At 43.7% G+C, this 94,315-nt stretch carries 77 protein-coding genes and 1 pseudogene (1 of these 78 only partly in view); 5 read left to right on the forward strand and 73 right to left on the reverse strand.

Features of this window, described 5'->3' with window-relative positions; translation table 11 throughout:
- The 8 genes in view from RT269_RS01645 to RT269_RS01680 are tightly spaced (at most 38 nt apart) and all read right to left on the reverse strand, a layout consistent with a single transcriptional unit that may run on beyond the window.
- Nucleotides 1-3,004, reverse strand: partial view of an alpha-mannosidase gene (locus tag RT269_RS01645; protein WP_313180262.1) — the 5' portion only. It extends 128 nt beyond the left edge of the window; only the first 3,004 of its 3,132 coding nucleotides appear in the window; it begins with the start codon at nucleotides 3,002-3,004; the stop codon falls past the left edge of the window.
- The gene (locus RT269_RS01650) at nucleotides 2,994-4,358 is read right to left on the reverse strand and encodes a family 4 glycosyl hydrolase (protein ID WP_313180263.1); all 1,365 of its coding nucleotides are present in this window, start codon (nucleotides 4,356-4,358) and stop codon (nucleotides 2,994-2,996) included. The genes RT269_RS01645 and RT269_RS01650 overlap by 11 nt, the downstream gene beginning before the upstream one ends.
- A complete protein-coding gene (locus tag RT269_RS01655) occupies nucleotides 4,355-5,308 on the reverse strand; it encodes a carbohydrate kinase family protein (RefSeq protein WP_313180264.1) in 954 nt (317 codons plus the stop codon). Before RT269_RS01655 ends, RT269_RS01650 begins: the two co-directional genes overlap by 4 nt.
- An 18-nt stretch (nucleotides 5,309-5,326) precedes the next feature.
- Entirely contained in the window at nucleotides 5,327-6,226 is a 900-nt protein-coding gene (locus tag RT269_RS01660; RefSeq protein ID WP_313180265.1) for a carbohydrate ABC transporter permease, read from the reverse strand.
- Between the two features lie 19 nt (nucleotides 6,227-6,245).
- Complete coding sequence (locus RT269_RS01665; protein WP_313180266.1) at nucleotides 6,246-7,994, reverse strand: extracellular solute-binding protein; 1,749 nt, start codon at nucleotides 7,992-7,994, stop codon at nucleotides 6,246-6,248.
- A 38-nt stretch (nucleotides 7,995-8,032) separates the two neighbouring features.
- Nucleotides 8,033-9,046, reverse strand: coding sequence for an ABC transporter permease (locus RT269_RS01670; protein ID WP_313180267.1), 1,014 nt, complete (start codon nucleotides 9,044-9,046; stop codon nucleotides 8,033-8,035).
- Complete coding sequence (locus RT269_RS01675) at nucleotides 8,991-9,770, reverse strand: endonuclease/exonuclease/phosphatase family protein (RefSeq protein WP_313180268.1); 780 nt, start codon at nucleotides 9,768-9,770, stop codon at nucleotides 8,991-8,993. The genes RT269_RS01670 and RT269_RS01675 overlap by 56 nt, the downstream gene beginning before the upstream one ends.
- A 16-nt stretch (nucleotides 9,771-9,786) precedes the next feature.
- Nucleotides 9,787-10,698: a PHP domain-containing protein gene (locus RT269_RS01680; protein ID WP_313180269.1), complete on the reverse strand. Its 912-nt coding sequence runs from the start codon at nucleotides 10,696-10,698 to the stop codon at nucleotides 9,787-9,789.
- Nucleotides 10,699-10,905: 207 nt separating this feature from the next.
- Between RT269_RS01680 and RT269_RS01685 the strand changes: the two genes are divergently transcribed.
- A complete protein-coding gene (locus RT269_RS01685) occupies nucleotides 10,906-11,376 on the forward strand; it encodes a DUF6669 family protein (RefSeq protein WP_313180270.1) in 471 nt (156 codons plus the stop codon).
- A gap of 15 nt (nucleotides 11,377-11,391) precedes the next feature.
- The gene (locus RT269_RS01690; protein ID WP_313180271.1) at nucleotides 11,392-12,300 is read left to right on the forward strand and encodes a CehA/McbA family metallohydrolase; all 909 of its coding nucleotides are present in this window, start codon (nucleotides 11,392-11,394) and stop codon (nucleotides 12,298-12,300) included.
- A 172-nt stretch (nucleotides 12,301-12,472) separates the two neighbouring features.
- Here RT269_RS01690 and RT269_RS01695 read toward each other — a convergent pair whose 3' ends face one another.
- From RT269_RS01695 to RT269_RS01755, 14 genes are all read right to left on the reverse strand, one after another.
- A complete protein-coding gene (locus RT269_RS01695) occupies nucleotides 12,473-14,083 on the reverse strand; it encodes a response regulator (protein WP_313180272.1) in 1,611 nt (536 codons plus the stop codon).
- Nucleotides 14,073-15,851: a sensor histidine kinase gene (locus tag RT269_RS01700; protein ID WP_313180273.1), complete on the reverse strand. Its 1,779-nt coding sequence runs from the start codon at nucleotides 15,849-15,851 to the stop codon at nucleotides 14,073-14,075. Before RT269_RS01700 ends, RT269_RS01695 begins: the two co-directional genes overlap by 11 nt.
- 48 nt (nucleotides 15,852-15,899) lie before the next feature.
- Nucleotides 15,900-17,192, reverse strand: coding sequence for a glycoside hydrolase family 125 protein (locus tag RT269_RS01705; protein ID WP_313180274.1), 1,293 nt, complete (start codon nucleotides 17,190-17,192; stop codon nucleotides 15,900-15,902).
- Nucleotides 17,193-17,420: 228 nt separating this feature from the next.
- Nucleotides 17,421-18,953, reverse strand: a complete 1,533-nt coding sequence (locus RT269_RS01710) for an ABC-F family ATP-binding cassette domain-containing protein (RefSeq protein ID WP_313180275.1) — start codon at nucleotides 18,951-18,953, stop codon at nucleotides 17,421-17,423.
- 689 nt (nucleotides 18,954-19,642) lie between these two features.
- Nucleotides 19,643-20,554: a carbohydrate kinase family protein gene (locus RT269_RS01715; RefSeq protein WP_313180276.1), complete on the reverse strand. Its 912-nt coding sequence runs from the start codon at nucleotides 20,552-20,554 to the stop codon at nucleotides 19,643-19,645.
- 1 nt (nucleotide 20,555) lies between these two features.
- On the reverse strand, nucleotides 20,556-21,923 hold the full coding sequence (locus RT269_RS01720; protein ID WP_313180277.1) for a family 4 glycosyl hydrolase: 1,368 nt from the start codon (nucleotides 21,921-21,923) through the stop codon (nucleotides 20,556-20,558).
- 22 nt (nucleotides 21,924-21,945) lie between these two features.
- The gene (locus RT269_RS01725; protein ID WP_313180278.1) at nucleotides 21,946-22,818 is read right to left on the reverse strand and encodes a carbohydrate ABC transporter permease; all 873 of its coding nucleotides are present in this window, start codon (nucleotides 22,816-22,818) and stop codon (nucleotides 21,946-21,948) included.
- A gap of 65 nt (nucleotides 22,819-22,883) precedes the next feature.
- A complete protein-coding gene (locus RT269_RS01730) occupies nucleotides 22,884-24,209 on the reverse strand; it encodes an ABC transporter substrate-binding protein (RefSeq protein ID WP_313180279.1) in 1,326 nt (441 codons plus the stop codon).
- Between the two features lie 127 nt (nucleotides 24,210-24,336).
- A complete protein-coding gene (locus RT269_RS01735; RefSeq protein WP_313180280.1) occupies nucleotides 24,337-25,176 on the reverse strand; it encodes a carbohydrate ABC transporter permease in 840 nt (279 codons plus the stop codon).
- Nucleotides 25,166-26,170: a LacI family DNA-binding transcriptional regulator gene (locus RT269_RS01740; protein WP_313180281.1), complete on the reverse strand. Its 1,005-nt coding sequence runs from the start codon at nucleotides 26,168-26,170 to the stop codon at nucleotides 25,166-25,168. Before RT269_RS01740 ends, RT269_RS01735 begins: the two co-directional genes overlap by 11 nt.
- Nucleotides 26,171-26,635: 465 nt before the next feature.
- The gene (locus tag RT269_RS01745; protein ID WP_313180282.1) at nucleotides 26,636-26,995 is read right to left on the reverse strand and encodes a molecular chaperone Hsp90; all 360 of its coding nucleotides are present in this window, start codon (nucleotides 26,993-26,995) and stop codon (nucleotides 26,636-26,638) included.
- A 230-nt stretch (nucleotides 26,996-27,225) separates the two neighbouring features.
- The gene (locus RT269_RS01750) at nucleotides 27,226-28,455 is read right to left on the reverse strand and encodes a Zn-dependent hydrolase (protein ID WP_313180283.1); all 1,230 of its coding nucleotides are present in this window, start codon (nucleotides 28,453-28,455) and stop codon (nucleotides 27,226-27,228) included.
- Between the two features lie 95 nt (nucleotides 28,456-28,550).
- Nucleotides 28,551-28,736 (reverse strand): helix-turn-helix domain-containing protein, encoded by a 186-nt coding sequence (locus RT269_RS30320; protein ID WP_442913809.1) that lies wholly within the window; start codon nucleotides 28,734-28,736, stop codon nucleotides 28,551-28,553.
- A 350-nt stretch (nucleotides 28,737-29,086) separates the two neighbouring features.
- Nucleotides 29,087-34,828 (reverse strand): polysaccharide lyase family 8 super-sandwich domain-containing protein, encoded by a 5,742-nt coding sequence (locus tag RT269_RS01755; RefSeq protein WP_313180284.1) that lies wholly within the window; start codon nucleotides 34,826-34,828, stop codon nucleotides 29,087-29,089.
- Nucleotides 34,829-35,474: 646 nt separating this feature from the next.
- Between RT269_RS01755 and eam the strand changes: the two genes are divergently transcribed.
- Both eam and RT269_RS01765 read left to right on the forward strand, forming a co-directional pair.
- Nucleotides 35,475-36,737, forward strand: coding sequence for a glutamate 2,3-aminomutase (gene eam / locus RT269_RS01760; protein WP_313180285.1), 1,263 nt, complete (start codon nucleotides 35,475-35,477; stop codon nucleotides 36,735-36,737).
- Nucleotides 36,738-37,248: 511 nt separating this feature from the next.
- Complete coding sequence (locus tag RT269_RS01765; RefSeq protein ID WP_313180286.1) at nucleotides 37,249-38,280, forward strand: AI-2E family transporter; 1,032 nt, start codon at nucleotides 37,249-37,251, stop codon at nucleotides 38,278-38,280.
- Between the two features lie 75 nt (nucleotides 38,281-38,355).
- Here RT269_RS01765 and dcd read toward each other — a convergent pair whose 3' ends face one another.
- The 8 genes from dcd to RT269_RS01805 form a co-directional block, all read right to left on the reverse strand.
- Nucleotides 38,356-38,889, reverse strand: a complete 534-nt coding sequence (dcd, locus tag RT269_RS01770; protein ID WP_313180287.1) for a dCTP deaminase — start codon at nucleotides 38,887-38,889, stop codon at nucleotides 38,356-38,358.
- Between the two features lie 18 nt (nucleotides 38,890-38,907).
- Complete coding sequence (locus RT269_RS01775) at nucleotides 38,908-40,434, reverse strand: LCP family protein (RefSeq protein ID WP_313180288.1); 1,527 nt, start codon at nucleotides 40,432-40,434, stop codon at nucleotides 38,908-38,910.
- 555 nt (nucleotides 40,435-40,989) lie between these two features.
- The gene (locus RT269_RS01780) at nucleotides 40,990-41,847 is read right to left on the reverse strand and encodes a Cof-type HAD-IIB family hydrolase (protein ID WP_313180289.1); all 858 of its coding nucleotides are present in this window, start codon (nucleotides 41,845-41,847) and stop codon (nucleotides 40,990-40,992) included.
- Nucleotides 41,825-42,583 (reverse strand): glycerophosphodiester phosphodiesterase, encoded by a 759-nt coding sequence (locus tag RT269_RS01785; RefSeq protein WP_313180290.1) that lies wholly within the window; start codon nucleotides 42,581-42,583, stop codon nucleotides 41,825-41,827. Before RT269_RS01785 ends, RT269_RS01780 begins: the two co-directional genes overlap by 23 nt.
- A gap of 25 nt (nucleotides 42,584-42,608) precedes the next feature.
- Complete coding sequence (locus RT269_RS01790) at nucleotides 42,609-44,003, reverse strand: ABC transporter substrate-binding protein (protein WP_313180291.1); 1,395 nt, start codon at nucleotides 44,001-44,003, stop codon at nucleotides 42,609-42,611.
- Nucleotides 44,004-44,077: 74 nt separating this feature from the next.
- Complete coding sequence (locus tag RT269_RS01795) at nucleotides 44,078-44,953, reverse strand: carbohydrate ABC transporter permease (RefSeq protein ID WP_442913810.1); 876 nt, start codon at nucleotides 44,951-44,953, stop codon at nucleotides 44,078-44,080.
- A gap of 32 nt (nucleotides 44,954-44,985) precedes the next feature.
- A complete protein-coding gene (locus RT269_RS01800) occupies nucleotides 44,986-45,852 on the reverse strand; it encodes a carbohydrate ABC transporter permease (protein ID WP_313180293.1) in 867 nt (288 codons plus the stop codon).
- An 11-nt stretch (nucleotides 45,853-45,863) separates the two neighbouring features.
- Nucleotides 45,864-46,964 (reverse strand): ABC transporter ATP-binding protein, encoded by a 1,101-nt coding sequence (locus tag RT269_RS01805; RefSeq protein ID WP_313180294.1) that lies wholly within the window; start codon nucleotides 46,962-46,964, stop codon nucleotides 45,864-45,866.
- A 471-nt stretch (nucleotides 46,965-47,435) separates the two neighbouring features.
- Between RT269_RS01805 and glmS the strand changes: the two genes are divergently transcribed.
- Entirely contained in the window at nucleotides 47,436-49,253 is a 1,818-nt protein-coding gene (gene glmS / locus RT269_RS01810; RefSeq protein WP_313180295.1) for a glutamine--fructose-6-phosphate transaminase (isomerizing), read from the forward strand.
- Between the two features lie 113 nt (nucleotides 49,254-49,366).
- Here glmS and RT269_RS01815 read toward each other — a convergent pair whose 3' ends face one another.
- The 43 genes and pseudogenes from RT269_RS01815 to RT269_RS02025 all read right to left on the reverse strand — a co-directional run bounded on the left by RT269_RS01815 (nucleotide 49,367) and on the right by RT269_RS02025 (nucleotide 94,293).
- Nucleotides 49,367-50,581: a phosphopentomutase gene (locus tag RT269_RS01815; protein ID WP_313180296.1), complete on the reverse strand. Its 1,215-nt coding sequence runs from the start codon at nucleotides 50,579-50,581 to the stop codon at nucleotides 49,367-49,369.
- The gene (locus RT269_RS01820; RefSeq protein WP_313180297.1) at nucleotides 50,578-51,735 is read right to left on the reverse strand and encodes an alanine racemase; all 1,158 of its coding nucleotides are present in this window, start codon (nucleotides 51,733-51,735) and stop codon (nucleotides 50,578-50,580) included. The genes RT269_RS01815 and RT269_RS01820 overlap by 4 nt, the downstream gene beginning before the upstream one ends.
- On the reverse strand, nucleotides 51,736-52,830 hold the full coding sequence (locus RT269_RS01825) for an aminotransferase class V-fold PLP-dependent enzyme (protein ID WP_313180298.1): 1,095 nt from the start codon (nucleotides 52,828-52,830) through the stop codon (nucleotides 51,736-51,738).
- 13 nt (nucleotides 52,831-52,843) lie between these two features.
- Nucleotides 52,844-53,713 (reverse strand): phosphotriesterase family protein, encoded by an 870-nt coding sequence (locus tag RT269_RS01830; RefSeq protein ID WP_313180299.1) that lies wholly within the window; start codon nucleotides 53,711-53,713, stop codon nucleotides 52,844-52,846.
- 191 nt (nucleotides 53,714-53,904) lie between these two features.
- Entirely contained in the window at nucleotides 53,905-54,888 is a 984-nt protein-coding gene (locus RT269_RS01835) for an amidase family protein (protein WP_313180300.1), read from the reverse strand.
- Between the two features lie 12 nt (nucleotides 54,889-54,900).
- The gene (locus tag RT269_RS01840; RefSeq protein WP_313180301.1) at nucleotides 54,901-56,211 is read right to left on the reverse strand and encodes a YhfT family protein; all 1,311 of its coding nucleotides are present in this window, start codon (nucleotides 56,209-56,211) and stop codon (nucleotides 54,901-54,903) included.
- A 2-nt stretch (nucleotides 56,212-56,213) separates the two neighbouring features.
- A complete protein-coding gene (locus RT269_RS01845; protein ID WP_313180302.1) occupies nucleotides 56,214-56,585 on the reverse strand; it encodes a DUF2620 domain-containing protein in 372 nt (123 codons plus the stop codon).
- A gap of 63 nt (nucleotides 56,586-56,648) precedes the next feature.
- Nucleotides 56,649-57,008: a PRD domain-containing protein gene (locus RT269_RS01850; protein WP_313180303.1), complete on the reverse strand. Its 360-nt coding sequence runs from the start codon at nucleotides 57,006-57,008 to the stop codon at nucleotides 56,649-56,651.
- A 59-nt stretch (nucleotides 57,009-57,067) separates the two neighbouring features.
- On the reverse strand, nucleotides 57,068-58,003 hold the full coding sequence (gene yhfZ / locus RT269_RS01855; RefSeq protein WP_313180304.1) for a GntR family transcriptional regulator YhfZ: 936 nt from the start codon (nucleotides 58,001-58,003) through the stop codon (nucleotides 57,068-57,070).
- A gap of 219 nt (nucleotides 58,004-58,222) precedes the next feature.
- A complete protein-coding gene (locus RT269_RS01860; RefSeq protein WP_313180305.1) occupies nucleotides 58,223-58,864 on the reverse strand; it encodes a cytidylate kinase-like family protein in 642 nt (213 codons plus the stop codon).
- 114 nt (nucleotides 58,865-58,978) lie between these two features.
- Nucleotides 58,979-59,893 carry an RluA family pseudouridine synthase gene (locus RT269_RS01865; RefSeq protein WP_313180306.1) on the reverse strand — a complete coding sequence of 305 codons (915 nt, stop codon included), beginning with the start codon at nucleotides 59,891-59,893 and terminating at the stop codon, nucleotides 58,979-58,981.
- A complete protein-coding gene (gene lspA / locus RT269_RS01870; RefSeq protein WP_313180307.1) occupies nucleotides 59,890-60,408 on the reverse strand; it encodes a signal peptidase II in 519 nt (172 codons plus the stop codon). Before lspA ends, RT269_RS01865 begins: the two co-directional genes overlap by 4 nt.
- Before the next feature lie 10 nt (nucleotides 60,409-60,418).
- Nucleotides 60,419-61,507 carry a 3-dehydroquinate synthase gene (gene aroB, locus RT269_RS01875; protein WP_313180308.1) on the reverse strand — a complete coding sequence of 363 codons (1,089 nt, stop codon included), beginning with the start codon at nucleotides 61,505-61,507 and terminating at the stop codon, nucleotides 60,419-60,421.
- 225 nt (nucleotides 61,508-61,732) lie between these two features.
- The gene (locus RT269_RS01880) at nucleotides 61,733-62,251 is read right to left on the reverse strand and encodes a cell division protein SepF (RefSeq protein ID WP_025233142.1); all 519 of its coding nucleotides are present in this window, start codon (nucleotides 62,249-62,251) and stop codon (nucleotides 61,733-61,735) included.
- Nucleotides 62,252-62,381: 130 nt separating this feature from the next.
- Nucleotides 62,382-63,077, reverse strand: coding sequence for a YggS family pyridoxal phosphate-dependent enzyme (locus tag RT269_RS01885; RefSeq protein WP_313180309.1), 696 nt, complete (start codon nucleotides 63,075-63,077; stop codon nucleotides 62,382-62,384).
- A gap of 12 nt (nucleotides 63,078-63,089) precedes the next feature.
- Nucleotides 63,090-64,529 (reverse strand): HlyD family efflux transporter periplasmic adaptor subunit, encoded by a 1,440-nt coding sequence (locus tag RT269_RS01890; protein ID WP_331663898.1) that lies wholly within the window; start codon nucleotides 64,527-64,529, stop codon nucleotides 63,090-63,092.
- Between the two features lie 151 nt (nucleotides 64,530-64,680).
- Entirely contained in the window at nucleotides 64,681-65,100 is a 420-nt protein-coding gene (locus RT269_RS01895; protein WP_038284331.1) for a hypothetical protein, read from the reverse strand.
- An 89-nt stretch (nucleotides 65,101-65,189) separates the two neighbouring features.
- On the reverse strand, nucleotides 65,190-66,158 hold the full coding sequence (locus tag RT269_RS01900) for a D-alanyl-D-alanine carboxypeptidase family protein (protein WP_313180310.1): 969 nt from the start codon (nucleotides 66,156-66,158) through the stop codon (nucleotides 65,190-65,192).
- 14 nt (nucleotides 66,159-66,172) lie between these two features.
- The gene (mgsA, locus tag RT269_RS01905; protein WP_025233147.1) at nucleotides 66,173-66,568 is read right to left on the reverse strand and encodes a methylglyoxal synthase; all 396 of its coding nucleotides are present in this window, start codon (nucleotides 66,566-66,568) and stop codon (nucleotides 66,173-66,175) included.
- A gap of 17 nt (nucleotides 66,569-66,585) precedes the next feature.
- Complete coding sequence (locus RT269_RS01910; protein ID WP_313180311.1) at nucleotides 66,586-67,710, reverse strand: FtsW/RodA/SpoVE family cell cycle protein; 1,125 nt, start codon at nucleotides 67,708-67,710, stop codon at nucleotides 66,586-66,588.
- A gap of 2 nt (nucleotides 67,711-67,712) precedes the next feature.
- A complete protein-coding gene (minE, locus tag RT269_RS01915; RefSeq protein WP_025233149.1) occupies nucleotides 67,713-67,991 on the reverse strand; it encodes a cell division topological specificity factor MinE in 279 nt (92 codons plus the stop codon).
- Nucleotides 67,992-68,002: 11 nt separating this feature from the next.
- Nucleotides 68,003-68,794, reverse strand: coding sequence for a septum site-determining protein MinD (gene minD, locus RT269_RS01920; protein ID WP_313180312.1), 792 nt, complete (start codon nucleotides 68,792-68,794; stop codon nucleotides 68,003-68,005).
- 43 nt (nucleotides 68,795-68,837) lie between these two features.
- A complete protein-coding gene (locus tag RT269_RS01925) occupies nucleotides 68,838-69,503 on the reverse strand; it encodes a septum site-determining protein MinC (protein ID WP_038284317.1) in 666 nt (221 codons plus the stop codon).
- Nucleotides 69,504-69,523: 20 nt separating this feature from the next.
- A complete protein-coding gene (locus tag RT269_RS01930; protein ID WP_313180313.1) occupies nucleotides 69,524-72,388 on the reverse strand; it encodes a penicillin-binding transpeptidase domain-containing protein in 2,865 nt (954 codons plus the stop codon).
- Nucleotides 72,381-72,899, reverse strand: a complete 519-nt coding sequence (gene mreD, locus RT269_RS01935; RefSeq protein WP_313180314.1) for a rod shape-determining protein MreD — start codon at nucleotides 72,897-72,899, stop codon at nucleotides 72,381-72,383. The genes RT269_RS01930 and mreD overlap by 8 nt, the downstream gene beginning before the upstream one ends.
- A gap of 118 nt (nucleotides 72,900-73,017) precedes the next feature.
- Nucleotides 73,018-73,935 carry a rod shape-determining protein MreC gene (gene mreC, locus RT269_RS01940; RefSeq protein ID WP_313180315.1) on the reverse strand — a complete coding sequence of 306 codons (918 nt, stop codon included), beginning with the start codon at nucleotides 73,933-73,935 and terminating at the stop codon, nucleotides 73,018-73,020.
- Nucleotides 73,936-74,631, reverse strand: coding sequence for a RadC family protein (gene radC / locus RT269_RS01945; protein ID WP_313180316.1), 696 nt, complete (start codon nucleotides 74,629-74,631; stop codon nucleotides 73,936-73,938).
- 101 nt (nucleotides 74,632-74,732) lie between these two features.
- Nucleotides 74,733-74,984: a DUF4321 domain-containing protein gene (locus RT269_RS01950; RefSeq protein ID WP_025233156.1), complete on the reverse strand. Its 252-nt coding sequence runs from the start codon at nucleotides 74,982-74,984 to the stop codon at nucleotides 74,733-74,735.
- A gap of 170 nt (nucleotides 74,985-75,154) precedes the next feature.
- Nucleotides 75,155-76,435 carry a methionine gamma-lyase family protein gene (locus tag RT269_RS01955; RefSeq protein WP_313180317.1) on the reverse strand — a complete coding sequence of 427 codons (1,281 nt, stop codon included), beginning with the start codon at nucleotides 76,433-76,435 and terminating at the stop codon, nucleotides 75,155-75,157.
- Entirely contained in the window at nucleotides 76,426-77,391 is a 966-nt protein-coding gene (miaA, locus tag RT269_RS01960) for a tRNA (adenosine(37)-N6)-dimethylallyltransferase MiaA (protein WP_313180318.1), read from the reverse strand. Before miaA ends, RT269_RS01955 begins: the two co-directional genes overlap by 10 nt.
- Nucleotides 77,388-79,307 carry a DNA mismatch repair endonuclease MutL gene (mutL, locus tag RT269_RS01965; protein WP_313180319.1) on the reverse strand — a complete coding sequence of 640 codons (1,920 nt, stop codon included), beginning with the start codon at nucleotides 79,305-79,307 and terminating at the stop codon, nucleotides 77,388-77,390. The genes miaA and mutL overlap by 4 nt, the downstream gene beginning before the upstream one ends.
- 121 nt (nucleotides 79,308-79,428) lie before the next feature.
- Nucleotides 79,429-82,083 (reverse strand): DNA mismatch repair protein MutS, encoded by a 2,655-nt coding sequence (mutS, locus tag RT269_RS01970; protein ID WP_313180320.1) that lies wholly within the window; start codon nucleotides 82,081-82,083, stop codon nucleotides 79,429-79,431.
- Nucleotides 82,084-82,109: 26 nt separating this feature from the next.
- On the reverse strand, nucleotides 82,110-83,558 hold the full coding sequence (gene miaB / locus RT269_RS01975) for a tRNA (N6-isopentenyl adenosine(37)-C2)-methylthiotransferase MiaB (protein ID WP_313180321.1): 1,449 nt from the start codon (nucleotides 83,556-83,558) through the stop codon (nucleotides 82,110-82,112).
- Nucleotides 83,559-83,792: 234 nt separating this feature from the next.
- Complete coding sequence (locus RT269_RS01980; RefSeq protein ID WP_313180322.1) at nucleotides 83,793-85,016, reverse strand: MFS transporter; 1,224 nt, start codon at nucleotides 85,014-85,016, stop codon at nucleotides 83,793-83,795.
- Nucleotides 85,017-85,271: 255 nt separating this feature from the next.
- Nucleotides 85,272-86,629 (reverse strand): annotated as a pseudogene (locus RT269_RS01985) (ATP-binding cassette domain-containing protein).
- A 359-nt stretch (nucleotides 86,630-86,988) separates the two neighbouring features.
- Nucleotides 86,989-87,684, reverse strand: a complete 696-nt coding sequence (locus RT269_RS01990) for an OmpA/MotB family protein (RefSeq protein ID WP_313180323.1) — start codon at nucleotides 87,682-87,684, stop codon at nucleotides 86,989-86,991.
- Nucleotides 87,685-87,702: 18 nt separating this feature from the next.
- The gene (locus tag RT269_RS01995; protein WP_313180324.1) at nucleotides 87,703-88,509 is read right to left on the reverse strand and encodes a motility protein A; all 807 of its coding nucleotides are present in this window, start codon (nucleotides 88,507-88,509) and stop codon (nucleotides 87,703-87,705) included.
- 164 nt (nucleotides 88,510-88,673) lie between these two features.
- Nucleotides 88,674-89,159 carry a PTS system mannose/fructose/N-acetylgalactosamine-transporter subunit IIB gene (locus tag RT269_RS02000; RefSeq protein ID WP_313180325.1) on the reverse strand — a complete coding sequence of 162 codons (486 nt, stop codon included), beginning with the start codon at nucleotides 89,157-89,159 and terminating at the stop codon, nucleotides 88,674-88,676.
- A gap of 17 nt (nucleotides 89,160-89,176) precedes the next feature.
- The gene (locus RT269_RS02005) at nucleotides 89,177-90,715 is read right to left on the reverse strand and encodes a hypothetical protein (RefSeq protein WP_313180326.1); all 1,539 of its coding nucleotides are present in this window, start codon (nucleotides 90,713-90,715) and stop codon (nucleotides 89,177-89,179) included.
- A 123-nt stretch (nucleotides 90,716-90,838) separates the two neighbouring features.
- Complete coding sequence (locus RT269_RS02010; protein ID WP_092249950.1) at nucleotides 90,839-91,675, reverse strand: PTS system mannose/fructose/sorbose family transporter subunit IID; 837 nt, start codon at nucleotides 91,673-91,675, stop codon at nucleotides 90,839-90,841.
- Nucleotides 91,665-92,471, reverse strand: a complete 807-nt coding sequence (locus RT269_RS02015; protein ID WP_313180327.1) for a PTS mannose/fructose/sorbose/N-acetylgalactosamine transporter subunit IIC — start codon at nucleotides 92,469-92,471, stop codon at nucleotides 91,665-91,667. The genes RT269_RS02010 and RT269_RS02015 overlap by 11 nt, the downstream gene beginning before the upstream one ends.
- Nucleotides 92,472-92,489: 18 nt before the next feature.
- Nucleotides 92,490-92,915: a PTS fructose transporter subunit IIA gene (locus RT269_RS02020; RefSeq protein ID WP_313180328.1), complete on the reverse strand. Its 426-nt coding sequence runs from the start codon at nucleotides 92,913-92,915 to the stop codon at nucleotides 92,490-92,492.
- Between the two features lie 13 nt (nucleotides 92,916-92,928).
- Nucleotides 92,929-94,293, reverse strand: coding sequence for a sulfatase family protein (locus tag RT269_RS02025; protein WP_313180329.1), 1,365 nt, complete (start codon nucleotides 94,291-94,293; stop codon nucleotides 92,929-92,931).
- Nucleotides 94,294-94,315 lie beyond the last annotated feature (22 nt).

Consider the following 94,315-nt stretch of genomic DNA (forward strand, 5'->3'; position numbering starts at 1 on the left):
TGCTTACTTTCACAGCACATCTTCTGCCCTCAAACTCATGGAAGCGAAGTATGAGGCGTTCTCCATTTTCTTCACGTTTCAGCGCATCCACAACCAGATTCTCCTGATCAAATGAAATCCAGCTTTCGCTTCCAAATTTGTTTTGACCCGGTTTTCCGGTCAGCGGATTATTTAAATCAAATGCCTGCTGCTCAATGCCCGCCTCATACCATTCCTTATCATGAGGCAGAATTGCATACGTAAATTCATGGGTTCCAAGGTCTGCCGTATAATCAGGATCCACTGCTGATTTTAAAAGAGTCAGGCGGATGGTATCCTCTTTCACATCGTGGCCGTATTTGCAGTCATTCAACACGGCCATTCCATAGCCGGTTTCCCAGATATCCACCCATTTATGTGCTGCCACCTCAAACTTAGCAGCTTCCCAGGTCGTATTCCTGGTAATCGGCCTGCGGATATTTCCATTTTGAATATCAAACCGGGCATCTACCGCACGTACATCCACGGGAAAGCTGGTCTTTAACAACTTCTGACGCTCTTGCCAGTCTATGATTGTTTTAAAATCAATCCGCGGTCCTTCTTCATACAGGCACATAGTCTGCCGGATCTGGGATTTATGATACAGCCAGGAAAACTCCACTTCCCAGCCCAGACTGTGTTTTCTGGTATTGACCGCAATGCAGTTCTCCACTGTCTCTCTTTTTAAGTCAATGGTAGGCTCCAGTTCCCAGGCGTCAAAACATCTGGGCTTGTCTTCAAAAATCTGAAGCACGTTGGCGCATTTCCCTTCAGGAAGAACCTCCCGCTCCGCTTTTTTATCGTAGATACGGTTCAACTGACCCTTTTCATTCCAGGAAATCGTGTAAAATGGCGTTTCGATCTGAGATGCTCCTACCTTAGAGTCTGATAGCTCCGTACCGGTATACCGGGCTTTGGGGGACACGAAGCGGAAAGCGTAAAATGAGAATGGCTGTATCTGGAAAACCCATATAAGCACACCGTTTTCTTTCCAGACGGCTTTTACTTCCTGACCGTATTCATCTATCACCATATGCCCTTTATAATGAGAAAGCTCTGCAGCGGTCATCTGGATAAAGGCTGCCCCGCTTCTCACCCAGTTTGAGTTATTGAACACCGTATAACTTCCTGCCTCCGGTGTATAAAGCGTCTGATTTACCGCTTCCATGGTTTCCTTTATCAGCTGCAGGGCCCGGCCGTATTCCACATGGCTGTCCTCATACACTTCTTTAATGGCAGAGCCGGGAAGAATATCGTGGAACTGATGACACAGCACAATTTTCCACGCTTTTAAAAGATTATTATAATCATAAGGTGCTCCCCCAGCTACCCCGGCCAGTACGGAAAGTATCTCTGTATCACGAAGAAGATATTCCATTTTCCGGTTCATTTTCTTATTGTAGGCCTGTGAAGTATAGGTCCCCCTGTGAAACTCCAGATACAATTCGCCATCCCACACGGGAATATAGCCGGCCATAGGGTTTTCTTTCAATGTACGGTTTAGACGGCGGAAATATTCCGTAGGCATCTCCATCTTTACATGGGGCAGACCGGGAATCTTGCCGGCGGCTTCTGCCTGCTTTATCTGGGTTCTGGTAGGGCCGCCGCCCCCATCACCGAATCCAAAGGAAATCAGCAGATCTTTATTGCTATCCTTATTTTTATACTGCTCCCACACACCCTTTATGGCGTCCGGACTGGTATTGCCATTATAGGTATAGTAGTCCTCTCCGGGATCTGTTGTTGTGATAAAATGGGCCGTCACTTCAGTTCCGTCCATTCCTTTCCAGCGGAAGGTATCATAAGGCAGACGATTGGTGTCGTTCCAGCTTATTTTTGTGGTCATAAAGGTATCTATCCCTGATTTTTTTAATATCTGGGGCAGTGCCCAGGAGTATCCGAACACATCCGGGAGCCATAAGTATTCGCTTTCATAGCTGAGTTCCTGTCTGAAGAAATTTTTACCAATAAGAATCTGGCGAATGATAGATTCTCCGGAGGCTAAGTTGCAGTCGCACTCCACCCACATTGCTCCGGAGGGTTCCCATCTTCCCTCTTTCACACGCGTTTGAATATATGTATAGATATCGGGATAATCTTCCTTGATATACTCGTATAACTGTGCCTGTGTCTGAAGAAACCGATATTCAGGATACTTCTCCATAAGCCGGTTCACGGTAGAAAATGAGCGTGCTGCCTTTTCTCTTGTATGGCGCAGCCGCCACAGCCAGGCCACATCTATGTGCGTATGTCCGATCAGACTTACGTTCACGTCCGGCTTTCCCCTGCCATCCATCTTTGAGTCGAGGAACTGCCAGGCTATTTTCACAGTCTCATAAAATTCTTCACTTCCGGACTCTGTAAAGTTAATCCTGGTAAAAGTATTCACCAGAATATTCAAGATCCATTCTTTATACTCATTTCCCACCGGCAGCAAATCATAAGTCTCAAGTGCTGCCTTTGCCAGATAATACAGATCATCTGTGGGATGATCAAGAATTCCTATCTGCGCCTGGCGGATTTCCATCATCTTTTCCTCCGGAATTCCTCCGCCGCTTAATCCAGACCAAAGACGAAATTTCAGCTCCTGGGAATAGCCATTTACTGCTGGCTCCAAAAACACTTCATGGTGGTTTCCGTCCACTGCCTGATAAGGCGTTCCGTTTAAGTACAGCAAACTCTCAAAATCCCCGTTGTTTCCCGTTCCGGTCCGGGCACCGAAATCAAACAGTCCCAGAATCTCTTTATCTTTCCATTCCTGAGGGATTTCTACGTCAGCAGTCAGCCAGTTATAACGATCCCAGCCCTTCCAGCAAAATCCGTTTTCCACCGGCTGTCCTGTTCCTTGGGGAATTCTGTTGCCTATTGTCCCATGATCCTCCCATAATAACAACCCTTCCAAGTCTTTTCTGTCTCTATATCTAAGGCTTTCCAATTCCTCTATGATATTTTTAATTCTGTCCCGATTGTGAAAATCAAATGGCATTTTTCATTCCTCCATACGCCTCATCGTATTTATCCACCAGCTGTTTTGCCAATGAATAGGAATTTACCAGAGGATGCAGCGTCAGCGCTCTGATGGCAGTTTCTCTTGACTGTGTTTTCACAGCTTCTATCGTAAGTTTCTCATACATCTTGATCAGGCGGATCAACAAATAACAGTCTTCCGGCACCTCTTCAATCTTAACCGGACAAATACCATTCTTGGATACCAGACAGGTGGTCTCAATCACGTCCTGATCGTCAAGTCCCGGAATGCTACCGTTATTTTCAACGGAAAGCACAAGATACTTTCCCTCTTCCCTCTGCATTCCCTCGATGCAGTCCAGCATAACACCGGCATACCCCATGCCCTCAGGAACCTCAAGCTGTCCCTTTTCAATCAGCGGCCGCTTTTCAAGACCGGTTTCGATGCTCATGTAGGAGTTTTCCCTGAGCTGCATGTAATAAAGGAAAATCTGCAGCGCTCCTTCCGGGTCCGCATCCATATCCATGGCTTGCAGCTCCTCCATCATCCTGATATTGACGGCCTCAATCGTCTTTCCTCTGGTCGCTCCCGATTTTTTTATATTTTCAAGTGCCTTTTCCCTATGGTAGTAATAATATAGGTATTCATTGGGAAGGAATCCAATCGAACGCAGCAGTGCCGGATCAAAAATGGAAAACTCCTGTATATGCTTTAAAAACCCGTCATCAGCCAGAAGCTTTGGCAGGATTTCTTCCCCTTTCTTTTTTACGCTGCGAATCCAGGAGAGATGATTCAATCCGAAAAATTCCACATAAAGTTCATCTTCCGTCACTCCCAGTGCCTTTGCCATGCGGAATTTTGTGCTGCTTGGAGCATCACAGATTCCGATGATCCTGGAATATCCGGCATTGCACAGCGCCTGAGTTACCAGACCTGAGGGATTCGTAAAATTAAAAATCCACGCCTCAGGTGCGTGTCTTTTTATCATCTCGCAGTAGTTCAACAACACCGGTATTGTTCGCAAAGCCATGGAAAATCCCCCTGCTCCTGTGGTTTCCTGACCGATAACTCCCAGATCCAGTGCGACTGTCTCATCGATTGCCCGGGATGAATCTCCTCCCACACGAAGGGTGGTTACAATAAAGTCCGCCCCCTTTATGGCATCCACCGGATCGGATACTGCCCATACCTTCAAATCTTTCTGCTCCCGGTTTACTACATGCTTACAGAGTTTTTCAATGATTTTCTGCTTTTCCTTCTGGATATCATAGAGAACAACTTCATCGATATTCAAATTTTTATAACGTTTTAAAAGGCCATTTATAAAAATAACAGTACGTACGCCCGCTCCTCCAATCACTGCAATCTTCATCTTGCCATCCTCCTTTCTTCATAAGTCTGTATAAACTCCATAAGCCTGCTCTCTGTGGGAAACCCTGTGTTTCCTCCAAGCGCGGTCACTGACAAAGCACCGCAGCCATTCCCGCAACGGAGAGAATCCTCTGGTGATTTTCCTTTTAAAAATCCATACAGAAACCCCGCATTAAAGGAATCTCCAGCTCCGGTGGTATCTACTGTCTCCACCGTATAAGCGGCTGCCTCATAAATATCCTTCCCTCTTACGGCAATGGAGCCCTGTTTTCCCATTTTAATCACTGCCAGTCCGCAATTCGCCGCAAAATCCAGTGCGGCCTCTCTGGCATCATCGTTCCGCCCGTAATGCCGGGCTTCTGTCTCATTCATAAACAATACGTCAATATATGGAAACAACTGATAAATCTCCCGTTTCCATTCCCCTGTGGAATCCCATCCTACGTCAAAGGAAACCGTAGCCTGTGTCTCCTCTTTGATTCGCCGGAGGAATCTTAAATAAGAATCGTGATTCACCGAACCCGCATATCCTGTCACATGAATATGGAAAGCATCATTTACCTTCTCTACATCCACGGTATCGATATTGATGCTTTCATTTGTTCCGCGACAGGTTAAAAAAGACCTGTCTTTCTCGTTTGTAAAGCTTAAAGAAATGCCTGTCTTTTGTGTTTTGCTTGTTCGGAGAAGGGAATCGTCTATATTATTTTCCCGAAATATCTCTCGGATGAACGTTCCATAGAAATCATCTCCCACTTCCCCCTGGAACACCGGATGCAGCCCCAGTTTACCTATCCCCAGTGCAAACAGGGCGCCTCCGCCGCCTACAAAAGTCTCCATGACCGGAACCTCATCCTCTTGTCCCGGTTCCGGGAGCTTTTCCACACCAGGTATTACAATATCAATGTTTACATCTCCGTAAACGTATAAATCCCATCTCTTTTCCTTCATTCTCTCTCCTTGGGATACTCACCCTTTGACCGCACCAATCATAGCGCCCTGGGCAAAATATTTTTGTATAAAAGGATATACACAGAGAATCGGTACTGTCGTTACCACAACTGCCGCCATTTTTAATGAATCCGAAGTTACGGATGCCGTATTATGGGCCAGTGCCTGCGCCACGGAAGTAACTTCACGCTGAGAACTCATGGCTTTCGTCAGCATCTGCTGCAATACGGTCTGAACCGGCCATAGCTTTGTATCATTCATGTAGAATGCTCCGGCAAACCAATCGTTCCAGTGATTCACCGCCGTATAAAGTCCCACAACAGCAATTACCGGTTTACTTAAAGGGAGCATGATTTTTGTGTAAATCTGAAAATATCCGCATCCATCAAGCTTTGCCGACTCTTCCAGACTGTCCGGTATCCCCTCAAAAAAGCTTCTCACCATCATAAGGTAGGTTACACTCACCAGGCCGGGAATTACGTATACCCAGAAAGAGTTCAGCAAATGTAAATTCTTATACTGGATATAAGTCGGAATCATACCGCCGCCAAACAACATGGTAAAGGTAATCAGGATCGTAATGGGCTTACGTCCGGGAAGATCATACTGTTTCAGTACAAAGCCTGCCATCGTAGTGACCATCAGACTTGAAAAAGTCCCGATTCCTGTTCTCGCTAAAGTGATGCCATATGCATTCATGATGCTTCCGTCTTTAAATACCTCTTTAAAATTGTTTAATGTAAATTCTCTTGGCCAGAACCAGATACCGCCCCGGGCGGCGTCCTTTCCATCATTAAAAGAAAGAGCCAGTACATTTAAACACGGGAGCAGAATAATCAGACAAAGTGCAATGATTATCGTATAAATGAGTATCTGCATTGCCCGGTCCGCTGGGTTTGTCTTTACGAATTTTTTCATTCTCAGCCCCCTCCATATCCTATTTATAAAATGTTACAGATTCCGGATTTTCATCGTAAACTTTTTTTACATGATCTTCAAATCTTTCCACACCTGCTGCTTTAAGCTGTGCACGGAAGGACTCAACAATGGATTTCACCTCATCATCTGATTTTGCGAAGCATGCCTGTATGAAGGTTTCCTTCCAGTCCAGAAGCTCCATCTGCATCTTAACATCCGCCAGTTCATCTGCTGATAAGTATGCCGTGGCGTCAAGCCCCGGAACCAGTTTCTTCTCCACCGGATAATCTTTGGCAATCTTTACACTTCTTGCGAAAGTGGACTCACCTGCGGAGGCACCGGGACGTGACTCCCCAAAGTTATCAATGTTGTTTTTATTGGTCAGCACAAATTCAAAAAAATAATTTCCTGAACCGCCAAGACCGGAACCAACTGTATGAATCAGATAATCTGTATCACCTTCATTCAACTTTTTGATAACCTCATCCTTTAGCCGGGGATAGCCGTCTACCATGTCATAAGATACTCCTTCAGCGCCATACTGGGCGATGATCTGCCCTTCCTTTGAAGACAGCCAGTCAAAGAATTTGAATATCTCTTCCGGATTCTCAGCATTTGCAGAGATTGCCATACATCCACGGTGAGACTTACCGTGTACCACTTCCTTGTTGTCTCCCTGAATATCATTCAACGGCCCAAGCGGTACCCAGTCATCACTTCCATATACAATTTCTTCATAGTTATGAACATCTGCCATGATTGCCGAGCTGTGATTTCTGGAAACCTCCTCCGCACGGGTGGAGTCCATGGTAAAGAACTCAGGATTCATAAGTCCTTCGTTAAGCAGCTTTCTCACAAAGTTAATCTGGTCATAGGCATAATCTGTTTCAGCAATATGTTTTACTTTTCCATCTGTATCCAGATTATAATAATCACTGACACCCCAATAATATCCGGCGGTGATAAATTTCAGAGGATCTGCAGAACCACCCCAGTATTTCGGCCCCAATGGATATACCTCATTGCCGTTATCATCCTTAAAGCCGCCTTCTTTAATCTTGACCAGCAGGTTATAAAAGTCGTCCTGTGTATTAATTGTTCTCGGATCAATACCAAGAGCATCCGCAATGGCAGACTGGATGTACATACCGCCAACATATTCTTCATCCGCATTATATTCCAGAGAACGGTCAATCTCGTCTATATTCATCTGCCACATATAGACACCGTCCAGGTTTTTTCTGAACACAATATTATCATGGGTATCCTGCGGAAGGTAACCATCTTCATAATATTTGGAATACACCTTACTGTTCTTCATATAATCGGAAACATCTGCAAACATGCCATCCTTGGCAGCCTTATACAGCAGTGGGAATTCCTTTCTTGTGGAGTCATCCAGATAGCTGATAATCACATCCGGGATGGTTCCTGATGCAAGCTGAGAAGCCAGTACTTTTGAGTCACTGTCTCCGGGCGTATACCGGACATCCAGTTTGATACCCGTCAGCTCCGTAATCTTCTTCATTGTTTCCGTGTTGTTAAAATCATCCGGAAGCGTATCCCCGATATCATCTACATAAGCCTGAACCGTAATGGTACGGTCTGCAATCCAGGTATCGGGCTTATCGGAATGATCTGTGCTGCTTTCTTCGCCTTTTGCAGCATTGCTGCTATTGCCCTGGCTGCTGCAGCCTGCCAGCGTTGTCAACGCCATGGCTCCGGCCATAGACACTGCCAGCCAACGTTTTAAATTTCCCCTTTTCATGTTTAATACCTCCCTAGAAAAATATAGTTATAAAACTCTTACCAAAGTCCGATCTCAGTAACCTTCTTACTGAGTTTATTGCATACTACAACCAGTACCAGGCCTACAAGTCCCTGTATAAGGCCAATTGCAGTCGCATAACCAAACTGTCCGCCCTGAATACCGGTCCGAAGTACAAAGACATCGAGAGTATCTGCCAGTGACATGTTGCCGGGCGTGCGCAGAAGCCAGATTTGCTCTACACCGGAGGAAAGCAGTCCCCCCACTCCCATGATGAACAGAAGGCCTATGGTTCCGCGTATACTGGGCAGTGTAATATGCCACATCTTTTTTAACTTGCCGCAGCCATCCATCTCAGACGCTTCGTACAGAGAAGTGTCTACCGAACTGATTGCCGCAAGATAGATGATGGAATCCCATCCGATATTCCTCCATAAATCCATGGAAAACAGAATGCGAAAAAAATATTTTGCGTCCATCAGGAAAAACGTACTTCCATCTCCTCCCAATGCTGAAATTGCCTGATTCAGCACACCTGTGTTGGGAGCCAGAATTCTCTGCAGCATTGTAACGATGATAATCGAAGACAGAAAGTGAGGCAGATATGTAATTGTCTGTGAAACCTTCTTGAACTTCATGCTGCGAAGCTCATTTAACATCAGTGCCAGTATTATGGCAAAGGGAAATTCCAGAATACATTTAATCACGCCTACGGTTAATGTGTTTTTTACCAGTCTTGGAGCGTCATAGCTGGAAAAGAACGTCTTAAAGTACCTAAGTCCCACCCATGGGCTTCCCCAGATTCCTTTCTTAAATGAATAATCCTTAAAGGCCAATACCAAGCCTGCCATAGGTACATAGCAAATCAATATGTAGTAAATAATACAAGGCAGAAGCATCACATACAGCGGCCAGTAACGAAGCAGCCTTTTTCCCAGCGGCTGTTTTGGCGGCTCATATTGCATAAAATATCCCCCTTTTTTGATGACTTTTTCATTAGATCCATTCCAGCAAAGCGCAGACAGGATAGTGGTCCGACAGCCATACGCCATCTTCCCTCTCCTCCCATTTATCCACAGACCGGCATCTAAGGCCCGTGCTTTCACCTTTTGAGTTTCTGATAAAAATATAGTCGATACGTTCCGGTTCATCTTCCGGTTCAAAACCGTGATAAGTAATTCCAATCCCTTCTGTGATATTCTTATACTCCGGACGCTGCTTTATCTCTAGGAACTCTTCGCCATCCGGCTCTGTATTAAAATCGCCTGCCAGAATCACAGGTGCTTCGGGAAACAGCTTGGCTTCCGCTGCCTTTTTAAGTACCTGCCTCAGTCCCAGAATTCTTGCCTGTACCCCTTGATGGTCCAGATGAAGATTTATAAGACGGAACACTTGTTTTTCCTCCAGATCTTCAAACAAGGTTTCCGTACACACCCGGGGACAGATTGACTGTTCTTCATATCTGCTGGCAGGCCGGTAAGGCTGTAAAGAAAGCCAGAAAGTTTCCATGGAGATCAGATTCAGCCGCTTCTTTTTGTATGCCACAGCAACCTGTTCGTCCTCCAGTGTTTCACTTCTCCCACATCCCACCACATAATAATCATCTAACACATCCTTTAACCACGCTGCCACATGAGAAAGCACCTCCTGAAAACAGATCAGATCCGGTTTCTCCTTTTGAATTTGTTTCAGGATCAGTGATTTTCGATATCGGAAACTGTTGCCCTTATCCTGATCGTAATCACATCTTATATTGAATGTTACGAGTTTCAGCATCTTTAGCCCCCCCCCCCTACAACCAGAGCCATACAGGCTGACTCCATGCCTTTTTCCCATGGGAATCCTTCAGCGTCACACGTACATATTCCTCGTCGCCTTTCAGTTCAAACTTCCCCTCTGTTAAGTTTTCTGCGTCACTGTGCAGATGGCTGCCCCGGTGAGGTGCCTGAAAGTAGATGTCCTGACAGGCTGCACAGGTTACCACTGCCTGTTGATCTTTTACATAAAAGTCCTGGATCAGAGGTCCGCCGGACGCGAAAAAGCTGCCATCTTTTAATGCCTGCATGATCCCACTGTGAGTAAATTCCCTTGTTTTAACCATAACAAAACCACCCAGACTATGTTCTTCCAGATCATGTGCATCATCTGTGGCAAAACAGTTAATCCTGTTTCTCACGAAGAGAAAATGGTCAAAGTACGTTTCCGAGTTGCCGTTATTTGTTTCAAATTCTGATCCATGATTATAGATTTCCATTCCTATCATGCCTTGCAGATACTTAATATCGGCAGAGTCTACTTTTGACCAGTACGGATGTGCATACAATGTGACATTTCCCTTCTGTCCAAAATATTCTATGATCCTCTCTGGGGTACTTAAGGCATCTCTCTTTCGCTCCTCCAGAAACGTATACCCTTCCGGGATTTCGTTGGTTTCCGGCAAGCCCAGCCCAACCAGATGATGATCCTTTCTCGAAGGGAGTTCTATATCCAGTTCTGTACCCGGGAATACCAGAAAATCTTCCCTGCAAAGCTCAGGATGGATTCCATATACCCAGTGATCCGTGATTGCCAGAAAATCATACCCTTTGCTGCGGTAATGTTTTGCCACCTCCTCTGGAGTATTCACTCCATCCGACCAGGTGGAATGGGTATGCAGGTTCCCTTTTTTATAGCTTCCCTCTTTATACAGAGTTCTCTTCTCCAAATTCGGCTTCCTTTCCGGCCCTTCTCCCGGGCCTCTTAATTGTCTTCCAATATATGTAGTATATCAAAACATTGTTTTTCTCATAATGCACACAACTTTCAAAAAAACTGGATATTTCTACGATTGTTCTCTAATGCTTGACATTGGAAAAATGATTGCTTATTCTTGACTGGAATCAATAAAAAATATAAATGGAGATATACGACTATGGATGAATTGAAAACTGTCTATCAGGTCCAGGGAAAGCTGTCAAAAGATTTTGTGGGTCAGATTTCCTATACTGTCTGCCTGGATGAAACCTATGAAGAACTGGATATCGAATTTTCCTTCGGGCCCCGGCACTTTTCTCCCGAAGATATAACTCCCGGGCTGAAACAAAGGCTGCTTGATTACTGCAAAAAAGCCTATGATTTAACCCCATCTTCCCCGGAAGAACTTGATGAGGCAATCTATGGACAGATGAAAACTGAGATTCATACACTGGCAATGCTAAACGATGAATTCATTGGATGCATCCACCGGCAGCTGACCACCAGGCATATGCACTTTACTCCTGAAGAAGCTACAGAAGGCTGCATTCCGCAAGCCTCCATTGAAGGAGTTTTAAAGGTCACAATTCTGGCTTTTTCCGTGCTTCTTGACAACACGGATTACACCCTGACAGTACGGGTACGATAATAGGAGGAACCTGACATGTATAAAAGACTGGAACTACATAATCATACCAACGAATCGGATGCTTCCTGCACCTGCCGTGAACTGACGGAACTTATGGCAGCCGATCAAGTGGACGCTTTTGCTCTCACCGATCACAATACCATATCCGGACATAAAAAAATCCAGGCAATTCTGGAAGAAATACACCTGCCCATATCTTTTATTCCGGGCATGGAATATACAACCTATTATGGGCACATTCTCTGCCTGAACTTAAAGGAGTATGTTCCCTGGGAAAACATCAACAAACACAAACCAGAGCTGCTTTTTTTGGCTGCCCGCGCCAAAGGTGCACTGGTAGGCATCGCACATCCCTTTTCCTATGGCTGGCCTTTTGCTCAGGGATGCCGGTTTGTAATGACTGTTACTGACTATTCCTGTTGTGATTTTATCGAGATTTTCAATAATCCCGAACCCCTTCATGAGGTAAATGAAAAGGCTGTGATGCTTTGGGAATCTCTGGTGCTTTCCGGTGAAAAACTATCTGCTGCCTGCGGCATGGATCTGCATGGCAACAGCTCTTTTTCCGGACATTACGCCACCTACATCCAGGGTGAAAAAGGCGGTGATGTAAGCCAGGAACTGGAAGATGCCATACACACGCAAAAAACCTGGGTATGCAAAGGCCCTTTGCTGGAAATCCATAGGGAGGATGGCATGATTCATTTTTCTATTTACCAGACAAAAAAATCGGGATATACTCCTGTCCTGCCGGAAGATTATATCATCACTCTGAAATCTGGTTCAGCCACCTTAACCTGTCATCTGTATGACCGGATTCCGGTGACAGAATTCGGAAAGGATACCATAATTATTCCAAAGCTTTACGAAAAAGAAACGATTTTGGAAAACCTGGTGTGCGTAAGTCCGGTGATTTACCTATGACTATGGGGCCAGGCGCATAGTACTAACGCAGACAGAGTTACTACCGATGGTAAAGGCCGAAACTGCGGTTCCAAGGTTTGACATGGAATTCATAAAACCTGATGCTGTTGACATAATAGAAAAAACACCGTTTTTTAGTAGAGATTCTACATAATTTAACGGTGTTTCCTTTTTACCTCCTGTTTTGTTCCCGATAACCAAGAGGAGTCATGCCTGTGTGTTTTTTGAATACCCGGAAGAAATACTGACTGTCTTCATACCCGGTCCGCTTTGCAATATCCACCACACTGAGTTCCGAATTCTCAAGCAGTTCCTGTGCCTTTTTGATCTTGAGTTCCGTAATATAATTCACAGCAGACTGTGAGGTCTCCGCTTTAAATATAGACGAGAAATAATTTGGACTCATACCGTAGCTCATTGCTAAATCATTGATTGCGATATTTTCACTGTAATGTTCCTGAATATACCGGACCGCCATCTGGATTTTGCTCCTGGCATTCATGTCGTTCACAGCTTCTGCACGGACGCACTCCATAATGATATCGGTAATACGCTGTTGGATTTCAGAAGCTGACTGAATCTGATCCGGCAGATTAAAGCTCATTAACAGCTTTTCCATGCTGGAGGCCTTTCTTTTCTTATCATAATATTTAAGAATTACATTTAAAATCCGCACCCACATAATTCTCAAATAAGGCGTACCATACTTACGCATCAGTTCTTCCGAAAAAATTTCCTCCAAAAGATTTTTTATCTTATGAATTTCATTTTTCTCCAAATAGGAATCCAGCAGATGAATCTGAGAAACCGGAAATTTCTGTTCGCTGAAGATCCCGGTATCTTCATAGAAGTATATATTGGAATCTCCATAAATGATTCTCTGTTTCAAAGCTCCAAGTGATTCTGAAGCTGATTTTCTTCCGAGTAAAAGCGTATATCTGCTCACCCCTAAGGTCAAATAAATATTCATCCTCTTTTCCAGAACAGACCTCATCTCAAGGAAAATACGCTCCACTTCATTCCTCAGTCTCCTTTCGTCCTCCATAAAAAAGACAGCATACAATTGATTATTGTCAGAAAGGCTGTTCACAATCTGCTTTCCACAGGAAGATTCCAGTTCAAGGAAAACATTTCGAACAGAAAACCGTATTAGATCACAATCCATCCTGCGAAACTTCATATTTTCATAGGTTTCCCCGCTGATATGGATAACAGACAGCATCATAAACACATCTCTGCCGCAGTCACCGGCATCTATTCCGCAGACTTCACTTAAGCCTTTATAATCCATGGTTTCAGCTGAGGTGTCAAAAAGCAGTGCATTGATTGCCTTTTCCTGAAGGTATTCCTGCTTTTCCCGATCCATTCTCGTCTGCCTCCACATGGCACTTCTGATTTTGGAATCCCGCTCCATATCCTGATATAGCTTCTTAAACGTCTTTTTCAGTTCTTCATTGGACAGAGGCTTCAACAGATAAGCCTTTACTCCCAGGCGGATTGCAGTTTCTGCATAAGAAAACTCTGCATAACCGCTCAAGACTACAAACTGCATGTTTTTTTGAAGCTTTTTTATTTCATGAATCAGGGTAAGCCCGTCCATGTCCGGCATCCTTATATCCGTAATCACGATATCAATCGGATGATTTTCTACAGCCGCCAGGGCTGCCATACCATTTGCTGCTTCAAATATTTCATAAGTATCTATTTTTAAATACTCCAGCCGTGCCCGCAATCCCTGGCGTATTAATTCTTCATCATCTACAATCAGTAAATTATGTCTCATCCGTCTCACCTCCTTTGACGACAGGAAGACGAAGTGTAAACCGGCTGCCCTGATACGGATGACTTTTTATGATAATTCCATACTGTTCCCCACAGGACAATTTAATCCTCTGGTTTACATTCTTGATTCCTATGCTTTTATTCTTCTTTTTATCCGGTTCGGTGCTGTTAATATAAGCGCTTAACGCTTCCACACCCTGACTGTCCATGCCCACTCCGTCATCCTCAATACAGATGCAGAGCATATCCTCATTTTCATAAGCGGAGATTTCAAAAGTCCCTGTGCTGGTCAGTTCACCCAGACCATGAACGATCGCATTTTCCACAATCGGCTGCAAAATAAACCTGGGAAGGTAGTACTTCTGGTCATCCACCTCAATATTGTAGAAGACCTCAAAACGATTTCCATACCTGATTTTTTGAATAAAAATATAGTTCTTAATATGGGCCAGTTCCTGTTCCAGTGTTACGATCTCACCATAATCTTTTCCCAGGCTGTACCGGAAAATCTCCCCCAGCCTCTGACACATATCACATACCACGAATACCTGCTTCACTGCTGCAATAGAACTGATCGTCTCCAATGTATTATATAGAAAATGAGGATTAATCTGCAGCTGAAGGTTCAGAAGCTGGTTTTCCTTATTTTCCAGCTGTTGGATATAATTCTTTTTAATCAGCTGATCCAGCTTAAGCAGCATATGATCAAACTGGTGATCCAGTTCTGCAATCTCATCTTTTCCATTAATGGGAGCTTGTATGGTCAGATCTCCGGTTTCTGCTGTGCGGAACTTCTGAAGCAGAAGGGCAATCCGGGAGGAAAAACCTCTGCTGTACACATAGGAACAGCCGATGATGATCAGGATCAGAACTCCTATCAACGGAAGCACCAGCCACTGGATTTCAGCTCTTCTTTCCAGTATTTCCTTATTGTTAAAAAGGAACAAAAGCTTCATCCCGTAGCTGTCTAAGTCTTTCTGCTCGACCACGTAGGTGTTGATTTCCTGAATGGAACCGCTCTTTGGGTTTTCTTTGTCATGATTCTTCAAATATGCCTGCAAAACCGGAGCAGTATCTGCATTTGTGGAATATAGTATCTCGGAATCCCCGCTATATACAATCACATCATAGGCTGCATTGCTGTTATGGATTAAAGCGGCCGGAGCAAACAATTTTGTCATGTAAACATCCAGTTTTACAATTCCCAGCTGTGTTCTGGTCAGACTATCCGTGTCTAGTTTTTCTACTTTTTTTACTATAGATAAAAGAGGCTCTTCATCCCCCAGGACAAAGTATGAAAACCACCCCTCATCTACCGATTGTTTTTTTGGATACCATATTTCCCTGCCCGCCTCTTCTATCATAGAAGCCCTGTTTCCATATACCGGATTCTCTTTCACCATGGAGTAAACCATGCAGTTTCTGATTTCGCTTTTTTTTTCCAACAGCAGAGATTTTGTTACCTCTTCGCTGATAATCTCTCCCCTGGCATAAGGGTTTTGACTCTTATCTGCCAGCGTGCTTAATATCATCGTATTGTTGGAAATAAATCGTAAGCTCTTCTGGTATTGTTCCAGCTTTTCCTCTATATTTTTGGTATACTGGGAAGTGATCTGGGCATGGTAGTCTTCCATCTCACCCATCACCATATTTTCCAGCATTCGGAACAAAAAAGCACCGACGATCAACGTCGGTATCAGACTGATCAGGAGAGAAAAAACGACCAGCTGCATAAATATAGGCTTTGAATGTACCAATTCCAATTTCATTCCTGGTATTCCTCCCGGTGCAGATAATTATAATTCATCCATAATTGTTCAGAACCAGAACCCTTGAATTGATAATTGATCCAGCAGTTCTGCAAATATTGAATTAGCCCAGGCAAACCATTCCCTGGTAAATTCCTCCGGGCTATCCGGATTAAAGGACTCATGCATATAGTTATGACCTGCATGGGTAGCCGCTATCATTCTCAGACATTCCTGTATCTCATTCCTGTCAGCGGAAGTTATTGCCTGCATCGTTAATCCGATGTGCCAGATAAAACCTTTTGGTGTATGCGGGCTTCCAATGCCCCGGGCGTATGTACCGGAATAAAAATAAGGATTGTCCTCTGACAGGATGAATCTGCGGGTGTTCCGGTAAATCTCATCCGAAGCATCTTTGTAGCCCAGATAAGGAATAGCCAGAAGACTGGGGGAATTTGCATCATCCATCAGAATATGATGTCCCATACCGTCTGTTTCATAGGCGTAGATATCACCGTACTTTTCGTGATGGACAACTCCGTATTTCTCGATACCCTCTCTGATTTCCTCCGAGAGTTTCTGGCAATTCCGGGCCAGTTTCTCATTTTGATAAACCGTTCTGCATATTTCCTCTGCATAGGTAAGCGCGGTCACTGCCATCATATTTGCAGGAATCAGATACCCATAGACACACCGGTCATCCGAAGGGCGAAATCCAGACCAGGTCATCCCTGTATAGACGACCGGATTCCCTTTTCCCTCCATAGGAAGCGTATCGGTTTCCACGCAGTCCGTTCTTCGGAAAAAGTACTCAGATGTCTCATGGTGCTGTTCCGCAGTAAATACTTCTAAAATATTGCGAAGCATCTCCAGATACTTCTCATCAAAGATATCTGTCTCTCCTGTTTCTTTCCAGAACTGCCAGGAAAGATAAACAGGGGCACATAAGGAATCCACTTCGTATTTTCTTTCCCATACAGAGTCATTTAACTTTGTATCATCTTTATGTCCCGCACCGTTGGCGCTCTCATTAAACGCATTCGCATAAGGATCGATACAAACCATCTCTGCCTGCTTTCGAATAATGCCCTTTATAATCTGACTCAGCTCCCTGTCCTTACCGGCATATTTTATATAGGGTTTTACCTGCGCTGCTGAATCACGCAGCCACATAGCCGGAATATCCCCGGTGATTACAAAAAAGCTGTTATCCTCCAGTCTTTTTACAGTGGTATCCATGGTATTTAAAAAGCATTGTTTTACTAAGGGCGCCAGCTCGGGATATACCTTTTTATATTCCTCCTCCAGCTTCGCACCCCGTGCCAATAGAATATCCGGTGTTTTTTCTAACATTTTCTGCATCTGTTCACGTCCTTTCTATTTGTGATTTTATTATACCAGATGGGGCGATCTGTTGGCTAGAGCCAAGGACAATCTATTTCTTCCTTCACTCTAATAATTATATATTTCAAAAATTGCACTATTGAATCTCTCAAATTAAAAGTGAATAGTAATATAAGCGCAGAAAACTTTCTGCCCGGCAGCAGAAAAGAAAAAGCTGCCGGGCAGATTAGGATATACAGAAAATTTTTACCGTTTCTCTATGTCAATGACCCTTTGGGCCCAATCATGATAAAATGCTTCTTCATGTGAAACCAGTAAAACAGTCCCCGAAAATTCCGATAATGCTGTTTTTAAGGAGTCTTTTGCCTGAACGTCTAAATGATTTGTCGGTTCGTCCATGATCAGAAAATTGCACGGTGTTAATGCCAATAAACACATTTTTACTTTTGCCTGTTCTCCACCGCTTAATGTCCCAATTGATTGCATAGCGTGCTTGCTCGAAATACCACATCTGGCTAATTTTTTTCTGACATCTTTTATTACCAGATTCGGACAGGCATCTGAAACAATCTGAATGGGTGTTCTTGTTTCATCAGGCCATGACAAATCCTGTTCAAAATATCCAAGAGTTACTTGCTCAGAGTATTGATATAAACCTTTCATGGACGGAATTTGCCCGACCAGAGTTTTTAACAGCGTTGACTTTCCAATTCCGTTAAACCCGGTAATCACTACCTTTTGTCCGCCTTTTATACTAAAATCAATATCAGATAATACAGGGTAATGGTAGCCGATTGCTAAGTGTTTAACTGCTAAATGCTCAGTATTCGTCAAAGGTAATTCTGGAAAATAAAAATATGGTTTTATTTCCTTCTGCGCCAAGGCATCCATTTTTTCCATGCGATCAAGCTGCTTCTGGCGGCCTCTTGCCATTTTTGATTTTCGTCCGGCAATATTTTTTCTTATAAACTCCTCTGTCTTTTTGATTTCCTTTTGTTGTGTTGAATATTGCCTGATATAATCTTCCCGCAGCAGAGTTTTCTTTTTCAAAAACTCTGAATAGGTGCCATAATATTTTGTAATGGTATCATTGTCTATATCACAAATACGATTTGTGATCTTATCTAAAAAGGCAAAGTCATGTGACACTATCATAAAAGCATTTTCCAATTTGGATAAATATTCGGCAAGCCATGTAATGTGTTCTTTATCTAAAAAGTTTGTTGGTTCATCAAGCAAAAGAACATCTGGTTTTTCTAAAAGTAATTTTGCTAAAATCACCTTTGCACGCTGGCCTCCGCTCATTTGCTCAATCGGACGGGCAAGACCAATAGCAAGCAGGCCCAACCCGTTTGCCACTTGTTCGATATGTGTATCAATCGAATAAAAATCATGTCTTTCAAGTTCTTCCTGAAGGTTAGCTGCACGTTCCAAATATCTCATATCGCCGTTTGCGGCCATCTCATATAATGCGCCCATTTCATTTTCAATCTCGTAAAGTCTTGAAAAGGCTGTCTTTAAAAATTCTTTCATTGTTAAGCTATGGTCTATTTCCGCATACTGGCCGAGATAACCAACAGAGATATTGGGCTGCCAGATAATTCGTCCGGCATCCGGCATCACCTGCTCGGTGCAAATTTTAATCAAAGTGCTTTTTCCGGTTCCGTTCTGTCCAACGATACCAATATGTTCGCCTTTGTTGAGAGTCAATTCCGCATTTTTGTAAAGCAGATTATCTCCAAAAGAATGTGATAATCCGTTAATTTCTAGTAAGCTCATGTTAATCAAAGTCCTTTCATTTCTGTTTTTTAACCAGCAACCATGTGTAAAAACGCAAAAAGGCAGAAGACAATACACATAAGTGTATTTGCCTTCTGCCTCTCAGTTCGATACAAACCGATATTTTAAAAGCAAAAGGCTACGGACAAAACATTGCCCATAGCCTTTTATACGCTAAATTTACACACGGAAAGAAGCAATAGCATACTAACTGTATCAGCATGAATATTGCCCTGCTTTCCGATGAAATCTTATTGCGTCATCTATACGCTATACTCTGTACAATGTTTCACCGGCATGAATTGTACAGAGTTGAGTTTCTTAACAAGTTGATTGGTCAAATAAAAGTTCATAGTATTCTCTCCTTTACTGAAACGCAATCATTATATCACAGCATTTTGGTGCTGTCAAATCTTGGTCTGTTACAAGCATGATAGCCAAGCGGATATTCGCAGCCCGCGGTCTTACTTGCTCGCAACCGAATCGCACTAGCCTTTTCCAGGAAAAGCTTTTTCCTGTATCGTATGGACAGCCTTCCCATTGCCGGGCGGATTTGGAAACTTGCATTCGATAGAACGTGTACACACTGGGCTCATTAGGCACACAAAAAAAGATGGACAATCACATAAATTGTCCACCTTTCTATCTTTTCTTTTAATCCGTTTCATGATTTATTTCGTCTGTTTATTTCACCTGATATTGTTACGATGTTTATCTGCTATCTCCAATAATTCCTTTTCATTTACATAACGTGTTAAACATCCGATCCCTTCTACACATAATCCGCCGGTAATGTTACCAAACAGTATGGCATCTTTTATGTCATAGTCATGATATAAACCATAAATAAAACCGCTTAAAAATGCATCTCCTGCTCCTGTGGCATCTACCGCTTTAATATTCTCTAAGGGCGGAATGATATGTGTGGAATCACCTTCTACAAGCATACAACCGCTTTTGTCAAGTTTGATAATAACCTGATCAAAATATTCTTTTAGTTTATCCGCGGCCTCCTGCAAATTCTTTGTTTTCGTGATCTCTAGCGCTTCTTTCTGATTTGGCGTAAAATAATCTGCAAGCTTAAGATACTCTGAATATTTTTCTAAAGACATCCCGTCTTCCCAGCCCACATCAAAAACCAGTATTGTTCCATCTTCTTTTAACCGCTTATAAACTTCTAAATACCCCAGTTGCATATCTGCTATTTTTGCACCTTTTAGTTTATTGTATATCTTATCCTGATCTTCTTCATTAAGTGTAAAGTGATTACGATAAGAGATAAAGGTACGATCTCTTTGTGTTGTGACTATAGAGGTTATGGCCAGGGGCATACCGTTTCCATTGTAAATATTATGATAGGATGTATTATAGTGTTTTAACTGGGTTTTTGCATAATTAGAAAACATATCATCTCCTAAGAAAGTACATAGCTCAGTAGGAATTCCAAGGCGTGCCAGGTTAATCATAGTTGCCGGAATCCCCCCACCTAACTGAATATCAAATTCCTTGGAATATATTTCTTCCCCTTCATTGGGAATTCTCTCAATTCCTGAATAAAGGATATCCACATTGATCATTCCGACTCCTGATACGTGTTCCATTCTACTTCCACCCCTTAATATATTCTGTATTGATACTTAGGTATTGTTCCATTAAGGCCCTGGCCAGGGAATAAGAATTCACCAGCGGATGCAGCATGAGACAATCCACAGCTTCCTTTTTATCCCGGTTTCGAATGGCGGAAGAAGCCATTCTTTCATAAGACTTTACTCTTCTTATCAGCTCCATTTGAAGTTCGCCCGGTTCTTCGATCTTGTGAGGAATATAACCATCTCTGGTAATGGTACAGCTGATTTCAACCACATCCGTATCCTTTAATCCTTCAATCGCCCCATTGTTAGGAACGCAAAGAATCATATTTTTCGGCTCTCCAGATAATTCTGCTTCAATATATTTTAAAGCGACTCCCGCATAGCCACCACTATCTTTCTCGTTAATATCAAACTTAAAAGGAGGTTTATGGCTTTTAATCCCCGTTTCATTAGCCATATAAGCGCTCTCTCTTCTGTCATACCATTGTTCATATACTTTTAAACAATGATCAAAGTCACCTTCGATATCCATCTTAGATAATTCCTCAGTCATATGTAGATTAATGTCTCTAATCACTTCACCTCTGGTTACTTTTGCTGCAAGAATATTGGATATGGCTTCCTCACGATAATAAAAGTAATATAAATATTCATTTAAGATACAACCCAAATGCAAAGCTAGTTCTTTATCAAAAAACCGCATATCAGTAGACTCATAAACACGATCATCTGCCAGCAGATCTGTCATGATCTCTTTACCATTTAACTGAATGCTCTTAAAAAAGGAAAGATGATTTAGTCCATAACATTCTCCTGTTATTTCATCCTGACTGACACCATACAGTTTCGCAAAGGAATGCAGCAAACCGCTGGGTGCATCACAGATTCCATAAGTAAAATCAAATCCCATATCCCTTAAAGTCTGGGAAACCACTCCTGCAGGATTGGTAAAATTAAATACTTTCACCTCTTTTTTTGCATGTTCTTTAATCAGCTCACAGTATTTTACCAAAGCAGGAACGGAACGCATTGCAAATGAGAAACCTGCCGCACCTGTTGTCTCCTGCCCTAACAAATGATAGGAAAGGGCTATTCTTTCATCTTTAACTCTCATGTCATCTTCTCCAACACGTATGGTAGTAATGACATAGTCGGCATCTGTTACTGCTTCGACAGGATCGGTTGTGAGAGTAAATATAAGAGAAGGATCAATTCTTTTTGCAACTTCTCTTGCCATCTTTCCATAAATATTTAATTTTTTCTCATTATTATCCATGAATACAAGATCAGTGATTCCTAATCTTTTCGCATTTTGAGACAGGCTCTTTGCAAGAAACATCGAGCGAACTCCTCCACCACCTATTACTGTAATCTTCATTCTTATTCTCCTATCCTTTTTATTAATAATCAGACTCACTCATACGGAACAATTTATTAATTGCAAAAACAGCAAAGATTCCTAAGATAATCAATAAAACCCCCATCATATTGGCATATCCATAATTATTATCTGTCAAAGAGGTTTTATATAGATATAGAGGCAGATTAAGGGTAGTATCGCCAGGTCCGCCATTGGTAGTTAAATAAATCAATTCAAATTCTCTTAGCATACTGGTTGCTGATATAATTACGCAAGTTCCAAGAATTGTCCGTACCAACGGCAGCCTTATTTTAAAATCAATTTGTAAACCGGAGGCCCCGTCGATTCTCGCCGCCTCCATTACTTCATCAGGAACAGACATGACACCTGCCAGAACAAGTATCATAACCAGACCAGCATACAACAACCAGCTCCAGGTCACGGTAAGAAATGCTGAGTTCTGATCAAAGTACCAATTTTTAGAAAACTCATTACCGGCTAAAGTACTGATCATGGAATTAAGCAGTCCATATTTGGGGTTAAATACATTTAAAAAGATAACCCCTAAGGCAGCTGCTGATATAACATTGGGTATCATGAATATAGTTCGAAAGATCTTCCAGCCTTTTATTTTACGGGATAGTATTAATGCGGTAATGGTACCTATTCCTACGTGGACAGTTGATTGGAGCAAAGCCCATATTCCAGTGTTTTTTAATGCCTGATGCATTCTGGTATCATTTACAAAGGCCTCAATATAATTATGAAGACCAACAAAATGAAAAACTCCGCCTGATTTCCACTCAAAGAATGAGGTTACAAATACAATTCCCATGGGTATTAGATAAATTAAAGCAAATAGCAGGATACAAGGTAATAAGAAACATACCATCATACTTTTTTTAACACGCAATCTCTGTCACCTCTATTCTTCCCTCCCCTGCCGGTAACGGCAGAGGAAAGAGTTGATATTGTCAATTAATTTTTCTCTGCAGTTTTGGTTAAAGCGGCTGCAAATTCTTCCGGAGTTATTTGTCCCTGGGCAAGCAGTGGATATTGAATGCTAATCTCATCAACTACGTTGGCATACCATAAGCTTTGAAAATCATTAATATTTCTAGCTGCCTGGTTACCATTTGCCACAACATCATTTACAAGCGGATAAATGGTATCGGAAGTTACATGAATCTCAGCCGGAATTTCTCCTGTCATTTCCAGCATTTTTTGTTGGCTTTCCGCAGATGTCATAAATTTAACAAATTCAAGAGAAGCTTTTAATTGTTCTTCTGATTTGGATGCAAGATTAAAACCGATCTTTCCACTGTTATACATTACATCTCCCGGGAACATTGCTGTTCCTATCTTGTCAGCAAAACCTTCTTCTACCATGGAAGTATCATAGAAATCACTAACCATCCAAGGTCCATTTGCTATCATTGCTGTCTGTTCCATAAAGAAGTTACTTGCACCATTCTCATATTTTCCCCCAATTGCATCCTGAGTCGTATATTTCTGAAACAATTTTTGAATCATTCCGGCCGCATCTATGAATTCCTGGGTGTTATAGTTTTTAGGAAGTGACGTATTCATAAACTTTTCGCCTTCATCATTAGAAGCAATCATGGCACCCAATAATAATGAAGTCAGCCAGCCTGAATCTGCAGTATCCATTGATACTGGCGCAATACCTGCTGCCAATAATTTGTCACACTGAACAAAGAATTCATCCCAGGTTTTTGCCGGTTCATTGATTCCCGCTTTTTCAAAAAGCTCTTTATTATAGAAATATCCAATCACCTGTCTGGAATACGGAATTCCATAGATATGTCCGTCTCTTGAATTTACATCCCAGCATACTTCACTGGTAGAGTTTTTCCATTGATCGTCCACAAAAGGCGTTAAGTCAACCAGTTGATCTTTCATAGAATCGATTAAGTTGTAACCTCCTGTACTAATTACATCCGGTAAGGATTTGGAGGAGTATAAAACTTTTAATTTATCCACATAAGCCTGATCACCGGCAATCTCTTCTACTACAACCTTATATTTATCCGAATATTGTTCATTAAATGCACTTAAACGATCATTAAACCATTCTGTACTTGAACTTACTCCAACCCAGGAGGTAGGAAAATTGATTTCAATTATCTTACCAGATTCGTTACCGCCATCCGATACCTGTGTATTGCCGGTATTAGATTTGTTTCCGGTTTCCTTGTTTTTTGCCCCACACCCTGACAACATACCCATGACCATAACCCCAATCAATAGCACCCCTACTACTTTCCCAAGATCTTTTTTCATAATAAATCCCCTTTCTTTGATACATTATATTTGAGACACCATCGTGCCATAGCCCCGAAATCCCCGTTAACTTGTATGATTTTACTTTTATAAGCAAGCGTATCACTAATAAAAGTGTTTTCTCAGCCTAACCTTTAATTGAGCCGGCTACCATACTATCTGTCACTTGTTCCTGCAGAAGAGTATAAATTAATATACTTGGAATGATCACCATAGCCAGCGCTGCAAACATCGCCGTGTAATTAAATGAAAACTGAGATGTAAAATAATTGAGTGCTAATGGTAGTGTTCTTGCCAATGTACTTTTTGTTAAAATCAATGCGAACATGAATTCATTCCATGAAGTTAAGAATTGGAGTATTGCTGCAGTTGCCAGCCCTGATTTAGCAATTGGAAATACAATTAAAAAATAAGTTTTTGCAAAACCCGCACCATCTAAATAAGCTGCTTCTTCCAATTCTACCGGTATACTCTGGAAATAACTCTTTATAATAAACAGCGAGGAGGGAAGCCCTAATGCTGCGTATACAATGATCAGCCCTGTTTTCGTATCATACAGACCAATCTTTGTCATAATGATATAGATTGGCATTAATAAAGAGGAAGTAGGTATTAATAACGAGGAGGAAAGTAGTAATGTTATAAATGTTTTCCCTTTAAATCGACACCTTGCCAAAATATATGCTGCCATTGATACTACAAGAATATTTAGAATTGTACTAGCCATGGAAATCAATAAACTGTTATTGTAAAACTTAAAGATAGGAGCCAGTTTAAGTGCTGCATGATAACCTGCCAGACTAAAATTTGAAGGTAATGCGAATGCAGATGATAAAATTTCTTTGTTCGTCTTAAATGAAGACATTATAATCCATAATAATGGCCCAATTGAGATAAACACAAAGAATATCAGATAAATCAGTCTTAATATCTCAGATACGAATGCCCCTGTTCTTTTATTTTTCATAAATATTTACTCCCTTATTTACAGTGCATGTGTCACGCTTTACAATCTTATATGGCAGTGTAATCTCTACTTTATCATTTACATTGTCTAAATCCTGAAAAGCCTCTAGGGTTTTCGTAACAAATTCTTTGATAGGCTGATGGATCGTGGTCAACCTTGGTATGAATCTGCTTGCCATGGCAATATCATCAAATCCCAAAACCGATACATCTTCCGGTACCTTAAGCCCAAAATCATGCAAAGCAGATATTCCTCCCATTGCCATCTCATCACTAAAAGCAAATATAGCGGTAAAGTCTGTTTTCCTGTCTAAGAATTGTTTTGTTAACCGGTAACCAGTTTCATAAGTAACAGTACCGCATCCTAACATTTCATTTTCATTTAAGTCAACTCCTATCTCATCAAGCGCACGTTTACAACCAGTAAACCGCTGAAAAGAAGAACCGATATTTTTCAAAAAATCGGATAGAATTATTATCTTTTCATGCCCCAGGCTAATTAAATATTTAGTTCCTTCATAGGCGGCTGCAATATCATTGATATGAACCATTTCTGACCTGCTGTCAAGAGATCCTCCGGCAAACATCACAGTTTTAATTTTCTTGGAAGCGATGTAGTTAATAATATCCAGGTCAATGAATTCATCAAAATATATCACGCCTACAATGTTCATTTCCTTAAAGAATATCTTATAATGTTCACTGTCCGGTATGGTTGGTATAAATACAATTCTGTAATTATATTTTGGAATCTCTTCGATCAATTCTTTTAACACTTCTCCATAAAAGCCTAGTTGCAAATTAGGGATCAAAACAGCTATGACGCCATTATCTTTGCACTTCTTAAATCTTGGTGTATACCCTAACTCTTTGGAAGCATGTTCAATCTTTCTGGCTGCATCTTTGCTCACAACACCGCTGCCAGAAAAATATCTTGAAACAGTAGCTGGAGAAACACCTGCAATTTTTGCAATTTCTCTAACTGTCAATGGCATTACTTTCACCTCTTTCAATTTGTTTCAGAAACAATAGTTATATATAATTACTATATTTTTTATCTATAAACAAATAAATATATCACAATTAACAATTTGATCATAAAGTATTAAAATATCTTTGTCAATATAGTCATAAGTTTTACATTTGTTTCATGATTGTTTCATTTGTTTCATAGATTATCTGATATAAATATTCAAGCTCTCTGTACCTTCTGGTTTTTGGCAAAAAATACGGCAGAGCCGGTGTTTAACCGATTCTGCCATTATCACTTTCATTCTTCTGCTTTGACGGGCACCTGTCTCTCGCTTCTGTCTCCACGCTTTTCGAAAGCCGTATAAAGATTTCTTAAAAGATAGTTCTATTGATAGCAGCCCCTGGGATAAGTTAGAATCAATAAAGAAAAGGCACCAATCATTTATGATTGATGCTCTTTAAAGTGTGCCGTTATTGAGTTTTATTTCTTATTTAAGAATGTCATCCTTCTTACTAAGAATCGCTGATACCGCAGCACAAGCCGGACAATCACAATATTTCTCTCCGGCAGATTTGATTTCAATTGCATGTGCCTCGATATTCTTCGCAGTGTCCGCACCAAAAACCTTAATTCCAGCATCAGATCCTGCAAAACCGATTAAACTGTCAATAGGTAAAATATCTGCCTCAAGCTCATTAATATATTTTTGGGTTTCTGCGGCTTCCCTATCAGTTCCAATAGAATCCAACCAGGTCTGAGCCGCTGTCTTTGCCTCATTGCTGCAAGATGGTGCACTCATTAATTCGTGAGTTTTATCAACAGCATAATTTAATACTTCTTTATCCATAATTGATATTCCTTCTTTCTTCTGGGATTTTTCTATATTTTACCATAATTATTTAGCCTTTGCAATTCAAAGATTAATCCCTGCTCTCCTGCTCTTTCACAGCTAACTATATTGTGAACTTTATTCTGACGGAATGTTTTCGTTTATTATGGAGTAATGATTTGTTTCATGATTTAGTTCATTATTTATCATAGACTATTCGGCTCCATTTTATTGTTCTTTAATATTGTTTAATGCTCATTATCAATATGCAGAATTGTATTTAAAAGTACATTCGCCCCTTTTAAACAGTTATCTACCGGAGTATATTCGATCTCACAATGGCTATGCCCTCCTACACTTGGTACAAATATCATGGTAGTAGGAACCAGATCTATAACAAACTGCGCATCATGACCTGGGCCGCTGTATATTCTACGATTGGAATAGCCGCATTCCTGTGCACTTTGTTCCACATAATCAACCAGTTCAGTCGTAAAGGTCACGGTCTTACGTGACCATGCTTCCTCATAACTCACTTCGCATTGCTCCACAACGCTTGGGATCCTTTTAATGACTGCAAGTACCTGCTTGATTACTTCCGGATCCTGATGTCTTGCATCCAGGGTAATTTTTACTTCATCCGGTATTATGGTGTGAATGTTCGGATGGGCAGAAATCTTTCCCGTGGTATAAACCAGTTTGCTGTCTAACTGGTCCAGCTCATCATGGAGATATTGAATGGTTTTAACCGCCGCATAAAGAGCATCCTTACGGTATTTCATAGGTGTCGTTCCTGCGTGACCTGCCTGCCCGGTAAATGTAAATTCGTAATTGATCATACCGCAGACGCCTTCTACTACTCCAATATCTATCCCTTCTGCTTCCAGCACCGGGCCCTGTTCAATGTGAAGTTCAACCAAAGCCTTTGTTTTAGATGGATCCAGCCGGTTCTCTTCTTTTCCTTTAAAACCGCTTTTCTCCAAAGCCTCTCCGAAGGTATATCCAGGAATGTCTTTTGCCTGTGAAGCCAGCATATTTTCCTTGTCAAATTTTCCGCAAATAACACCGGAAGACATCATTGCCGGTTCAAATCTGGCGCCTTCTTCGTTGGTCCATACAATAACCGTAATTGGATGCCTGTGAGGTGTTTTTTCTTTTACTATGGTTTCTGCCACTTCCATTGCTGTTAAGACACCCAGAATCCCATCATAATTCCCACCCTGGCGTACGGAATCCATATGGGAACCTGAGACAATGGCAGGTAAATCTTCTGTTCCGGCAATGGTTGCATATATATTTGCCATATCGTCTGTTTCGATGGAAGCACCGATTGCCTCCATACGCTTTACGAATTCTTTTCTTGCGGCTAAGGCTTCATCCGATAAGGAAAATCTGGTAATTCCGCCCTTTCCAGTATCTCCAAACCGGCTGAACGTTTTGATCTTATCTTCCATTCTTTCATAATTGCATAGAATCATGTTACTTACCTTCCTACTTCAATTTTTATAAATAATATCATAACATAAGGTGGTTTATATTACAAATTCTGGATTGAAAGACAATTTTCATTCAATCATATTAAGGTATCAAGGTACTGTAATTTGCTTACGGTAATCTTGGGGAGGTATTCTGTTTCACTACGGAAAATATATGAAAAATAGCTTGGGCTTTGAAAACCGCAGGTGATCGCTATGTTGCAAACAGTTCTGTTTGTTTCACGTAACATATCACAACTTTTTGTAATACGATACTTCATCACATAGGTGTTAAGTGTTTATCCTACGAACTTATTGAATAATTCGCAGCATTTACTTCTACATACAGCACCAGAAGCCGCAATATCATCAAATGTTATCTTCTTGTCATAATGTTGATGAATAAATCCAGTCAGTTTAGATTGGTTCATAGGAGCGGGAAGTGTTGTGACAAATAATATCCCCTCCAATGCAGTTGCATTAGGTGCAGAGCAACATTAAATAAGGCCGGGAGGGAACTTGGGTAAAAATAATGGATGCTGCAAAACTAACATCAGTTAGTGAAGCAGCATCCATCAACTTTATTGCCTTTTACAATATTATTACCTTTTACAATAGATTAACAGCCTGACACTTATTGGTTCCATACTCCATTGCTGTCAACCAGCCAGCCATCTGGAGTCACACCATTCATGTATAACGATCCACGCGGGCGTGAGTGACCTTCTGGCTTTTTATATTCCCATTTCTCCTGATTCAGTGCCCAGCCGGATGAACCTTCTGCTTGTGTGGTTAAATAATACCATTTCCCTTCTATGCAATTCCAGCCTTCTGCCATGGCTCCGGATGAATCCAGATAATACCAGGAGCCGTCCAACTGATCAAAGACCCAGCCGGTCTGCATGGCTCCATCTGAGCTCAGCCAATACCATTTTCCATCGACCAGGAGCCAGCCTGTTGCCATATTGCCCTTATCATTGAAATAGTACCACTTTCCGTCCATCTTCTTCCAGACAGAGCTGGCTGTGCTTGATTCAGAGTTTCTATCTCTGTCCTGGCTTCCATCTCCGTCCTGATTCGTTTTCCGGAATTCACCTGTAATATAGGTATCCTGCAGGAGCAGGAACTCATATTTTCCGTTCTTGTCTGGTGACACTGTCTTTCCGTTAACAGATAGACGTTTTAAACGATATCCAATATCAGGAACTGCCTTAACAATTACCTTTGTTCCCTTTTTTCCTTCAGAGAGATTGGCAGTAATGCTGCCGCCTTCCAGACTGTCATCAATGGACACTTGAAAGTGTTCTTCTTCTGTAATACTGTTAATTATTAAGGTCACTGTTCCGTTATCCGTTATCACAAATGAAATTTTATCCGTTTTGTGATTCCAATATACGGGCAATTGTCTGGTTTCTCCATCTGACCCCTTAAATGCCGCAGCAATGGAACTACTGCCCATTCCCTGATTTGGAATGTCCATCCACACTTTCACCGGAGCATTTAACGATATGGGCTTTCTATTTCCATACTTATCCTCCAGCTGAAGCTGAAGCCCGAAGGATTTCCGGAATTCTTTTTCTGTTTCCGATACATTGCCGTCTGTGACTGACATAATTGCAGTACGGATCTCCTGATCATCTTCCTCATCTTCAAAGAACCTGAAAGCGGATGAGGGTGACGCCTTGCTTGCATTGGAAGCAGTCGCTCTTACTGCATTGGAGGGAGTTGCACTGCTTCCTGTGATTTTAATGGGTATGCTTAACGCAGCCCCTGCAATCTGTATACCAGTAATTTCTGTTTCAGTGGAATCCACTCTGCTGTCTATCATGCAGTCTTTTGCGGCCATCGCAGCCTTATACAATTCTTCTAATGTAATCAATTGATCCATCAAATATGTTGCCAATTCCTCATTTGAAACGACAGTTAAAGCATTGACTGCTGATCTGATGACTTTTTGTACCTTGTAATCGCTGTAATCACCGCTGCTTATCGCCTCTTTTACCGCATCTTCAATAAGAGACTGGACTTTTTGAATGTTTTTGGGTAATTCTGGTCCTACTTTTCCGCCCAAAGATACAAAGGCCTGAAGCTTTATCCCATTTTCCAGTTCGGCAGTCACGTTTAACCGGCTGCTCTCTTCAAAATCATCAATATCAAGACCGCCTTCTTCATCGATGCCGGTACCTGTTTCTAAAGATTTATCTCCTGTGACTTTCCAGGTGATATTCCCTGCATCATTGGTGTAATCATTGACTGCAAAGGACATACTTTGTCCGGGAGCAAGGGTAACGGCCTGCGGATACAGGGAAGCCGCCAGCTGCATTGTTGCATAAGAATTGGAACCGTTGGTTCCTTTTGCCTGAATGGTAAGTTTTGCTCCGTATTCTGTCAGTTCTGCCTTTACATTCTCGTCTGATGAAAGAATTTCTGTCACAGGTTTATTTATTTCGATTACAATAGTACCTGTATTTTTCATCGTAGGATCAGAGGCTGAGACAGTCAGAATTCCATTTTCATCTTCTTTTGCCATGAAAGATGCAGCACCTTTTATGGAGAAGTCTCCTATTTTTGCAGCAGCATTTGTCCATATATTGGCTCCAAGTATATTTTCGGATCTGTCGTAAACAGCCTGCATCTGTGAAGTGTTTGACAGGACTGTGATTTGTGGTTCCCTGGAATACTGTTCGGTTTCTTCAGCGGTCATTCCTGGGAGAAGAACATACTCATACGTGGCATTTTCGGGATTTTTTCCATGGTCAAACCACATTTCCAGATAGTTCTCTTCCGCTTTTCCATTTGATGTTCCGACCATTGACCAGTCTCCGGCATTCCTTGCTTTTCTTACCGATATGGTTTGAGAACCGGCAGGGAAATAATAACCGATATCGCTTCCGGCGGTATTGCCTTCCAAATGGGCCCATGAAACATCAGAAAGCGTTGTTCCTGACACATCCACTTTTCCGTCTACAATATCTTCTAAAGATGCGGACTCAGTCATAAGATCTTTTGGCTCTCCGTTGATGATCAGAGCATTGTCGCCATCCTGCCTTAAACGCCTGTTTTCAATAATGCTTTCCACCGGATATTCTTCACCGGAATTGGATATGCCGGCACCAAGACATATGATCTGTTCCCCAAGCATAAACCAGGATTTCTTTGCGGACAGATTAGGGGAATATGCCACGGCAGGAGAACCTTCTCCCTCTTTGACCCGGACTTCTCCGGTTAAAGACATTCCGTTAATTCCGTCATTCTCTATGCTGCTGCCTCCGACCCAGGATTCCCTTGAACGGAAATCGCCGCCTTGGGCAAAGCCTGAGCTGTCCGGCTGACCGTTACCGATATTCTTGGAAACGAGGGTCGTTCCCGCCAACCGCAGGGGATTTACAGTGTTCCAGAAATTTTCCGTATACTGCATGGTATCCTGATTGTATAAGTAGGTCATACCGCTTCCCTGATGCCAGCCATAACGGTTTTCATGATTCATGATTTCCGTATTCTGAATACGTTCTGAATACATGGATAGAGCCATCAGGAACTTGTCTGTCCGGTGAAACGCCCGGTCCATGAGAGGCAGATTTTTATGTATCGGAGCAATGGAGGTGGTAATTGAATCATCACCCTGAATTTCCATAGCTTTTTCCTTTATCGATATATACTCTGCTCCGCTTAAGGTTTTAATAAATCCGGGATCAATCTCCATCCAGGCTTTTAATGAACTTTTTAATTCTTCCTGTACTTCAGGGGAAACGGAATCCATAAGCTGGATCATAAGAACCATAGCTTCTCTTCCTGCATCCCGGTTACTGCCGGCAGGTCTTGACACAGAACGTCCTTTCAGAGAATCCAGCATCAGACCGTCATACATTCCATTCAAGAACCCTTCTTTCAAGTAGAATTCCAGGTTTTCCTGCACTTCTCTGGGATATTCCCATGGTGTTCCGGCAAATAGAGGCGGCATTCCTGCCCCGCCTTTCAGAAACTCAATTCCGTAGGACCCTAAATATGGCACATGGGAATGGTCAAGATAAGAACCATCTGCATAGAAACCGCTGGTATAACCCTGATCCGCAATTTTGCTACTGTCTTTTAAGCTCTGGATAATAAAAGTCTCCGAAGAAGCTTTTTGAGCCATGTAAACAAGCTCATTATCTTCTCTGATAATTCCCAGTCCTAAGGCGATCCTGGAACAGTCAATAATATTGGCTCCCTGGGCCGTCCGGTATCCCTGAGCATGGGTGCTTCCGGTTCCAATGATGCCTTCATGATAAGGATCCGGCTGAAAGAAATACAGTCCCTCGGTATAAAGGCTGATTTCTTCCTCTGTCAGCTGGTCATATATAAGGACCAGTATTGGAATAAGGTCTTTGGGAACGCCGATTTCCCAAGTCCACCAGTTATCTGTCTGGGTCTTTGGTGAGTAACATTGGGAACACAGATAGTTCATGATCTGCTTTATGTCCTTTATCAGGTCCTCATTTTGGTAATAGAGGTTCCCCTTTGCTGCATATGCCTTTGCCATTGCCAGCACCTTTTTAAAAGACGGCCGAAACTCTACCGCATCATTCTCAAAAGGAATCTCCGGGTTGCCCTCAGCTCCTTCATCCTTAAGCCAGGGGATTCCGGCACAGGAATCCTGTCCTTTATAAGCATACGCTTCCCATGCAGATTTTGCCTGAGCCTGAATGTCGTCAAGGATCACTCCGCCTCCATCAAGACCAGTCAGATCATTTCCGATGAGGGAGTCCTTCCACCGTTTGCGGATTGTCTCGTAATCTTCCGGTTCTGTCTGGGGTAGATTTGCCGGATCTTTATATAGGACTGTTACGTTCCACTTTTTTTGTTTTCCGGTTTCATCAGTGGCCAGTACTGTGACAATTCCTTTTTCATTTGCCATCAACAGTGCGTCTTCGCCGGAAAGCTTTTTTACAGAAGCGATGTGGCTTCCATCAGCATCTCCGGCTTTTCTGGTTCCGTCTGTTTCTCCATCCAACAACTCTCTCTTAATCTTATTACTTCCCGCATTGCGTACATAATTCCCGTCGGGCTTTGGTATTTTAACTTCCCAGCGAATGCTGCCGGATAATTCCGCCGGTTTTTCAATCCGCCCGTCTTCTCCTCGCACCAAAACAATCTCATCTCCTGTTATCGCTTCAGCCGCCTTTCCTTCAATAGTCAGAACCACTGGCTCAGATCCCATTTCGGAAGCATCGAATTTAAGGAAAATTGTAGAGCCAAAAGAGGAATCTGCCAATGCCTTTTGGTTTGAATTAGTTAGTATGCCTTTTCCCCGGGTTTCCAGTGTTACCTCCAGATAACCATCGGTTTGGTTCTCAGGCTTTGCTATATTTAGCGTTATATTACCATTAGAAGGATCTTTTTTTACGGTAAGTGACATACTCTCATTCATTGTTAAGGGCACTACCTGATTATCCAGTCTGATGCTGTCGGAAGACCACTTGTTTACAGATACAATCCCTTCTACGATACTGGAAGCAGCCTGTATCTGGGGAGTATTTACCAGAAGCCTTGCATCGGTTTTGTAGAGAATTGAATTTGAGTAATCAGCGGTTGTTTTCCCTGCGACCATGGTATACTGGTAGGTTTCTCCGGGAGCAATAAAAAACTCGGCCAACTGAGCCGTATCAGACTCTTTCGTGTTCAGCCGATAGTATACGTTTGAAGTAGTCAGGAACGATCCTGTCTCCCCATCTCCAAACACATAGGACCATTGCAGTTCATTATTGTTCAAGTCGGACGCGCTGAGCCAGTTTCTCTGGGTGTGGACCCCTTTTGTCGGTGTATTAATGAGGGTAATCCACTGGTTTGTGCTTGCTGCCAGTACATTTCGGTATCCGTTGTTGGGATTTGTCAATGCCAGCTTTGTATCTTTTATAACCGGAATATTATCTACAACGGTTATGAGCTGCCCGCTGCTTCCTGTTTTTGCCTTGAGGCCTGCTCCGGCACAAAGGATCTCGCCGCTGAATAAAAACCATGATTTAACGCCATGAACCTCATTCCCCAACTTTACGCCTTGTGCACCGTAAGTTTCCGAAAGCGACTTCATTGACAGTTCTGTTGTGATGTCGGCCCCTCGGAATTGGTTTCCCCCTTCCCAGAACATGGTTGTTCCAGGTACTAGTTCTTCATTCGTGGTGTTCCATGCCAAAGCCGTATCATTACTTTTTGATAGTGACAGACTTCCCCCTCCCACAGTAGGATTAATGGACGCAGCATAATGCCGTGTGTTTAATAATTCTGATCCGGATATTACCGGTAACGTCTGTCCGGCAGCTGGAACTGTCATGATCATCTGTATCGCCAGACACATGCTTGTCACCCGCCTCCACTTGTTCCTAATCTTTTGCTTCACACAAAATTCCTCCTTTTTTATTAAAATAATTATATTAGTGATCTTGGACCTGTTGGTAAGTTGCCCTGCCTTTACCATAAAAACAGTTATAGATATAATATAAAAATTTATTTAATTATATGGAATTTTTTTACTATAATAAATGAACTATTTTAAAAATAATTGTAATATTTTAATGTTTTTAATAATTATAAATTTAATTTTATAATATTTTTGTAAAAGATGTATTATTTGTGGAAAAGGTAACTGTTACAACAACCGTATTTATTTGTTTGAATACAATCCAGATGAAGTATAACCTTCAGTTTTAAGGAATTGGTTTATTCATACGGTTGACGAAGCAACAACTTTACTGGTATAATTGAGTTGTTGCTTTGCCTGATCTGACATTATAATCCATCATCATATCTTAAATTTATGAATACCAATAATGTTTCATTTTCCAACAAGCAAAAGCCCTGTTTAAGCTGCCTGGCGGAAAAACCACATGTAGTATCCAATCATCCCGCAGAAGTACTATTAAATAAAATTTAAACACACCACTGATTGTTTCGTAAAAGTATAGAAGCTTTCGTTTTTCGATGCAAAAATCTCCATAGGAAGTTTGTTTTTTACGGAGTGAATAATATATGTAAGGAGAAATTATATGGGAAAAAGCAAAAAACAACAGGTATCAATTGAAAGGGCAGAAGAATTAAAGGGGCGAATCGAAGATTTTTTAGAGGCACGCAAGAGAATTCCAAAAGGAATGGATTTAGAGGAAGAATTCATTAAGAGGAAAACCAGAATATTAGAAGTACTGGATGCCACAGAAGAAAATTGGAATGATTATCGATGGCAGTTAACTCATAGGATAACAGATGTTGAAACTTTAAGTAAAATCATTTTCTTAAGCGAAGCAGAAAAAATGCGCATTAAAAAAGTCGAGAAAAAATTCAGATGGGCGGTTTCTCCCTATTATTTAAGTCTGGCAGATCCGGAGGACAGATATGATCCTATACGATTATTATCAATTCCAACCCATAAAGAATTGGATGATACCTGCATGGATCTTGATCCCATGGGAGAAGAATTTACAAATCCGGCAGGCTGCATTACAAGACGATATCCAGACCGGTTAATTATTAATGTGACCAATGAGTGTGCCATGTACTGCAGGCACTGTCAGAGAAGAAGGAATATCGGGGAGGAAGATGTTCATCGGTCCCGCAGCATGATCGGGGAGTCCATTGATTATATAAGAGAAAATGAAGAAATCAGGGATGTGCTGATCACCGGCGGGGACGCCCTGTGCCTTTCTGATGAGTACCTTGAGTGGATAATAAAGCAGCTGAAAGAGATCCCTCATGTTGATTATATCCGCCTGGGAACCAGATGCCTTGTAACCATGCCACAAAGGATCACAGATCAATTATGCTCCATGCTGAAAAAATATCATCCGATCTATATAAACACTCATTTCAATCATCCCAAAGAGATTACGAAAGAATCAAAAGCGGCATGTGAGAAACTGGCTGATTCCGGGATCGTTCTGGGAAATCAGGCCGTATTATTAAATGGAATTAATAATGATAAGTACATCATGCGGCTGCTCAATCAAGAGCTTCTCAAATGCAGGGTAAGACCTTATTACATCTTTCATGCAAAGCATGTTCAGGGAACCGCTCATTTTAATACATCCATTGATGACGGCATAGAGATCATGGAATATTTACGAGGCTATACTTCTGGTATGGCGATCCCCACATTTATAGTAAATGCTCCCAAAGGATTGGGAAAAACGCCTATCTTTCCCAATTACATTGTATCCCGGGGACCAGGCTATGTTCAACTAAGAACCTGGGAAGGAAATATCGTTAAATACGAAGACCATGAAACAAAGGATATCCGGTATTATCTTGAATCCTGAGTGAACTGAAACCTATATTCGTATGTCAGGCAAGTTTCCAGGGCCTGATGAATTTCCTTCCGCACTGTCAATAATCCTAAGCGGAATATTATAGGAAAAGCATAGATTGAATATCGGACAAGATGACGGCTTTGTTAGTCTCTTATCCGGCATTCAATCTATGCTTTTTAGAATTTTATATTAAGAGGTATATTTAACAGCAACTATTTGTCTTATTCGGGTTCACCATTGCTATTTCATTTATAAGCTTTTTCATATGCTCTGTCCCGGAATTACTGATATCACAAGCAAGAATACTGCAATTAACGCTACAATAACATCAAGGAAGATGATACTGCTCAAGTTTCATGACCCTATGGTGCTGTTAAGAAGTCATTATAGATTTTACAAATTTATGTCCAGGTATTTTCAAAGCTTTATACTTATACTATAATTGGAATACAGGCCTAAATTCGACATAAATAGTACATAATTTATAAATACATGTTTTTGGGTAAGAAAGGTAAACGGAATGGATAAGTTTGATGGAATTATCAATAATACACTTGTAAAAAAGATTTTAAGTATCGTACTGCTGGTTTTGTTTATGTATTTCTTTCGAGGCATGCTGAATCAGCTATTGCTCATATTTATAGTTACATTTATTTTGGGGCAGCTGCAAAAGTTTATCTATGATAAAGTTAATTCCCGTATGAAAATCAGCCGTAAGCTGATTACTATTTTTATGTACATTATAATTGTGTTGTTTTTCACCATATCCGGTATTGTCTATATTCCGAAGGTTACCCAGCAGCTATTTGATATCGTCGGTTTGATTTCTACCTTTGATTTGAGTCAGGTTCAGTCAAAGTTCGACATTAATCTGATGAATATTATGCCTGAGGATCAGATCGACGCTTATATCCGGTTAGCGGAAAGCCATCTTTTGGGGTTTGTTGCAACAGCAGGTACTTTTAGCATCAATTTATTAATGTCCTTCTTGATAAGCTTTCTTTTCTTACTGGAGAAGGATGAAATCGTTACGTTTTTGGGACACATGGAGCAGAGCAAAGTTTCCTTCCTGTATGAATACTTTAAGTTCTATGGGAAAAAGTTTTTAAATTCTTTCGGTAAGGTAATAGAATTGCAGATTGTAATTGCATGCATTAACTCTTTTCTGTCTGTGCTGGCTCTGACAATTATGGGATTTCCCCAGACATTGGGGCTTGGAGCCATGATTTTTATTCTGGGACTGATTCCTGTTGCCGGGGTGCTCATATCCATGATACCACTTACAATTATTGCGTTTAACATTGGAGGCGCTATAAAAATCGTTGAAGTTATTGTGATGATCGTTATTCTCCATTCTTTGGAAACCTATGTGCTGAACCCTAAATTAATGTCTGCAAAAACAAAGATTCCCGTATTTTTGGTGTTTATTATTCTAATGGTGAGCGAACATTATATTGGAGTCTGGGGTCTGCTTTTTGGCATTCCTCTGTTCATGTTTTTCCTGGATATTATGGATATTAAGGTAGGAACAAATAATAGTAAGAACGTATGAAAGGTATAAGTTATTCATCAAAATAAGAGATCAGGGCCGCCGATAAGTTCAGCTGGCCTTGATCTCCTTTTTTCGTTACGAATCTATATCCATAAAAACTTTTGAAGCCGTTGCACCCTTTTGTCCCTGATATTTTCCGTTGTACGGATTTAAAGCATGATCATCTAATTGTGCAAAAACAAGCTGTCCTACCCGGCGGCCTGCACATAGCTCGATCGCACATCTGTTTGCGTTAAAAAGTTCTAATGTGATTTCACCTTTAAATCCCGGATCCACCCAGCCTGCATTTTGAATGAACAGCCCCAGCCTTCCCAAGGAACTGCGGCCCTCCACAAAGGCCGTCAGATTATCTGGCAAAGAGAAATATTCCATGGTGGTGGCAAGTACAAACTGTCCGGGCAGAAGTAAATACCGATCCGTTTCTATGATTTTATATTGAATCTCATCATTTAAGGAAATAATCCCATTGCTTGTATCGTCAACGACACAAAACGTATTCCCAAGTCTGATATCTACGCTGGCAGGCTGAATCTGGTGCTTTTCCATTGGTGATATTGTCAGCGTTTTATTCTCTAGCATCCGAAGAATTGTTTTATCAGATAAAATCATAAATAATTTCCTTTCTCCTTATTCTCCTGGACCGATCTCTCCGTCAGATCCCGGACCTTCCTGTACTCCCGGATTTTCTTCGGCTTCTTTTTCCGGTTTTGTTTCCTTTTCCGTTTCTTTCTCCGGTTTCTTCTCTTCCTTTGTTTCTTTTATATTGGCCCCAGGCCCAACCAGGCTTCCGTCATCGTTGGTGGGAACTTCCGTCCTCTCCTGCTCGGTTGTTTCCGGGATCACTTCTTTCGTACTTTCTGCTGTGGTCTCTTTCACACTTTCCTCAGTGGCAGCTTCCGTTTGTGCAGGAGCGGTATCTTTTGATGATGAATTATCCTTTTTCTTGCCTCCAGAACTTCCGCCGGTTGGAGCATTCTTTCCAGGATCTTTCATGCCGCTTTCCTGGGCGATCTTGTCGCTGATCTTTTTCACCGCTGATGATGGAGAATAATCAGCCTGATTATAAAGAAACTGGTGGAGCTGGATGACGTTACTCTCTAATGTGGTAGGGATAACACAATCCATTCTGCCGATCTTCATGGTAGTGCGTGAAAATGGGAAACCGTTTGTTTCTCCTATGTGATATTTGTTGATTCCTTTGGCCACGGACAGAACATCATTTATGCCAATGCTGGTAGATACCTGCGGAAATACGGTAGAAACCAGAGTGCTTAATGTACCAAAATCAGCATTTTTTGCTTTCTCCATTGCAAGACTTATCACCTTACGCTGGCGCTCTGTCCGGTTAAAATCCGTATCCATGAGACGGAGTCTGGAATAGGCCACAGCTTGTACTCCATCTAAATGGTTCATCCCTGCTTTTTTCAATTGATAGGAGCCGATTCCGGTGGAATTAACAGTTTCCGTAATAAAACCATTGATATAAGCGAATTCTGAATCTGTAATTTCCAAATCGACTCCGCCTAGAATGTTAATGGCGTCAGCAACAGCCTTCCAGTTAAAGGTAGCATAATCGTCAATGTTAAGATCCAGATTCTCATTTAGTGCATCCACTGCCTGTTTATGACCGCCTTTAAAATAGGCTTCATTAATCTTGTGATAGGTTCCTTTGCTGTCAATCTTTAAATATGTATCTCTGAAAACCGATACCAGTTTTATCTCACCGGTAGCCTTATCGATGTTGCAGATCATCACCACATCGGACAGAGCTCCCTTTTCAAGCTTTCCATCCCGGGAATCTACGCCAAAAACGGCAATGGTCCAATAACCTTTCTGATGCGTGCGCTGTTTGAACAGAAAAAATACGCCAAGCAGTACCAGCGCCAAAATTGCAAGCTCCATTAATATTACTCGCTGCTTGTGTTTTCGTTTCCGTTTTTTATCCGCTTTATGTTTGGTGCCGTTTTGCGGTCCGTTATATCGTGCACGCGGGTTTCTTCCGTCACCTGTACTATAATAGGTTCTATCTCCTCTTACCGTCTGCGGCTGGCGCTTTTTTTGTGTCGGAGGAGTTTTATCTGCGCTCCTCGTCCTTTTACTGCCCTCCCGGCTTTTGCGGTCCCGCATACGGTCTAATTCATCCTCATAATCCATGATCGAATAATTAATCCTTTCCAATATTTTCTATGGCAGATCCCATCTATTCTATCAGAAATATGCCTATGATATCTTGCTTTTCTCTTAATTTTATCAGTCAATCAGCTATTTATTGTAACACAAAATATTCACCTTGACCACTATAAAAATCATGAAAGAGGATAGAAGAACCGCACCAGCCTTACAATGCTCAACTGAACCAGAAAAGTATTGTTGAAACAATAAAAGCAACTGCGCCGATTTTGGCCGAAGTTGTTTAGTAAGGGGTTCGTAAGGGTATTTATAACACACCATACCCGCTTGGAAACCATAGAGTATATTCTTGCTGTCAAAAAGCAGAAAAGTGCTCAGGGAACTATGCTGAACGGCCATAAAACAGCTTTTAGCGGGCTAACAGAATAATTTTATCCATGTAGCAGCATATTTGACAAAACAGTATAGCCTGGTTGAACTACGGCCAATGGCCGTAACGCAGCCAGGTTTATTTGTACCTGTAATCTGGGGACTAAAAAAGAGAAAAAGATTTGATGTTTTTTAAGATTGGTAAAAGAATCAATAATTTGCGGCTGCTTCCGAAAGGATCAAAGAGTCTATGGCGACGGCAACCCCATCTTCATCATTATTTCTGGTTATGAGGCGTGCGCTGCGTTTTATCACTTCCGAGGCATTGCCCATGGCTATGGTATACCCCAGAGGAAGGCTGAGCATGGAAAGATCGTTTTCACTGTCTCCAATGGCAAGGATTTCCCTGGGATGGATGTTGGTGCTTGTTGCATATTCCATCAGGACAGATCCCTTTTGCGCACCTATGTGAGTCAATTCCAGATTGGAAGGGGCAGATGAAGCAACTGAGATCCCTTCTTCTTTTTCCAGAGCGCAGCGAATCTGCATTAAGATCTCCGGGTTTTCATGGACAACAGACATTTTATATATCTCCCATGAAGACCCAAGCAGCGCTTCTTCTGTTGTAAAATGAAACCGCTTTGCAATGGTCTCATAGGTATGCTCATCGGAAACCATGGGAAGAAAAATCTTATCCTCAAAGCTTTTCCGGAAGTCTTCCATGGTGGAGGTGGTGTAACTTCCCTCTTCTGTCATAAAATCATAAAGTACTGAAAACGGCCGGCAAATATTAAGAATGCGGTTTACCTGGTCTTTTAACAGCGGCTGTTTTCGCAGCTGTCTTCCATAACTGTCAAAAACGGCAGCACCATTCATACAGATAATATCGCAGGAAATTCCAGCTTCCTTTAAGGGGCTGGAAGCATCGGCAAAGCTTCTGCCGGTGCAGACAACAAAACCGATGTTCTTCCGCTTAAGAGCTTCAATGGCGGCAATATTTAAGGAGGAAACCTTTCCATATCGGTTTAAAAGAGTTCCATCCATGTCAGATGCTACTAATCGTATCATATGTTTTTCCTTTCTTATTTACAATTTCTTTTGCAATGTCAGGATAATTGGTTATGATTGCTTCAATTTCCAGTTCTGCAAGGTATTCCATCATATTTTTATCGTTCACGGTCCAGACATGAAGAGGGAGCTTCTTCTTCCTTGCTTCCTTAATCAGTTTTTTAGACCGGAGGAGGTTAAGAGACGGGTGAAGTGCATCAGCCCCTATTAATTTTGCGTATCCTGGAACGTTAATGAAACCATCTGAAAAGAGAAGTCCGGTTAATGCTTTGGGATTTAATTTCTTCACCTTCACAATGCTGGGGTGATGGAAGGAGGAATAGATGACCCGTTCCTCCAACCCAGCTCTTTTTACCTGTGTTAATGCTTCCTTTTCAATTCCTTTGTAGCGGAATACTCCTGTCTTCAGTTCAATATTAACAGTGAGATCAAAAGGCTTTACAAGCTCCAGTACTTCGATCAGTTCGGGAATGACTGAGGTGCCAGATTCCGGCTGGATTTTGCTGCAGTAAAACCTTTTTAGTTCTTCCATGGTGAAATCCTTTACGTAACCGGTACCATCACAGGTGCGGTCAATGGTTTCATCGTGTATTACAGCCAGCTTTCCATCCTTTGTCATCTGTATATCCAGTTCAATTCCGTCTGCTTTCTGCCTGATGGCCAGTTCAAAAGCCTCCAGTGTATTTTCCGGCGCATAAGCGGAAGCGCCTCTGTGAGCCCAAACCTTTGTTCTCATCTGTCAATATCCTCTCTAAATGTTATTAATTGTTAATAAGATTATAGTCTTCAATGGACTTATTGATGCTTTCTGCCATCTTAGCAACTGCATCTTCCGGAGTCCCCTTGTTGTTGATCATGTTCTCGATCTCTGTTTCCACGATCTGCCTTGCTTCAGGGAATACACTGAGAAGCGCTCCGGCGGACTGAGGTGTGGAATCATGAAGCTGATCAATGGCTGTTTTAAACTGAGGGTATTGTGCAATGTTGTCTTTGAACACGGCTTCGTTATGAGCGGCAACCGTAACAGGAAAATAACCGGTCTGGGAATTCCAGTAGGCCTGGCTTTCCGGGGAAACAAGGAATTTAACAAATTCCCATACAGCCTGCTGCTTTGCCGGATCCTCATTGTTTAATGCCCATAAGGAACCTCCGCCAATGGAAACGCCGCCTTTATCATCGTCGCTCACCTTAGGAAAATATGCGGTTCCTACTTCGAATTTGCCGTTCACATCGTTTAATATCTGTTTTAAAGATGCGGTGGAGCCCAGTGTCATAGCTGCTTTGCCTGCACTGAAGTCAGCAAGCCCTGCATCACCGCCCCGTCCCACATTAGGAGCATAACCCTTATCCGATAAATCCTTCCATGCTGTTAAGGTTTTGACACCGGCTCCGTTTTTATCGAAATCAACAGCCGTCGCCGCTTCTTCTCTTCCATTTCCATTGTCGGCATAGTGAGCCTGCTGCTTGCAGGTGAACTGCTCGAAGAACCAGCCATAAATACCTAAGGATATTACCTCTCCTGCTCCGCCCTTGCCAATAAGATCGCCGCCGATTTTTTCAATTCCCGGAAGGCTGTCAGGAATTTCCGTGATGCCGGCTTTCGTAAAGATGTCTTTATTATAATAGAGGATCGGGGTAGAGGAATTAAAAGGCATGGAGTATAAATTTCCATTTACGGTGTAATAGGCTGCAATGTTTGGCTCCACCTGAGTTAAATCCCAATGGTCCTCATCGATCAGCTCCTGCATGGGAATGACCCAGCCGGAATCGATCATGAAACGGGTACCGATGTCATAAATCTGGACCAGATCAGCGCCCATATTGCCGATCTGAGCACTTTTCAGCTTGTTGATGGCATCGTCATAGCTGCCTTGATACTGGGCTTCTACGGTAATGCCGGAAGTGTTTTCCTTATTGAATTTCGTTACAAGAGTATCGATGGCTTCTCCGTTTACACCTCCCATAGAATGCCAGAAGGTTATGGTTGTGTTTGCCGGGCTGCCAGAGCTTTCAGCAGTCTGGGCGGCAGTCGTCTGAGCTTTTGCAGCGGTCGAACCGGCACTGCTCGTTTCTGTTCCTGTCTGCCTGGCGCAGCCGGACAATGCTCCTGCTGCCATCATGACTGCCATACTCATGGCAAGTGCTCTTTTCTTCATCTTCTTTCCTCCAAATTTTATTTTTTATATTGAAGTCCGATACGCCTGGCGGCTCGTCGGACGTCTGAACCAGGTCAGCCTTTGACTGCTCCTGAGAACATACCACGGATCAACTGTCTCTGCCCTGCAATGAAAACAGAGATAGATGGAATGATGATCATGACAACACCTGCGATCATCATGGAAATGGACTGGGAATCCACGCTGTCCAGCATGCCGATTCCAATCTGAACCGTTCTCATGCGGTCTGAGCCGGTAACAAGAAGAGGCCACATATACATGTTCCAGGCATTGATAAAGGTATAGACTGCCATGGCCCCGATCGCTGATTTGGTAAGAGGGATCAGGATGCTGTAAATAAATCTTAAGTTGGAACAACCGTCAATTCTTGCGGACTCATATAAGGATACAGGAAAAGATTTATAAAACTGCCGGAAAAGGAAAATACCCATGGCAGAGGTAAGATAAGGAATAATTAATACCTTATAGCTGTCAAGCCATTGCAGCCCGCTTACGGTCAAATAATTAGAGATGATGGTTGCCTCTCCCGGTATCATCATGGTTGCCATGACAATCATGAACAGCAGGTTTTTTCCCTTAAAATCCAGAAAGGAAAAAGAAAATGCCGCAAGGGAACAGGATAAGATCTGCCCGAATGTGATACAGCCTGCTACAAAAAAGGAATTGACAATAAAACGGTTTAAGGGGATTTTAACCATGGCCTGACGAAAGTTCTCAAGGGTCGGATTCCCTGGGATTAAGTTCATATCAGTTGTGAACAGTTCACTGGAAGGCATGAATGCAATGCTCACCGCATACAAAAGCGGAAGCAAAACAAACACGGCCACGGCCAGGTTTATGATTACAAGAGCCACCTTTCCCGCCCTTCTGCGGAAAAGGGCCTTCTGATTGGCAGACTGCTTCAGTTTTTCCAGCTCATCCTGGTTCATATCTTTGGAGGCTGCGGTGATAATGGATTCCATCAATAGCTTACCCCCTTCTTTTCTAAGCGGAACATACATAAGGTGAGGATCATGATGATGAGGAACAACAGCACGGACTGGGCGGCTGCACTCCCGAAGCGGTAGTTAAAAAAGGCATCCCGGTAAATGGAGTAAACGATCAAATTGGTAGATTCCCCGGGCCCGCCCTGAGTCAGGACCTTGACCTGGCCAAAGGACTGGAAAGCCTGAATGATATTGACCACCAGGGTGTAAAACATGATAGGGCTTAAGCCGGGAAGCGTCAGGAAGAAAAATCTCTGAACGGCATTTGCTCCATCCACAGAGGCCCTTTCATAAATGGTCTCATCAATGTTGCTGAGCCCGGCGCTGAAATAAAGAAAATTGATTCCGCTGTTCAGCCAGGCTGTCAACAGGGCGACACAGGCCAGGGCATACTTGGGATCACTGATCCAGTTGATATGGAATCCCAGGATCTTATTAACGATTCCAATGGAAGGATGAAGCATGATTTTAAATATCATGGCAGCGGAACTGGAAGCAATGGCCATTGGAAGTGCGTAAGCAGTGCTGAAGATCCGGATCCCGGGAAAGGTTCTGCTGCAAAGAACCGCAGCAACGAGCCCCAAAAGCATGCTCACTGAAACGACAATTATGACAAATACTGCTGTTACCAGAAGGCTGTTGAAAAAAGACGGGGAATTTAATAGGTCCTTATAGTTTAAAAGACCTACATAAAGCTTGGCCTGACCCATTTTATTGGTTTTATATAAACTTAAATATATCGTTTTGAAAAACGGGAAAAACAGGAATACTGCAAATATTGCCATTGCCGGGACCATATAGACATAAGGCCCTGCTTTCTTTACAATTGTTCTTAGGTTCATAAGATAGCTCCTTAAACGTATAAAATATTTTGCTCCGTATCCATATCGAACAGTTTAATCCGTTCCATATCCGCATAAACCGGTAAACGGTCGCCGGATTCTGCCTTAACATTGGGACTTAACCGTACACATATCTCATCCCTGTTGATTCGGCCATGGAAAAGTATTTCCGCCCCAAGGACTTCTTTCATATCCACATCCAAAAAGAGCTTCTGTTCTTCTGGTCCTGCTTCATGGAAATCTTCAGGCCGGATCCCCAGGTAAACGCGCTTTCCCACATAACCGCCATCCACCAGCCGCTTTGCACAGGTTTCATTGGCAAAGAGTTTGTTTTTGCCAAATTCCAGGCAGATCTTCCCTTCTCTTCTCTCTACCCAGACAGGCAGGAAGTTCATGGAGGGGGAACCGATAAAGCCTGCCACAAATTTATTGACTGGATTCTGATAAATGTCATTTGGAGCTGCTGCCTGCTGGATCACACCGCTGTTCATGACTACGATCCTGGTGCCAAGGGTCATTGCCTCCACCTGGTCATGGGTAACGTAAATGATGGTTGCTCCCAGTTCTCTGTGGATTTTAGCAAGCTCTACACGCATCTGTGCCCGCAGCTTGGCATCCAGATTGGATAGAGGTTCGTCCATCAGGTATGCCTTTGGCTGGCGGACAATAACGCTTCCGATGGCAACCCGCTGCTTCTGCCCTCCAGATAAGGCAGAAGGTTTCCGGTCAAGCAAATGGCTGACATGAAGGATTTCCGCCGCGCGGCCGACTCGTTTCTCTATTTCTTCCTTCGGGACTTTATGTACCTTTAAGCCAAAGGCCATATTCTGATAGACCGTTAAGTGGGGATAGAGAGCGTAAGACTGGAATACCATGGATAAGTCCCTGCTTTGGGGGCTTGTCATATTCATAAGCTGTCCGTCTATCCACAACTCACCGGAAGAAATGTCTTCAAGCCCTGCTATCATGCGAAGTGTCGTAGACTTTCCGCAGCCGGATGGGCCGACCAGGATCAAAAATTCCCTGTCTTTGATATCAAGATTAAAATCCTTTACAACGGTGAGGCCGTTTTTATAGGTTTTACACACATTTACAAAAGACAAACTTGCCATAGATCATTATTCCTTTCTGCATATCTAAAACTCATTTTATAGATTAGATGTAAAATGAAAAAGAAGCTTTTCGTAAAATGAATGTAAATCATAGTATTGACGCACAAACGATCAGAGGCTATAATAAACTAGATTTATGAAGGAGGCATAAATAACAATAGCAAAGCTAAGCGCCATGCACCAGTTGATGCGGTCGTGAACATTTTTCCCTGGAAAAATGGCATCAAGGGTTGACGAGGTGAAGGGTTATCGAATATTCGGCGGATGCCCTTCCATGCCCCTCCGGGCGTGTATCCCACGTGAAATATGCAGGTAACTGCAAAACAAACGCGTTGGAACCGGGGACTTAAAACAGAATGTAATAAAATAGCTGCCGTTTTTAAATTTGGAGCCAGACAGCTTGTTTTTTTGTTTGCCATTTTTAAAGACGAGTGCAGACACAAATTGAAAATTTAAGGAGATTGTAAAATTATGTGTGGAATTATTGGATATACAGGACCATTAGACTCTAAAAGAATATTGCTTGATGGATTGTCCCAGCTGGAATACCGGGGGTATGACAGCGCAGGCATTGCTCTTTTTATGGAGAATTCTCATACTCGTCTGATCAGACATACTGGAAAAGTATCTAATTTAAAGGAAGAATGCAAAGGAATCACTGAGGTGTCCCATTGTGGTCTTGGACATACCAGATGGGCAACCCACGGAGGTGTAACGACCCAGAATACCCATCCCCATCAGGCCGGGCGGATTACCCTGGTTCATAACGGCATTATAGAGAATTATCATCAGCTTACTCTGGATTTTCATCTGGAGGGAAAGCTCCGCTCTGAAACAGACAGCGAGGTGGCTGCCTGGGTTTTGGAGAGCATTTATCAGGGAGATCCTGTGGATGCTATTTCAAAATTTACCGCCTATTTAAAAGGTTCTTACAGCTTTTGCGTGATGTTTGAGGATCATCCCGGTGATATCTTTGCTATCCGCAATGTCAGCCCTCTGGTGGTGGCCTATACAAGATCCGGTTCTTTTGTAGCTTCGGATTTAACTGCCCTCATTCCATACACCAGGCAGTACTTTGTGGTTCCTGAGAATCATATTGTTAAACTCACCTCCTATAAGGTACATCTTTATAACCTAGAACAGCAGGAAGAAGTACCGGAGATGATGGAGGTAAACTGGAACATGGATGCTGCCATGAAGAACGGATTCCCCCATTTCATGCTGAAGGAGATCCATGAACAGCCGGAGGCCCTTAAAAACACCATATTGCCGCGCCTGGTAAAGGGACTTCCGGACTTTGGCGATGACGGCATACCGGATACAGTGCTCAAACAGTGTACCCAGGTTCATATCGTGGCCTGCGGTACTGCCATGCACGCAGGGATGGTGGCCAGGGCTCTTATGGAGCCGCTTCTTCGGATCCCTGTTACGGTTTCCATTGCTTCTGAATTCCGTTATGAAGAGCCGCTCATTGATCGCAATACCCTGGTCATCATCATATCCCAGTCAGGGGAGACCATTGATACCCTGGCGGCTTTGCGTCTGGCGAAGGCCTGTGGCGCTTCTACTCTTTCTGTGGTCAATGTAAAAGGGTCTACCATTGCCAGAGAAAGTGATTATGTTCTCTTTACTCATGCAGGCCCGGAAATCGCAGTTGCCAGCACCAAAGCATACTCTGTTCAGCTTGCGGCCCTTTATATGGTATGCTGCCGGATGGCCTTTGTCCGGGGAAATTATGACCATGAGGAAGCCGAAGACTTTATTAAAAAGCTGCTTGATGCCATACCGGCCATGGAGGCTATGATTGAAAAAAAGGATGAGGTAAAGGCCTTAGTAACACACTTAATCAATGAGCCGGATGCCTTTTTTATCGGGCGGGGTCTTGATTACGCCTTCTCACTGGAAGGGGCTTTGAAATTAAAAGAAATCTCCTATATTCATGCGGAAGCCTATGCTGCGGGAGAATTAAAGCACGGTACTATTGCTCTTATAACGGATCAGGTTCCGGTTATTGCCATTGCTACTCAGGAGAAGATTTTTTCAAAAACCATCTCCAATATCCGGGAAGTAAAGGCAAGAGGTGCATTTGTGATTTTATTGACAAAGGAGAAAGCAAAGATTGAGCCTGGGATTGCCGATGTTCAGATCAATATTCCGGAAATCGGCGACCGGTTCACGGTATTTCCAATCGCAGTTGTGCTTCAGCTTATTGCATATTACGCTTCTGTGGGAAAGGATCTGGATGTGGATCAGCCAAGGAATCTGGCGAAGTCAGTGACGGTTGAGTAATCTCATAGGAAAAGAAAGAATCATGAGGGGGGCGGCCTTAGCCGTTTCCCTCATGATTCTTTTACGGTGTCAATCGGAATATTCGCAGCTTGATGAAGCTAAATTTTTTTCCATCAATTTTTAAGAACCGGCAGAAAGGATTCACCGTTTTGCGGAGCATCTGTGCCAAAATAATCACATACGGTTGCGCCAATATCAGAGAGAGTTTTTCTCCTTCCCAGCCTTTTTCTTGTTATTCCTTTTTTATAAACGAGAAGGGGGACACGCTCCCTGGTATGCTTACTGTGACCGATATTGGGATCATTTCCGTGGTCGGCCATGATCACCAGAATGTCCTGGGAAGTCAGTTCCGGTAAAAGCCTGCTGATTCCCTGGTCTGCGATTTCTAAGATCTTTTTATAAACCATGGTGGACTGGGAATGCCCGGCTAAGTCTGTTTCCTGCACATTGGTACATAAAAAGCCCTGATTCATGGCTACTGTTTCCCGATATGTTAAGTCCATCACTTCCTGTGTTGGTACGCAGGAAATGCTTAACCCTCTGTCATTGGATACAATATCCGCCACTTTTCCAATCAGAGTACAGTCATACCCTGCTTTTGTAAGAATCGTGGGGGCCTGTACGTTCTGATCCACCCCATAGCCTAAGTGTCTGCACTGGTAGCCCTGATCATAGGACTTGGATTTTGCAGAGGCAATGCCGATAAAACGGCCTTCTTTCACTTCTTCGGCATTCCAGAGATCCTCCATGGTATTTCCGGTCCCTCCAAACACAATCACTCTGCCTACGGTTACTACTTCTCTTACCTTTCTGGCTATGGCATATTCCTCTTCAAAGGAGATCATATCCAAAGGAGCCGTTACATTGTAGCACATCCCTAAATCTGCTTCCAGATTATCAGCTACGGTCACGTACTGGTCTACCAGTAAATAGCGCAGCCCCTGCCGTTCTATGACCTGTACCTGATGTCCATTAGCCTCCAGGTGTGCTTTTACTGCGTCTGCTTTCTCCTGAAAAGGATGAACTTCTGGTTTTTTCGGAAGTGTTCCCATAATTTCCTGATGCCCCATAAACGTATCTGCTCCATAATGCATAAGCTCGCAGCTTCCGAAATTTGCTTTATGTGAGAATTTCATGGAGGCACTTTCCTCTCCATAGGCATTCATGAGTCCCAGTTTTTCCAGTGCCGGGAGCTTTAGATCGGGATAGTCCTTTAAGATGCTTCTAAGGGTATTAGCCGTTTCATCTCCCGGCCTGGCAAGACGTGCATCTTCCATGGCTCCGATGCCAAATCCGTCCAATACGATAACGATCAATCTTTTTTTCATAGCTTTTTCCCCATGCTGTCATATATTCCAACAATTTGCGGTTTTTTATTTTTCAATCCTTCCAACAGCACCACATCCGACCGGGTAACGAAGATCTGATAGCGGAATGCCATGACCACAGTATCTCCTACTGTCCCTTCTTTCGTCAGGCCGAAATGATAATCGATGCTTTCATTGGAAGGCGGAATAACCCCCATTTCGGTGTAATTATCATAAGAGGTCCCAACAAGTGCAGACTTTACGTGGGAACGCCGGTAATAGCCGCCGCCGTAACAATAGGCCTGCCCTTTAAAATTGTGGGATATTTCACTTACATAAGTAACACATGGGACTTCCTCCAGCATATGGTGCGCATGCATTGGAGTCGTTCCGGTCAGGCCATGGCCCGGCTCGGCACAGTTTCCTCCCATTTCTTTGATCTTGTTCAGGGCGTAGGTACAGGAGCCGGAAGGCGAATTGAGGATGGTTACATGCAATCCGCACTCCTTTAAGATCTTAGCCGCATGTTTTACGGTATCCATGTTCCTGGTAGATATCAGGTCATGGACAGTTTCATCATATAAAAAGCAGGGGAAAGATGTGACACCTGCAATTCTTACACAGGGATACAGTGTTTTGACCCGTACTGCCAGATCTTTTAACGCATCAATATGAAACCCTGCAGTCTGCCCTGAATAGATCATATCGGAATCGCTGGTAACACGGAGAATGATCTCCTGGGAAAGCCCCAGTTTCTTTGCCGCCTGATGGACCTGACTGATTTTCTCTTCGGAATATACCGTGATCATCTGAGGCTGGTATGCTACGATCTCCTCAACCTGGGCAGTGGGAATCTGTACCAGATGCCCGACGTTTGCGATCGGGATCTGGTGATCCATCATAACTTTGGCTTCTTTATAATCCACTACAACGGCCCCTTCGTAGCCCAGTTCCACCAGTTTCCTTGCCAGATAGGGATTTCTTCCGGCCTGTTTCAGCATGAAGAACAACCGGATCTCCTTTTCTTTTGCTTCTTTTAACATGAAAGATGCATTATCCAGAAAGGTATCCACGTCTATCACATAAGAATCCGGTTGGATCAGCCCGCTCTGATGAAGCTCAAAGGAGGCTTTGATCAGTTCCGGGTTTCGTTTTAAGGTCTGCTCTAAAAACATTTATATCACTCTTTCTACAGCTTCTTTTATAATGTGCATAATGGTATCCGCCCCGGATCGCATCGGGTTGATTCGGATCATACGGCTTTCCAGTGTAGGATCCGTACTCCGGAAGGTACCGGATACCCGGTAAAACATGGGAACCAGCTCGTATTTTGATTCTGCTCCTACTGGATTCGGTGCTGCTCCCAGCTTTTCGGCTTCCCTAAGGACTTTTTCTGCAATGTTCTCATAAAACTCAACCAAAAGTACTTTTGACTGTGCATTTGCCAGAAATGCCTGTTTTACCTGAGGGATTTCACCTGCGTTCAGACGTTTTACACATACTTCATTTACCTGGGCCTGGATGGCCAGGGCCACAGGCGCATAGGCAAGGCCGTGTAGCACATCCAGGGCTTCATGACCCTGAACCTGTGTACCTCCCGAATAACTTTCTTTCACTAACTTTTCAATATAACAAGCCTTTCCTACGATAATTCCTACGCCTTCCGGGCCCAACAGCTTAAATGAGGAAAAACAGGAAAGGTCCGCGCCGCACTGAATGCCGATCCGGCTCACTTTCATGGCGGCGTAGTTATCATCAGTTAATATGGGAATATCAATGCATCCCTTAATTGTTTCTATTACCTGGGCTATGTCATAGCGGTCATCCGGTTTTTGCCTTGTGTATTGGATGAGGGCGCCCTTAATGTCATTGTTTTCTTTTATCACCCGGCGTATATCGTCCGGATCATTATAATCGGCCTCTACGGTCGGAATATATAACATTTCCAGAGATGTGGCAGTCGTGCTGTAAACAGGCGCCTTGTGCACCAGGATTTTTTCAGCCGGTTTTAATATGCTGTGGAGTCCCATTCTTATAGCTCCGCTTCCGGCTCCTCTTACCAGGATACAGGCTTCCCCCTCAAACAGATCCGCAATAACACGTTCTGCTTTTTTCGTGGTTAACGGCTTATTAAGCCCCGGAACAACCCCTAAATCTCCACGGTTTAAAATCTCGCGGCCGCTGAATGACTTTGTGATACAATCGATCACTTTAAACTGCAGTCTGGCTGCCTCCTCTACTGAGATGCTGGATAACGGATAGGTCTGCATTTTATCTTCCTCCTTAATTCAAAATCCGGTCCGGATTATTAATCAGCAGCATATCGATTTGTTCCTCGGATAAACCATGATCCCGAAGCATGGGAAGAAAAGTTTCAAACAGATAAGCATAACCTAAACCTCCCCATGCCTTTAAATGAGATTTTCTGGTAATATCCATAGATAAAACTACCTGCCCCAGGAAACCTTCTTTTGCGATTCGCTTTAACGTTTCTGTACGGAACCGGTCTGGACAGTAATTATTTTTTCCTACAGTATCAAATCCGATATTGACGCCTTCCTTCAGAACCGAAAGAATATAATCCGAATCCTGGGAAAGGTCTAAATGGCCGATAATAATTTTCTCCGGCCTTATCCCGGCATTTTTTAAATATATGGCCTGTTCCAAAGCCATTGTTCCAAGGGTTGTATGGGTAGTTACAACGGAACCGGTCCGCACCGCTGCCAAAGCCATGGAATGAAATACCTTTTTTTCCATATCCGTCATGGTGCTTTTACTGGTTCCAAACTCCCCAATGACCCTTGCTTTGATGCCGGAATCCCCTATTCCTTCCGTCAACTCCTTCTCTGCCAGTTTGGCCAGCTCTGTTTCAGACATGGAATACACAAAATCCGGAAGAAACGGCTCTTTATAAAAACCGGTCGACTGCAAGATTCGGATGCCAGTGGCTTTTTCCATACGGCTCACGTATTCCGGATTCCTTCCCATGCCCATATTCGTCACATCTAAAATGCGCCTGACTCCAAGCTGATACAGACAGCGAAGCTCGCTTTTCGTTTCCTCAAAGCAGTCCAGCCGGCAATCCTGGTCTTTTTTTACTCCGGATAAGTCTATGGTAATGTGTTCATGCATCAAAGTATAACCTTTTTCCATGTTTTGTCTCCTAATGAATCAATGGATATGCCTGCATATCCGGTTAACGCCCGATGAAGCGGGGCGCGCGGTACCCGGTAAAGCGGGGCATCTGTTCACATACTCAAGATCGAAAGACGTTTTTCTTTCAACCTTGGCCTCCAAGGGACAAAGGGAGAGATTACTCTCATATTTGACCCGTCGTTTCTGCACTAGAAATACATATCAAAATTCATAAAGTAGCGCTCGATCAGCTGGGATCTTTTACAGACCAGCACTCTGGCCTTTCGGAACATTGCTTCAATGTCCTCCCTTTTACTTTCGCAGATCAGAACGGTACAGCACCCCAATTCACTGGAAGGAACGGTAAGTGCGGATTTTCCGCACATATTTACCACCCGCATCAGCCCTTTTCCTGAATGAGCCTGGCACTTTTCTGTTTCCTTATCGAAATGGCCGTAAATACTGTCTCCCATGGCATTCACATCCACCGGTCCTTCCCTTGAGATCAGGATGGTCCCCGGCTTTATGATTCCGTTTAAGTATTGGATCAATGGTTCCCGGCCCCCATAAATATGGGGCTGTTGTTCGATTGGTACCTCTTTCCACTCCCAACCGGTATTCCTATCTTCGGATTCCTCTGTCAGGCTTATTCCAAGCAATGGGTCCAAAACATGTTCCAGGGTCTTTAAATCTCTGGTAATGGCGCCAATGCCGGGAGAAAATACGATTCCATCAGTAGAAGCTTTTGAATGCTGCCTCATATGATCCTGCTCGATTAAGGGAGAGATAAATCCATAAAGATTGAGCGCAGCGGCAGGTGCCAGTACACTGCCGCCGCCGTCTGTTCCGATTCCGGCATCATTGATTCCATAGAATACATTGAGGGCCGTACCGCTGCTGGAGCCGGTCATCCATTTTCCTGTAATGGGATTGATAAGCTGTAAATCCACCGCTCTTCCGCCGAAAGCCATTTTATCGGCGGTATGGAATAAAAAGCCATAATCATTAAGACGTTCTTTTAGTTTTTCGGGAATGACCGGAGTATCCTTGATTCCGGTATACCAGGCAAACCCATGTTTTTTCTGAGCTGGAGCAACCAGGTCAATGACGCGGGGATTTACCTGGTTCACAGTGCAATAGGGATTTTTAAGTGCCAAAAATGTTTTCTTTGCATATGTTTCAAGTCTTTCCATATTAATTACCAGTTACTTTGCTGCCGGCACTGCAATAAGACCAATTATGAGAAGCAGGTTTAACAGCACTCCGAAAACGATACAGGCCACAGGACCAACAGCCAGGTCAACAATCGGTTTTTTCGCTTTCTTATTTAACAGGAAGGCCCCGATTACAAACAGTGCTCCGATTCCAGTGTATCCTGATGAGGAAACGGCCATTTTTTCAGCAGCAACAATACCGCCTGCAAGCAAAGAAATTTCCAGAACCTTGTTCATGGATGTTCTCACATACTCTCCCATATCTTTGACTCCCGGGAATTTATCCATGTATTTTGCAAAAATATTGATCAGGAAAATCTCTGCCACCATGACAGCAAATCCCAGTACAAAGGCAAAAAGCGGGTTCCCATGGAGGAACAGTCCAACTACAAATACAAAAGTGCAGCCAGCCGCACCGTACACACCTGTCACAATGGCAGTAGTAAATACCAGAGGTATGAAACCAATGGCTCTTGCCAATGCAGTTAAACCGGCGTTGCTGTATTCCTGGTTGGCTAAAAGGGCCAGGGAAGCGGGATCTCCGGCGATAATTGCAAGGCTGGTTCCGGCTGCAATCAGACCGCCCATAACCGCCAGCAACAGCCAGTTTTTACGAATTCGTAAAATATTGCCCTCAAAGCCCTGAGTCAGCACTTCATTGGCATGCTCCGTTCCTTTCTGCTGAGCAGCATAAACGATCATCATAATCATACCTGCAAGCATTGCCATGCCTTCTGCATTCAAAGAAACCTTGCCTGCCCCAATAGCAAAGGTACCGAATTTTTTTACAAGGAAATATACAAGTATTGTTACAATTGCGGCGGTCAATCCTTTTTTAAAGCCGTGCTGGTAAGCGATGCCCACCGCCGGGAATACGGCAAATGCAACTGTTATATAACCGGAAACGCTTCCTAAATCACTGGTGAAGTTATATGGCATATAGCTGAACAGTTTTACAACAAACTCCAGACCGGCCAGAATCGCCAGGCCGTAAGCGGCTCCGATGACAGCGGAAAGGATCATCCCGTTCCTGCTGTTATTACAGAAGGATCCGATGATATCAGTAGTTAACAGCAGGCAGTGGATCAAAATAATGCTTGCTGCAATGGAAGTCGGTATACCAAAACCGATGACCAGACCGAAACTGATGGCAAAGCTCATGGCTGCCAATTCTTTTCGGTTGATCTCTCCGTTAAAATACTGCCCCACAATTGGCCGGAAACCGTCATTAAATACTGCAATCCCCTGATTGGATAAAACGGAAGCCAACGCCCCGATTAATGCAATAACTATGTATTTCATACCTATGAAACCTCCTCTTTCTCAATGATTGCCTGAAGCAGAACCGGAAGGACCTCTTCTTTGTGCTGTGCTGTAAATCCAAATGCTTTTTTCCCCTTTTGTACCTCTTCCCTGATAAAATCTCCGCTCTTCACATTTCCTGGCATGGAAATCGTAGAACAGAGCCTGGAACCCAGCATGGCCATAGCCATAGCCAGCGCTCCGCCTCCGCCAGTATTGCAGGCACCTACATAATAATCATACTTTCCGTTTTTCACGCCCAATGCAGCATCTAAATCCCCCTTGATCTCGATCTCTGCCCGGCCGTTCATCTGTAAGGACACCAGTCTGGCAATTTCTTCCTTATCAATCTGACCACCAACCACAATCTTCATTGCTTCTATCCTCCTTTTATCCTGTATCATTTCTTAAAAAGACCATTTGGCCCTGATACCTTGTTATGAAAGCAGATTGCATAGATGAACGGTCAAAAAATTCCGTTCTGCTTCCGGGAACTGGATATCTGTATCCTTTAACAGTTCCTCTTTTAACACTTCCGCTCTTTGATAAACCGGTTCCTTTTTTATTCCATCAAGGAGCGTGTTATCCAAAGGGTGTTCCACAACCCCGTCTAAAACTCTTTGTCCTGCCATGGCCAGATGGGTGATGAACATTGCTGCCTTATCCTCCTCTGTGTCAGGTTTTTCTTCCAGGATCCGTTCCACTGCTTTTCTGGAATAATCCGCAACTTTTTTGCAAATCACATGGTTTTCTTCCAGAATATCCAAACGCTGGTTTAATATGTCTTTTAAATCCATTGGATTCCCTCCCAATATCAATATACATTATTTTGTACTTTGCTTCATAAAGATAACTTTTAAAAATAGGGTTCTCTTTTTTTCTCCCTTACCTCCCGGATGATCTCTACAACCTTCGGTACGCTGACATACTTTTCTAGCAGTGCCTTTAGATATTCGTCCTCCTTTCTGATAACCATTACAGCCGTCGAAAACAGGTTGTTATAATCGGATTCGTCTAAAAAAACTACGTTCAGCGGTTCGTACTTATGCTCTAGGATATCGTCATAGTTCCATACTCCTGCATCTATGATACCATCCATCAAGGCGCTTACGGTCTGCTGGGTCCGGATTGGGACCAGAGTAACCTTTTTGCCGTGGATAATATTTTTGGTAATGCAGCTCTGGTCAATGGAGCTGCTGTCATATGCTACCCGCATGCCATCCTGAATGCTTTCATATCTGGAATCCCCTAAAAGAAGTACATGCCTGGAAAGGAAACTGCCCGGCCCAAAATTAATTGCCGCCTCGATCTGCTTTCCTTCTTTAATGGATTGTTCCGCCGCATACTGGGAGCAGACAGCAAATTGATAGGTTCCTGATTCCACCAGATCAATACGTCCTACTGCACCTCTGGCGTAAGCCATATTAAAGTTAAGCGGTGCGAACTGGGTATACATGGCTGTGGCGAAGCCTTCATAAGTCACGGAATAGGGAAGGGGCATGATTCCAAGAATTTCTTTGCGCATACAGTTTTCCTGCAGCTTCTTGTAATCCATCTCTTTGATGCAGGTTCCCTGATGCCCATGATTCTCCAGTGTCACAGCATTGCACTCTTTTAAACAGGCAAATGCGTTCTGAATAGTCCCCCTGGACACTCCGAATTTATCCTGATACTCTGAGATAGGCAGAATCCGGTCTCCCGCATTCCGGGACATTAAATCCAGCGCCAACAGATTTTTTACTAGACCTATTTTTTGATATAGGTTCCCTGCTTCTAAACAATTGTTTTTCATAACTTCACTCGCTTTTACCAATTTACATTATTTTGTATATTCAAACAATATCATATGATATGTGCAATGTCAACAATATTATTTTTCATATTTTCATTTTATGTACAGAAAACACAAATATACGAACAAAAAAGACGGGCATTTCCGTTGTATCATAGAAATGTCCGTCTATATTCAATTCAATAAAAATCGCATCTGTTTCAAAAGGAGATTAATCCGTTAACGGTTCGCCTTATTCCATTCCATTTTTGCATCAACAAAATTGTGGATCAGCTTAACGGTTCCATCTACTCCTACGGAGCTTCGATTAATGCATAAATCGTAGCTTCTTACATCTCCCCATTTTTTATTGGAATAGTAATTATAGTAGCTGGAACGCTTTTTGTCCGTTTTGACCATAATATCCTTTGCTTTGGTATCATCAACATGATAAAGTTCTTTTAAGGATTTAACCTTGTCTTCTTCATCGGCAGTAATGAACACGGAAACAAGGTTGGGATAATCTTCCAGAGCATAATCGGCACATCTTCCAACGATTACACAGGATTCTTCATCCGCCAATTGTTTGATGGTATCAAACTGAGCTAAAAAGATCTTATGATTTATTGGCATATCCATGTAGCCAGAGGTTGTGAATCCCATGGAATATGTATCCATCACAAGGGAATACAGAAAACTGTTGGTTGGCTTTTCATCGTGGGTCTTGAACAATTCTTCACATAACCCGCTGTTTTTTGCTGCAAGTGCCAAAAGCTCCTTGTCATAGCATTTAATGCCCAGTTCTTCCGCCAATTTCTGTCCGATGATTTTTCCAGAACTTCCGCATTGTCTTCCAATAGCAATTACTAAATTTCCACTCATATAGACAGCTCCTTCCGGTATCTTATAGTTATATTATACCTTAAAATTTCTGAAAAATCTAGATTTATATTTCGATTTAACTGTTTTTTAAGAAGGTGTCTTATGGTTAGCCTGTTAAGTTAACCGCAATTTTCTCAATAGTTCTTCAAAATAGTCGGGAAGAGGCGCAGTAAATTCCATATATCCACCGGTTCTGGGATGGATGATTCCCAACACACCAGCATGAAGCGTCTGCCCGGTAAGACGGAATGGGCACTTTGCGGGGCCATAGACAGAATCCCCTAAAAGAGGATGGCCTATGCTTGCCATATGGACGCGGATCTGATGAGTTCGGCCCGTTTCAAGCTGGCATTCGATATAGGTAAACTGCCGAAACCGCTCAAGGACGCGGTAATGGGTCACTGCTTCTCTTCCATTTTTCTCATTGATGCTCATTTTCTTCCGGTCTATGGGATGACGTCCAATGGGAGCGTTGATCGTTCCCTCGTCTTCCTTTAAAACTCCATGTACGATTGCAGCATATTTTCTGGTAATGGAATGTTCCTTCAGCTGCTCGGAAATGGAATTGTGGGCCATGTCATTTTTACATACAATAAGAACCCCGGTGGTATCCATGTCGATCCGATGGACGATACCAGGGCGCATAACTCCGTTTATTCCCGATAACTCACTGCGGCAATGAGACATCAGTCCATTGACCAGGGTTCCGCTGTAATGGCCTGCGGCGGGATGGACTACCATCCCCTTTGGTTTATTAATGAGAATAATATCTTTATCCTCATAGACAATATCAAGGGGGATTTCCTCCGGAATGATTTCCGGTTCCCTTATTTCAGGAAGGGTTAAGGAAATCCGATCCCCTGCATTTACTTTATAATTGCTTTTTACCGGTTTTTCTTCAACCAGCACGGATTGTTCCTTTAAAAGCTTCTGAAGATAGGAACGGGAAATGTCCTGGCATTGGTCGGATAAATACCGGTCGATCCGGACACCGGCTTCCTCAGGAGCGACTACAAACTCTTGACTCAACCCAGCTCCTCCTTTTTATGAAAGGAAAGACAGGATAAGTCCTCCTCTTTGTAATAAAACAGAAACAGGAGCATAAAAACGAACATGGAAACAGTAACGTAACAATCCGCAACATTAAAAATCGGAAAATCAATCAGCTTAAAATATAAAAAGTCTACCACATAGCCTCTTAAAAAGCGGTCGATCATATTTCCCACCGCTCCTGCCGAAAGAAACATGGCAACAAGGTGCAGCGGCAGGTATTTTCTGTCGGCAGGCATACGGCTGACCGCAAAAGCCGCTGCAGAAAGCACTAACAAGGCAACCAGAAGGAAAAACGCCTGTTTGCCCTGAAGCATTCCAAATGCTGCTCCCCGGTTTTCGGAATAATAAAGTTCAAATACTCCATTCCAGATGACGAAGGGAGGCCGGTTCATGAGATGCTTAACAACAAGAAGCTTTGTCCATTGATCCAGGCCAATGGAAAGAAAGAAGCCAATGATCATCCCGATGATCAGTTTTGTTTTTTGATTCATGAAAATCTCCTTAAGTTAAGATATGGCGAAGCGCTTCTGCCATTTCCGTATCAGTGACAGTCTTGCAGGTGAAGGCTTTACCAATCTGTTCTAACAGAATAAACCGGATGGTGCCGGAATCCATTTTTTTATCACTTTTTGTTGTGAGAACAATATTTTCAGCAGAAAGCCCGCTTACTGAAACAGGCATGCCAAATTGCTCCATCACCGTTAAAAGTTTTGGAAGTTCTTCTGAACGAATCATTCCTCTATTGATAGAAATCCCCATTGCAGCGATGCAGCCAAGTCCCACACAGTGACCGTGTACAAGCCGAAAATCCGAAAGCTTTTCAATGGCATGTCCCAGGGTATGTCCCAGATTTAAAAGAGCGCGCTCTCCCTGTTCTATTGGATCCTTTTCCACCACATCCCGCTTGATCTGGTTGCTTACAAGAACCATTTCGCTTAACACTGTTAAATCCCTGCTATGGATTTTGGCAGAGTGATCCATAAGCCATTGGTAATAGGAGGCATCTTTGATCAGTCCATGCTTGATAACCTCTCCCATTCCTGAGGAAAATTGTTCTTCTGAGAGAGTTTTTAAGGTGGCGGTATTGGAATATACCAGCTTCGGCATATGGAAGGCTCCTATCATATTTTTGTAGGAATCAAAATCAACGCCGGTTTTTCCGCCAATGCTGGAGTCGACTTGGGACAGCAGGGTTGTAGGTACCTGGATAAAGGATATTCCCCGCAGATAGGTGGCCGCACCAAAACCGCACAAATCTCCCACAACTCCTCCGCCCAAAGCAATCAGATAGTCATGGCGGTCAAATTGTTTTACAATAAGGGCTTCGTATAAGTTCCTGACGGTATCCAGATTTTTGTTCTCTTCTCCGGCAGGGAAAATAAAATGTTCTGCTTTTTTGCAGCAGGCAGAAACAATCGATTCTACTTCCTCAAGGTAAAGAGGTGCCACATTGGAATCCGTGACAATACAAACCTTGCGTTCTCCCAGGTTCAGTTTTTTCAGTTCTTCTTTTAGTCCGTCAAACCCAGTTTCCATGACAATCTCATAAATGAAGGCACCGTTCATGTGTACCGGAATTCTATATTCCATGGTATTTTCCTCTTTTCTGTCCATGTTTTTCGAACATTTAAGTATGCCCGCAGGGCGTTTCTCTGCTGTATTATTTTATATTCCTATATCATGGAAGAAAGCAAACAATCTTCCGTCCCGTTTCCTGCATTGCAATGCTGCAACGATTGGAGGAAACGTGTGATATGGAAAATCGTCTGCTTGTACCATTCAAAGAAATGTATGATGTCTTGTACGGAACATCTGTTAAAGGCGTAAATTCATTCCGCCCATATCCAGGCTTCCATTATTTAACAGATCTTGAAAATCACCGGAGAGCTCTACGGATTCCGGGGTCGCTATGAATATGTAATTTGATATTTTCTGTAAATTACCATTCATGGAGTAAGTGGCGCCTGAGGTAAAGTCGATGATTCTCTGGGCGACTTCTGTATGGATGCCTTCCATATTGAGGACAACAGCCTTCCCGGCCAGCATATGATCGCAAATTTCCTTTGCATCTTCAATGGAGGTTGGTTTTACCATGGATACCTCCATAATGCGGGACTGCTTCATGGGCACCACTTTAGGGGACCGGGATAGGAAACGAGGCTTTTGATCAAAGTCGTCCTCTTCCTCGTAGTAATCCTCTTCATTCTTTTTTGAGAAAAGGGTTCTCTTAGCAGGTTTATCGCTTTCATCCTCATAGTCGTCATCTAAATAGTAATCGTCATCATCTGTATCGTTTAAGCGCATGCTATCCATCAGTTTGCCTAAAATGCTCATACTTTATTCTCTCCAATCTTATACCATGGTTCCTGAGTGAGAAAAAATCTTTCCAGGGCCCAGGCACATATTCTCACTTAATTCATGCCCAATCATGCGGGTAAGCGTTGCTCCGCATTTCCTTCAATCATTAAGTGTTCATATAATATCTTGTACCGAAAATTCCGGTACCGACTCTTACCAGAGTAGCACCTTCTTCTATGGCAATCTCATAGTCTCCGGTCATACCCATTGAGAGCATATTCATATTAACATTATCAACGTTTTTGCTTTGCATGTCAACATAAAATTGTCTTAATTTTTTAAAAACAGGACGATTTTCCTCAGATTTTTCTACAAAAGGTGCAATAGTCATAAGACCTTTTATCTTTACATGGGGAAGGCTGGCGATTCTGCGAATCGCGCTTTCCGTCTCCTCCAATTTAAACCCATATTTGCTTTCCTCTTCTGCTACATTCACTTCCAAAAGGATGTCCACAGTCAGGTTTTTTCTGGCTGCTTCCTCTTCGATCTGCTCCGCCAGGCGGACAGAGTCTACACTGTGGATCAGCACAGTTTTGTCAATGACCTGCTTGACTTTGTTTCTCTGCAAATGTCCAATCATATGCCAGCGGATATCTTCCGGAAGGGCAAGGTGCTTTTCGCAAAGTTCCTGCACTTTATTTTCTCCAAAATCCCGGACACCGGCAGAATATGCTTCTGATATCATGACAGCGGGTTTTGTTTTGCTTACCGCTATCAGGGTTACTTCTTCCGGATTTCTTCCAGCCCTCTTACAGGCTGCTGATATCCGGTTATTTACTTCTTCCAGATTTTCCTTAACCAAACCAATCACCTCTTATTGATAAATTAATTCCCCTTCATTGACAGTTTCAGCATTGAGAACGATATGATCGTAAACCGCCAAACCATAGGTCATGTTCTTTTTCACTGTATAATATTCATCATTGGAAGCCTGCACATCAATCTGTTTAAAGACAGCGTACCCTTTGTTTATATTATATACGCCCTGAAGGGAAGCGCTTGTCCCAATTTGATAACGTTCCGTGGAATTAGGCTTTACAATATAATCTCCGGCTTTAAAGCCGTCTTCCGTTCCCATTTCGATATAGTAATTATCCCCTTCAGAATAGTAAATCTCAGTAGGGACAAAGACGACTGAGGTCCCGGACCCGGAATACAATTCTTTGTTGAAACCGGTGGACTGGCTGTCTCCGCCCTGGGTAACGTAGTCCATGGGGACCAGGTAAAAATCTTTTTTTGTAACAGATGTTACGGGAATCTTTAGTCCATCTACCCGGTCGGAAACGATTTCAAAATCAACGTACCGGTCGGAAGCAAATTGAACCATATATTTATCAAAATCCAATTTTCCAAATGATTTTCCATCTGTTCCGGAAAACACGGAAAAGCTTCCCGAAGCTTTTAAATCCCGTCCGGAAAATTCTACAGTAAGGTTCGTTTTGTCTCCATAAGATTTGGCATCTTCTTCCGCCATCGGGAACACGATCGACCATAAATCAGAAGTAATGACTTTATAAACGGGCGAGCCCTTTTCTATAAGATTTCCTGATTTTGTAAAGGTCTTCGTATAGTTGCTGCGGTTAAATACGGCATCTGAAACTCCCGATGGCTGAAGTCCTTCATAAGAATCTACTCCATAGGAGACGATGCCCGCCCGGTCTGCTTTTACCTGCTCAAAATTAATACCTGCCTGATCCATCTGGGCTCCGAGGTTGTCCAAAGCATTAAAATTCATATATTCCATAACCTCGGCCTCTAAAGCGTATTTGGCATCATATACAGATCGAAACTGGTCATTGTCATAAGTAAGGCTGAATGTGGTCAGCTGCTTTTTCAGCTCAGCAAGATTTTCCGGGGTCAGTGTAATCTTATCTTCTGAATTTTCTGCCAGAAATGAAGTGAGATTACCCGTCTCATCAATGGAATAGACCCGGGTGCCGTTCGAAGCCCGTTTTCCTTCCCTTACGTAGTAATTGACATAGCCGGAACGGTCTGCATTTTTAACTTCTTCCTGCCGGAGGATAATTCCTGTGTAATTCTTATTATTGACGATGCTGCCTTCCTGTACTTCATAAAACTGTATCTTATCTCTACGAACATAGGCGAATACACTGAACACCATATAAACAAAGATCAACGCAAAGATGATCATGCCAACATTAATATTCAGAGGCCGCCGGTACCGGATGATTTTTTTATTCTTCTTTGGGTGAGCAGCCCGTTTTAATGGCTGCGCTGCCTTTTGTTTCGCCAACCTGACGCCTCCTTTCCTTATTACCGCCCATGTACTTTGGGCATAAAGGTATGCCTTAGGGCGTTCCTTTTAGTTATTATAAAAGGAAAATCCAAAAAATTCAAGCAAAACAAAGGGGACTGCCGTGCAGCCCCCTTATCTTCATGTATGATTATAATGAAACAACCACATTAGCCCTGGCATTCTCAGGCATATTCTCCGCATCGATGGAAACACTGAGAACAAAGGTTACGTGATACTTTTCACCGATTTTTTCCAAAGTTGCAATGGTTTCAGATATATCTTCCCCTTCAAGGCAGGCCAGCTTTAAAAAGCTGTCAAAGAACATCATCTCTAAATCATGATCTTGAGATATAATACCACAGATAAAACCTATAAATCCTTCGCTTGATGTAATCGGATACTCATTGACATTAATGAGGCGGATCTTGTTGCTTAATTCGTACATGTGCTTGGAACTTTTGTCCAGGTAGGCAATAGAACCTGATGATTCTTTAACAATGGAATTGGCTCTGTCTAACAGATGTTTTGTTTTCCCCTTACCCTTTTTTCCTGCTATTATCTGCACCATAGCAATCTCCTCCTTGCGTTATATAATTTGTATAAAAAGTCTATTCGGATTAATATAATTATAGTACAAATCCATAAGAAAGGCAATGACTATTCTACAATTTTATTCAATATATTTGTCATATTATCGTAAAGGCCTGCATGATTCGGTGCCTTTAAAACAACGGTAATATATTCCCGCTTAGAGGAATCCGAGCTTCCCATGATCAGGCAGCTTCCGGCCGCCTTTGTCGTACCTGTTTTTCCGCCCAGGACAGTAAGTCCTTCCGGCATCTGGCGCTCTCCTGTCATATACCAGTTGGTGCCTTTCCAGGTTGCATTTACCGGCTTTCCCGCTCCATCCTGATAGGTGGCGGTGTACTCAGTTGTGCCAATGATCTTGCGAAATTCGGGATACTTTAAAGCTTCATTAAAGATTAAATACAGGTCATAAGCTGTGGTGTAGTGATTATCATCACTTAATCCGTGGGGATTAAGGAAATGAGTGCCTGTAGCTCCAACCTTCAACGCTTCATTATTCATCATCTGTGCAAACTGGTCTATCCCTCCGGCCATATGGGTTGCAATGGCAGCCCCGGCATCATTTCCGGATGGGAGCATAAGACCATATAAAAGCTGTTCCATAGTCAGCTTATCTCCTGGCTTTATCCCACATAAAGTAGCCCCGGCTTCCGTAATGACAGCATCCTTGGTCACCGTGACTTCATCTGTTAAATCTCCGTATTTTAAGGCAATAAGAGCTGTCATGGTTTTTGTGATGCTTGCAGGATACAAACGCTCAAAAGGATTCTTTGCAAACAGGACTTTCTTATCCTTTAAGTCAAAGACTGCGGCAGCTTCGGCAGTGACCGCATTGTCCTGGCTGGAAGGATCCTCTGAAACGATACAGAGATCATGAGCAAAAGGTTCTGCTCTGCCAGATACTGCACTGGACTTATAAAGGGCGGTTCTTTCCGAATACACATAAGGATTGTCCAGGCCCTTCAGACCGGCGCAGCCTGTCAGAAATACGGTACATAAGGCAATGCAGCCTGATTTTACAAAAACTCTTTTTTTCACGGAATCTACCTCTGCTATTTGTACATCTCACGCCATTCCATGTCACCGCGCTCCAGAGACTTGATCAAAAGCTCTGCGGTAGCCAGATTGGTTGCAAGAGGAATGTTGTGCATATCACAGGTGCTCATGATGTTTACGATATCCGGTTCATGGGACTTGGGTGTAAGGGGATCCCTTAAAAAGATAACCAGATCGATCTCATTGTGTTCAATCTGGGATCCCAGCTGCTGCTCCCCGCCCAGGTGTCCGGCCAGATATTTATGAACATTTAAGTTTGTCACCTCTTCGATCAGACGTCCGGTGGTTCCGGTAGCATATAACATGTGTTTACTTAAAATTCCCCTGTAGGCAATGCAGAAGTTCTGCATAAGTTTTTTCTTTGAATCGTGTGCAACTAGTCCTATATTCATGACGATATACCTCCTTATTAATTACCGATTTTGCGCTGCAGTCCAACATTCAACACCAGTCCCATACCCATAAAGATGCTGATGAGCGAACTGACTCCCGAGCTGATAAAGGGGAGAGGAAGGCCTGTATTGGGAAATATCTGCGTTGCCACGGCGATATTGGCAAAGGCCTGGAAGCCGATTAAAGCTGCCATGCCGGTACAAATCAGTTTTCCTGACATATCTTTGGTTTTGGATGCCAAATAAAGGCATTCAAATACAACCAAACCAATAAGAACAATGACGATAACGCTGCCTCGAAATCCCATTTCTTCGCCGATAATGGCGAAAATAAAGTCGGTTTCCCCGGCTGATAAGAAGTTTCCATCTTTCACCGATGCAATGGTTGTATTAAAAAGTCCTTTCCCTTGAAGCTGTCCGGAACTGATTGCCATAATTGAATTTTTTTGCTGATACAGATTCTCCGCATACTGCTCTGCATGAGGATAAATCCATGCAAGGATCCGCCGCGCCTGATAATCGTGTATAAAAGGGATCAATCCTTTGGTCAGCAGAAATATGAAAAGCGCTCCTGCCGGTATTGCAACGGCAAGGACGCCCCCGATCCAGCGGTAACTGATTCCTGCGGAAAATACCATACACAGGATAATAATGGAAACCACAAGGCTGGTGGATAAATTCGGCTCTGCAAAAATAAGGCCGATGGGTATGGCCGCAAGCAAAGCGGCCAGTCCTATCATAATCGGCGTGTTCAGCCTTTCCTGGTATTTGTTCCAATACCAGGAAAAGAACACGATTAAACCGATCTTTACGAATTCAGACGGCTGTATCCGTCCGATACCAGGAATATTGATCCATCTGGTAGCTCCTCCGGCTGTATGTCCCATAACAAGAACAGCACCCAGCAAAATAATACAGCCCGCATAAACCAGAGCATAAAGCTTGATAATTCTATGATAGTCTATGATGGAAAGCCCAATAGCCAGGGCAAATCCCACCATTACGCCGATAATCTGTTTTGTCACTGTACTGGAATCCTGGTTGGAGGCGCTGGCCACCACAAGAATCCCGATAACGGACAGCGACAGCATGTACAAAACTAACCGGTAATTATAGTATTTAAAATTGTAATCAGAAAACATAATTAGTATATCCCCTTATCAGGTACGTCGCGAATAGGGATGTTTGCATAAAGAACCGGAATAAAGCGTTCGCAATCCGGCTGTTTAAGCTTCTTCATCTGTATCTCTATTCTGTCGGAATCTATATCCATGTATCTTGAGACAACACGGACCATATCGTCTTTTATCATCTGCATGATCTCAGGAGAACAATCAGCCTTGTCCGCAACCAGCAAAAGTTTCAGACGATTTCTTGCAATTTCTCCTGAATTCTTCTTGCGGAATACAGGAAGCAGGCTCATATCTCACCCTCCTATGCTCTCTTTAAGAGATGGGAGAGTTTAAAGAACAGGCCTTCACGTACTGCTGGGTTCTGAAGCGGTACGTTTTCCCCGGTAATCCGCCTGCAGATATCCATATAGGCCTGTCCGGCCGGGGTCCCCATACCAACGAGAGGTTCTCCCTGGTTTGTGGAAATGACGATGTCCTCGTCATCCGGTACGGCGCCGATAATATCAACGGCAAGGATGTCCATGACATCGTCCAGAGACATCATGTCTCCCCTTTTCACCATATCCGCACGGATCCGGTTTACGATGAGTTCAATGGCTCCCATGTCAGCGGCATCTAAAAGCCCGATGATCCGGTCTGCATCCCGGATTGCGGAAACCTCCGGAGTGGTAACAACAATGGCTCTGTCAGCGCCTGCAATGGCGTTTTGAAAGCCTTGTTCAATGCCTGCGGGACAATCCAGCAGGATGTAATCAAACTCATCTCTTAAATCATCAACCAGCTTCACCATTTGTTCGGGAGTGACTGCCGTCTTGTCCCTGGTCTGGGCGGAAGGAAGTAAAAATAAGTTCGGGTATCTTTTGTCTTTAATCAGGGCCTGCTTCATACGGCAGTTGCCCTCTACCACGTCTACTAAATTATAGACAATGCGGTTTTCCAGACCCATAACAACGTCCAGGTTCCGAAGTCCTATATCTGTATCGATCAGGACTACTTTTTTACCCAGAATTGCAAGTCCGGTACCAACATTGGCAGAGGTTGTTGTCTTGCCTACCCCGCCTTTTCCAGAAGTGATTACGATAATCTCGCTCATACCATATCCTCCTGATTTTTAGGGATAACTTCCTTTTTATATTCTACCTTAGTTTTTGGAATATTTCCACACTTTTTTTCATTGGTTTGATTATGACCTTGTTATTTTCCATATAAGCCTTCATTGGACCTCTTCCCAGACGCTTTCCTCTTCCGTCAAGGCCTGAGGTGCAATCTGCGATGCGCAGCTGGATTGGAGCCATATCCAGGGCAGTAATGAGCGCTCCCCGGTTGCCTGCTACACCTGCACATACCGTACCGGAAAGTTTTCCAAGAACGATCACATTACCTTTTGCCAAAACCTTTGCACCTTTGCATACATCACCGATGATCACAATGCTGGCTTCGGATTCCAAAGTCTCTCCGCTTTGTAGATTGCCTTTGAAGAACTGCCCTGTCTGGCAGGACAACTCCATGAGTTTCTCGTTCAGTGCTTTTTCGCAGCGCTCCATACGGTTTATATCCGTATCAACCAGGCAGATGATCTCCACATTGGAGTTTTCCGTGATCTGGTTGATGATTGCGAACTCTTCCTCGGAATTCAGTTCCCGCCCTTCCAGGGTCAGGGTCATTTGTGCGGATCCCCAGAATTTCGCATGATCCCCGAATTTTTTCCCAATATCAGATAGAAGCTGAGGGAAGGGGGTGTCTGGGTCCAGGATGACAGTCATACCTGCTCTGTTGCTTTTAATTACTACGGTATTATGCATCATATCACCTCTTATCCTAGTTAATCGCGAATGTTGACCATCGCTGCATCCAGGGCACCGGCATTTATAATGGATTCTAAATCCGTATAGCCGTAATAATACTTATAGACGTTCTTCGCAATATTGGCGGCGTTGGATGATGAATAGCCATACGGAATATTCACGGTAACACAGATTTCCGGATTGTCATATGGCGCATAAGAAATAAAGAATGCATGATTGGGCTTGTTGCGGGCCTCCTGTGCAGTACCGGTTTTAGCGGCAATTTCCACTTCTAAGTCGGTAAACAGCCTTTTACTTGAACCGTTTGCAATCACTTCTCTCATCCCCTGTTGTACAGTATCCCACGTTGAAGCCGCCGCGTCAATATGAGAAGAAATCTTAGGGGTATAATCTTGTATCAGATTACCTTCAGAATCTGTTGTTTTGTCCAATAAGCTGAGCTCAAATACAGTTCCCCGGTTTGCAATGGCAGACACGTATCTGGAAAGCTGGACATTGGTGTAAGCATGGCTTCCCTGTCCCATGGCAGAACGCTCCGGCGCTTCCTTTGAAATCTGTGGATCAAGCTCTGCGATCTCTACCCCGGACTTATGATCCAGTCCAAACATGGTTGCATATTTCCGCAAAACTTCAAGTCCCTGGTCAGGAGAATATACTCCGTTGGCATCCATGGACAAGCGGTGCCCCAGATCAGCAAAGAAATAGTTACAGGAGTTCCCAATTCCTCCTACAATGTTCAGAGGACCATGCTGGCCTGGATAGATCCAGCACTTAATGGGCGGTTCTACATCCGTATAAAGACCGGTACAGGTAATGGTTTCATCCATTGTGACAACATGCTCTTCCAGAGCAGCTACCGCAGTAATGGGTTTAAAGGTGGAACCAGGCGCTTTTCTTGTCTGGGTCGCATTGTTGTATAACGGAAGGGACATGTCTGACTGTAGCTGGCTGAAATAGGTTCCGTCACCAATCCTGTTGTTGTCATATCCAGGATAGGATACCAGTGCAAGCACTTCTCCTGTTTTGTCGTTTGTAACCACTACTCCTGCATTACATGGGGATAATGCCAGCTGGGCAGGCGTGATCTCCAGGGATGACAGCTTTTTAATCAGAAAGGTGTAAGCATCACCTGTTGCCCTTAAATCTGCTGCATCCTGACCATGGTCTGTTAAAACTCCCTGATCATATAAAGCAAGGCATAGCTCCTGCCCTGTAATGACATCGTCATTAATCAGATACCGGTATATTTTTTTTGTAAAGTTCCGGTCATCCTTAAGCTTGTCCAGAGCATAGGCCACAAGGGCTTCAAAGGTGTCATCCGCATTTGAATATTTGGAATCGGTTCCCAGCTTGGTGGTGTCTACCCAGCCATTGGCGATTCCATAATACAGATAGTCTCTTAAACTGATTTCATCCGCTTTCCATGCCTGATATTCCCCGCTGGAGGTATCAATGGCATCTTCCTTAATGATTCCCACGGTAGGACCGGAAAGATAAGTATATATATAAAACATATAGGCTTTTAAGTCTTCTGAAAGATCCTTCATTGGTGTGGCGTGGGCGCTCATCAGCTCATTGTTTAAATTGGTAAAGATCTGCTGTTGGGAAGACATATATTTCCGGTATATGTTTTTTTCGGTTTCAGAGGCGTCCTCCCCTTCCATTTCCTTCAGGGAAAGGACATTGTTGTTGATCAGCTGGTAATAGGCATCCTTAACAGGTATCTTCATATTGGAGCCATCAGTGGAGCCGCTTGTATTGAAATCACCATTTACAATGGTCTTAATGAGAACTCCGGCTAAGGATTGTTCAATCAGATGGTAAATGCCCTTCTGAAGATCCGCATCCAGGGTCAGATACACATCGTTTCCTGCGGAAGCATCGGTTTCATCTTTTGTTTCCCGTACTCGTCCTACACTGTCCTTATAAATTGTTTTTTTCCCTTTTGTCCCCTGAAGCTCGTGCTCCATGGTATATTCAATTCCAGCCCGTCCTACGATGTCATTGATGTCGTAATCGTCTTTCCTCTTTTGAAGGCCCTCCAGCTGGTCCTCCGGGACCTTTCCGGTATAGCCGACGACCGGAGCTAAGGAAATGCTGTCGTTATAAGCGCGGATCGTGGTTTCCTCCACATTCACTCCCTGCATTTCACCGATATGCTCCAAAATATCCGCTACGGTTTCATCGGATACCTGACTGGCAACCGTAGTGGCTTCGTATTTTCGGTAGGACATGAGGCGAAGGGCGTATTTGATATTGATGATATCAAGGGCTTCCTGGTCTGTCAGGGTAACGGGCTTGCCATTCTGATCTTTCATATCTGTAAGGCCATTGTCCTTACAGGCTTTCTCAAACAGTTCCCTTGCGTTTAAATTAGAGGGATAGGCGCCTTTTTCATCGTCTAAGTCTTCCACCTTCTTCAGACCATAATAGTCCCTCAGAAAGCGTTTTCTGGAGGACTCGGTGGAGGAAGTGTATACGATGTCGCCGTTGGAATCAATGGCGACTTCAAATTTCCCCTGTATGGTTTCCCCGTGCTTTTCAAGAATCTGTACCAACCTTAAATACATGTTATTTCTGGCGGCTGCATTCTTGTACGCTCCGGTATCCTGTACGGTAACGGAATAAGCCAGCTTATTATAAGCCAGGACTTTGCCGTTCCTATCATAGATATTGCCTCTTGTTCCAGCGGTTGTAATGGTCTGTTCCGTAAGCTGCAGGTATTCATTAAGGGCTTCTTCTCCATTAACGATCTGCATGTTAAAAAGTTTATTAATTAATCCGGCATACATGAAAAAGCAAATGATTCCAAGTATAAAAAGCCGTGAAGATATGGTTTTTTTCAAAAATTCCTTTATTATGTCAAATAAATCACTAAACAATTGCCGAATCACCTCTTTTTCCTATCTTTTCCAAGTGCCGGTTCAAAATCAGGAATACCCGATAAAGAAGCAGGGTCGTTACAACGGTAAAAATGATTTCCGGAAGCATCAGATTGATAAAATAATACCCAACCCTGATTTTCTGACGAATCAGGAACCGGAAAACATAAATATACAGATTGTAAGCCAATTCGTTCAGTACACTTAGGATCAAGGGCAGCGTAATGTAATCTTCATAATAGTATTTCGTACAGATTCCGTTGATATAGCCTACATGGATAAAAATCAGGGTATAAAAGCCAAAAGGCCCGCTGTAAAATAAATCCATGAGAAGCCCGGCCAAAAGCCCGTAATACATCCCTGCCTCTTTTCCATGCATGAAGCCAAAGGAAAAGGTGAGGATTAAGAGCAGGTTGGGAGAAGCCGATAAAAACGGCAGCAACGGAAAAAGGCAATTTTGAATCGTAAATGCAAGAATTATCATCAATACATTAAAAAGTATCCGTCTCATGTTACTCCTTTCCTCTTTCCTGTCCACGCTTTTTGGACATAAAGGTATACCCGCAGGGTGTTTCCTCTTTCCCGTCCATGCATTTGGTCATAAAGGTATGCCCGCAGGGTATTTCCTTTTATTGAGCAGCGCTTTCTGCTGTTTCTGTTTCAGAGGAATTCGTTTCCTGGGGAGTGGTTTCCTCCTGAGAAGAAGCTTCTTCCTTCATCATATCAGCTTTCAGTTTTGTGATAACCAGAACCTCCTGCAGGCTGTCAAACTTTGCTGCCGGAATTAAATACCCTGATTTGGTAACGTTATTGGTATCATTGGTAATGCCGGAGGCATAACCAACCAGGATGCCGGGCAGGAATACGGAACTGATGTTGGATGTTACGATCTTATCTCCGTCTTTTACATCGCTTTCCTTTAACACGTTGGTGATCCGGAGCCTTCCCTCTTTAAACAGGGTCAAGTCACCGGCAACGATGCAGCTGTTTCCGGATTGCATGGCCATGCCGCTCACACGGCTGGAATCATCAATAATGGAACGAACGGTTGCATAATTTGCTCCCACATCCGTGACAATGCCCACCAGGCCGCCTCCGGCCACAACATTCATATCCGGAGCAATCCCATCCTTTGAGCCTTTATCGATGCGGAATATCTGGAACCAGTTGCTTGAGTCATTGGCAATGACCCTGGCTCCCACCTTTGTATACTGACTATAATCCTGATCCAGGCTGTAAAGCTGTCGAAGCCGTTTTAACTCGAATTCTTCCGCCTGAAGTCTGGTGTTTTCCTCGGTCAGCTGTGTGATGATTTCTTTCATCTCTTTATTCTCGTTCAGTGCGTCATGAAGCTTAGTATAATCAATAATTTCATCATAAATGGCCGAACCAACCGCATTGACACCCGATTGAACCGGAATCAGAAAATATCCTACCCCGGTCCTAAGGGGCGTAAGCCATTCGTCATGAATGGAGGTCAGCCCGATCAACAGGACACAAAATACCGTTAAGGCAATAAGAACATATTTGCTGCGCTTTGATTCCATCTATAAAATTCCCCGTTCCTTCAAACTGATATAGGAATTATCTCCTATGATAATATGGTCCAACAACCGGATGCCAACCAGATCCCCTGCTTCCTTTACCCTGCGGGTGAAGCTTAAATCTTCCCTGCTGGGAGACGGATCTCCGCTTGGATGGTTATGAACCAGTACCAGACTTACGGCATGATATTTCATAGCCTCAATGAAAATCTCCCTGGGAGAAACAGCGGAAGTATTCACTGTTCCCTGAGAGATCATAATGTCCCTTATCAGGGATCCTTTTGTATTCAGGAGCACGATATAAACCAGCTCCTGTTCTTTATGGCGCATATCCTCCACAAAGTAATTAACAATATCAAGGGGATTACGGAATGACACCCCATCGGAGCGGGCGGTTCTTTTCCAGATACGTCTGGAAAGCTCTCCCACGCATAAAAGCTGGGCGCCCTTTACGGCTCCGATTCCCTTAACCTGCATAAGTTCCGGCATTGAAAGATGCAAAAGCCCTAAAATACCCTCTTTGGGATAATTTAAGGCCAGTATCTTCTGTGCCAGCGTCAGGGAATTATTCTCCCTGGAACCTGTGCGGATGATAATAGATAAAAGCTCCGCATCGCTTAAGCCTTCCGGACCTTCCTTTAAACACTTTTCATAGGGCCGTTCATCCGCAGGAATGTCTTTCATCGTTATTCGTTTCATATGCCTCCTGACCGTTACTCTCCAGGCACGTTAAAAAGGACATATGTAGGGCAGAGCGGATATTGGCAATCACTTCGCTCCTTGATCATGAACGCATGCGTTCAAATTAACCGATATGTAATGAGGGCTGCTGCCACTCCTATAATGCCAGCCATGGTAATTTTAATGTTAATGCCAAAGGTAATTACCAGAATGCCTAAATTGACGATCAGCGGGGTATCAAATCCAAAGGATTGTCCCGCGTTCAGCCAGGACAGCCAGGAAATTCCCCGGGTCAGATCTCCGACAAAGCCTCCGAGAACTACGCCGGCCAGCATAAGAAGAAGCAGTACCCAGCAGTTTTTGTATTTCATCTGCTTTGCTACCCCTTTTGGTTTTATGACAGGATTGTCCATACCTATCAAATCATTCTAACATAGTTTTGCAGTTGTGTATACCGTTTTTTATAATTTGCCTTCAAGCGAAACATGCAAAAGCTTGTTCTTCCATTGGACTGTAAGCACGATTGTGAAAAATTTATTTTTTATAAACGGATCAGCCCGGCCTCCAGAAGTTTTTGTACTGACATTAGTATTCCCAGCTTTGCGTGGTACCAGGTAAGACCTCCCTGGAAATAAACCGCATAAGGCGGTTTGATAGGACCATCCGCGCTCAGTTCAATGGATGAACCTTGTACAAAAGCACCGGCTGCCATGATGACAGGGGCGTCGTAACCCGGCATATCCCAAGGTTCCGGTGTGACAAAGCTGTCAACAGGAGCTGCTGCCTGAATTCCCTGGCAGAAGGCAATGACTCCTTCCGGCTTTCCGAAGGTAACGGCCTGAATGATATCATGTCGGGACTGGGAACCGTCAGGAACAACGGAAAAGCCCAGCTTTTCATAGACATTAGCAGCAAATACAGCGCCCTTTAAGGCCCCTGCCACTACGGTAGGAGATAAAAATAATCCCTGAAAAAAGGACTGGTTAAGGCCCAGAGTGGCCCCAACTTCCTTTCCAAGACCAGGTGCTGTCAGCCGGTAGGAAGCACGGTCAATGCAATCTGTCCTTCCCGCAATGTAGCCGCCGATGGGAGCAATGCCTCCTCCTGGATTCTTTATGAGAGAGCCTACCACCATATCGGCTCCCACATCAGACGGTTCAATCCTTTCAACGAATTCCCCGTAGCAGTTGTCAACCATACAGATCACATCCGGCTTTATCTTTTTCACGAAGGAGATCAGCTCGCCGATCTGGGAAACGGAAAAAGTAGGGCGGGTATCGTATCCTTTGGAACGTTGGATCGTAACCAGCTTTGTTTTTTCATTCACCGCTTTTTCTATGGATTCATAGTCAAATGTCCCATCGGCAAGAAGGTCCACCTGCCGGTATACGACTCCGTATTCTTTTAAAGAACCTACACTGTCCCTGATGCCGATCACTTCCTCCAGGGTATCATAGGGCTTTCCCACAGGTGAGAGAAGTTCATCCCCTGGACGGAGATTCCCGGAAAGGGCAACGGTCAGGGCATGGGTGCCGCTGATCAGGTTCGGTCTTACGAGAGCGCTTTCCGTATGGAATACACTGGCATAAACTGCTTCCAAAGTATCACGGCCTAAATCATTGTAGCCATAACCCGTGGTCGCCGCAAAATGGATGTCACTGACCCGGTTTTCCTGCATGGCCTTAATGACCTTCATCTGATTATATTCGGCCGTTTCATCGATTTCTTTAAAACGCTCTTTTAAAGTTTCTTCGATTTCTTTCCCGAAATCCATTACCTGACTGCTGATTCCCAGGCTTTCGTACATTTCATTTATTTCCATTGTTTATTATTCTCCAATTCGTATATCTCATTTATGTCCTGCAACATTTTTTTTAGCACCTGATCCAGGTCATTGTTAAAATACGGAAGATCCAGCCATCTTACATCACGCTCCCGTTTAAACCAGGTGATTTGTCGTTTTGCAAAATGCCTGGTGTCCCGCTTTAAAACATAAATGGCCTCTTCCAGTGTATATTTCCCCTGTAAATAATCCAGGATTTCCTTATACCCAAGGCCCTGCATAGAAACCATGTCCCTGGTTAAGCCCATATCCTTTAAGTGCATGACCTCTTCCACAAGCCCCTGCTCAAGCATTAAGTCCACACGCCGGTCAATCCGTTCATAGAGGCAGGCCCGGTCTGTATTTACTACATAATAGAGGAAATCATAAGGAGACTTCTTTTGTTTTTCCCGTTTGTTGTGCTCCGAGATCCGCTCACCGGTCTGCCGGTAATATTCAATTGCCCGGATCACCCGTTTCATATTATTTTCATGGATCTCTTCTGCGGAATCCGGGTCAATGTCCCGAAGAAGGTTATGGAGAAACTCTGCCCCCTTCTCCTGGCCCAGTTTTTCCAGTTCCATACGTATGGAGGTGTCTTCCCCATTTTCCGTAAAATCAATATCATAAAGAAGGGCTTGGATATAAAAACCGGTTCCGCCGGCTACAATGGGAATATGACCGTGGGAATAAATCTCTTCCACGGCCTCCTTCGCCATCTTCTGAAAAACTGTCACATTAAATTCCTCTTCCGGATCAAGGACATCGATCAGGTAATGAGGAACTCCGTCCATTTCTTCCTTTTTGATCTTTGCGGAACCGATATCCATATGGCGGTATACCTGCATGGAATCAGCGCTTATAATTTCTCCCCCGATTGCCTTCGCAAGACGGACCGACAAAGCGGTCTTTCCCACTGCCGTCGGCCCGGTAATAATAATCAGCGGTCTCATCATACGATCCTCTTAAATTTCTTCTCTAACTCATATTTGCTCATGGAAATGATCGTTGGCCTTCCGTGAGGGCAGGCATAGGGATTTTCCAGGTTTAAAAGCTGGTCAATAAGCTCGTTGGCTTCCGCTGCTGATAAGCGATGACCTCCTTTAACCGCTGCCTTGCAGGATAAGGATGCGACCCGTTCATAAATCATATCCGGGTTTTGGGATGAGCCATCCTCTGACAACCCATCGATCATTTCGATCAGAAGTTCTTTTTTGGCAATGGAAAAAAGGTTGGCCGGAACTCCTCTGACCGCATATTCCTTGCCGCCAAAGGGTTCGATTTCAAAACCCATTTCTGTAAAATACTTTAAATGGCGTTTTAATAAAATTTCTTCATTCTGGTTTAAAGTCAGGATAATGGGAGGGCTCACCAGCTGGGAAATGTATTCCCTGTTCTTAAGTGTTCCCATGGTTTTTTCATATAAAACCTTTTCATGGGCAGCATGTTGGTCAATAATAAAAAGCTGTTCATTAAATTCAACCAGCCAATAAGTATCAAACAACTGTCCAATGAGCTTGTGCATGGACCGGGCCTTTGGTTCCAGAAGCTTTCCGTCAAACAAATCCAGTTGTTCCGGTCCCTTTTCCTTCTTGGAAACCTCATCTTTTAATGGTGCTTCCGGCAGTCTTTCTAAGGCCGGGGCCTGTGGTTTTAACCAGTTGTCCGCCAGATCATCCCTTTCCTTTACAAAGGTGGGCTGGGGCGGAGTTAATCTTTTAGGAAAAGCATAGGACGTATCATTCTTCTCTACTGCGGCAGCCTGCTGCTCCATAGCCATAAGCCTGCGTCTTTCAAAAGGCTCTGGGCTGGGCTCGTGTCTTTTTTCGGAAAGGTTCTGCTTTGCCTCTTCCTTTTTCTCTAATTCCACCTCAGGGATCAGCTCTTTGTGGGCCAAAGCGCTTGATACTGCCTGATACACCATGTGATAGACCATTTCCCCATCACGGAACCGAAGCTCCATCTTGGTGGGGTGGACATTTACATCAAGCATCTCCGATTCAATGGAGAAATGAAGCATGGTAAAGGGATATTTATGCTGCATCATAAATGGCCGGTAGGCTTCTTCTATTGCCCTGGAAATAATGCTGCTTTTTATGTACCTGCCATTGATGAAATAGTTTTCATAATTCCGGTTGCCTCTGGCGATCACCGGTTTTCCAATGTAGCCATGAATGGAAACCTGAGGCTTATTCACCGTAACCTCCAAAAGGTTTGATGCGATTTCCCGGCCAAATACTGTGTATACAATATCCTTTAAGTTGTGGTTTCCGGAAGTGTGAAGCTTGTTCTGGTTGTTCTGGATAAAGCGGATGGATACTTCCGGATGAGACAGAGCCAGCTTTTCCACCAGATCAGCCACATGAGCACCTTCCGTGGAAGGAGTTTTTAAAAATTTCTTCCTGGCCGGAGTATTGTAAAATAAGTTTCTGGCGATAAAGGTGGTTCCTTCAGGCGCTCCGATCTCTTCCATGGACCGTTCTTCACCACCCTCAATCTGAAATCTGGTACCGGTAAGCCCAACGCTGGTCTTGGTAATAAGCTCCACCTGAGAGACAGCCGCGATGCTTGCAAGAGCTTCTCCCCGGAATCCAAGAGAGGAAATGGTAAACAGATCCTCTACGGATTTGATCTTGCTTGTAGAATGACGCAGAAATGCCAGAGGTACTTCCTCTTTGGGAATCCCGCAGCCATTGTCGGTCACCCGGATAAAGGAGGTTCCCCCTTCTTTGATCTCCACGGTAACTGCGGTGGATTTGGCATCGATGGCGTTTTCCAAAAGCTCCTTAACAACGGAGGCCGGACGTTCGATGACCTCTCCTGCCGCTATTTTGTTGATGGTATTCTGATCCAGTACGGTTATATTCGGCATGGCACCTGCTCCTTTCCACTTATTCGCCCACGCTTTTGGGGCATAAAGGTATGCCCGCAGGGTGTTTCCACATTATCGCCCATGCTTTTGGGGCATAGAGGTATACCCGCAGGGTGTTATCCTACTGCCAACGGTTCTTTAGTTTTGTCTGCAGACGATACAGGGTATTGAGCGCGTCAATGGGTGTCATGTTGCCCAGTTCTAAATCGCCCAATTCCTTGATGATATCATCATCCTTTACGGTATCAAAGAGGGACATCTGCTGTAAATCCACCTCGTCGGGCTTTGGAACAGCCTTTCTCTGGATAATATTGGAGTTGATTTCGGCAATTTCCTTTGCTTTGGCTGTGATGTCCGCATCTCTTAATTCTTCCAGCAGCTCTTTGGCCCTGGCAATAACGGTGTCCGGGACGCCGGCCAGCTTAGCTACCTGTATGCCGTAGCTTTTATCGGCTCCGCCCTTTATGATCTTTCTTAAGAAAACAATGTCATCGCCCTGTTCTTTTACTGCGATGCAGTAATTATTTACCCCGCTCATGGTTCCTTCCAGCTCGGTCAGCTCATGATAGTGGGTCGCAAACAGGGTTTTTGCTCCAAGGATTTTCGGATTGCTGATGTGTTCTACCACGGCCCAGGCAATGCTGAGTCCGTCAAAGGTGCTGGTGCCGCGGCCGATTTCATCTAAGACGATCAGACTGTTTTTGGTAGCGTTCCGAAGGATATTGGCTACCTCCGTCATCTCCACCATGAAGGTACTCTGGCCGGAAGCCAGATCATCGGATGCGCCTACCCGGGTGAAAATCCGGTCGCAGATTCCAATGCTTGCTTCCTCTGCAGGAACAAAGCTTCCGATCTGGGCCATCAGGACGATTAATGCAGTCTGGCGCATGTAGGTAGACTTTCCTGCCATGTTTGGGCCGGTGATGATGGAAACCCTGTTTTTCCCGTTGTCCAGATAGGTATCATTGGAAACAAACAGATCATCCCGCATCATTTTTTCCACTACCGGATGGCGGCCGTTTTTAATGTCGATCAATCCCTTTTCGTTAACCTGAGGCTTTATATAGTTGTTCCTTGTGGCAACAGAGGATAAGGAGGCAAGGACATCGATCCCTGCTATGGCCCTGGCAGTCTTTTGAATCCGGAGAACCTGGTCTGCCACCGAATCCCGGACCTGACAAAATAAACTGTATTCCAGAGAAAACAGCTTGTCCTCAGCTCCCAGTATCACATTTTCAAGTTCCTTTAACTCGTCGGTGGTGTAACGCTCCGCATTGGCAAGAGTCTGTTTACGAATAAAGTAATCGGGTACAAGATCCTTAAAGGAGTTGGTCACTTCAAAATAATAGCCGAATACCTTATTAAATTTTACTTTCAGGTTTTTAATTCCTGTTTTTTCTTTTTCCCGCAATTCCAAATCAGCAAGCCAGTTCTTACCCTCTGTTTTGGCACTTCTCAGCTTGTCGGCTTCTTCATGAAAGCCGTCCTTAATGATTCCGCCGTCTCTTAAGGTGACAGGCGGATCATCAATAATGGCACGGTCAATCAATTCCCTGACATCCTCTAAGGGATCCAGTTCTCCCCACAAGTCCGTGAGCATCTCACTGGTGAATTCCGCCAAAAGATTCTTGATGTGCGGAAGCATCTCAAGGGAGCTTTTAAATGCGATCATATCTCTGGGATTGGCTGTCTTATAGCTGATCCGTCCGATCAGACGTTCCAGGTCATAAATCGGGTTTAAATATTCACAGATCTCTTCCCTTGATATGAAATTCATATTCAGCTCTTCAATGGCATTCTGGCGTTTTATGATCTCTGACTTATGGATTAAGGGCTGCTCTATGTAGGTGCGCAGCATTCTGGCGCCCATGGCTGTTTTCGTCCGGTCCAGGACCCAGAGAAGACTTCCGCGCTTCTGCTTTTCCCTTAAGGTCTCCAAAAGCTCCAGATTCCGCCTGGTAGAAGTGTCAATAATCATGAATTGCCCGGTGGAATAAGGGGTAATGGTTGTTATATGGGAAAGGCTGTTTTTCTGGGTCTCGTACATATACTCCATAACTGCCCCGGCAGCTATGACTCCGGTGTCATAATCTTCCAGCCCGAGTCCTGTGAGTGCGCCTACCTTGAAGTGTTCTTTTAGAATTTTCCGGCAGACTTCATCGGAAAAGAAATGATGATCCAGAGATGAAATAACCGCTTGGTGACGGTTCTTTATTTCTTCTACATCCACTCCCGAAACATAAAAGGCTTCGTTGCAAATGATTTCAGAGGGGGTAAACTTATTGATCTCATCCATAAGCTCCCGCTCCGACTCTACCTCCGTTACAAGAAAATCGCCGGTGCTGATATCCGCAACTGCGACCCCAAAGGTCTCGCCGATATAGACGATTCCCATCAGGTAGTTATTTTTTGTTTCATCAAGAGCCTGTGCGCTTGTGATGGTTCCAGGTGTTACCACACGGATAACCTCCCGCTTTACCAGTCCTTTGGCAAGCCTGGGGTCTTCCATCTGCTCGGCGATGGCAACTTTAAAGCCTTTCTGGACAAGACGGTTTAAATATGTATCAACGGCATGATAAGGAACGCCGCACATAGGCGCCCGTTCCTCCAGTCCGCATTCTTTTCCGGTTAAGGTGATTTCCAGCTCTCTTGATACGGTAACCGCATCGTCAAAAAACATTTCGTAAAAGTCCCCCAGCCTGTAAAACAGGATACAGTCCGGGTACTCCTTTTTTGTTTCCATGTAATGGGTCATCATTGGTGACAGTCCAGCCATGCTCTTTCACTTCCTTTTTCTTCTGTTTATGGTCTTAAAGTTCCCATGTAGTAAAATCCTCTGGATTCATCCAGATATACGTCCACGATTTTTCCAATAAGAGAAGAATCCCCTTTAAAATGAACAGTAGTGTTATTGCTCAAGCGGCCGGTCAAAAGACCTTCCTCATGATCATTCACTTCTTCTGCCAGTACCTTCTGAACGGTGTGTTCCTCTCTTCCGCAGACCTCGGAAGAGATTTTCTGGACTTCAGCCAGCAGACGGTCAAAACGGTTCTTTATCACGTCTTCCGGTACCTGCTCTTCCATCTTGGCCGCCGGCGTACCGGTACGCTTGGAATAGATAAAGGTAAAGGCGCTGTCAAAGCGTACCTTTTTCACCACTTCAAGGGTTTCGTTAAAATCCTCTTCCGTCTCTCCGGGGAAACCTACTATGATATCTGTGGTCAGTGAAATATCCGGCATGGCTGTCCGGATTTTTTCTACAAGCTTCAGATACTGTTCCTTGGTGTATTTCCGGTTCATCACCTTTAAAATACGGCTGCTGCCTGACTGAAGAGGCAGGTGAAGATGGGTGCAGACCTTTTTTGAATTTTTCATGGCTTCGATCAGATCGTCTGACAAATCCTTTGGATGGGAAGTCATAAAACGAATCCGTTCCAGGCCTTCCACCTGATCGATCTGGGTCAGAAGCTCTGCAAAGCTTACGGGTGTTTCCAGGTTTTTTCCATAGGAGTTAACATTCTGTCCCAAAAGCATGATCTCCACAACGCCGTCATCTACAAGCTGTTTTACCTCTTCCAGAATGTCTTTCGGGCTGCGGCTCCGCTCCCTGCCGCGCACATAGGGCACGATGCAGTAGCTGCAGAAATTGTTGCAGCCAAACATAATATTAACGCCGGATTTAAAAGAGTACTTCCGGTCCGTAGGGAGATCCTCCACAATCCGGTCCGTTCCTTCCCAGATGTCTACAACCATCTTTTTTTCTTCCAGGCGTTCATACATTAGCTCAGCCAGTTTAAAAATGTTGTGAGTACCGAAAATAATATCCACAAAGCGGTAGCTTTTCTTAATCTTGGCAACTACTTTCTCTTCCTGCATCATGCAGCCGCAGAGAGCGATCATCATGTGAGGATTTTTCTTTTTTAAACTGTTTAAATATCCAAGACGTCCATAGACTCTGTCATTGGCATTTTCTCTGACCGTACAGGTATTATATAGAACAAAGTCTGCCTCTTCCGTATCGGTTTCCACAAAGCCGATTGCTTCTAAAATTCCCTGAAGCTTTTCAGAATCTCTGGAATTCATCTGACAGCCGAAGGTGGCGATGTGAAAGGTAAATTGTTCTTTCCCTGATGATTCCTTTAATTTATTCAGAATATCCCGGTAACGCTCTATAAAGTAGTACTGTCTTGCCGGCTCTTCCTTTGGTGCCTGGCTGAGGGCTTCCTCATAAGTCATATTTATATAATCCATTTGTATAACCTCTTAATTTTTATTCGGTTTTCCCATTATATCATAAATATTTTTTATTGCAAATAACAAAATCGGCTTTTCCGGTGGAAACACCCTTCATGCGGACAGTAATCTGCCTGATTAATTTCAATTGTTTTCTTTTGTTGGGGAATGCGGCAAAAAAAGGACAGGGTTTGAATGCCCTGTCCTCTGACGGTTGTGTAACGAATGCCGATAACCGCGGCGTAGTATGGATTAAGATGTTTCTTCCGGCAGCATGGTCAGTGTGTCATAACGTCGTGTCATCAGACGGCAGGCCAGCCCGGTTGCCATGAGCGCAAGACCAGACCAGAAGAACCACCGGCCAATGCCAATGAGTTCGCTTACCGGTCCCGCAACAATGAGCCCTATTGGCATAGCCCATGTCATGGCGGTCATCATAAGAGAGAACACCTTTCCCATCATCTCCGGCGCGATAGTTTCCTGGATATAAGCCATTACCGGCACATTCATAAAAGTACCGGAGCTGCCCATAAGAAAACAACAGAAAAGGAAAACCCAAAAGCCTCCGGCGGGCAAAGCTCCACTGACAAGAGAGCATGCGCCCATAACTACGATTGCGAGAGCCGCCATAAAAAAGCGGCGCCTCATACCACCCCAAACTCCAATAACAAGAGAAGAAATCAGCAGCCCGCCAGCAAAGACAAACTCGGCGGCGCCGTTATGCCACGCCGTACCGCCGAAATGAACACGGATCAATAGCGGAAACAAAGAACCCAGGGGCATATAAAGTATGGTCATAATCATCATGGCGGGGAAAATCGCCATAAGAGGCCGATTTGCCCGCATTGCAGAAAGACCCATCTTCATATCCGCCAGCAAATGCGGCAGCTCACCGCTTTGCGGTATATGGGGGATTCTGACAAACAACAGACATACTATGGCAAAAACAGCGCCGAAGATATCTATCAGCATGATGGCGGCGATTGGGAAGATACCCATGAGTGCTGCGCCCAACACTGGTCCAAGCATATTGGAAACCGAAGTGACCATATTGCCCCAGCCGCCAGCCTTAGTAAGCATCGGCGCAGGCACCAGCATGGGAATGGCAGCTTGCATGGCCGGGCCGTGGAAGGTGTTGCCAAGCCCTCGCAGTAACAGTATCAGGTAGATGAATGATAAGGGAGGTTTTTCTGACAGCAGGAAGGCAATTCCTAAAACCACGCTGGAAAGTGCCACAAGTCCATCGGCCGCGATCATAACAGTGCGGCGGTTATAGCGGTCAATCCATACCCCGGCAAAGGGGCCTATTATCATACCCGGAATAAAGGCAACAATGGATGCCAGTGTAAGCGTAACTGCAGATTCCGTCTGTATTGTCAGCCACCAGATAACTGCGAATTGTACCGCAGACGACCCTAGCAGGGAAAATGCTTGCCCTGCGTAAATAGTAATAAATTGCTTTTTCCATTTATTCATTTTTTATATTCTCCTATATTACAAAATTCGTTTATTTAAAATGAGTTATTGTAATACGGAATTACCGCAACATAACTCGCGGTACTATCTTAACCTCATGGAATGCGTCATTAAATAATCCTCCTGATATAAATTTAGTACATAACTTGCGATTTTTACCAACATGGTAAAGAAAGCACCATATGCAACGATTATAGCATATGTCTGCTGAAAATTCCACAACGATGTCCCGGGCCGTCAAAGGGCAAATCGTCATCAATCCATCAGTTTCACCACTCCGGTTGCCACCTTCCCGGTAAATGCATCGTCATGCTCCACAAGCAGCATGGCCGGCTGGAATTTAAGGATTAAATCCTCGATCTGGATCCTGGAATATACATCAATGAAATTAAGGGGTTCATCCCAGATATACAGATGGGCCTGCTCACAGAGGCTGCGGGCAATGAGGACCTTTTTCTTCTGTCCTTCGCTATAGGATTCCATGGGTATTTCCAACTGCTCTCTGGAAAAGTCCAGTTTGCGAAGAAGTGCCTTAAACAGATGATCTTCGATACCGCTTTCCTTGGAGTATTCTGTCAGGCTCCCCTTTAAAAATGAAGTATCCTGGGATACATAGGATATTTTAAGACCGTTTGGTATTTCCTTATTCCCTTCAAAGAAAATATTGTCTCCTGTCAGTTCCCCGCCGGCAATCAGCTTTAGTATACTGGATTAAGATCTTCTGCCTCTTCTATGTTTTTCAAAAGCCCTTTTTTATCCTCAATGGCACGGCCCTGCCTGAGTTCCAGACTCTTTCTGCGCATCTGCATCCGCCTGGACTTTTCGCCTATATAGGCCCGTGTGTCAATGGATTTTTCACGGCCCCTGGACTTTTTCCCGATCTTTGTTGACTCCACCTGGTCCGCCCATTCGCCTGACTGCCTTGCGGCTGCTTCCAGATGACGGATGTCCTTTTTTAACCGGTTATTTTCGGACCGTTCGTACTGATCCTGCATTTGCTTGTTCTCGTACCAGGAGGTGAAATTGCCTTTCTGGACTTCAATATTTGTTTTGTTTATGGACAGAATATGGTCCACAGATGCATCCAGGAATTTCCGGTCATGAGATACCAGGATAAATCCCTTTTTGCTGTTTAAATACCGGCTTACCAGTTCTCTGGCCTCCCGGTCTAAGTGGTTAGTCGGTTCATCGATCAGCAGGAAGCGGCCTTCTCTTAAAAACAGGGCTGCTAAAAGTACCTTAGTCCTCTCCCCGTTTGAAAGTGTGTAAAAAGGCCGGTATAGTACATCCTCAGAAACCTTTAGTCTGGAAAGCTCTCTATTAAGCTCCCAGAATAAATATTCTCCAAGGATGGAATCCAGAATTTCCATAGTGTTCAATTCTTCATCCGGCACAGGAAAAGGAAAATAGTCAAACATGACATTTGAAATAATAGTTCCTGTGTATTTAAAACGGTTCATCAGAAGATTTAAAAAGGTAGTTTTTCCTCTCCCGTTTCTTCCTGTAAAGCCCAGCTTCCAATCTGTGTCAATCTGAAAGGAAACGTGTTCAAAAACGGGATCCGGGCTTCCTTCATAGGTGAATGACAAATCAGTGACTTGTATTAATGACATAGAGATTCCTCCATTCAGGCAGGAAATGAAATTTCCGCACAAAAAACGACTGCAAGAATTCATTCTCTCACAGCCGTTCGCATCAAAACAAGCCCATAGGGCTAATATTCTGCTTAGTCATGCCTTTTACGACATAAAAAGGGTATGAGAATGAAATAAGATTCTTGCAAAAACAGGCATGACAAAAAAAGACATTGTCTCTTTTCCTTCTCATCATGCAGTTACTTTAGCAAGAATTATTATTTCATCCTTTCACCTCATCTCGTTTTATATGCCCGTAGTCTATCATAAATAGATGAAATTGTCAAATAATCATCATCTGAATACGGGAGATAATTCATAGTATATACGAATCCTCTCTAATTAGCCCGTCCCGTAATGGTAATTTCTACCCGGCGGTTTTTTGCTCTTCCCTCTTCCGTATCATTGGAGGCAACGGGATTGTAATGAGAATTTCCCTCAATGGACATTTTGGCCGGTTCCAGTCCCATAGCGGTCATCTGGTTTAAGACTGCTACTGCCCGGTTTACGGACAGCTGCCAGGAATCCGCCTCATTGGCTGCATCATAATGGCCTAAATCCGCCGTATTGCCTGTAATCGTAATGTGGTTGATGTCACCGTAAATGGCCTCCAGACTGCTGCTGATTTCCTGAATGACCGGCTTACTGTCCGGAAGCAGGATTGCTGTATCCGGTTTGAACAGCATAGCATCTTTTAAATGTATGCTTACAGCTGAACCGCTTGAAGATACATCGATCATATTCCCCAGGTCACGCTCTGCAATATAAGATTTCAAAGCCAGGTAGACATTGTCCAGATTCTCTGCAGAAACAGAAACGTTATCTCCTATGGCAGAACCATCCGTCTGACCTGTATGGTTTAAAACCTTCTCCAGACCATGGGACATCTCTTTTAGCTTCATCGTATCAACCGAGCTCATGCCATACAGAATAATAAACAAAGCCAAAAGCAATGTAATCATATCAGAATATGTAAGAAGCCAGCGCTCTGAATTGTCTTTTTCTCCTTCTGTTTCCAGGATTCTTCTGCGCATCCTTTATTCCTCCCAACTTTAGTTTTCAATACCCTGTTTGTACCGTTTGGCTCCATCTGAAAAAGCCTGGAAATAAAGGGCGAGTTCATTTTCAATATTTCGGGAGGTATTACCGCTGGCAATCATGCATACGCCATCCACGATCATTTCTTTTTGGATATGCTTTCTCTTAAGCTGGGTTTTTAATTTGTTTGCAATTGGCATGTAAATGAGATTGGCGAAACACACACCATAAAGGGTTGCCACAAACGCAGTACCGATGGAACCTGCAAGCTCTGAAGGATCATCAAAACCGGAAGCAAGTACCATGATCAGTCCCATAACGGTACCGATAACTCCCATGGTAGGAGAAAAACCCGCAGCAGCCTCAAATACGCTCGCCTCAATACTTTTTTGCTGAACATAGGCTCTGATATCAGATTCCAGGGTGTACTGGATGGATTCCGGCGTCTTCATTTCCTGTATAAGAACCAGGCCTTCCTTAAGAAGCAGATATTCCTCCTGATTCAGTTCCGGATCCCTGCTTATATTTTCCAGGCAAGTGACTCCCTCCGTCCGGTATCGGGTCGCAATCATTGATATCTTGGCAATCATTTTTTCCATGCTGGCGGAATGGGGATGCTTAAAACTTCGAAGCATGGCCCGCATAGCCATTGCTATGTCATTGAGGGAATAAGATGCAATGACAGCGCCAAAGGTTCCTCCTACCACGATGATGAAAGGGCTTAAGAGGAAAAGAGAATATATGGCGCCTTTTTCCAAAACAAAACCTGTTAAAAGAGCACCGACTCCGATTATGATACCAATAAGCAGTGAAAAATCCATAACTTTTCTCCTTTGTAACTAAGATTTGTAACATCATAATTCTATCATATAATAATGAATTTCTGACGCTAAAAAAGCGCTAATATTACAATGAGATTTCGTTATGGATTTTTATATATAATGCCGCAATGCTCAAGGAAAGACGTATCTGGCTGCGTTTTTATTTACCGCGCTTTGATTAGTTTAATAAAATCCAGTGCCTCATCGGCCGGAACCATCTGGGCCGTAATTGCCACTCCATGTTCCGACAGATACAGAAAATCTGCAATATCTTCTTCTGATACACTGACTGCTTTTTTTAACATTCGGGTGTTCTGCTTTCCGCCCATATTTCCCACATTCACCTGATCCATGTGGAAGCCCGCATCGTAAAGCCTGCATATGGTTTTTGGGCTTTTGGCAACCAGGAATACCCTTTCCCCTTCGTATTTTTCAGCGCACAGATTCGCGGCAGCCTTTTCTACGGTAAGAATTGAAAGCTTGCACTGCTTCGGACAGGCCAGTTTAAGAGCCTCCTTATTGATTGTATCCTTTACAACCTGATCATCAACCACCATAATCCTGGTTGCTCCTGTAACCTGGCTCCAGACAGTAGCTACCTGTCCGTGAATCAGACGGTCATCGATCCGGACATTTACAATCTCCATCATTAAATAGTCCCCTTTCATTAGTCTTTTACGGTTATAAACACAGGCGAGGTCCAGGCGGCGTCTCCATTTTTCTGCCAGATGCGAAGCCGTAAGTTTCCGCTTTGCTCCATCCGGATCCTTCTTTTCCCGGTAAGTTTATAGGAGCTTTCAGGATATGCCTTTCCTATGCGGATTTTATAGGCATTGTGCCACCATGGATCATTCCGGTAATGAGTGATATCACCCCAGTTTTCCTTTGTCAGGCAGTTCACTTCATCCCAAAGCGCCATAACCTGGGAGCTGTTAAGCAATTCCCTCACTGGAAGGAGATATTCCTTTCCATTGACGAGCAGGCGCAGAACGCTGTTCACATCTGCTTCCACTTCAAAGATAAAGCCCTCTGCGGCAGCCTTCTCCGACCCCATCCATTTACCGGAAGCCGGAGACTGATAGGTAGTCATGGTAAAGCTGCAGCTCTTGTCATCATCCTGAAAAATTTCCTGACCATAGTGATTCCAGCACGGTTGGGCGGAAAGCAGTCTTCCGTCCGTTTCCAGACGTCCTTCCCAGTCTTTCCTCAGGTGGTTATGGTAGACCCTGGTATCCGGTCCCCAGCCAAGTTCCAGACGAAATTTGAACCGGATCAATCCAACCTGCTCCTCCCGTTCCCATGTGCCTGAATGCACAACCATTTCCTCTAAGACATTATCTCTTAAAATTTCCACCCTGTCTACCGCTCCGGTCCCATTTATCTGAAATTCTAATTCTACTTCTTTGCCTGCTTCAATTTCAGATCCCATTGGTGCCGAATTCACATAGTAGTCAACTTCAATCCTGCTCCGGGATACCCCGTAGGTTCTCCGCCTTGTCAGTCCTTCCCAGATGGATTCCTTTGTACCATCCTCTGCCAGCACACACATGCTTCCATTTTCAAAAACACCGGGAATACTGTGGTTATCACCTGCCGCAATGATGCCGATTTTATACCCTCGTTCAAGGCCTTTCTCATAGGTCGTCTCTCCTGTCCGCGGCCCCATATGGACATGGCGGTCCATAGATAAAGGCCCATCGTCATTTTCACTGGAGCCGTGGCTGGAATAAATTTCTGCTATGGGAGAAAAGGTTTCGTTATGGGTATCCCAATTCTTACCTCTGGAGCCCGGCTGGTATGCCAGATGGTGTGGGATTCCAATGACCTCCTGCCCCTCATAGGCGGCGGCCAGATCCTGGTAGCGCATCGGATGCTCCTGCTTTCCGTTATTGTGAAGGAAAAACACATTATGATCTCCATCCAGCCCGGCTCCCTGCCATTCATAACCCATGAACATTGGAAATCCCTGTCTGTTGGCTTCCCCGGTAAAGCTTCTTAATAATTCCCAGTCCCTGGCAATTGCTTCATCATCGTACCGGTCCTCCACCGCAAGCCCTGACGGTGTGGGCCGCATGTAAAACGGATAATAAGCCACCGGCCAGAAATCCATCTGTTTTTTTATATGTTCATACCACACCGGAAGCTCATTCATTTGCTCATGGTGAATATTACTATGCATGTCTGTCCAAAACTTATTGTATTTCATGGAAACCTCCCAACTATTCTCTTGGATTTATGAGTGTGTTTTTATCTGTTTTATGGTTGCTCACTCTTCCGGTTTTTTCACCTGCCCCCATGCTTTTAACCGCCGCTTTTCATCAGCCTGCATTTACATGATCCCTAAAAACACCATAACAGCCGTAAAAGCAACGATGCCGAGAATAATCTTTGTAGCGGACCACTTCTTTTTATCCATCAGATACCACACTGCCAGAGTAAGCAAAAGGGGAAGTATCCCAGGCATTATTTTATCAAAAATCTGTTCCTGCAAAGAAAGAGACATTTCACCGCTGACAAACTGGTAAACCACATTTGCTTTTACAGTTGTTGCAGCAACTCCGCCTATTACGATCAACCCCATCATGGTGAGTCCGGTAGTGATTTTATCTGCAAGGGAACGGTTGGTGAAAAACAGGTTTGCCGCACCGATCCCCATATCATATCCTTTATGAAACAGATACCACTGCAGGCCAACCACACTGGTAAGCCATACTGCGCAAAAGAACAGGGGACCAACGGGATTTCCATCACTAATGCACATGCTCATGGCAATACTTAGCAGAATCGGACTGTAGGTACCGATTAACATAGAGTCTCCAATTCCGGCAAAAGGCCCCATAAGCGCATTCTTGGTATTAACAATCAGCTCTTCGCTGACATCTTCCCCCATGGCACGGGCTTCCTCCATGGCAATGGTAATACCGGGAATCAGGGCACCAAGCTGAGGCTCTGTGTTAAAAAACTGCATATGGCGCTGAAGGGATTTTTTGTATTCACCGGAATCATTTTTATAGAGTTTCTTTAAAATCGGTTCCAGCACATGGCAAAAAGCAAGTCCCATCATACGTTCAAAATTCTGGGTTGCCTGTATAAAGAAAATGTAAGACCAGGCAGCCTTGTTAATATCCTTTTTGTTAAGTAATGAGTTTTCTCTTTTATTCTTCATAACAGCCATCCTCCTCTGTGCTTTGTACCGGAGCCGGTACGGCCGCTTGTGTTCCGCCCTGGGCCATAACAAAGATAAATGCAATTGCAGTTGCAAACACAGCCAGCGCAGTAACAGACATATTGGTAGAACCGATCAGGATCCAGCCCATCAAAAACAATACAAGCATCCATTTCTTTGAAAGGGACTGCTTAAGCAGCATGGCAAATCCAATGGCCGGGAGCATCTTTCCGGCCACCTCAAAAAAGTGCAGGATTCCCTGTGGCATACTGGTGATCAGGAATTCTGCCAGGGGTGTTCCAAGATAACAGATCAGCATGGCAGAGCCGCCCTGGAGAATAAAGCTTGGAACGGCTGCCAGATAAGTGGCGCGGTGAATTCCGGCCCCATCTCCCTTTTCTGCGGCAAGATCTCCCATATGAGGAAAATAGGCATTGATCGTCATGATAAAATTAAACAGCCCAAGTCCCAGCATGCTGAGAGGGACCGATAAGGCCACTGCCTGTTCTCCGGTACCTCCGGCTGCCAGTGCTAACGGTATCCCGATATAAGCTGCCCAGTTCACATCCGCCGGCATAGCACCTCCGGGCGTGATCTGTCCGATAAATAACGCCTGAACCATGGCGCCTGCAATGACGCCCCCTCTTACATCCCCTAAGATCACGCCGATAATCAAACCGGCTACAAGAGGACGCCCAATCATATTCCACCCTCCGGTTACCCCAAAAAACCATGGTGTACGCTTACTGCCAAGATAGGCAAAAAGTCCTATCAGTAAAGCTTGTAAAAAAGTCATACCTTATTCCTCCTTTTATTATTCTTCGTAATCCCCATCCGCGACATCAGATTCTTCAAACTGTACCATTGCATTTTTACCCGCTGTCAGGCTCTCTGCGGCAATTTCAGAAGCACTGTCCATGGAACCTCTTGACAGATACCCTTCCAGTACTGCCGGAAGGTTTGCTCCGCCGATTACCGCTATTTTGCCAGGCCGTTCCATTTTCATACGAACGGAGACGTTAAACGGGGATCCTCCGGTCAAATCCGTATAAATCAAAATTCCGGTGCACTGGGAAAGCCTTTCAGCCGCTGCCGCTAATTTCCCGGTTAGAATCTCTATAGAATCTTCCTCCAGGAAATCCACTGGTTCATAATACTCCGGCTCTCCAGCCAGCAGGTTCAGTCCGCTTGTGATCCCTGCGGCATAACTGCCATGGCCTGTTACAATCATACCTACCATCCTTTTCCTCCTTTCATTTTCCAAAGCTGACATAATCTTCTGGATTCTTTGAACTTGCGGTCTTACACTCCTTTCTGTTAATTTTCCATTCTGGTTTTATTGTAATTTCACCTTTCAGAATCGGATCTCCTGTCTCTTCCTGATATACCAGTAATCTCTGGCTCATTTCCTTCAAAACCGAAGTGTATTCCCCGTTATGTGCCAGGTTATTGCGTTCTCCCGGGTCATAAAGAAGATCGTAAAGAGCTTCCTCGTACTTTGTCTGGCTTTCCAGATCCTGCTTCAGAAAATAATCTTTTGTCATAGATTCATCGATGTTTGACTGGTTAATCTTCAAATAGGCTGTATCATAATAGCGGATATATTTGTAACGCTTCGTGCGTATACAACGTGCCGGCTCATAGGACGTGTGGAAATTGATTTCGGCAAAGACATCGGACCTGATTTCCTCTTTCTTCCCTGTCAGCAGAGGAACCAGTGATTTTCCTTCCAGATATTCCGGTTTCTCCAGTTCAAGGAGCTCGCAAAGCGTAGGAAATACATCCATATGGGAAACAAGACTGTCTGCAACGGTTCCATTGGCCAAAGCTCCCGGCGAACGAAGCATCAGATTCACACCGATCCCGCTGTCAAACAAAGTACATTTTGAAAAGGGATTTGGCAAACCGTGATCTGTTGTAAAGAGTATAATGGTATTTTCCCATAACCCCTCTTCTTTTAAGCAGGAAATCACCTGGCCAAAACAGGCATCTGCGCATCTGACACTCATCAGATAACCTGCAAAATCGTTCCGGGTTTCCCTGGTATCCGGAATCGGATAAGGGGGAAGGGCATATTCAGGGTCAATATCATCATCGATCTTATCAGGAAACCGCCGATGAGTTGCGTACATTCCGTAAGAAAGGAAAAAGGGGTGTTCTTTGTTATAATTTTTCAGCCACCGGCAGACTTTTCGTGCATTCTCCTTATCCCAGTCCACCAGCTCTTCCTGTGAATATCCGGAATTATCTGCGGTCAGCTCTTCCTGATAGCCAATCTCGGCCGCTCCCAGTTTCCGGTCCAGATACCAGCCTGCTTCATGCTGGATTCCGCAAAGAACGGTATAGTAGCCATTTCCGTTCAGATAATGAACCAGATGTTTGCTGTAATCCATGGTAAAGCCTCTCTGGGCCAGACCTAACATGCCATTCTGATGTGGATACGTACTTGTCAGCATTGCCGCCCGGCTGGGCGAACAAGTCGGACCTGCACAGTACGCATTCCGAAACACGGCTGCTGTCCTGGAAAAAGATTCCATATTCGGTGTGGGAACCTTATAACCATAGGGACTTAATACCCGCCCGGAATCATGGGTATGAATATACAATACATTTTTCACTAATTGTACCTCCTTCTGTTAA

This window comes from Lacrimispora sp. (assembly GCF_032078915.1).
Taxonomy (GTDB): Bacteria; Bacillota; Clostridia; order Lachnospirales; family Lachnospiraceae; genus Lacrimispora.

What these genes read in the sequence shown, in the direction of transcription:
- RT269_RS01775 (WP_313180288.1), bottom strand. Translation starts at nt 40,434, where the DNA reads ATGGATTATGAGGATGAATTAGACCGTATGCGGGACCGCAAAAGCCGG.
- RT269_RS01850 (WP_313180303.1), bottom strand. Translation starts at nt 57,008, where the DNA reads ATGGATTTAAAAGACATATTAAACCAGCGTTTGGATATTCTGGAAGAA.
- RT269_RS01800 (WP_313180293.1), bottom strand. Translation starts at nt 45,852, where the DNA reads ATGAACCTAAGAACAATTGTAAAGAAAGCAGGGCCTTATGTCTATATG.
- RT269_RS01950 (WP_025233156.1), bottom strand. Translation starts at nt 74,984, where the DNA reads ATGAAATACAAAAACTGCTGGGTACTGCTTCTTCTTATGCTGGCCGGC.
- RT269_RS01655 (WP_313180264.1), bottom strand. Translation starts at nt 5,308, where the DNA reads ATGAAGGAAAAGAGATGGGATTTATACGTTTACGGAGATGTAAACATT.
- RT269_RS02015 (WP_313180327.1), bottom strand. Translation starts at nt 92,471, where the DNA reads ATGACTTTTTTACAAGCTTTACTGATAGGACTTTTTGCCTATCTTGGC.
- RT269_RS01660 (WP_313180265.1), bottom strand. Translation starts at nt 6,226, where the DNA reads ATGAAAAAATTCGTAAAGACAAACCCAGCGGACCGGGCAATGCAGATA.
- RT269_RS01845 (WP_313180302.1), bottom strand. Translation starts at nt 56,585, where the DNA reads ATGAAGATTGTGGTTGGTGGTCAGATTGATAAGGAAGAAATTGCCAGA.
- eam (WP_313180285.1), top strand. Translation starts at nt 35,475, where the DNA reads ATGGGAAAAAGCAAAAAACAACAGGTATCAATTGAAAGGGCAGAAGAA.
- mutL (WP_313180319.1), bottom strand. Translation starts at nt 79,307, where the DNA reads ATGCCGAATATAACCGTACTGGATCAGAATACCATCAACAAAATAGCG.
- minD (WP_313180312.1), bottom strand. Translation starts at nt 68,794, where the DNA reads ATGAGCGAGATTATCGTAATCACTTCTGGAAAAGGCGGGGTAGGCAAG.
- RT269_RS02020 (WP_313180328.1), bottom strand. Translation starts at nt 92,915, where the DNA reads ATGGTAGGTATGATTGTAACAGGCCATGGCAGTTATGCCGCAGGGATC.
- RT269_RS01695 (WP_313180272.1), bottom strand. Translation starts at nt 14,083, where the DNA reads ATGAGACATAATTTACTGATTGTAGATGATGAAGAATTAATACGCCAG.
- RT269_RS01840 (WP_313180301.1), bottom strand. Translation starts at nt 56,211, where the DNA reads ATGAAATACATAGTTATTGCATTAATCGGGGCGTTGGCTTCCGTTTTA.
- RT269_RS02005 (WP_313180326.1), bottom strand. Translation starts at nt 90,715, where the DNA reads ATGAAATACAATAAGTTTTGGACAGACATGCATAGTAATATTCACCAT.
- RT269_RS01670 (WP_313180267.1), bottom strand. Translation starts at nt 9,046, where the DNA reads ATGGCGTATGGCTGTCGGACCACTATCCTGTCTGCGCTTTGCTGGAAT.
- RT269_RS01980 (WP_313180322.1), bottom strand. Translation starts at nt 85,016, where the DNA reads ATGAATAAATGGAAAAAGCAATTTATTACTATTTACGCAGGGCAAGCA.
- RT269_RS01780 (WP_313180289.1), bottom strand. Translation starts at nt 41,847, where the DNA reads ATGATACGATTAGTAGCATCTGACATGGATGGAACTCTTTTAAACCGA.
- RT269_RS01785 (WP_313180290.1), bottom strand. Translation starts at nt 42,583, where the DNA reads ATGAGAACAAAGGTTTGGGCTCACAGAGGCGCTTCCGCTTATGCGCCG.
- RT269_RS01675 (WP_313180268.1), bottom strand. Translation starts at nt 9,770, where the DNA reads ATGCTGAAACTCGTAACATTCAATATAAGATGTGATTACGATCAGGAT.
- RT269_RS01860 (WP_313180305.1), bottom strand. Translation starts at nt 58,864, where the DNA reads ATGAGTGGAAATTTAGTAATTGCTATTGGAAGACAATGCGGAAGTTCT.
- RT269_RS01995 (WP_313180324.1), bottom strand. Translation starts at nt 88,509, where the DNA reads ATGGATTTTTCACTGCTTATTGGTATCATAATCGGAGTCGGTGCTCTT.
- radC (WP_313180316.1), bottom strand. Translation starts at nt 74,631, where the DNA reads ATGAAACGAATAACGATGAAAGACATTCCTGCGGATGAACGGCCCTAT.
- RT269_RS01955 (WP_313180317.1), bottom strand. Translation starts at nt 76,435, where the DNA reads ATGGAAATAAATGAAATGTACGAAAGCCTGGGAATCAGCAGTCAGGTA.
- dcd (WP_313180287.1), bottom strand. Translation starts at nt 38,889, where the DNA reads ATGATTTTATCTGATAAAACAATTCTTCGGATGCTAGAGAATAAAACG.
- miaB (WP_313180321.1), bottom strand. Translation starts at nt 83,558, where the DNA reads ATGGATTATATAAATATGACTTATGAGGAAGCCCTCAGCCAGGCACCA.
- RT269_RS01745 (WP_313180282.1), bottom strand. Translation starts at nt 26,995, where the DNA reads ATGGATAAAGAAGTATTAAATTATGCTGTTGATAAAACTCACGAATTA.
- glmS (WP_313180295.1), top strand. Translation starts at nt 47,436, where the DNA reads ATGTGTGGAATTATTGGATATACAGGACCATTAGACTCTAAAAGAATA.
- mreC (WP_313180315.1), bottom strand. Translation starts at nt 73,935, where the DNA reads ATGGAATCAAAGCGCAGCAAATATGTTCTTATTGCCTTAACGGTATTT.
- RT269_RS01790 (WP_313180291.1), bottom strand. Translation starts at nt 44,003, where the DNA reads ATGAAGAAAAGAGCACTTGCCATGAGTATGGCAGTCATGATGGCAGCA.
- RT269_RS01690 (WP_313180271.1), top strand. Translation starts at nt 11,392, where the DNA reads ATGTATAAAAGACTGGAACTACATAATCATACCAACGAATCGGATGCT.
- RT269_RS02000 (WP_313180325.1), bottom strand. Translation starts at nt 89,159, where the DNA reads ATGATGGAGATTGTAAATGTCCGGATCGATGACCGTCTGATTCACGGA.
- RT269_RS01685 (WP_313180270.1), top strand. Translation starts at nt 10,906, where the DNA reads ATGGATGAATTGAAAACTGTCTATCAGGTCCAGGGAAAGCTGTCAAAA.
- mgsA (WP_025233147.1), bottom strand. Translation starts at nt 66,568, where the DNA reads ATGAATATAGGACTAGTTGCACACGATTCAAAGAAAAAACTTATGCAG.
- RT269_RS01830 (WP_313180299.1), bottom strand. Translation starts at nt 53,713, where the DNA reads ATGGAAAAAGGTTATACTTTGATGCATGAACACATTACCATAGACTTA.
- RT269_RS01650 (WP_313180263.1), bottom strand. Translation starts at nt 4,358, where the DNA reads ATGAAGATTGCAGTGATTGGAGGAGCGGGCGTACGTACTGTTATTTTT.
- RT269_RS01835 (WP_313180300.1), bottom strand. Translation starts at nt 54,888, where the DNA reads ATGGAAAGACTTGAAACATATGCAAAGAAAACATTTTTGGCACTTAAA.
- RT269_RS01765 (WP_313180286.1), top strand. Translation starts at nt 37,249, where the DNA reads ATGGATAAGTTTGATGGAATTATCAATAATACACTTGTAAAAAAGATT.
- RT269_RS01910 (WP_313180311.1), bottom strand. Translation starts at nt 67,710, where the DNA reads ATGTTTTCTGATTACAATTTTAAATACTATAATTACCGGTTAGTTTTG.
- RT269_RS01700 (WP_313180273.1), bottom strand. Translation starts at nt 15,851, where the DNA reads ATGAAATTGGAATTGGTACATTCAAAGCCTATATTTATGCAGCTGGTC.
- RT269_RS01925 (WP_038284317.1), bottom strand. Translation starts at nt 69,503, where the DNA reads ATGCATAATACCGTAGTAATTAAAAGCAACAGAGCAGGTATGACTGTC.
- RT269_RS01825 (WP_313180298.1), bottom strand. Translation starts at nt 52,830, where the DNA reads ATGCAGACCTATCCGTTATCCAGCATCTCAGTAGAGGAGGCAGCCAGA.
- RT269_RS01990 (WP_313180323.1), bottom strand. Translation starts at nt 87,684, where the DNA reads ATGCGCAGAAGAATCCTGGAAACAGAAGGAGAAAAAGACAATTCAGAG.
- RT269_RS01895 (WP_038284331.1), bottom strand. Translation starts at nt 65,100, where the DNA reads ATGGTGCAGATAATAGCAGGAAAAAAGGGTAAGGGGAAAACAAAACAT.
- RT269_RS01740 (WP_313180281.1), bottom strand. Translation starts at nt 26,170, where the DNA reads ATGCCATTGACAGTTAGAGAAATTGCAAAAATTGCAGGTGTTTCTCCA.
- RT269_RS01735 (WP_313180280.1), bottom strand. Translation starts at nt 25,176, where the DNA reads ATGAAAAATAAAAGAACAGGGGCATTCGTATCTGAGATATTAAGACTG.
- minE (WP_025233149.1), bottom strand. Translation starts at nt 67,991, where the DNA reads ATGAGCCTGCTTCCTGTATTCCGCAAGAAGAATTCAGGAGAAATTGCA.
- RT269_RS01795 (WP_442913810.1), bottom strand. Translation starts at nt 44,953, where the DNA reads ATGAACCAGGATGAGCTGGAAAAACTGAAGCAGTCTGCCAATCAGAAG.
- RT269_RS01820 (WP_313180297.1), bottom strand. Translation starts at nt 51,735, where the DNA reads ATGTTTTTAGAGCAGACCTTAAAACGAAACCCGGAACTGATCAAAGCC.
- RT269_RS01730 (WP_313180279.1), bottom strand. Translation starts at nt 24,209, where the DNA reads ATGAAAAAAGATCTTGGGAAAGTAGTAGGGGTGCTATTGATTGGGGTT.
- RT269_RS01805 (WP_313180294.1), bottom strand. Translation starts at nt 46,964, where the DNA reads ATGGCAAGTTTGTCTTTTGTAAATGTGTGTAAAACCTATAAAAACGGC.
- yhfZ (WP_313180304.1), bottom strand. Translation starts at nt 58,003, where the DNA reads ATGAAAAACAATTGTTTAGAAGCAGGGAACCTATATCAAAAAATAGGT.
- RT269_RS01710 (WP_313180275.1), bottom strand. Translation starts at nt 18,953, where the DNA reads ATGAGCTTACTAGAAATTAACGGATTATCACATTCTTTTGGAGATAAT.
- RT269_RS01715 (WP_313180276.1), bottom strand. Translation starts at nt 20,554, where the DNA reads ATGGAACACGTATCAGGAGTCGGAATGATCAATGTGGATATCCTTTAT.
- RT269_RS02010 (WP_092249950.1), bottom strand. Translation starts at nt 91,675, where the DNA reads ATGAAGAATAAAAGAGAAAACTCATTACTTAACAAAAAGGATATTAAC.
- aroB (WP_313180308.1), bottom strand. Translation starts at nt 61,507, where the DNA reads ATGGAATATAGAATTCCGGTACACATGAACGGTGCCTTCATTTATGAG.
- RT269_RS01720 (WP_313180277.1), bottom strand. Translation starts at nt 21,923, where the DNA reads ATGAAGATTACAGTAATAGGTGGTGGAGGAGTTCGCTCGATGTTTCTT.
- lspA (WP_313180307.1), bottom strand. Translation starts at nt 60,408, where the DNA reads ATGAATCAAAAAACAAAACTGATCATCGGGATGATCATTGGCTTCTTT.
- RT269_RS01750 (WP_313180283.1), bottom strand. Translation starts at nt 28,455, where the DNA reads ATGATTCTATGCAATTATGAAAGAATGGAAGATAAGATCAAAACGTTC.
- RT269_RS01815 (WP_313180296.1), bottom strand. Translation starts at nt 50,581, where the DNA reads ATGAAAAAAAGATTGATCGTTATCGTATTGGACGGATTTGGCATCGGA.
- RT269_RS01705 (WP_313180274.1), bottom strand. Translation starts at nt 17,192, where the DNA reads ATGCAGAAAATGTTAGAAAAAACACCGGATATTCTATTGGCACGGGGT.
- miaA (WP_313180318.1), bottom strand. Translation starts at nt 77,391, where the DNA reads ATGATGAGACCGCTGATTATTATTACCGGGCCGACGGCAGTGGGAAAG.
- RT269_RS01880 (WP_025233142.1), bottom strand. Translation starts at nt 62,251, where the DNA reads ATGAGCATTTTAGGCAAACTGATGGATAGCATGCGCTTAAACGATACA.
- mutS (WP_313180320.1), bottom strand. Translation starts at nt 82,083, where the DNA reads ATGGCTGGACTGTCACCAATGATGACCCATTACATGGAAACAAAAAAG.
- mreD (WP_313180314.1), bottom strand. Translation starts at nt 72,899, where the DNA reads ATGAGACGGATACTTTTTAATGTATTGATGATAATTCTTGCATTTACG.
- RT269_RS01665 (WP_313180266.1), bottom strand. Translation starts at nt 7,994, where the DNA reads ATGAAAAGGGGAAATTTAAAACGTTGGCTGGCAGTGTCTATGGCCGGA.